Here is a 115,343-nt window from a genome sequence, read left to right on the forward strand (position 1 = left end):
GGCTGGATGATAGGTGGCGATTGCAGCGATCTCGCGTTCTTTCAGAGGATAGCTCATCCAGCGGCCGCGCATTTTGCGGATGCCGTCCTGAACACCCAGAAGGGTTTTGGCGGAGGCGGCCCCCAGAAACACCAGAATATCCGGATCGATCAGCTCGATCTGGCGCTTGATGAAAGGCTTGCAGATTTCCGTTTCCTGAGGCGTCGGGGTGCGGTTTCCAGGCGGGCGCCAGGGCACCACATTGGCAATATAGACCTCTGACCGGTCGAGCCCGATGGCCGCCAGCATACGGTCCAGCAATTGCCCGGAGCGGCCGACGAAAGGCTTTCCCTGCAAGTCCTCGTCCCGGCCCGGCGCCTCGCCGACAAACATGAGCCTGGCGGACGGGGCCCCGTCGGCAAAAACGAGCTTCTTGGCGGTGAGTTTCAAATTGCAGCCGTCAAAAGCCTCCAGGCAAGCGCGCAGCTCATCGAGCGTTTCCGCCGAAGCCGCCAGATCACGCGCCGACGCAATGATCTGCTGATCGGGAATAACGGCCGGCTGGCCCGCCATGGGCGCCGGCCCTGATCCAGGCATGACGGCAGGTGCCGATGCGGGCGGAGAGGCTTGCGCAGCCCCTCTTCCTTTCCCCCGCGGCTGATCCTGCGCGGGCAGTGTGCCCGCCCTGCTGTCCTGCCAGCCAGAAGCGCCTGGAGCGGCAGACTCGGCTCCCGCCGCAGCAGGTGCCGCAGCCTGACCTGCAGGTGCAGGCACGGCCGAGCGGCGCGCAGCGGCCTGCTGACGCGAGCGCTCTGCCCAGTCAACCGGCGTGTCTCCGAGAAAACAGTCGATGCCCGCGTCGATATAGAACTCCAACAGGCTTTCTATCGCGCGCAGGTCTTCATGCGTGTGTTGCACCAAATTGGCCTCCGGCGCGCGATTTTATCCGCTTGCCCGCCAAGAACAAGATCCCACATGACTTGCCCCTGCGTTCCGGGCCGTTTTGCACCCGCTTTGCACATCTCATTCAAGTCGCGCCGTGGTTTTTTGACGCTTACGTAAACGGCATCACCCCTCTTGACGCCCTCCCCTTGCTTTGGTCTATCTGTGCGCAAATTCGAGCGGAACAGCAGTAAATTTCGTAATCAGCACGGAAAAATGTCGTGTTTTGCTCTGCGAAATCAGGCAAACAGGGCCAGATTGAAGTGCGCCCAGTGGGCAGAGGGAGACATCAATGAGCGAAGAAGACGCGCTTGGCGAACGCGAGAGCATGGATGTGGATGTCGTCATTGTCGGCGCCGGCCCTGCCGGGCTCGCCGCGGCGATCCGGCTGAAGCAGATTGCCAATGATAAAGGGGAAGAGCTCAGCGTCGTTGTGCTGGAAAAAGGCTCTGAAGTCGGCGCCCACATTCTGTCCGGCGCGGTGATCGACCCGATTGCCCTGGACAAGCTGCTTCCGCAATGGCGCGAGGAAGACAGCCCGGTCAAAACGGAGGTGACTGCGGACCATTTTCTGGTGCTTGGCCCGGCCGGGTCCCTGCGCCTGCCCAATATGCTGCTGCCCAAGCTGATGAACAACCACGGCAATTACATTGTCTCGCTTGGCAATGTCTGCCGGTGGCTGGCTGAAAAGGCCGAAGCGCTCGGCGTGGAGATCTATCCCGGCTTTGCGGCGGCCGAAATCCTCTATGATGATGAGGGCCGCGTTGCCGGTGTCGCCACCGGGGACATGGGCATTGGCCGGGACGGCAAACCCAATGCCATGTTCACGCGCGGCATGGAACTGCGCGGCAAATACACGCTCATCGGGGAAGGCGCGCGCGGCTCCCTGGCCAAGGAGCTGATTGCAAAATTCACTCTCGACAAAGACAGCGATGTGCCGAAATTCGGCATTGGTATCAAGGAATTGTGGCAGATCGATCCGGAAAAGCACAAGCTCGGCCTGGTACAGCATTCCTTCGGCTGGCCCCTGGACGGCAAGACCGGCGGCGGTTCGTTCCTCTATCATCTGGAAGACAATCAGGTGGCGGTCGGCTTTGTGGTCCACCTGAATTACGAAAACCCCTGGCTGTCACCGTTTGACGAGTTCCAGCGGTTCAAGACCCACCCGGCGATCCGGGACACGTTCGAGGGGGGCAAGCGCATTTCCTATGGCGCCCGGGCCATTACCGAAGGCGGATACCAGTCCGTCCCGAAACTTTCCTTCCCCGGTGGCCTGCTGATGGGCTGCTCGGCCGGGCTCGTGAATGTGCCGCGCATCAAGGGCTCCCACAATGCCATGCTGTCGGGCATGTTGGCAGCCGAGGAAGTCATGGCTGCCCTTGGCCGTGGCGAAGCCCATGCGGAGCTGAGTGGATATGATAGCGCGTGGCGGGACAGCCCCATCGGGCAGGACCTAAAGAAAGTGCGCAATGCCAAACCGCTCTGGTCGAAATTCGGCACCTGGCTCGGCATTGGTCTGGGCGGGCTGGACATGTGGACCAATGAACTGTTTGGATTTTCCTTCTTCGGCACGCTCAAACACGGCAAGCGGGACAGCGAAACCCTGAAGCCGGCCAAGAACTGCAAGAAGATTGACTATCCCAAACCGGATGGCGTGGTCTCCTTCGACAAGCTCTCCTCTGTGTTCCTGTCCAACACCAACCATGAGGAAGATCAGCCGATCCATCTGAAAGTGGCTGACCCCGCCCTGCAGAAAGCCTCCGAGCATGACATTTTTGCAGGTCCCTCCAACCGTTACTGCCCGGCGGGGGTCTATGAATGGGTGGAAGACGGCGAGGACGTGCCCCGTTTCCAGATCAATTCGCAGAACTGCGTCCATTGCAAAACCTGCGACATCAAGGACCCGAACAGCAACATCACCTGGACGGTGCCGGAAGGGGCTGGCGGACCGAACTATCCAAACATGTAATACCAGGCTCTGCGGTAGTAATTCCGCCCGCAGGTCTTTTCCTGTAGTTAGCGCTGATCATGGAAGAACAGGCAGCGCCGGGTGTCTAGATCACCCGGCGCTGCCGTCTTGTGGCCGATGGGTCGTCTCAGACCGGCTATTTGTGGGGGGACGCCGGTCTGGTGCGGTTGTCAAAAGCACACGTTTGGACAGCCGTAAAACGGCCTCCTGTTGCAACGCTTTCGCCCGCGCCACAAGGTCTAAGCTGTTCTTTCCGAACAGCATTCTTTTAGGAGTCGGAGGTCCAGATGGAGCCGACGTGCACATGTTCCAGGTCTTTGCCCGGTTTATTTTGCCTCTTTAATTTATTTGCTTAATTTAAGAGACAGTCGCGTTTTATACTCACGCTACGTCATCGTCAAACAGATATCGGGCCAGATAAAACTTTGTTATAGGTCCAATACTGATTTTTATTCCATATGGTCAAAATTACCTGATTTTGTTTACTTTTTATGCAAATCCTGAGTATTCGACTCCAATTATAGATTTTCCCTTCAGTCGTCTTACACATATTTTCGAAGCCATGGGCTCTCAAAAAGCTTTTATTTTTCATTTGTTTAACAATTTCTTCCAATAAATTTTCCTTCATAAGATTTTTCTATACAATAATAGATAAAGAAGATATTTCTCGCAATTCTTTGAAAACAAAGCATTTCTTGCAGCTGTGGACAAAGCCACACAATCAGCGGTTACTTCATCGGATTGCAAATTATGCAGGCACATACGTATAAACCATTGTTTTATATATATTAATAAGATATCCACACCGCATTCTCCGGAAATCCGGTTGTATTTGCAGACTCAGGCCTGTTAATCTAATTTTACTTGCATTGGGGCTTGCAAGATTGATTTCCGCCACTTTTGGAAGAACTTCGATCGTTTCTTCTCAGAAATACTGCGGGTTCCCCATAATCCTTGGAAATCTGGCCGCCAGCTGGCGATCAGATACCTTGTGGGCAAGAGACGGAGATGACCGAGTAGGTGCGCGGCGGTGCCAAATCGGGATTGGATGTTTCTCACAGTATATTCAGGGCAACGGCAGACGCCCTGAACCCCATCGACCACAGGGTCTGGCACCGGGAAGGCCACTTCCCGGTGCAATTTTTTTCCAAAGCCAAAACCCGTTCGATGTGCGCCTGCCGCGGTCATGCGGCCTGCGATCAACCTCAACTGGCAGATACCGGTCTGATGGTTTTTCCGATTTGCGGGCAAGACCGGCTGCGCAGAACGGTCCCCCCGGCTGTTCAAGCGGCGCAACGCCGTCCGGCAGCCTGGAAAATACAACTGGAGGCGGGTTCTGGTCCCCTTCGGCCAGCGCATCGTTGTACCAAGCGCAGTTGATCATGAGCTATTTGATGTCCCATTTGCGTTCAACGGCGAAAGCAAAGTCACGTTGCATCGGATTTGCCTTTCGCTGCCTGAAATCAGAGATTTCAACGCAAAAGACAAAACAGGTTCAATCCGGAAATACGCGATACTGCCTAGGCGGGTCGCGCGCCCCGGTCTGGTTGACCGGATCAGCGGTGCAACGATGTCCGTGGGCGAGATTGGCTCAAGGGAGGCCGCATTCGGAGAGACTTAGGATGTTATGTTGTCGCACGTCTGGCCCGAGACCCCGTATCGACCTGCGACGCACTCCTGGCCGAAGCCCCTCCAAGCGCGATCCAACAGATCAGGATCAATTCCGCTTGGTATTGGGCCTTTGAACCAATAGAGAGGCCCGCCCTGTTGAAAGGAAACAGCTAGCCGGTGCTCATCCACTCGCGGATGAGCACCGGCTGATCTTGTTGCAGATCTTGCCCGGTATGCCAAACTCGCGCTCTAATCTGCGCCGAGCCGAAAGACTGCCAAAACCGGTCGGAGTGGGCCCGGTCAATCGGGATTGGTCTCAGGCCGCTTTGTTGCGGCGGTTCGGCCGACGCCGTTTGGAGGGACGGGACGGGGCCGCATTGTCATTGTCGCCACTGGCCGCATCTTTGTGCGCACCGCGTTTGGGATGTGACCGCTTCTGGTCGCCCCGGTTCTGGTTGCCCCTGGACTGCCCCCCGCGGCTTTGCCCGCCACGGTTCTGGCCGCCGCGTTTTGACCGGCTTTCAGCAGCCGACATGGGCGGAACCTCCCCTCCGGCCACAGGGATATCAATCCCGATCAGCTTCTCAATCTGCCGGAACAGGGCGATTTCTTCCGGAGCGCACAAGGCAACCGCCTCACCTTCCGCACCCGCGCGCGCGGTGCGGCCGATCCGGTGCACATAGGCTTCGGCAACCTCGGGCAGCTCGAAATTGAAAACATGGCTCACGCCGGGAATATCGATACCCCTGGCTGCAACATCAGTGGCCACAAGCACGTTGATCTTGCCTTCGCGCAGCTCCCGGATCGCCCGGTCCCGCTGGTTCTGGCTCTTGTTGCCGTGGATGGAGCCCGCCGCAACACCGCTCTGGGCAAGTTTACGCATCAGCCGCTCCGCACCGTGTTTCGTGCGGCAGAAAACCAGAGACAGGCTGTCCGGCTGGGCCTGCAACTGGTCCAGCAGAAAGTCCGTCTTTTCCTTACGGTCCATGAAATGCACACTCTGGGTGATCTTGTCCGCCGTGCGCCCGGCCGGGGCGACTTCAACCCGCTCCGGAGAGCGGAGATATGACTTGGCCAGATCACCGATCTGCTTGGGCATGGTTGCGGAAAACAGCAGCGTTTGGCGTTCGTCCCGCACCAGGCCGGAAATCCGGCGCAGCGCGTGGATGAACCCGAGATCCAGCATCTGGTCGGCTTCGTCCAAAACCAGGTAGGAGGCTGTGCCAAGGTCGACAGCTTCCCGGTCCACCAGGTCCAGAAGCCGGCCCGGCGTTGCCACCAGAATATCGGTGCCCTTGGCCAGACGCTTGATCTGGCCGTTGATCGACACGCCGCCCACCACGGACGTGACCCGCAGCGGTGTCTTGCGCAGAAAGGAAACCAGGTTCTTGGCGATCTGGTTGACCAGTTCGCGGGTCGGCGCAAGAATCAGCGCCCGGGTTCCTTTGGGCTGAGGCGCTTCACTCTGATCCTGAAGCCGATCGATCAGCGGCAGGCCGAAGGCCGCCGTTTTGCCGGTACCGGTCTGGGCAAGCCCCATCAAGTCCCGGCCCTTCAAAATGAGCGGGATCGCCTTTTCCTGAATCGGAGTCGGTGCGTCATAGCCGTTTTCTGACACGGCTTTTACAAGATCACCGGACAGACCCAGGTCTTTAAAGTTGGTCAAAGTCATTTCCTTGTTGCGAGCGTTGCAAACGCTCTTGTCACCGCAAGGACATTCCTTGCAGTCTTGTCTTTGGTTTGCGGCAGCCGGACCTTTTGTCCTGACTCTTTGCCGCCAGACCCTCACGTGACATGGGAACTGGTTGAGCCTCGCATCAGGCTCGAAATCTTGTGCAATTGGGTGCGCCTGCCTCAGAAACCCCGGTTTCGGGCGACTGCGACCCAAGACTGCTCACGCGGCAGTGTTGCAGAGCGCTATATCGTCGTCCCGGCCCGAAATGTCAAGCAAACAACATAGCTCCCAAAAGAAAACGCTGCGTCCGCCTATTGTGGCAACAGACGCAGCAACCGTCCGTCATCAGTGTCTGTCAACACATAGAGATACCCGTCCGGCCCCTGACGCACATCCCGGATGCGTTCGCCCAGATCTTCCAGCAGCTGGACCTCACCGGCGATGCGCGTGCCCTCCAGATCCAGCTTCGCCAGATGCTGCCCGCGCAGGGCCCCTACCAGCAGATCTCCCTGCCAGTCCGGGTAGCGGCCACTGCTGATAAAGGTCATGCCGGAGGGGGCAATGGACGGGTCCCAAAAATAGACCGGCTGTTCCATCCCGGCTTTCTCCGTCCCCTCCCCGATCTTGCCACCCGAATAATGCCGTCCGTAGGAAATGACCGGCCAGCCATAATTCCTGCCCGCTTGAGGAATGTTGATTTCATCTCCCCCGCGCGCACCATGTTCCACGGTCCATAAGACACCCGTTTGCGGATGAATGGCAGCGCTTTGGGGATTGCGGTGGCCGATGGACCAGATTTCGGGTTTCGCACCCTGCCGGTTCAGGAAGGGATTGCCTTCAGCCGGCGTTCCGTCCGGCGTCAGGCGCAGAACGGAGCCGGTGTGATCCGACAGATCCTGGGCCCGCTCGCCATCTCCCCGGTCGCCCAGCGTCATGAACAGATTGCCGTCAGGGGCAAAGGCCAGACGCGAGCCAAAATGCCTGCCGCCATAGGCGCGGTTGTTGCCCTGGAAAATTGTCTTGCCGTCTTCCAGACGGTAGCCGCCCTCACCGGCCACAAGCCTGCCCCGGAACAGCGAGGTCCCAGCCCCTTCCGGAGAGCCTTGCGAAAAGCTCAGATAGACAAGGCCGTCCTCCTGAAAGGCCGGGCTGAGCGCCACATCCAGCAACCCGCCCTGCCCTTGGGCAAACACCTCCGGCGTGCCCGACACAACGCTTTGCACGCCTTCTGGCGAGATTGCCTTCAAAAGGCCGTCCCGCTCGCTCACCAGGTAGCCGCCGCCGGGCAGAAAGGCGACGGCCCAGGGATAGGAGAGACCGCCAGCAACCTCTTCCACCGTGACGGAGGTCTGTGCCAGCGCGGGCCCCGTCTGCACAAAAGTGGCTGACATCGCGATACCTGCACTTGCAACGATCCCCTGAAAGCACTTGCGCACACCCATTTGCAACTCCCGGTCATGAGGCTTTCACCTTTACGTAGAGCGCCTTCGACCCCGTTCAACATCATGGCCGTTCCTGAAAGATGGCACTTAGGACACAGCGTCGAAAACCAAAAGGGCAGAGCGGCGGCGCCGCTCTGCCCATTGTTTCAAAAAGCCGACAGTCTTCCGGCTCAGTCTTTCTGGCGGGTCTGTGCTTCAACGCTGGCCAGTGCCGACATGTTGACCACGCCGCGCGAAGTAACAGATGGCGTCAGAATATGGGCTGGTTTGGCCGCGCCCAGAAGGATTGGCCCCACATGCAGGGCCCTGGTCGACACCTTCAGAAGATTATGAGCAATATTGGCCGCATCCAGGTTCGGGAAGAGCAGAAGGTTGGCCTCTCCCTTGAGCTTGCCGCCCGGCATAACCCGTTCCCGCAGCGCTTCGCTCAAGGCCGAGTCGCCGTGCATTTCCCCATCGACTTCCAGCTCCGGATGACGTTCCCAGATCAGTTCCAGCGCGTCGCGCATCTTGCGGGAGGACGCTGTTTCCCGGGAGCCGAAATTGGACAGGGACAGAAGCGCAATCTTGGGCTCGATACCGAAACGGCGGATCTCCTCGGCAGCCAGAACCGCCATTTCGGAGATCTCATCGGCCGTCGGGTCTTCGGTCACAAACGTGTCCGACATGAACAGCGCACCCTGGCTGCTGATCAGGAGGGACATGGCTGACAGGTCATGCGCCGTTTCGCACACGCCGATCACCTGCTTGATGTCGCGCAGATGGCGGATGAACCGCCCTTCCAGGCCGCAGATCACCGCATCCGCATCCCCCCGCCGCACAGCCAGCGCAGAAATGACCGTGGTGTTGGTGCGCACCACGGTGCGGGCTGCGGTGGGCGGCATACCCTTGCGGCCGACACATTCGAAATACTCGTCCACATAGTCGCGGTAGCGCGGATCATCCTGAGGGTTCACATATTCAAAATCCACATCCGGCCGGATTTTCAGGCCGAACCGTTCGCAGCGCTGCTGCAGCACATCCGGGCGGCCGACCAGAATGGGCCGGGCAATATTGTCTTCAATCAGAACCTGCGCAGCCCGCAGCACGCGCTCATCTTCCCCTTCAGCATAAATGATGCGCTGAGGGTCCTTGGCCGCATTCTGGATGATCGGTTTCATGATCAGGCCGGAGCGGAATACAAACCGGTTGAGCCGGTCCAGATAGGCGTCGAAATCGGTGATCGGCCGGGTTGCGACCCCGGTTTCCATGGCCGCACGGGCAACGGCAGGGGCGATCCGCAAAATGAGCCGCTGGTCGAACGGCGACGGGATCAGATAGTTGGGACCGAAGGTCTCGGTCTTGCCGCCATAGGCCCGTGCCACAACGTCGGACGGCTCTTCCTGGGCCAGACCGGCAATCGCCTCCACTGCGGCCCGCTTCATTTCTTCATTGATGGTGGTCGCGCCCACATCCAGCGCCCCGCGGAAGATGAAGGGAAAGCACAGGACATTGTTCACCTGGTTCGGATAATCCGAACGGCCGGTGCACATGACCACATCGTCACGCACCGCCAAAGCGTCTTCCGGCATGATTTCCGGGTTCGGGTTCGCGAGGGCCAGGATCAGTGGGCCCGTGCCCATCTTTTCCACCATATGCGGCTTGAGCACTCCGCCCACGGACAGGCCCAGGAAAACATCCGCCCCGTCGATGACCTCCTCAAGGGTGCGTTTGCCGGTCTTTTGCGCAAAGACCGCCTTCCACTCGTCCATCAGGGTTTCGCGGCCCTCATAGACGACACCTTCAATGTCGGTGATCCAGATATTCTCGCGCCGCGCCCCGAGCGAGACCAGCATGTTGAGACAGGCCAGCGCCGCAGCACCGGCGCCGGACGCAACAATCTTGGCGTTCTCGATCTTCTTGCCTGCCAGCTGCAAGCCGTTGCGCACGGCCGCCCCCACGATTATGGCCGTGCCGTGCTGGTCGTCGTGGAAAACCGGGATGTTCATTTTTTCCCGGAGTTTGGCTTCCACCATGAAACATTCGGGCGCCTTGATGTCCTCAAGATTGATGCCGCCAAAGGTCGGCTCCAGCACGGACACCGCATCCACGAACTTGTCGACATTGGTCTCGTCCACCTCAATGTCGAACACGTCAATGCCCGCGAATTTCTTGAACAGGACCGCCTTGCCCTCCATCACGGGCTTGGAGGCGAGCGGGCCGATATTGCCCAGACCCAACACCGCCGTGCCGTTGGAGATCACCGCCACCAGATTGGCGCGGGAAGTGTAGTTTGCGGCCTTGGCAGGGTCTTCTGCGATTTCCAGACAGGGCGCTGCAACACCGGGAGAATAGGCCAGCGCCAGATCGCGCTGGTTGCCGAGCGGTTTGGTCGGCTGGATCTCCAGTTTCCCTGGCTTTGGATGCTCGTGATAAAACAGCGCGGCTTCGCTCAGATCGTGTTCAGCCTTGTTGGTGTCGCTCATGACGTGTCCTGTCTCCCTGACCGGCTGGGGCCCCGGTATTGTTGCCCCTGGCTGCGGGCGGGAAAAGATTTGAGAGGCCAGCCAGGGTTTGAAATGTCGTATGTGGTTCTGTCGTTTACCCGGCGCGCTGTAAAATGAGAACCCTTACCAGCAAATACAGCACAACAGCGTTCAGGATATGCCACAGGAAATGTGTGCCGAAAGCGATCTGTGAACACAAGGGCTGATCCAGGGTCCGAAAGGTCAATGACAGCAGAAAAACCCCGCCTGTGACCAGAACCTGACGGCCCAAGGCCTGGTTCCGCCGGAAAAACAGCGTCCCGACGACGAAAATTGCGAGCAGCGCAGACACATATCCGGCCGAGGCGCCAACCAGCGGTGCAGCGGCCCTGCCCACAAAGGGCGTGAACGCCAGAAAGGCAGCAACAATGGCCAGTGCGGCCCAGAGCGGCGCTCCCAGGAAGCGCCTGAGCGCGAAAAAAAGATACAGGTGAATGAAGACCGCAATCGGCAGGACATCGGCCAGCGCCGCCCAGCGGGTCGCAACCGTGTGGAACAGAAACGAGCCGATGCCGATCGCGGCTATCACGATGATCAGGCTGATCCCGGCCGGATCAGCGGGGGTTTTGCGGCGCCAGAGCAGAATAGCCAGGACGGCTGCAATCAGGAAGGCACCGTTGGTGACCGCGTTCAAGGGTTCGGCCCAAAAGTCCGGGCTGAGCCGTTCGCAGTAATTGTTCAGCCTTTGCATGAGATCCATCGGGCAGTCCTTCCAGGCAGCCGCCGCATGTGCGGCTTGAAACAGCGCTCTGCCTGTTGATGCGCAACCGGCCTCTGGAGAGCAACGGTTGATCAAACGGGCCGGAGCGGTGCGCTGAGCCAGACCGCCCGGCCGGCCGTCCTGCAAGCAGGAGGTGTCGAGACGGCGCTGATACATAGCAAAATTCCAGTGGCCACTCTCCTTTCATGCCTCCTGGGGCGTTTGCTGCGCGCCCCCATTATAGCTCAGGAGAGTGATCACCGGACTTACGCGGTGTATTACACCCTGGACATGACAGTTTCGGCAATCAGCGCGCCCAATCTTGATATCCCCGCCTCGATCCTGTCCGCACTGGCGCAGGAAAAGCTCAACCGAAAGGTATTGGCTCCGCTGCCATCAGGGTGAAACGCCTTGCCCGGAACAAAGGCGGCCTTCGCCCTGGCGACCGACTGGTGCAGCAGATCTGCCGCATCCAGCCCTCCGGGCAGCTCGACCCAGATGAACATGCCCCCTTCCGGCCGGGTCCAGCGTGTCCCCTCCGGCATATGCCGCTCCAAAGCGGCCAGCATGGCATCGCGCCGCGCTTTGTAGGTGGCGTTGATACGGGCCGAATGCCGGTCAAATTCGGTTTCGGCGACCCGGGCCATGGCTTCCTGATTGACAACCGGCGTGTTCAGATCGCTCGCCTGCTTGATCAGAACCAGACGGGAAATCACATCAGACGCCGCGCAGATCCAGCCGAGGCGCAATCCCGGGGAGAGCGATTTTGAGAAGCTGCCGCAATAGAGCGTCCGGCTGTTTTCAATGCCGCCCTGTTGCGCGCAGTCAAGCGCCAGAAGGCCGGGGACCGGCGCCCCGTCATAGCGCAAGCTTTGATACGGCGCGTCTTCAATGATGGCGCAGGACAGCTCACCGGCCAGGGTGAGAAGTCGCTGGCGCTCTTCCAGGTCCAGGGACAGGCCTGTCGGATTGGCAAAATCCGGCGACAGATACGCGAATTTGACGGCGCCTCCCTTGTCCTGCGCCCGGGCGCGGATCGTCTCAGCGCTTTCATTGGTCAGAGGGTCAAGCCGGTCGAACTGCGGCTCGTAGGCGTTGAAAGCCTGAAGCGCGCCCAGATAGGTCGGCCATTGCAGCAGGGCCGTATCCCCTTCCGACAGGAACAGCTTGCCGATATAATCAAGCCCCTGCTGGGAACCGGATGTGATGATGATGTTGTCCGGCCCGCAGTCAACGCCCAGCTCTTTCATATGACCGGCAATCCAGGTGCGCAGCCTGAGGCTGCCTTCGCTGATGCCATATTGCAGCGCCGTGTCCGCTTCCGGCCCTGACAGGACCTCCTGATAGGCGGCCCGGAAGGCCTCGGCGGGGAACAGGGCCGGATCGGGAATGCCCCCGGCAAAGGAAATCACATCGGGCCGGTCCAGCAGTTTCAGAAGCTCACGGATTTCGGATGCCCGCATGCGGCTTGCACGCTTGGCGTAAAGGCTTTCCCAGGTTGTCATAATGGCTCTCAGACAATTTTGATGTGATATTTAAGTCAATAATACTGACCTATTCATTTTGCAAGTGTCTCAATCTTGCTATTTTTTGTAATTTTATTTCTCAAAAAGATCCCAATACGGGGTAACCCCACGGGGCTGGAACCGCCTGCCGGTTTCGCCTATGTCTTCTGGACACAGGAGGAAGCCATGTCCCGTCTCGATGAAACCCGTCCATTCATTCCGCTCAACATTGCGGTTCTGACCGTTTCCGACACCCGGTCGCTGGAGGAGGACCGATCCGGCAAGACCCTGTCAGAGCGGCTCGCAAGAGCCGGCCATCTGCTCGCAGACCGGCAGATCGTGACAGATGATGTGGAGGCGATCCGGGCCGTCGCCCGGACCTGGATCAGTGCCCCGACCGTTGACGTGATCATCACGACAGGGGGGACGGGCTTCACCGGCCGGGACGTGACACCGGAAGCCATGGAGCCCCTGTTTGAAAAGCGCATGGACGGCTTTTCGGAAGTGTTCCACCGGATCTCCTATGACAAGATCGGCACCTCAACGATCCAGTCCCGCGCAACCGGCGGAGTTGCGGGGGCGACCTATATCTTTGTGCTGCCCGGCTCTCCAGGAGCCTGCAAGGATGCCTGGGACGGCATCTTGAAATGGCAGCTCGACTACCGGCACATGCCGTGCAATTTCGTGGAAATCATGCCGCGGCTGGATGAGCATCTGAAACGGGGCAAATTGCAGGATGCCTGACACGCTCTGTGCTACCCGCCCCCTTTCAGGAGAGGCCTTCGGCCCTCCTCCGCAACTGCTTTGATTGCAAAGGGGATATCGGGGCGTTCCCGGCTCAAAACAGCCAGCTCACAACCTCATCTTGAGGAGGAAGGGAGGCCGTTTCAAATACCGGTGTCAGCCGTGCAGCCGCACCGCGACGCTGGCAGGAATGCGCAAGGTGCCGACACAGAACCGCGCAAGGCCTTTGCGGAATTGGGCCAAACTGTTTCCACCCGCAGACACACCCGATGTGACCGCTGCAGCCCTTAGGAAAACAATCCGGTTGCGGCCGATGCGCTTGGCAATGTCCAGATCCTCCAACTCCCGCAACGGCCGGTGGCCGCCCAAAGTGCTGTAGAACTGGCGGGAGATCAGAAGCCCCTGATTGCCATAAGGCATGCCAAGAAGCTGCGAACGCAGGGCGGCCATCGATTCGCTGATCCGCGCGCCCATGCCAAACGTTTCGTAGCGCAGGCGGAAGCTGGCTGCGGTCCGCGCCCCGTTCGGGGCCCTGCCGGCCCTTTCGATAAACGCCTGGGCTTCATGGTGCCAGCCGCTTTCCAGGAGGGTTTCGGGGCGGAGAAACAAGAGCCAGTCACCGCGTTTGGCCAGGGAAGCCCCATAGGCCAGCCGCTCGCTCCGGCTCATGCCCACAGCCTGCGCCCAGCCGCAGCCAGCGGCGTCGGCGACCCGTTCGGTCCCGTCGCTTGAGCCGCCATCCACAACAATGACTTCCCGGACAACCCCTTCAGCCGCCGCTGTGACCAGAGACGACAGCGCATGCACCAGATCGGTCTCTGAGTTTTTTGTCGGAACTATGACACTTATCATGAGGCAGTGTTTTACATGAAAAATCCCCAGTTGCGAAATGCCGGGCTTGAATTGCTTTAAATTTGAGCTAATGTTCCCGATATGTTCTCGCTTCAGAGTGATCTCCGCCCATGACCCTTGCCCCTCATACCGACCGTCTGCCGGACGGAGCCCGCCTTGATCCGGTGTCTGAACTGCCGGAAACTGTGGAGGCGCCTGGCTCTGACCGGGTTCCGCAAGACCTGCGGCGTGGCCGGGGCGCAGCCCTGAACGCCTCCGGCAGGTTCGAGCCGCTGGCGCGGGAACGTTTCGACGACGGTTGGGATCTGGACGAGGAACTTCCACCGCTCCAGACCGACGTTCAGGAAGAACGCGCGCGCACGATCATCACACGCAACGAGTCTCCGGACCTGTCCTTTGACCGGTCGATCAATCCCTATCGCGGCTGTGAGCACGGCTGCATCTATTGTTTCGCCCGACCGAGCCATGCCTTTATGGGCCTGTCGCCTGGACTTGATTTCGAGACTCGCCTGTTCGCCAAACCGAATGCCGCCGGGCTTCTGGAACGGGAGCTGTCGAAACCCGGCTATGTCCCCCGCGTGATTGCTATCGGCACCAACACCGACCCTTACCAGCCGGTGGAGCGTGGCTACGCCCTGATGCGCGAGATTCTGGAAGTTCTGGAAGCCTGTTCGCATCCGGTTGCCATTGTCACCAAGTCCGCCCTGGTCACGCGGGACATTGATATTCTTGCCAGAATGGCGGAGCGCAATCTGATCAAGGTGGCGCTTTCGGTCACCACCCTTGACAAGAAACTCTGCCGGGCCATGGAGCCAAGGGCGTCCGCCCCGCATAAACGGCTTGCGGCCATCAAGGCCCTGTCGGAAGCGGGCATCCCGGCCTCGGTGATGATGGCCCCTGTCATTCCCGCCCTGACCGACTGCGAAATCGAAAACCTTCTTGAGGCGGCCGCCAGCCATGGGGCCAGTGAAGCCAGTTTCATTCTGTTGCGCCTGCCGCTGGAAGTCTCTGAGCTCTTCCGGGACTGGCTGCTGCGGGAGCGGCCCGACCGCTACCGCCATGTGATGAACCTCATCCGCTCCATGCGCGGCGGCAAGGATTATGACGCGAAATGGGGCGAGCGTATGCGCGGGCGCGGTCCCTATGCGGAGCAGATTTCCAAACGCTTCACCCTCGCCGCCAAACGGCTTGGACTTAACCTGCGCCGCAAGAAGCTGAACACGGACGCCTTTGTGCAGCCGCAAAAAGGCGGTGTGCAACTTGACCTCTTCTAACACTCCCGCCTTGCACAACGCTTTGAGGGGCGGCAGGCTGGCGCCATGTCTTCCAGCCTGAACCTTTTCGACCTTTCCTTTCCCGACAGTCCGGACATTGCCCTGGAGCGCAGCCATGCGGCTGCCTTTGACGGCAAGCTCTGCGGCGTGGATGAAGCCGGGCGCGGCCCCTGGGCCGGGCCGGTGGTGACCGCCGCCGTGATCCTGGACTATGACCAAGTGCCGGACGGGCTGAACGATTCCAAAAAACTGACCGAAGCAAAACGGGAAGAGCTGTTTGAGCAGATCGTCTCAACCGCCTTTGTCTGCACCGCCAGCGCGTCTCCGGCCACGATCGACCAGGAGAACATCCGCGCAGCCACTTTGGGCGCCATGATGCGGGCCGTGAACGGCCTTGCCAAAGTGCCGGATTATGTTCTGGTCGATGGCCGGGACGTGCCCCCGGCGCTGACACAGGCGGGACAGGCACTGATCAAGGGGGATGGACGCTGCCTGTGCATCGCCGCTGCCTCGATTATCGCAAAGGTGACACGGGACCGGATGCTGGTCCGCCTTGACGATCTGACGCCCGGCTACGGTTTCGCCCAGCACAAGGGCTATGGTGTGCCCAAGCATCAGTCGGCGCTTGATCTGCTTGGCCCCTCCCCCCACCATCGCGTGAGCTTCAGGCCGGTACGGCTTGCCGGCGCGGCAAAACGTCATACCAAGCGCAGTTGATTACGGCCCATTTGCCCGTGACACCAGAGCGTTCAGCAAGGCGCTTGGTCACAGGGCGATGCACAGGCATCGTCCAGAACGCGCAACACGGCGGAACACTCTTATGTCACGGCCTTCGGTCGCTTTTCAGGCCCGCCGGCGATGCTTCCCGCTTGCCCGGCCTCCCGGCCGGTCTGCGCGCCATTCCTTACCGGCGAACCTGCAAAAACCATCCAATAGGGTCTTTTTGGGTGAGGTTGGAAAAATCCCCACAGACATCAGGGGTGTCTGCGCAAAAAACGAAGCAGATTGAAACCGGATAAGCGCAAAATACTCCTAGGTAAGCGGGTGTACCGCCGCCCCGCACAAGCGGGCCCAGTTTGCCTGTTGGCCCTGGCAAATCTTCTGACCCAACAAAAAAGCGGCCCCGAAAGGCCGCTTTTTCTTAGCTGTTATCAAACCTCGGATCAGTTCAGACGGTCTTTGACCTGACTGATGCTCTTGGCCAGAATATCGTCGGCCACCTTGTCCTTGACCTTTGCGGTCAGGATGGTTTCGGCGGCGGCAACAGCCACATCGGCAGCCTTGGCGCGCACTTCTGCAATCGCCTGCGTTTCTGCCTGAGCGATTTTCACCTCCGCGGCCTTTGTCCGGCGGGCGATCATGTCTTCCAGCGCCGCGTTGGTTTCCGCCGTCAGGCGCTCGGCCTCGGCATTCGCTTCCGCGATAATGGCCTCCGCTTCACCCTCGGCCTCATGCCGCTTGCGCTGATATTCGGACAGAAGCGACTGGGCTTCTTCCCGCAGCTTGCGGGCTTCTTCCAATTCCTTGCGGATGGCGTCAGCGCGGTCGTCCAGAGAACCGCTGATCTTGCCTGGCACCTTCAGATAGATGATCAGGGCGAAGAAGAGGATGAGACCGATCAGGGCCCAAAATGTTGCGTCCATGACGGTCTCCTCAGTTCATCGCCGACTTCAGCGCTTTTGTCAGGTCGGTCTTGGTCGGAGCCTTGCCCATCAGCTGCTCAACGAGCGCCGTGGTGGTCTCTCCGGCAATATCACCGATCTGGGACAACGCTTCTGTTTTGATACCGGCAATCTGTGTTTCGGCAGCCTGAAGCTTTTCAGCCAGCTCGGCTTCCGCTTTTTCGCGGCGCGCGCCGTGGTCGGCTTTCAACTTGGCGCGGGTATCGCTTGCAATGCTGTGCGCCTTGTTCCTGGCTTCAGTCAGAGCCTGCTCATAGGCCGAAATGGCTGCATCGGTCTCTTCCTTGAGGCGGTTGGCCTCCGATAGATCCCCCGCAATGCGGTCCTTTCGGTCTTCCAGAATCCCGGCAATCCGCGGCATCGCCACGTTCTTCATGATCCAGTAGAAAACGCCAAAGGTGATAGCAAGCCACAGAAGCTGGGACGCGAAGGTTTCCGCATCGAACGGGGGAAAACCCACACCATGCTCTTCGGGTGGCACAGTAATCCCTGTGCTGGTCGAATGGGTATCGCCTGCCATTTCCAGTCTCCTAGATCCGGTCAGACGGCGCTAGAAAGCGCCGCCACCGGAGTCGCATCTAAAGTCGCTGCTTTCCGCGCGATTACGCGAACAGGATGAGGAAGGCGATCAGAAGGGAGAAGATACCCAGAGCTTCGGTCACGGCGAAGCCGAAGATCAGGCGGCCGAACTGGCCATCAGCTGCGGACGGGTTGCGCAGAGCGCCAGCGAGGTAGTTGCCGAAGATGGTGCCGAGGCCGATGCCTGCACCGCCCATGCCGAGACATGCGATACCTGCACCGATGTATTTTGCTGCTTCTGCTTCCATGACACGTGCTCCTAGATGTGTTGCAGATGGCTCACAGACGGCTCTTAAGGCCGTGTGATTGGGTTGACCCTTAATGTGAAGGATGAAGGGCGTCGTTCAGATACATGCAGGTCAAAACGGCAAAGACGTATGCCTGCAGGAAAGCGACCAGGAATTCCAGCGCCGTCAGGGCAACCGTCATGGCCAGCGGCAGAACGGCACCGAAAATGCCGACCGCCCCCATGGCGCCGAGACTGACGACAAAGCCTGAAAAGACCTTGAGAGTGATGTGACCGGCCAGCATGTTGGCGAACAGACGTACCGAGAGGCTGATCGGGCGGGACAGGAACGAGATCACCTCGATCATGGTCACCAGCGGTATCAGGGCACCGGGCACGCCGCTTGGCACGAAGAGCTTCAGGAAGCTCATGCCGTTCCGCATGAAGCCGTAAATAATGACGGTCAAAATCACCAGCATCGCCAGCGCGAACGTGACAATGATGTGGCTGGTGACAGTGAAAAAGTAAGGGAACATCCCGAAAAGGTTGGCGACAAGCACAAACATGAACAGGGAGAAGACAAGCGGGAAAAAGCGCATCCCGTCCGACCCTGTCGCGTCTCTCAAGGTTCCGGCAATGAACTCGTAAAGCATCTCCGATACGGACTGCACCCGGCTCGGCACAAGGCCACGGCCACTGGTCGAGAAAATCAGGAACGCGGAGGTCGCTGCCACGGTCAGGACCATGAACAGCGAAGAATTGGTAAATGAGAAATCCACTCCACCGACTTCAATCGGGAAAAGTGTGTGGATTTGGAACTGATGGATCGGATCGTTCGCCACCGGCCAGCCTTCTTCGCTCGTTCACAACATGTGCGCCCTGGGGCGCGGCACAATCTTAGTCCGGTTCGTCGTTCCGAGCGTCCTTGTCGCGGGGCATCCCGACCTGCGGCTGTTCGACCACCCCGGCCGAGCGCAAGACATTCAGGACACCGGCCGCAAAGCCCAGCAGCAGGAAAATGATCAGGCCTATCGGCGTCGTTCCCAGCCACTGGTCGGCTACCCAACCAATCCCGGCCCCCACCAGGACACCTGCGATGAACTCCGAAGACAGTTTCATCGCCTGCGCATATCCGGAGGAATTGCTCTCAGACTTGCGCACTGCCTTTTCATCGGCCGCACGCTGGTCGTCCAGCTTCCGGTTCAATTGAGCCCGCCGCTCCGACAGACCCGCTTTCGAAACATCGCCGTTCCGATCGTGATTTTCGCCGTTTCCCGAAGACATGTTCCCCAGTCCCCAGTGCTCCGACATGTCAGATCAAACAACAGGAGTGCCCCGTAAGCCGCGCGCACCATAGTCGGCGCCTCAGGCCGTGTCAAGAAGCCTGGATTAAGAATTATCTAATTGAAAATATTGAACTTTTTTATTTCTCACGAAATTTACCAGACCTAAGTTGTACACCACTTCCGCAAGGGACGGTCCCAGAAGGGTCCGGTCAGCCGGTCTCCCGGAATCGCTCGGCGGTCTCAAGGTCCACGGAAACCAGCTGGGAAACGCCGCGCTCGGCCATCGTCACCCCGAAGAGCCGGTTCATACGCGCCATGGTGATCGGGTTGTGGGTGATCACGACGAACCGGGTTTCGGTGCTGGAGGCCATTTCATCGAGCAGGTCGCAATAGCGCTCCACATTGGCATCATCCAGCGGCGCGTCCACCTCATCGAGAACGCAGATCGGCGCCGGATTGGTCAGGAAAACAGCGAAAATCAGCGACATGGCCGTCAGGGCCTGCTCCCCGCCGGACAGGAGTGTCATGGTCTGCGGCTTTTTGCCCGGAGGCCGCGCGATGATCTCCAGGCCCGCATCCAGTGGATCATCCGAATCCACCAGTTGCAGCTCCGCCGTGCCCCCACCGAACAAATGCGTGAACAAACGCTGGAAATGGCCATTGACCACTTCAAAGGAGGCCAGAAGACGTTCGCGGGCCTCCCGGTTGAGATTGGAAATGCCGGTGCGCAGACGCCGGATCGCCTCGATCAGGTCATCCCGTTCCGAGGTCAGCGTGGTCTTCTGCTCGTCAATTTCCTGCAATTCCTCTTCGGCGCGCAGGTTGACGCCGCCAAGGCGCTCACGCTCGGCCTTCAGCCGGTCCAGCTTGCGCTCCATGGCTTCCGGATCGGGCAGCGGCGCGCCTTCTTTCAGCCCGGCAATCTCGGGCAGTGCCGCTACAGAAACCTCCAGATCCTCATCGATGCGGCGCTCCAGGTTGCCCTTGCGCTCCCGGGCCGCTTCCAGCCGTTCTTCGGAGCGGATCTTCTGTTCACGGGCCCCGGCCATGGCTTCCATGGCGGCCTTGGCCGCCCGGTCCACATCGGCCTGGTCCAGTTCGGCCTGCTGCAGCCGGTCGTCCCTGGCCTTCTTGTCGTCTTCGGCCTTGGAAATGGCGGAAAACAGATCCCGGCGCTTGATCTCGATGTCTTCCGGTGCCTCGATCAGCTCTGCCCGTTCTTCTTCCGCCTCTTCGCGCCGTTCACTTAGAACGGAGATCTGCTGAGCTGCGTTGGCCGCGCGGGTTTTCCAGCCGTCATATTCGCGGGCAATGGCGTCCAGGCGCCGGTCGCGCATCTGCTGTTCCCGGGCCAAGCCTTCCGCGACGGCCCTGGCTTCGGCCAGCGCGCTGCGGGCGGCGCTGACATCGGCCTGCAGCGCCTCGATCTGCTCCTGGTAATTGGCGCTTTCAGGCGCGTCTTCCAGCTGCTCCTGCGCCTCGGCCACCTGCTCGCGGGCAAGGCCCGCCTCTTCTCCCAGGCGCTCGGCCCGCTCCTGCGCCCCGGCCTTTCGAGCGGCCAGTTCAGAGACGGCCCGCTCCGCTGCAACCAGCGCCTCCCGGGCCGCTGCTGCCCGGCGCTGGCCATCGCGCACCTTGCCCCTGGCAATCTGTTCCAGCTCCACGCACTGACGGACCCGGGCTGCGGAGGTTTCCAACTGCTCCTGGCAGCCTTCAACGGCCCTGCGGGCCGTGTCTATCTCTCCGGCCAGCTCCGCCAGACGGTTTTTCTGGGCGAGCCTTTGCGCAGCCGGGGTCGGCGCATTGGCTGCCACCACAAATCCGTCCCAGCGCCACAGGTCTCCTTCCCGGGAGACCAGCCGCTGACCCGGCTTCAGGGCAGTGCGCAGGCTTTGCCCCTCAGATTGACTGACCACACCGATCTGCCGCAGACGCCGCTCCAGTTCGGCAGGCGCGATCACAAATTCCGACAGCGGCCGCACACCGGATGGCAGCTCCGGGTCCCCGCTCGGGGACAGTGCCGGTCCCCATTTGACCGCAGCCGCCTCTTCCAGAGAGGCATCAAGATCTTCCCCGAGAGCAGCCCCAAGGGCGGTTTCCAGCCCCTGCTCCACCTGGATTTTTTCAACAACCGGTGTGTGATCCCGGTCGGACAGGGCATTCAACACCTGATCCAGTGTGCGCGCTTCGGTCTCAAGGCCCTGCAGGGTCTGGCGTGCATCCCCCAGCGGCCCGCGGGCCGCCTGTTCCTGCTCGCGGGCTTGCCGGGTCGCCGCTTCGGCATCCTCAACTGCGGTCTCGGCCTCCACCAGCGTCTCTTCGGCCAACTCCAGCGCCTCGCGGTTTTCAGACACACCGTCCACTTCGGCCATTTGCCGGTTCAACGCGTCCAGCGCCTGCTGCGCGTCGCGCGCCTGGGCCACCAGCCGGTCGGCACGCTGGCGGCTTTCGGCGACAGAGCGTTCCAGCTGGCGCCGCTCGGCACTGGCCCGGGCCTCGGCCGCTGTCAGGTCCGACAGTCTGGCCTCAAGATCCCGTACCGCCTCTTCAGCCTCCAAAGCCTTCTCCCGGGCGGATCCGGTGCGCTCCTGCACCATTTCGTTTTCTTCCAGAAGCTCGGCCCGCTCCTCCGCCAGACGCTCCAGAACCTCGTCATTTTCAGAGACCATGGACTGTTCGCGCCGGATGTCTTCGGACAGCTGCACCAAGCGGCGTTCCAGATCCTGCAAGCGTTCCTTGACGCGCCGCTCTTCGGCGTCCAGTTCGTTGCGGGCAATCACGAGGCGCTGCAGGGCTGCACCCGCCTTGGCCGCCTCATCGCGCAGTTCCGGCAATTTATGGGCGGCAATGGCCTGCACCCGGGCACTTTCGGCCTGAAGCGCCGTCGCCTCGTTTACCTGTTTTTGGGCCTCCGCAAACTGGGTCTCGGCCGACGCCAGCGCATCGCGGGCTTCCGTCCACCGGATATAGAGGATGGAGGCTTCTGCACCCCGGATTTCAGACGACAGATTTCGGTAGCGTGAAGCCTGGCGGGACTGGCGGCGCAAACTGTCCAGCTGGCCATCGATCTGGACCAGAACATCTTCCAGCCGCTCCAGGTTCTGCTCGGCGGCCCTTAAGCGGATTTCCGCTTCGTGGCGGCGCGAATGCAGTCCTGAAATGCCGGCCGCCTCTTCCAGGATCTGGCGGCGGGAGGTTGGCTTTGCGGCAATCAGCTCGCCGATCTGGCCCTGGCGCACCATGGCGGGCGAGCGCGCGCCGGTGGAGGCATCGGCGAACAGAAGCTGCACGTCCCGGGCACGCACATCCTTGGCATTGATCTTGTAGTTGGAGCCCTGCTCCCGCTCGATCCGGCGGCTGACTTCCAGAAGATCGGCATCATTGAAGGCCGCCGGGGCCGTCCGGTCCTGATTTTCCAGGAACAGCGTGACTTCCGCCGTGTTGCGGGCCGGACGATTGAGGCTTCCGGAGAAGATTACATCGTCCATGCCCGAGGCGCGCATATTTTTGTAGGAATTCTCGCCCATCACCCAGCGCAGGGCTTCAACGAGATTGGATTTGCCGCAGCCATTGGGCCCGACCACACCGGTCAGGCCGTTGCCGATGATGAATTCCATCGGCTCGACAAAGGATTTAAAGCCCACAATGCGGAGTTTGGAGAACCTCACCGGCGCGTCCCCCAAATGCGGGCAAGAGCCGACCCGGCCCCGTCAGGGCCGGAACAGCTTGGAGCGTCCGGCGCTGCCAGCGCCGGGTTAAAGCTGTTCGTCGATGAGTTTTCCCATTTCTTCAATCGACATTGCCCCTGAGTGCTTCTCGCCGTTGATGAAAAATGTCGGCGTTGAATCCACACCAAATTCGTTCGACGCCCGGTCCCGCACCGCATTGATTGCGTCCAGCAAGCCCTGGTCCGTCAAGCATTTCTCAAACGAGTCTTGTGTAAATCCGATCTGCTTGGAAAAGTCGAGCAAGGATTGGTAAGGATTGTCTGTGAACGCCCAGGTCCGCTGGTTTTCAAACATTGTATCCACAATGCCGAAATATTTGCTGGGCTCAGAACACCGGGCCAGCATGAAGGCGGCAGCAGCCACCGGATCGAGCGGAAACTCGCGGAAAATGAAGCGCACCTTGCCCGTGTCGATGTATTCTTCCTTCAAAGGCTTCCAGGTCTCTTTGTGGAAATGTGCACAATGCCCACAGGTCATGGACGCATATTCGACAATCGTGACCGGCGCATCTTCCTGACCCATGATCTTGTCGCCAAGAGGGCCGGGTTTCAGCAGCTCTTCTTCGTTGACGGTTTGCGCCAAGGCCGGAACGCCGCCGGCAAGGCCGAGAGCTGCGGTTGCCAGGGCCGTGGTCTTTAGAAACTGTCTGCGGGTCTGGGTCACGGGAGATGTCCTGTCACTATTGTCTTGAGCACCGGTATGTCCGGGACGGCTGGTCTGGGCCAACCCTTCTTAAATGCCGGTTCGTTGCTTCATTTGCCCCTTCGGGCCGTCGGCGTCAACAAGGACTGTCAATTGTGGCATGAGAGAGGACAAAGAAAAGGCCAGTTTCACGAAAGTGTTACGAGATGCCCGGCCGCCGCCGGATCTCAGGCCAGCTGGCTGGCATTGCGGGCAATAACCTGTGCACCGAGTTTTTTCAAAGCCTCACGCAGCCGCCCGTTTTCCAGGCCTTCCAGGCTTTTTTCCAGTTTCTCTTCTTCAGTTACGGTCAGGGCGCGCAGGGCCTTGCGCGGCTGTGGCCGTTTGGCAAGGACCGGCCGTTGCAGGATCTTGATCCGGCCAACAGCTGCCCAGCCATAAAACATGTTTATCCGTTCAATCAGCTGGGCGCTGTCATGGGACAGCATCATTGCCGTAGCACCATCTGTATGCACAACAAGTGTGGCAGGCTGCGGTGGTGCCTCCGGATCACTCAACTCCGGCTGGCGGGGCCAGATCAACCGGTCAGGCTGGACCCAGCCGCCATAGCGGTCGCCGACAATATCGGCCCAGGCTGCAATAATGTCGACAGAAGCAAATCCGCGCTTGCGGCACACAGGCGTCATTGCCTTACCGACAAGATCGGCAAGCAGTTTCGCCTCTTTCGGCGGTATCTGCGCATTTGCCTTTGTCACGCCAATGACCTACTTCCTTCTCCGGTCTGCCCGGACCACGGTAAGGCCCCTTTCACGGGAGCAGGTATGTTGTGTCCCAATAAAATAAGTCGAAAAAAGGACGAATACTTTATTGATCCGCCTCAGCCTACCCGCCCAGCTCAAGTTGTCCCCAGGCTTTCCAAGCCTGCTTGTGCAAGAAATTTGAAGAGTACATGCCCGACCTCCTGTCCAGTGCTTTGCTGAGCCGGTCCCTTCTGGACTGGTATGATAGTCATGCCCGGCGTCTTCCCTGGCGGGTTGCGCCGGAGGACAAAAAGCTCGGCGAGGTTTCCGATCCTTACCGGGTGTGGCTGTCCGAAGTCATGCTGCAGCAGACAACTGTCGCGGCGGTGAAAGACTATTTCCACAAGTTCACTATGACCTGGCCAACCGTGTCTGCTCTGGCGTCAGCCAGCGAAGAAGATGTCATGAAGGCCTGGGCAGGTCTTGGTTATTACTCCCGCGCCCGGAATCTTAAAAAATGTGCCGACACGATAGCAGCGGATTATGACGGCCGTTTTCCCGATACGGAGGCGGAGCTGCTGAAACTGCCCGGCATCGGCCCCTACACGGCCGCCGCCATCGCTGCCATTGCCTTTGACCGTCACGCGGCCGTTGTCGACGGCAATGTAGAGCGGGTGCTGGCGCGGCTGAAGCAGATCGACATCCCGCTTCCCGATGCCAAGCCCCAGATCAAGGCGGCCATGGCGATCCTCACACCGCCGGACCGGCCCGGAGACTTCGCACAGGCGGTGATGGATCTGGGGGCAACCATCTGCACCCCCAGACGCCCGGCCTGCGGCCTGTGCCCCTGGATGAGCGCCTGCGCGGTCCAGAACGCGCCTCTCGCCGAAACCTTGCCCCGAAAGGCACCAAAGAAGCAAAAGCCAACCCGCTTCGGAGCCGCCTTTGTCGCCCTGGAACGCTCCAGCGGCGCGGTGCTGTTGCGCCGCCGCCCGCCCAAGGGGCTGCTAGGAGGCATGACGGAAGTGCCCGGCAGCAGCTGGTCGGCAGATTTTGACAGCTCAACGGCCGTTGAAGCGGCTCCCTTTGACGCCAACTGGCAGGAAATGACCACAGAGGTAACGCATACCTTCACCCATTTTCACCTGAAGCTCCGGGTCTATCGGACGAACGCCGCGTCTGCCGCGCTTGGCAATGTGCCCGGGGCCTGGTGGGCCCCGGCCAAAGATCTGCACGAGGAAGCCCTGCCGACGGTAATGCGAAAGGTGCTTGCCGCAGCGCTTGAGTGACGCAGATCCGGCGCACAGGGGGCCTCGCCATAGCGTCAGAGGATCTCCCCGACATCGATCCGGTTTCCATCCGGATCGGCAAAGACAAAGGCGCGAAGACCATAGTCCTTGTCTTGAAGCCGTTTGAGAATGCGCAGGCCCTTGTTCTGGCATCTGTCATAGGCAACCTCAGCATCAGCCACCAGCATATGCGCCACATTGAAGCTGGCCGCCTTGTGCGCTTTTTGAAGAGACAGATGAAGCTCCGCTTCGTCCTTCTTCAAGATCATGAAACCGACCGGATCACCGTTTGCAAATGTTTTTTCCAGACCAAAGAGGTCCTTGTAAAGGCTGGCAGCCTTCTGGATATCTGATACGGGAAGGGTCGCCGCGATCCGGCCAAGCCGAAGCGGGGATGTGTGTCTGGACGTCATGGCATCCCTTTTTGGTCATCTGCGGGTCTTGATACGGGCCGGTCGGTGCCGTCCCCTCAAACAGGGTCCCGCTGGTCAGGGCAGTGCCTGGCCGCATGGTACAGGCTCCATGCACTTCGTCAAATTTCCAAACAGAGCAGCCGCCACGCAAAAACGGTCTCTCCAGATCAGCTACCCGACAGAGTAAATGGACGTTTACTTTTTCCTCATCCAGCCTTCAGCACCCTGCGTAAGCTTTCCAGCACAGGCCAATCGTTAAACTATTTACACTGCTTGGAAGAGATCTTTTCCGAGCCATCGAAACCCTTTGCCTGTGACTGAGTTGGGAGTGAACCATGCAACTAATCAAGTCCTTCTTATTCGCCCTTCTTCTGATTTTACCGCTATCTGCCGCCAAAGCTGGTGAAAAAGACATTGTCGACACGGCTGTTGGTGCCGGATCGTTCAACACACTTGTTGCCGCGGTTCAGGCCGCCGGACTGGTCGACACTCTGAAGGGCGACGGCCCGTTCACGGTGTTTGCGCCGACCGATGAAGCTTTCGCGAAACTGCCCGATGGTACGGTTGAAAACTTGCTGAAACCGGAGAACAAGGATCAGCTCGTCGCGATCCTCACCTATCACGTGGTGCCGGGCAAAGTGATGTCGAGCGATATTGCCGGAAAGAAGGCTGACGTGGCTTCCGTCCAGGGCGGTGAAATTGCAGTTGATGCCACCGACGGCGTGAAGGTCGATAACGCCAAGGTGATTACGGCCGATATCGAAACGTCCAATGGCGTGATCCACGTGATCGACACGGTTATTCTGCCCAAGTCCTGACCACTGCGGGAAACGCCAGACGGGGACAGCGCTCGCCCCTTATGTCCCCTCTGCGGGCGCGGTTCTGACCTGAACCGCGCCCTTTTCGATTACACTTCTGTCATAAGCGGCGCTCCCGCCTCCGTATGCTTGCAAATGCGCTTGCAAGACCCTTCATATTGCTCTGCGCCCGCCCCGCCGATTGCAAAAAACTTCGTAACTTCATCAATGAAGGCTGGACAGGTAGTATGGAATGATTCTAAAACAATGACGTCTAGAATAATTCTAAACTAGTGACATGGCTCTGAAGTTCGTCACATTTCCCGGCACGCTCCGAACGCATTTCAGAGTCAAGAAAGTGACTAGCAAGTTTATGTTTCTTTTGTGGTTTCGAATTTGAAATACGCTCCGGCAGTGACTGCTGGAATGAGGTGTATTTCAAATTCACCACACTAGGGCAAGAGAGGCTCAAAGAGAGGTTGCCATGAAAGGGAATGACAAAGTTATCGAGCGCTTGAATGAAGCCCTGTTCCTGGAGCTCGGCGCGATCAATCAGTACTGGCTTCACTACCGGCTATTGAACGATTGGGGCTTTGCGCGTCTGGCGAAGAAAGAGCGTGAAGAGTCCATCGAGGAAATGCACCACGCGGACAAGATCACCGACCGGATCATTTTTCTTGAAGGTCACCCGAACATGCAGAAGGTCGCCCCGCTGCGGATCGGCCAGAATGTAAAGGAAGTTCTGGAATCGGATCTTGCCGGAGAATATGACGCACGCACATCCTACAAGAAGTCACGCGAAATTTGCCGGGAAGAGGAAGACTATGTCTCCATGGCCCTTTTTGAGTCCCTGCTGAAGGACGAAGAAGGCCATATCGACTTCCTGGAAACCCAGCTGGATCTCCTGGAGAAGATTGGCGAAGAACGGTACGGTCTGCTCAACGCAGCTCCGGCAGACGAAGCAGAATAAGCACAAGCCCCATCGATCCGACACACGCAAGGCGCGGCCCCGGCCGCGCTTTTTTTGTTGCTGAGCCTGGTTTTTGATGGGCCTGGTTTGTTTTTGGACCTGGTTGGGTCTGGGCACTAAGGCCAGATGCGTCGTTTCCTCCTTTGCCGCCCCGACCGCAGCTCTGCGGAGAGCCGGGCTCCTGTCCGCCGCACCGGGTACGGCAGATGTCACCACATGTGCCGGCCCGCCCCTGCTGCTGTACAGAGGAAAAGCGGATGTGCTGGGGGCGAGAGGTTCCAAAACGAATGGTAATACCAATCACACTTGATAGAGACCTATCTGATGGCTTTTTCCAATTTGCAGGCAAGGCGCGGTGTGCAGGGCGGCCTGGTTGGCCGTTCAAGCAGCGCAACGCTGTCCGGCAGGTTGGAAAACGCCACCAAAGGCCGGTTTTGGAGCCCCTTCGGACTTTGTTGCAGATCTTGCCCGATACCGGTATCGCGCTGCGATCTGCGCCTCGCCGAAAGACCTCCAAAACCGGTCAGATGGGTCTCTATCATGTGTGATTGGTATAATCGCCTTTGATCGCATTTGCCTGCCGCTGCCTGAAGTCAGAGTTTTCCAAGCAAGACATAAATGCAATCAAACGATTTTGCTCCAGACGGACAGACCCGGCCCGCCAAAGCGGACCGGGCCTAGAGTGATCCCGCATGAAGGCATGGGGCTGACGTGCTCTCACGCAGCCGCCTGCTCCTCAGTCCTGAGACAAAACCGGTCTCCGGTTTCGCGCAGCACCTTCCGGCTCCTTATCTGGAGATCGCCGCGACGATCTGATCCGTGTTGTAATTCATCAACTTGATGTAGCTGGAGGCAGGTCCGTCCTTGCTGGACAAGGCTTCGGGATAAAGTTCACCGCCCGCCTCGGCCCCGGTCGCATTTGCAATCTGTGTCACGAGACGCGCATCGTTGGAGTTTTCAAAGAAATAAACCTTCACCCCATCCGCCTTGATCTGGTCGATCAGCTTGGCGATGTCGGCAGCAGAGGCTTCCGTTTCCGTTGAGACGCCCAGAGGTGCAATGAAGGTCACCCCATATTCTTCGCCGTAATAGCCGAAGGCGTCATGGCTGGTGAGCACCTTGCGCTTGTCCTTGGGAACCGCATCGATCTTGGCCTTGATATCGTCATCCAGCTTCATCAGCCGTGCCCGGTAGGCCGCAGCGCTCGCCTTGATGTCTTTGGCGTCGGCCGGATCGGCCTCCAGCAGGGCGTTTTCGATATTGTCGACCCAGACCAGCACATTGGTCACACTGTTCCACACATGGGGATCGGTTACCGTCTTGCCATCCTCATCCATCTTGTGGGTCTTGATGCCCTTGGACACGATGACCGGCGCCTTGGAACTGTCTGCGGCTTTGGCGAGGCGCTCGAACCAGGTCTCAAGCCCCTCCCCGCTCAGAAAGGTCACGGCCGCGTTTTTTACGGCCATGGCATCTGTCGGGGACGGTTCATAGTCGTGAGGATCGCCATTGGCCGGAACAAGGCTTTTGACGTTCACGTGATCGCCGCCCACATTCTGCACCACATCGGCCAGCACGGTGAAACTTGCGACCACATCCATGGTTTTGGCCGAAGCGGACGCCATCATGGCGACGCTGAGCGCTGCCGCCCCCGCAAGCGTAACAAAAGACTTTTTCATTTCGTTGTCTCCAACTGGTCAGCCCGCAAGGTGCGGACGGTTGAGAAGACGCCTCACCATGCCGGAAGGACCAGCAAGGAGCGAGGCGCCATAAAGCAGGCTGGCGGTCAGGATGATCGCCGGCCCGGAAGCGAACTGGAAATGGTAGGAAACCAGCAGCCCGATGAGCCCGGACACGGCCGCACTGGTGCTGGCAATGGCAAACATGCCGGGAAGCGTGCGGGCCCAGAGCTGGGCAATCGCGGCCGGCAGCATCATCATGCCAACCGCCATGAGCGTACCCAGGGCCTGAAATCCGGCGACAAGATTGACCACCACAAGAAACAGGAACAGGAGATGATAGGCTGGCCCGAGGCCGCCAACGGCCCGCAAAAAGCCCGGGTCGAAACATTCGGCGACAAGCGGACGGTAGACAATGGCCAGCATCACCAGCGTGAAGGACGTGATGCCGCCCACCAGGTAGATCGCCTTGGCATCAATCGCCAGAATTGTTCCGAACAGAACATGCAGCAGGTCGATATTCGACCCGCGCAAGGAGACGATCAGCACACCGAGCGCCAGGGAGGTCAGGTAGAAGCTGGCAAAACTGGCATCTTCCTTCAAGGATGTTGTCCGGGTGACAAATCCGGACAGAAGCGCCACGCTGAGCCCGGCCACGAGCCCGCCAAGGCCCATGGCCAGCATCGACAGGGACCCGGCAATCAGAAAACCGATGGCGGCCCCGGGCAAAATGGCGTGGCTCATGGCATCTCCGATGAGGCTCATGCGCCGCAGCATCAAGATCACCCCCACCGGCCCGGAGCCGAGCCCCAGCGCAACGGAGGCAACAAGCGCCCTGCGCATGAACCCATACTCGGCAAAGGGGGCGATCATGCTGTCATAGAAGGTCATGCGCCAAGCCCTCCGGCCTGAGTGCACATATCCGCCGTTTCGTCCCAGGCTTCGGCCATGGCCCGGGCCTTCAGCAGGTTTTCCGGGGCCAGGGCCGTTTCCGTCGGGCCCCAGGCGATCAGTTCCCGGGCCAGAAGCACGCTTTGCGGGAAATGGGCACGCACTTGCTCGAAGTCGTGAAGAACGGCAATCAGCGTGCGCCCTTCCCCGTGCCAGCGAAGCACGATCTCCAGAAGATCGCGGGTGGTGCGCGCATCGATGGCCGTGAACGGCTCATCCAGAACAATGACCTGCGCATCCTGAAGCAACAGACGGGCGAACAGGACCCGCTGGAACTGCCCGGCCGACAAGGCACCGATGGCCCGCCGTTCCATGCCCTCCAGACCGACTGCCGACAAGGCTGCGCGGGCCCTGTCCGCAAGTTCGCGTGTCACGCCGCCAAAAGCACCGGTTATCCGCCAGGCGCCCATCATCACCGTGTCGGCGATGCTCAAGGGAAAATGCCGTTCGGTTTCAGCGGCCTGAGGCAGGTAGCCAAGATCCTGTTTTTTCAGCCCACCAAGATCCACACTGCCTTCGGCCGGGCGCAGCTCCCCCATCAGGGTTTTCAGGAGGGTTGATTTCCCCGCGCCATTCGGCCCGGTCACGGCAGTCAGACTGCCCGGCTCGAACAGCCCGGACACATGATGCACCGCCGGGTGCCGGTCATAGGCAACGGTCACGTTGGTTAGCCGGATGGGGCCGCGTGCGGCCGGGGCCTCTTGAGAGGCCGTTTCTTGGGAACGGGCCAGACGGATCATGGCAGCGCCACCGCCCACGCGATGCAGAGCCACAGGAGCACAAGAAGCAGCCCCACGCCAGCCAGACGGTGCAACACCGTCCTTGCCATAAGGGAAGAAAGAAAGGGATCTCGATCCAGCACGGGATATGTCCGAATTCGAAGAATTACGTTATGTTATAACGTAAAATTCTTGGTTCTAGAGATGTGTATGGCGGGTATGTTTGGAACTATCAGAAGGAAACCACACGGGGATTTAACCACCCTAAGGCAGGCAGAACCGCCCCATTGGGTGCTGATTCAATTAAGGATGAAATGTGGCAATGCCGAGACTCACCGGCCGCTGAAAAATTAAGTTTTTGTCATGTCTGTGAAAGGGTTAGCGCCCTTTCAGCAGGACAACAGACCGGGCCTGGGCCAGGACTTTCCCCCCGCATGGGGTGAGCATGTCCGTTTTCCACACGGGACCGGGCATGCTCCTGAGGCGCTTCCGAACCGATGATCCGCCTATTGGAAGGCGGTTTCGGCAAAGCTGCGCAATTTTCGCGAATGAAGGCGCTCGGCGGTCATGGTGCGCATCTTCTCCACCGCACGGATGCCGATCTCAAGATGCTGGGCCACCTGGCGCTTATAAAAATCGGTGGCCATGCCGGGAAGTTTCAGCTCCCCATGGAGCGGCTTGTCGGAAATGCACAGCAGCGTGCCATAGGGCACCCTGAAGCGGAACCCGTTGGCGGCAATCGTGGCCGATTCCATATCCAGGGCAATGGCCCGTGACTGGGAAAACCGCTTCACCAGTTCCGGCTGGTCCCAGAGTTCCCAGTTCCGGTTGTCAAGGGAAACAACTGTGCCGGTGCGCATCAGCCGTTTCAGCTCATAGCCGTCAATGCCGGTGACTTCGGCGACCGCATCTTCCAGCGCCACCTGCACCTCCGCCAGGGGCGGGATCGGCACCCAGACCGGCAGGTCCTGATTGAGCACATTGTCATCGCGCACATAGCCATGGGCCAGCACATAGTCGCCCAAGGTCTGGCTGTTGCGAAGTCCCGCGCAATGGCCAAGCATCAGCCAGACATGGGGCCGCAGGACCGCGATATGATCGGTAATCGTCTTGGCGTTGGAGGGCCCGACGCCGATATTGACCATGGTGATGCCGCTGCCGTCGGCCCGTTTCAGGTGATAAGCGGGCATCTGGGGCAGTTTCAGCGGCGCTGTGCCACAGCAGGGTTCCTGCTCGCCCGCCAGCGTGATCAGGTTGCCCGGCCCGACAAATGCCTCATAGCCGCTGTCCGGATCGGCCAGCTGCTCCTGGGACATGCGGCAGAATTCGTCGATATAGAACTGATAGTTGGTGAAGAGCACATAGTTCTGAAAATGCTCTGCCGCCGTTGCCGTGTAGTGCTGCAGCCGGTGCAGGGAATAGTCGACCCGCGGCGCCGTGAAAGAGGCCAGCGGCATGATGCCGTCCGCCGGCTCATAGGTGCCGTTGGCAATGGAATCGTCCATCACGGTCAGGTCCGGCAGATCAAAGATATCCGCCAGGGGCTGGTCCAGATTGGCCGCTGCCGCCCCGCCTTCCACATGGGTTCCGTCGTAAAAGGCGAAATGCAGCGGGATCGGCATGTCGCTGTCGCCCACCAGGATCGGCACATCATGGTTTTTCATCAACAGTGAGAGCTGGGTTTCCAGATAGTGCCGGAACAGATCCGGCCGCGTAATGGTGGATGCGTGGGTGCCCGGGCCGGAAACAAAGCCATAGGACAGGCGGCTGTCGAGGCGCACATGGCTGTCGGTGACGATGCGCACTTGCGGATAATAGGCCCGCACCCTCTCCTCGATCTCCTGCCCGTCCAGAAGGGCCTTGAAATGGGTCCGCAAAAAGGCGGTGTTGGCTTCGAAGATCTCGATCAGCCGGGCGACCGCCTCACGGGAATCCGTGAAGACTTCAAGAGGGTGAGAGGGCGCGAGCCGGACCCGCCGGGGAGAGACCGGAAAATCGCCTTTGATCAAATTGGACATGAAGGATCCTTATTGTTGTTATGGAGGGCACAGTCCGTTTCTGTGCGTGGCGGGTCAATAGATTTAACAGGTGTTTTTGACTTTTCTGCGTGAGCAGGCCTTTTCAACGCTGCCAGCGGCGCAGAAAGCCCCTTCAGATCCGCTGCGGGTTTCCCTTGCGCCAGGGCGCTTTCCCGCCCCGTGTCCCCCACCGCTGGCCGCGGCGGGTCCAGCCTGGGGCCGAACTGCGCTCCAAGGTCTTTTCCGGGCTGCCCGATCTCTGTAAGATCCCGGCACGATTTGTTCAGGAGCTTCCCATGAAACGTGTCCTTCTATCCCTTGGCCTTGCCCTTTCCACCGCCCTGGCTGCCCAAAGCACCGCCTCGGCCACGGAACTGCCGGATCTGGGCGGACGTGACGTGGTAATCGCCTCTGAAAACACCTATCCGCCGCTGCAATTCGTTGATCCGGAAACCGGCAAACCTGCCGGTTGGGAATATGATGCGCTTGCGGAAATGGCCAAACGGCTGAACATGAAGGTGACCTATGAAAATGTGAGCTGGGACGCGATGATCCCGGCCATTTCAGCCGGTGAATATGATGTCGCCATCAATGGCATCACCATTCGCGAGGACCGGGCCCAGCAGGTCGCGTTTTCCGATCCCTATATGCGCTCTGAAATGTTCATGCTGGTGCGTGAGGACGAAGACCGTTTCACCGGACCGGAGGGCTTTGCAGCCAATTCGGATTTTCTAGCCGGCGCCCAGCCCGGCACAACCCCGTTTTATGTCACGGTCTATGAAGTGCTCGATGGGGATGAGAACAATCCGCGCATCCGGCTGTTCGAGACATTCGGGGCCGCCGTCCAGGCGCTGAAGACTGGCGATGTGGATCTGGTGCTGACCGACAGCACCGGCGGCCAGGGCTATGTGAATGCCAATCCCGGCACCTTCAAACTGATCGGCGACCCGATGGGCACAGAAGAATTCGGGTTCATCTTTCCCAAGGGCTCGGATCTGGTTGCCCCCTTCAACGCAGCCATTGCGAGCATGAAGGCGGACGGCACGCTGGACGCTCTCAACAAGAAGTGGTTCTTCGACTACAAGGCCGATCACTGACATCAACACCACAGGCATCCAGGACCCGCCGGGCCAGCCCCGGCCCGGCGGGTCTGAAGCTGCTCTTGAGGGCTGTGCGGCGCGCGGCTGAGCATGACAAGCCCAGGGCGGCAATATGCAAGACATTTCCTCTTCCAAAGTCACTGCCCAAAAGGAGTTCCCCTACTGGCTGCTGGTGGCCTGCGCTATTGCGGCGGTCCTTTTGTTTCAGATCGGCACGGACGATATCTATTCCAAGGTCATGGCCACGGTCTCCAGGGGAATTGGCCTGACCATCTTCGTCACGCTGGTTGCCTTCCTGCTGGCCTCTCTGTTCGGACTGCTGCTGGCGCTGGCGCTTTTGTCCCCGTCCGTGATCCTGCGGCAATGCGCCCGCTTCTATGTGGAGATCGTGCGCGGCCTGCCGATCATCGTCCTTCTGCTTTATATCGCCTTTGTTGGTACGCCGCTTGTGGTGGCCGGTCTGAACGCGCTTCTGGAACCGGCCGGGTTTGATCCCTTGCGCACCCGGGATTTCCCGCTGCTGTGGCGCGCGGTTGCCGCATTGACCATCGGCTATTCGGCCTTTATCGCGGAAGTCTTCCGGGCCGGAATTCAGGCGGTAGACCAGGGGCAGATCGAAGCGGCTGAAGCGCTCGGCATGAATCGCTGGCTGCGGTTCCGGCTGATTGTATTTCCCCAGGCGCTCAAGACCATCCTGCCTCCTTTGGGCAATGACTTCGTGGCCATGATCAAGGACAGCTCCCTTGTGTCCGTCCTCGGGGTCGCGGACATCACCCAGCTCGGCAAGGTCTATGCGGCGGGATCGTTCCGCTATTTCGAAACCTATAATGTGGTCGCGCTGATCTATCTGATGATGACCATCACACTGTCGCTCGCCCTCAGGCGGTTCGAGCAGTCCAGGGAGACCGGCGAGCGGTAGCGCGCTTGATCAACCGGGCCAAAGCAAGGGCAATGTCAGGTCCACATCAATCCCAAGGCATGTCATACCAACCTCACTAGATAGGAACCGATCTGACCGTGTTTGGGGACTGTTCGGCAAGGAGCAGGTTTCAGGGCGATATGGTTTATCGTTCAAAACCTGGGACGCAGCTGAACACTCCTCAAACACGGCCTCGGTGGCCTGCTCCGGCCCGCCGGACTGCGTTGCGCCGCTTGAACGGCCAACCAGGCCGTCCTGCGCAACGCGCCTTGCCGGCCAATCCGGACCAGCGCCATCAGATAGGTTTCTATCTAGTGAGGTTGGTATAGCGCCTTCACCAGCCAGTGTCCCCAGGTCCCCTTTCCCTAGTGATCCGCTCTGGACAATGCAGTTCGCCTTCAGCGCCGCGAAAAACGACACAGGATCGCTTGCAACCTCGCCATGACAAACGACCTTGCCATCCCGGTCCTTCGCACAGAGCAAAGTCTTTTCCTTCGAGACATCAAACCCAACCTACTTGGGCACGGTCACTCTCTTTTCAGACCTCCTGGGGCGTGTGCTACGCCCCCGCATCATTGGCCCTGGAGAGTGGCAGCCGGAACTGCGCGATGGAGTACAGTCACAAACATGACGTTCCTCTGACGTATCCGGTATCTTTGGCTTCACATGGAGGACATTCAGATGCGCTCTTTCGACGAGCTCGCGGCCCTGGCAGAAGAGAAGAAGGGCGGACCGGAACAACTTGCCGCGCTGCTCGACGAACATGCTTTGCCCAAGACCCCTGACATACTTGAAACCCTTGGCGATGACCGCTGGCTAGCCATGTTCACCAAATGTGTGTTCCAGGCCGGGTTCAGCTGGAAGGTGATCGAGCAAAAATGGCCAGGCTTCGAAGTGGCCTTTGAGGGCTTTGATGTGGCCCGCCTCGCCTTTCTGCCCGATGAAGCCTTTGAGGCCCTGCTCAAGGATGCGCGGATCGTGCGCAACGGGGCCAAAATCCGCTCCGTGCAGCAAAATGCGGTTTTCCTGAAAGACCTCGCCGCAGAACATGGCAGTGCCTCCAGGTTCTTCGCCCACTATCCGGTGGAGGATCAGATAGGCCTGATGGAAACCCTGAAAAAGCGGGGCAGCCGCCTTGGCGGCACCACAGGCCAGATCGCGCTGCGGTTCATGGGCAAGGAAAGTTTCCTGCTGACCGGGGACGTGGTTAATGCGCTTTTGCGCGAAAATGTCATTGAGAATGATCGCATGTCGAAAAAAAATCTAAAAGCTGTCCAGGAGGCCTTTAACACTTGGAAGACAACATCGGGCCGCACGCTCAATGAAATCAGCAGAATTCTGGCCTTTTCGGCCGGCTGACGGCGTTAACTTCTCATTTAACTTTTACGATTGTAAACAAAGCATTGATTCAAAGGATATTTTTCTTTTGTCTACTTAACCGCTGATTTACCAAACCCGGTAACCATGACACTTGAAATTGCGTGAGGTAATGCGTCGCAATGAGTGTACTGCGTACCGGGGTGTCCTTAGCGGCACCCCACCCTAAAGACAAATCGGAAGCCCCTGCTTCCTGGCTCAACACGATCTTGAAGGGCGACTGCGTGTCCGCCCTCGAGAAACTGCCGTCCAGGTCCGTGGACCTGGTGTTTGCAGACCCGCCCTACAATCTTCAACTGGGCGGCGACCTGCACAGGCCTGACCAGTCCAAGGTCGACGCCTGCGACGACCATTGGGACCAGTTCGAGAGCTTTCAGGCCTATGACACCTTCACCAGGGCCTGGCTCCTGGCGGTGCGCCGGGTCATGAAGCCGGATGGATCTCTCTATGTGATCGGATCCTACCACAATATCTTCCGGGTTGGCGCGATCCTTCAGGATCTCGGCTTCTGGATCATGAATGACATTGTCTGGCTGAAATCCAATCCGATGCCCAACTTCCGGGGCAAACGGTTCACCAATGCCCATGAAACCATGATCTGGGCGGTGAAGTCGAAAGATGCCAAGCCGACCTTCAATTATGATGCGCTGAAGACCTTCAACGACGATCTTCAGATGCGTTCCGACTGGCACCTGCCACTGTGCACCGGCTCAGAACGGCTGAAGGACAAGAACGGTCAGAAGGTGCATCCGACCCAGAAACCGGAAGCGCTGCTCTACCGGGTCCTGACCGCCTCTTCCCAGCCCGGCGATGTCGTGCTCGACCCGTTCTTCGGCACGGGAACGACTGGCGCCGTTGCCAGGAAACTCGGCCGCAACTTCGTCGGCGTAGAACGGGAACAGGCGTATATCGACGCAGCAACGGCCCGTATCGCGGCGATTGAACCGGGCGACAGTGAAGCTTTGGAAATGCAGAAAGGCAAACGTGCCCAGAAACGCATTCCCTTCGGTACGCTTCTGGAAAGCGGCCTGCTGACACCGGGGGTCGAGTTGACCTGCTCCAAGGGCAAACATGTGGCTGTCGTGCGGGCCGACGGGTCGTTGAAATCAGGCGATCACACCGGGTCAATCCACAAGGTCGGCGCGCTTGTCCAGGGCCAGGAGGCCTGCAACGGCTGGACCTTCTGGCACACGAAGGACGGCAGTGCCAAAGCGCCCATTGATGAGTTGCGCAAGGAAATAAGATCCCGCCTGCAGGCATAAGCAGGCTGCCAAAGCAAAAAAAAGCTAGACGCGATCCCCGCGGTCCTGACTGAGCCCTGCCCTCGCAAGAGGGCGGGGTTTTCTTGTTCCCCTATCCGCGGGTGGGGGTGAGTGCAAGCCGCGTTGCATCGGCGTTGCCGTGCCTTTCTGTGCGCGGTGAATGCCTTTTACCAAGGCCTTCACCTGAGCGAACAAGACTGAAATGAAATTGCATCGAATATACCAATAAACTTTAAGATGTCCCCGTTGTTGAATTTGCACTATCCTAAAATCTTACCTAAGGTAATTTTAAGGATTTTTAGAATGACACGTAGTTTTCTTACATTTTCATTTCAAGTTAAAAATCAGAACCTTAACGCGATTGAAGACAAGCTGGTCAGCTTTGGTAATCCGGTTTCGCCGGAGATCCGGGAGATGCTTGACGGCAGCAGCGTTCACTTCATCTCGATCAATGTGCTGCCCGCCGACCCCGAAAGCGGCCACGGGGCTTTTCTGGTTGCCGAATCCAGCCAGGATGGCAGCAAGGCGGCCGCGATCCAGGATCTCGCCCGGCGTCTGGAAACGCCACTGACAGAGATCCTCGCCCTTGCCGGGCACGAGATCAGGCCGGGCGGGCTTGCCTCGTTCATCGACGACCATTCCCATGACACCGGCTGGGGGCTCTTGAGCACGCCCGGCCTCAATCATTCCGGCACGCCTGGCCTGACCGAACTCCGGATCGGTGCCGAGAAGCGCTTCGCGGACAGGGTCCGGGACATTGTCTCCAGCGGCACGGTGAGTGGAACACCTCTCGACATTCTCAAGACCGTGCGCGCGCAGATGGGCGAGCTGCCGGAGTTCCGGGACATGATGCGCCCCGAAGATGTTCCGTTCGCCAGGGCCTCCGGCCCCGTCTCGCTGCCGCTTGCAAAGGTGGCCCTCAATGGCCTGAAAACCTTCGCCTGGCCCTATCTGATCGTGATTGGCCTGTTTCTCCTGTGGTGTCTTTTTGCAGCCTTCAGCACCTCGGGCTTCTGGTATGCGGTCGCCATGGGCGTGCTCACACTGCTGGGGGGCGCGGTTTTGCTGCTGGGGATCGCCGCAGCCCTCTACGGGCTGCTGCGGCACAAGGAGCGCACGGACCCGGCCGAAGATCTGGCACCGGATTTCGACATTCTGAGCGTGGTGATGGCCCGGGAGACTGGTGGTGGGGGCACGCGGACAGAAGCGTGGATGTTGCCCTGCTGGTCTATGCGACCGAGGATGGGCTTGAGAAAACGGTGGCGGTCCAGACGGGGCTGATCAGTGCACATGGTTGCCACCTGGTGCATCAGATCATCTCGAAGACCGGGCCCGGCAAAGGCAAGATCGAACGGGAGGCGTTCGGATTTGCCGACGGCATTTCCCAGCCTGTCATCAAAGGCAGCCGCCGCTCGATCGATCCGGCGAATGCCATTCATCTGGTCGCGCCCGGCGAATTCATTCTCGGTTATCCGGACAACCGGAACTATATGCCGACAACGCCGCTTTTCAGCGCCAAGGAAGATCCCCGGAACCTGCTGCCCACCCACAAGCCCCTGTCGGAGGCCGAAGACTGGCCGGACTTCTTTGCCGGGGAAGCCACCGCCCAGCGCAATTTCGGGCGCAACGGGTCTTATCTCGTGATCCGGCAGCTTGAACAGGATGTGGAGACGTTTCATGCATTCTCCAAAACCGCCGCAGAGCAGATCACGGGCCGCCCGGGCACGCCTCCAGGGGCCAGCGGCAAGGCGCTTCAAGAGTGGATTGAAGCCAAGATGGTCGGACGCTGGAAGGACGGCACGTCCCTGGTCCGTCATCCGTTCAAACCGGGCGGAGAGACGCCGGACAATGATTTTCTGTTCGGGGACACGGACCCGTCCGGTTTCCGCTGCCCGTTCGGGGCCCATATCCGCCGGTCCAATCCCCGCGAAAGCCTGCATCCGCAGGAGGGGGCGGAAGAACTCTCCATCACCAACAGGCACCGCATCCTGCGCATGGGTCGGCAATATGAAGCCTCCGGCGCCGGGCAGGAGGCCGCTGACAATCCGGGGCTGCTGTTCATGTGCCTGAATGGCAATCTGGAACGCCAGTTCGAATTCGTGCAGCAAACCTGGTGTATGGACCGGCTGTTTCATGGGCTCGATGGCGAGGTCGACTCCCTTCTGGGCCGGGGCCGCAAGGGCGGGCGCCTGACCATTCCCACCCCACAGGGTCCTCTGGTCATCAAAGGCATGCAGGACTTCGTCAAGGTGCGGGGTGGAGCCTATTTTTTCCTGCCCGGACGGGGCGCGCTGACCTATCTGGTGCAGTAGCAGACGTTGTGGCGCTCTGGGTGCACGCTGGATACGCTCTTTGTTCTACAAGCTGTGTCTTGGTTTTTCTTCACCAAAGCCGGGCCGAGCTGAAGGGCAACGTCGGATCGCTGCAACGCTGGACCATGTGAAAACGGCAGCCCGGCCTCCGGGATGCCGCTCATACCTCGAACATGTTCTTTAAAGACGCGGCTTCATGCCAGCTTTTCGAGGAGGTCTGCCAGAGCCTCTGGTGCGCTTACCATCGCATCATGTCCGGTCGCGATCTGTTCAACGGGCCATCCCAGTTTCCGCGCCCTTTGAAGGGCAATCGCCGCAGGCCGGTACGGCGGATCGGTGCATTCGATATACGCGGCGGGAAGATTGTTGCCGATGGGATTTTTCAGATCGAGCGCCGTTGTGAAGGTCTTGAAAGGATGAGGTGTCAGCCGGGACGCGACAAAGGCGGCATCTGCCGGATCGCTCAGGCCAAAACTGTCCGGCGCGCCCGGAGGCAGGGACAGACCACCGCTGGAGCTCTGCGCCAGAGCCGACCGGTCGCGGGCGATCTCCTCTGGCAGCAGATCCAGCCAGGTCTCGCCACTGTCCAGCATGATCGCATCCAGATAGACCAGCTTGGCAATCCGCTCCGGCACCTTGTCCGCTGCACCGGTCACCGGAATGCCGCCGAAACTGTGGCCAACCAGAACGACCTGGTGCAGATCTTCAAAATGTAGATGCTGAACAATGTCTTCGACAAAGGTGCCGATCGTAATATCTGGCGACAGCAAGTGGGCCCGCTCGCCCAGCCCTGTCTGGGTGGGTGCCGTGACCCGGTGGCCCCGCGCCCGCAAAATCCGGGCAACCCGCGACCAGCACCAGCCGCCATGCCAGACGCCATGCACCAGAACGAATGTTCTTGCTTCCATCCGCGGTTCCTTTCCTCGGGCACCAGGGAGGCACCACAGGGACAAGCCTATCAGTCCGAAGCATAGACCAGAAAGCGGAGACAGCGCATTCTTTAAAAAAGGCGTGTCCTTGCGCAGATCTGCTCCGGACCGGACCCAAGACCACGCCCCTCCAGCCTGGGCCAGCCCCGGCACGAGAGCCAAACGCGTTTCACCGGATTTGCATTACCTGCCAGAAACCAAAGGTTTCAATGCAAGAGACAAAGCGGTCTGAACCCATATGAACGCGGCTTGCTCCAGCCCGGGGCGGCGCTGGAAGGCTGTCAGATCATTCAAAGCCGACCAGAGCCTTGCGGCGTTTGCCGACCGAAACGTCCAGCCGGTCGTCGGCCTTCAGGTCCCCGGTGGCGATGCGCCGGCGCGGATCGTCGATGATGCGGCCATTGAGGCGTATCCCGCCCCCTTCCACAAGACGGCGGGCCTCGCCATTGGACCCGGCAAAGCCGATGGCCACCACCAGTTCCAGAAGTCCCAGCCCTTCGGCCAGGGTCTTCAGGGGTAATTTGTGGGTCGGCTCCAGCAAAGCGCTGTCCCCGGCAAACAGGGCATCGCCCTGCTCCAGCGCGGCACGGGCGTCTTCAGGCCCATGCACAATCGTGGTGACCTGGGTCGCCAGGATCTTCTTGGCCTCGTTCAGCTCGGCCCCCTGCAGATCGGACAAGCGTTCAACCTCCCGGATCGGCAATTCGGTGAACAGGCGCAAGAACTTGCCAACATCCGCATCAGCCGTGTTGCGCCAGAACTGCCAGAAGCCGAAGGGGGAGAGATGTTCCGGATGCAACCAGACCGCCCCGGCAGCGGTCTTGCCCATCTTCGCGCCGCTCGCCGTTGTCAGCAGCGGCACCGTCAGGCCGTGCAGCTTGCGCCCGTCCCGGCGGCCCAGCTCAATCCCGTTGACAATGTTGCCCCACTGGTCCGATCCCCCCACCTGCAAGACACAGTCGAGGCGCTTGGCCAGTTCCAGAAAATCAACCGCCTGAAGCATCATGTAGCAGAATTCCAGAACCGTCAGCGGCATCTGCGCCTCCAGACGCGACTTGACACTTTCAAAGGTCATCATGCGGTTGACGGTGAACTGGGAGCCATAGTCGCGCAGGAATTCCAGAAAGCGGAACTCCTTTAGCCATTCCGCATTGTCAACCAGAAGCGCCCCATCCGGGCCATCCATATCAACAAGACGCTCAACGGACCGGCGGATGCTGCGGATATTGGCCGCGATCTGGCGTTCTTCCAGAAGCGGGCGGGCGTCATTGCGGAAACTCGGATCGCCGATCTGGCTGGTGCCACCGCCCAGAACCAGGATCGGCCGATGGCCGAGCTTCTGCAACCAGCGCATGGTCATGAGCGGCATCAGATGGCCCACATGGAGGCTGGCGGCGGTTGCATCAAACCCCGCATAGGCGGTGAGAGGACCGGCGCTCAGACGCGCATCCAGCGCTTCCAGATCCGTGCATTGGTGCACGAGGCCACGTTCCAGAAGCACGGCAAGCGCTTCGGATTTGAGTTTCGTTGCCGGTTTTCCGGCTTCAATCATATGGTTGGTCATATTCGGCTTCCTGGTGTCCCCGCCAGGAGCCTTCTTGAAACCAAAAAGCCGCCTGACGCGGCGGCTTTTGGGGTCTATCAGTTAAGCAAGATCCTACGCAGCCGCCGATATGTCGGTGACGTAATAAAAATACACGAAGGCTGCGGACATCTTGTTCATGGCCCTTCTGATGCGCGATGCGGCGGGCAGAGTCAAGCCTGAAATGCCAAGACACTTTCCAGGCCTTTGCGGAGGTCCCGGCGGCCGCAGGGCTCCCCAAGGAGATCAAGCGAAGTTCAACTCCGGCTCCGCCCGGCTGAGCAGGATCGGAATGATCAGATCCTCCTCATCCGAAAGATGGCGTTTCAGACCAATGAGAAGCGCCTCAATCGCAACGGTGAAGTTGTCCAAAGCCGGAAGAGCCGACGTGAGGTCTCCGGCTCCAAGCCCGGACGAGAGCTCATTGGCCGCACTGGCTACGGCGCCCATCCGCCCGTGCAGCTCGGCATGGTCGGATTCCAGACACTCAAACCCCGGCACCAACTGCGGCTCAGCCGCCATCAGCGCGGGAAAATATTGGTGATCCTCGATCATGTTGTGGCTGTGCAATTCGGACAGAAATTGCTGCAGGCGAGGCAAGAACATGGGACCAAAGCGATCGGCAGGGATCTGCCCTTCCCGCAGTTGCCCGACCAGGGCGGTCAGGCTGTTGGCAAAATGGCGGAATCCGTCATGCCGGTTCAACCACATTTCCGCCACCGGCCCAAAGCCCTGATGCCCGATCCAGTCCGACCGCGGGCAACCGGCCAAAAGCACCAGCCAGTCGTCCGGCAAGTGACGGTTGGGGTCGATTCCTGACTTGCCTGCCACCGAAAGCCCCGGCCGCTCACTTTGCATCAGCCGGAACGTCAGCTCCGTCGGTTTCCGAACACTCACTCGAAGCACGCCTTCGCTCCTTCCTTGCTCAAAGCTGGCGGACGCAATCCCACTTGCAGTCTGCGCAGTCACGTCCCGTCCGCACTGCCCGTGCAAGATAAGGCTGCCACACGGCCATGCTGTCGCCAAGATCACAGATGGCCGGATTGTTCCAGATGATCAGGCAAAGACCACACCGGAATGTTCCAGGGCCTGCCGAGTTCCAGGCCATTTCGCTGGTCTGGCCGTCAGGGTTCCCGGCTCATGGATCTCGACCCGGTAGCCCCGGGACAGGGCGCCTTTGGCTGTGAGCTGTACGCAGTGGCAGGCATCCAGCCCCACCAGTCTCAACGTGCCGACCCGGTTGTCCGCCAGCCAGGCTTCGAATTCCGGGTTGGAAAACGCGTCGCCGACCGATTTTTCGAAAACCGACGCCTGACCGACCTTCAGCGCCCTGTCGAATGCCAGCCCCGCCCGGCCCGGAGTGCCCATGCCACCGGCAAAAAGCTTCCTCATCTGGATCACCGGCCAGTCCCGGAACACATTGCGAATGAACGCAATCTCAAGATCCTGATACCGGGCCGCGTCGAGTTCCAGATTGATTGCAGTCAGGGCACGCTCGCAGAGTTCCGGCGCAAAGGCTCTTTTGCCCGGAGCGCGGGTGAAGTCCTCTTGCACGTCGATCACAACCAGGGCCACATTGGGCCGCTGGGTGAGGTCAATCCGCTCCCCTTGCGTGGGCGTCGCCAGCTTGCGGGCATAATAGCCAAGACAGGCACCAAGTCCCGCCAATAGCAGCAGCATGGCCCCCATGACACCCCAAAACACAGACAAATCCTTTCTCCCTCTTGGCAGTGACGTGAGAACTGGGACTTGAAGCGTGACAGCTATTCAAGCGCCTTGGGACAATCCGGGTCGTCCTCGAATTCCGCGAAATGATCCAGTAAGGCGCAGAGCACTTTTTGAGTCGCGGACAGGTCCTTGTCCGAAAACAGTCCGCTGACCGCATCGATGTCCACATTCTCCCGCGTCCGGATCTGTGAAAAGAGCTGATGGCCTGTGTCCGTCAACGAAAAAAGAGGGGAGCGCCGGTGGGCCGGATTGGATTGCCGGACCACAAGCTCCGCAGTCTCAAGGGAATTGACCACCAGCTGAATCTGCTGGCGCGCCAGAAACAGGGTCCGGCCTATCTCCGGCACCGGCATCGGGCCGCTCCTGTCCAGAACCTCCATGACGGCGCGCATGGCAACCGTGACGCCGGTCCCTGCCAGTTTGGCCTCGACAACCCGGGCCAGCCGGCGGTGGGCCGGCCGGATCAGCTGAATGATCTCGTAAAGTTCAACAGAGCGGTTCATGACAATTAATTTGTCATTACGACAACTAAATTGTCAACAAGGTCTTGCGCGAATTGTTTCTGTCCTTTCGCGATACGCTCAAGACACAAAGCATGTCTCACTCCCGTGTCCAGCGCACGGACACGGGAGTGAACAGCCAATTCCGTGTTTCCAGCAGTTCAGCTCCGGGCAGATCGGCTGCTCAAGGGGCCTGCAGTCTGACCGGTTCCGGCTCGATCAGGATCTCGCATTTCACCGAATTGGCGATGAAACAGACCTCATGCGCCTTGTCATGCAGATCCGCCAGCCAGGACTGATCCGGCATGACATCCGCCACAAGCGTGATTTCCGGCTTCAGGACCACCTTGGAGATCCCCATCCGGCCACGTCCGATGCGGCTGAGTTCCCCCTGAGCCTTGTCCCGGTAGGAGGCGACGACGAATTCGGCCCGCCGTGCCAGGTCCAAAAACCAGAGCATGTGACATGAGGCAATGGATGCGATGAACGCCTCTTCCGGGTCAACGGCGGCTTCAATAGAATAAGGGGCCGCTACCACTTTTGGCGAAGCGCTTGCCGGAATTTCGAGCCCGCCATCGAACCGCCAGATATGCGCGCGCGAATAAGCATTGGCTGCATAGTCCCCGTCGCAGGCCCATTCCACCTGAGCTGAATGATATTGAGATGCCATTGGGTCAGAGCGTCTCCAGAAAGGTCTTGTAGGCTGCTTCATCCAGAAGCCCGGTCAACTGGTCCGGGTTCGCAACACTCATCTTGAGAAACCAGCCGGCGCCTTGCGGGTCTTCGTTCACCTTGGCCGGCGCGTCCGCCAGGATCTGATTGGTCTCAACCACGGCCCCGTCAATCGGCGCATAAACTTCACTGGCCGCCTTCACTGATTCTACAACAGCAGCCTCATCCCCTTGCGCGAAATCGGCCCCGGTCTCCGGCAGTTCCACATAGACCACGTCCCCCAGCTGTTCCTGGGCGTAGGCGGTGATGCCGACGGTGGCGACACCGTCCTTGACGGCAATCCACTCGTGGTCCTTGGAATAATAGATGGTCATGGTTGGTTCAGCCCCCTGAAGATCATTGTTTCTTTCGTTTGCAGGTCCGGTCCGGCACAAAGGGCAGCTCCGTGACCGTTGCTGCCAGACGGCGTCCACGGGCAACCACCTCCAGCCGTGCTCCGATTCGCCCATGAACTGGAGGAATATATCCCATGCCGATAGGACCACCCAAACAGGGAGAAAACCCGCCCGAGGTCAGACGGCCGATGACTGGCCCTTCATCCGGCAGGGCAATCTCCGCGCCGGCGCGCATGGGAACCTGCCCGTTCAGGCGCAGCCCAATGCGCTGGCGGACGGGCTTGTGGTGATACTCCCGCAAAATCCGCTGTTCCCCGGGAAAGCCGCCCTGTTCCCGGCGCCGTTTCGGCAGGCAGGCCAGAAGCCCTGCCTCCACGGGAGAGACTGTCTCATCCAGATCCAGGCCATAAAGACACAAGCCCGCTTCCAGCCGCAGTGTGTCCCGGGCGCCCAGACCGGCCGGCGCGACCCGGTCATCCGCCAGCAAAGCCTTGGCTATCGGCTCGGCAGCTCCAGCGGGCACCGACAGTTCGAACCCGTCTTCCCCGCTATAACCGGACCGGGAAATGTGACAGTCGATCCCGTCGAACTCCATTGAGGACGCTGAGAGAAACTCAAGACCAGCCACTTCGGGCGCGTGACGAACCAGAACCCGATAGGCATCCGGCCCCTGCAGCGCCAGCAGCGCCCGGTCTTCAACGGGCGTCAACCTGACGGGGCTCGGGAGCTTATCTGTGAGCCAGGCGAAATCGGCCTGCTTGCGCACCGCGTTGACGGTCAGCATCAAGCGGCCGTCATCTTCCGGCGATGCGGACCGGGTCACCAGGAGATCGTCCACAATCCCGCCCTCCTCGTTGAGCAGCACCGTATAGCGCTGCTGGCCAAGCAGCAGACCGGCAAAGCAGGAGGGGGTCAAGGCTTCAAGGGCCGAGGCGGTTGTTGCGTGATCGGCACCGCACACAAAGGCCAAGCCCAGGTGAGAGATATCGAACAGGGCGGCGTTCGCCCGGGCGTGCAGATGTTCGCTGACAATGCCGCCTTGATAGTGAAGCGGCATCTGATAGCCCGCACAGGACACCATGCGTGCGCCGAACTCCACATGAAGATCGTGAAGAGGAGTTTCCCGCACTCCGGTTTCAGCCAAGGCGTCCAACATGACCAGTCCTCCCCAAGGGCATGGTTTCAAGACCGCTGGAGAAAATCCGGTCCCGTGACCCAACGAGACAGGACAGGAAGCCATCAGGCGGATCATGACAGTCACCCGGCAAGTGGCGTCCTTTGTGCCGACGCCGGGTGCGGACTGATGGCGCTCTTGCGAGCGGGCACCGCTGAAATGAGACGTTTGTGAACCGGACCATGTCTTGTCAACACTGCAAGCATGTAGAAACCGGCTGCTGCACGTCAAGGCACCCTGATCGTTGCCTTAAATAAACAACGGCTTTCAAGGGATCTTTCATTCAAAAGACGATTAGCTTCAAGTCATCTGGCAAGGACCTTGAAACAATTTTATCTTCCGCATTGGAATTAATACGGAAGATGTTTCATCACCTTCAAAACGGGTCCTATCAGGCTGCGCCCGCAGCCGGGCAACCGGCGCGCACCTAACGGCGCTTGCCGTCATCAAAACCGAAGACAACCTTCACGCTGGCCCCTTGCGGGATCAGAAACTTGTTTTCGATCAGGGTCCATTTTTCCGCAGGTGCATCGTCGCCGACGGTTACCGGCACGCTCAGAATTTCGGAGCTGAGCGGTTTGGCCCCGGCCCCGGCCGGCACAATGGCCACGCGCACAGGCAGCACCACTTCCCCTCCCTTCCAGGCAGGTCCCGGCGTAACATCTCCGGACAGGCCCAGTTTCATCCGGCGCTGGCCATCCGCTTCCTGGGTACAGGTATTGGCCCAGTCTTCAATGGTTGCCTGATACAGCAGGCCCTCTTTTTCGTCTTGCTTGCCACGCACATATTTCTGGATCAAATAGGTGCTGGACCGAAGCTCCAGAGGCGGGCATTTCACCGGAGGCGCAAAAGTTTCAGGAGACACTTCGATCGGTTTCTGACCACCGGTAATAATCTTGCCGGCCATGCTTTCAGGACCACCGCCGCAGCCGCTCAAGGCCATGGCACACAGGCCTGCCGTTAGGAAAATCTTCAGTCTCTCGGCAATTGCAGCCTGGAATACAGTGATCATTATCTACCCGTCGGATCGAAAACAAACTTGGCGCAGTGTCATAGCAGGTGCGGATTTGCTTGGCGAGAACCAATCCAGCCCCATATTGGTTGTTGAAGAATGTGGCCGAAAGACAGTGCCCGGACCTTCGGCTGACTTGACAGGACAGGGCATCCCCCTCTTATTGCGGCCATGAAGGTTTGCTGAAAGAGCACAATGAGCAACACCCCACAGACGAAACCGGCCCTGACGATCAAGCTTTGTGCGCCGCGCGGCTTTTGCGCAGGCGTGGACAGGGCGATCCAGATTGTTGAGCTGGCTCTGGAAAAATACGGCCGCCCCGTCTACGTGCGTCACGAGATCGTGCACAACAAATTCGTTGTGGATGGGCTCAAGGCCAAAGGCGCCGTCTTTGTTGAAGAACTGGGAGAGATCCCGGCGGCCGATCTGGACCGGCCCGTGATCTTTTCCGCACATGGGGTGCCGAAATCAGTGCCGCAGGACGCGCAGGCGCGCAACATGTTCTTTCTGGATGCCACCTGCCCTCTGGTCTCAAAGGTGCATAAGGAAGCCGAGATCCATAACCGGCGAGACCGGGAAATTCTGTTGATCGGCCATGCCGGCCACCCGGAAGTCATCGGCACCATGGGCCAGCTGCCGGACGGCACCGTCTCGCTGATCGAGACGGAAGAGGACGCCCGCGCCTATCAACCCCGCTCCGACCGGCCGATTGCCTATATTACCCAGACGACCCTGTCGGTCGACGACACGGCAGGCATTGTTGCTGTGCTTCAGGAACGCTTCCCCGAGATTGTCGCGCCGCATAAGGAGGATATCTGCTACGCCACCACCAACCGCCAGGAGGCGGTCAAGCATGTGGCCCCAAGCGTCGATGGCATGATTGTGGTTGGCGCGCCGAACTCTTCCAACTCCCAGCGCCTGCGGGAAGTTGCCGAGCGGGCAGGCTGCAATGTGTCGGTCCTGATCCAGCGGGCAAGCGATATCGATTGGCGGGATTTTGACGATGTGCGCACCCTGGGCCTGACAGCGGGTGCCTCTGCCCCGGAAACCCTGGTGGAGGAAATTATCGATGCCTTCACAGAACGGTTTGACGTCACGGTGGAAACCGTGCGCACCGCTCAGGAAACCATTTCCTTCAATCTGCCGCGCGAATTGAGAGAGACCGTCTCGCCTGCGCAAGCGGCCACCGGATAGTAGAATGGCAGTTTATACGGACGTGACCGATGAAGAGTTGCAGGCCTTCATCGGCGGCTATGACGTGGGGCGCCTGCTGTCCTTCAAGGGCATTGCCGAAGGTGTCGAAAACAGCAATTTTCTGGTTCACACCGACAAGGCGTCGTTCATCCTGACGCTCTATGAAAAGCGGGTCAATCCGGACGACCTGCCGTTTTTTCTGAACCTGTTGACGCATCTTGCCGCCAAGGGCCTGTCCTGCCCGACGCCGGTGCCCGCGCGCTCCGGCAGCCTGCTTGGCACCCTGGCCGGGCGCCCGGCAGCCCTGGTGACCTTTCTGGAAGGCATGTGGGTCAAACGCCCGCGGGTGGAACATTGCGCCGAACTTGGCAAGGCCATGGCCGCCTTGCATCTGGCCGGTCAGGATTATCACGGGCAGCGTGCCAATGCGCTTGCCGTCACCGGCTGGCGGCCCCTGTTTGAGCAGTGCGGCGGCCGGAGCAACGGTGTCCATCCGGGCCTGGAAGAAGAGATTGGCAGTGAGCTTGCGCATCTGGAAACGGTCTGGCCGCCGGATCTGCCCGGCGGGGTCATCCATGCGGATCTGTTCCCGGACAATGTGTTTTTCCTTGGCGATGAGCTCTCCGGCCTGATCGATTTTTATTTCGCCTGTAATGATGCCTTTGCCTATGACATTGCCATCTGCCTGAATGCCTGGTGTTTTGAGAAGGATCTCTCCTTCAACGTGACCAAGGCCCGGGCCCTTTTGAAGGGCTATTCGGATGTGCGTCCCCTGACGGACAGGGAATATGACGCACTGCCGACCTTGTCACGCGGGGCGGCCCTGCGGTTCCTGCTCACCCGGCTCTATGACTGGCTGAGCGTTCCGAAAGGAGCGCTGGTGACCCCCAAGGACCCGCTGGAATATCTGAAGAAACTGCGTTTCCATCAGACAGTTGACGGCACGGAGGCGTACGGCCTGAGCAAATGAGCACCGAGAACCGCGTAACCATCTATACGGACGGCGCCTGTTCCGGAAATCCCGGCCCGGGCGGCTGGGGCGTCCTTCTGCGCTTCGGCGAGCATGAAAAAGAACTGAAGGGCGGCGAACGGGAAACCACGAACAACCGCATGGAGCTGACGGCTGCCATTGAAGCGCTGAATGCCCTCAAACGGCCCTGCGCCATCGATCTTTATACGGACAGCACCTATGTGCGCAGCGGCATCAAGGAATGGCTGGCAGGCTGGAAACGCAAGAACTGGCGCACCGCAGCCAACAAGCCGGTGAAGAATGCGGATCTCTGGCAGGCCCTGGACGAAGCCCGGAGCCGCCACGATGTCACCTGGCACTGGATCAAGGGGCATGCGGGCCACCCCGGCAATGAAAAGGCGGATGAACTGGCCCGGGGCGGCATGGCGCCGTTCAAGTGAGCCAGGGCCTCTGCTGCCAGTCTGACGCATGTTCCGGAGCTTGTCCCACCGTACCTTAGAGCCTCGTGCGATCAGTCTGCACCATTTGATGCTGGAAAGCAGATCCTTCGGCAAGGCGCTTCGCGCAGCGCGATGCGCTGTACCGGGCCAGCGACGCAACGCTGCCGTTCCGCTGAAACGGGCCGGTCAGGTTCGGCACCCAGGCTTCAAGCTCGCCCTTTTCCGTCTTTTCCTTTATAGAGCTTGCATTTGCCGCTGTTTGTGCTGCCGGGGCGTCCCGGCAGTCCGGTTCCACGTTGGATCAGACAGGCGTATAAAGCGTCCCAAGGGCTTCAGCACCGGCCTGTGCTACATGAAGGAAAATACGTGAGAGTTTTCTGGTGGTCCGCTCCGGTTTCGCCACGTTCAGCCGCCCAGGATATCGTCGGCGATGTGCTGATCATGGCCAATCCGACATCCGGCGGATACAAGCCCGGCTTTCTGGACAATGTGCGCATACGGCTGGAAGATCACGGGTTCCGCACCCAGATCAAGCTGACCAGTCATGCCGGTGAAATCGGTGAAGTCTGTGCCGATCTCTCCCCCAGAGTGAAAACCCTGGTCGTCGCCGGCGGGGACGGCTCGATCAACGAGGCCCTGAACGGCTTTCAGACCCACCCCACACCGCCCCAGCTTGCGGTGATCCCATTTGGAACCGCCAATGTGCTGGCGCTGGAACTTGGCCTGCCGCGCACACCCCGTGCCATTGCAGACATGATCGCGCAGCAAAAAACAAAGCCGCTGCATTTCGGGCTCGCAAATGGCCATCCCTTTGTGCTGATGGCCTCCACCGGCTTTGACGCAGAGGTCGTGCATGCCGTGCCACTTGCCCTCAAACGCAAGCTGGGCAAACTGGCCTATGTTATAACGGCGTTCAAGACGGGCTTTTCCCGCAAGGCGACGCCGCTGGAGGTCACACTGGATGGCGAGACCCTGTCCGGCAAATTCGCCGTGGCCAGCAATGCCCGCCACTATGGTGGCCCGTTTGTCATTTGCCCGGGCGGCGCCACCGACCCGGGGCTGCACATGCTGGTTCTGGAAAAGGACGACCCGTGGTCGTCCATGCGCTACGGGCTGGCGCTGCTGATGGGCCGCATCCACAAGGCGCGCGGTGCGGTCGTAAAACCGTTTACCAGAGCGACGATCAGATCCTCAGGCCACGTGGCTGCCCAGGTCGACGGAGATCCCTTCGGCGCAACGCCTCTGGACATCCGCCAGAGCAGCAAGACTGTTCCCGTTCTGGTGCCCTGACGCACACCCGGCAGGCCATCCCCCCAGTTATCGCACGATGCTATAGAGCCCCGTGCGCTAAGCGGTTTCCGTCTGAGCTGGCATCTTGCGCAGCAATTTGGTTGCCTCTGCCGCTGAGACGGCTTCCCCGAAGAAGAAACCCTGAGCGTATTCACAACCGATCTGGTAAAGCTCCAGCGCGTCGGTCTCGCTTTCCGCCCCTTCCGCCACCACTGACATGCCAAGGTCATGCCCCATGGCCACGATGGTCCGCAAGAGGACCGGCCGCGCGGCAGAACCATTGGGTTTGACAAAAGACTGGTCGATCTTGATCGTATCGAACGGAAAGCGCTGAAGGTAGGACAGCGAGGAATGGCCGGTGCCGAAATCGTCCAGCGAAAGTCCTGCCCCCAGACCGCGCAGCCGCTCCAGCACCTTAGCCGAATATTCCGGGTTGGACATGACCAGAGACTCGGTCAGCTCCAGCTTCAACGTGCCTGGCTCCAGCGAGGTCCTCGAAAGAACTGCCTTCACATCGTTGATGAGGTCCTGTTTCAGGAGTTGCCGCGACGACAGGTTGACAGAAGCAAAGAGCGGCCGAGGCATCGGGAATTCCCGCTGCCAGAGGGCAAGCTGCTGAGCGCCCTTGTCCAGCATATACATGCCCAATTCATTGATCAGGCCGGACTGCTCGGCAATCGGAATGAATTCGGAGGGCGAAATCTTGCCCCGCTTTGGATGGTTCCAGCGGGCCAGCACTTCATAACCCGCAATGGACTGGTCCTGCAGGCGGATGATCGGCTGGAAATAGACCCCGAGTGTCTCCTTCTTGATCGCCTCGCGCAGATCCGATTCCAGATCGACAATATTCTTGTCCAGCGGCCGCAGGATCGGACGGAACACTTCCTGGCGGTCTCCGCCCAGCCGTTTGGCGTGGTTGAGGGAAATCTCCGCATTGGTGAGCATGTCCTCAACGGCCTGCTTGCCGCCTTCGAAAAAGGCGATTCCGACGGAACAGGTCAGAAAGATCTCCCGGTCCCCGAAGGTGATGGGCGCACGCACAGCCTTCCGAAGAGCATCGGCCAGCGAAACAATGCGGTCCGGCTCCTGTTCGGACAAAAGTACAAGGCCATATTGGTCGCCGGACAGGCGGCCAAGCGTGTCCTGCTGGCCGATCAGGCGGCCGAGCCTGCGGGCCACGGTCAGCAAAATGCTGTCCCCTGCAGAAAGGCCAATGCTGTCATTGACCTGTTTGAATCGGTCCAGATTGAGCACCAGAAGGGTCGGCTTGGTCGTCTCTTCCGCCTTGGCCCGCACAACACTGGTGCGCAGCCGGTCGACAAACAGTTCCCTGTTGGGCAGACCTGTCAGATTGTCATGAACCGCGTCATGCAGAAGACGTTCTTCGGCTGTGCGCTCCTCGGTAACATCCAGCAGCGTGCCCACGCAGCGGATCACCTCGCCGTCGGACCCGATGATCGGCCGGGCGCGCAGTCGGAACCAGCGGAAATGCCCGTCTTCGGACCGGAGCCGGAAAGTCTGCATGACCTTGCCCCGGCGCTGATCGATAACTGCGTCCAGCGTAGCCCTGAACCGGTCCCGGTCCTGCGGATGCAGCACATCAAGCCAGTCCCGCGCCGGACCTTCCAGTGCCCCGCGCCTGAGGCTCAACAGTTCCTCGACTTCGTTGCCGGTGGTCACCCGGTCCCGGTCGATGTCCCAGTCCCAGATGATATCGCCCGACCCGGTCATGGCCAGGGCCTTGCGCTCTACATCGGAAATGATGCCTTGGGTAATCGCCCCGCCGGCAAAAGCATGCTGCATCACCGTAAAGCCGATCAGAAGAACGATCAGAACAAGACCACCACCAAGCGCAGGCTGGACAATGTCGTTGGACAGATAGCCCGTCACTGTCATGGCCGAGCCGATCAGCCAGGCGATCAGGAGACTCCAGGTCGGGATCAACAAGATCGCCCGGTCGTAGTGCTGGAAGGCCAGGACCGCAATGATGACAAAGCCGAGCGCTCCGATCACCCCCAGGGAGAGACGGGCAATCCCGGCTGCAATCGACGGGTCCCAGACCGCCACACCCAGAAGGCCGAGGATCAGGATCAGGGTTGTCAGCGCCAGATGGGAATAGTGGATGTTCCAGCGGTTGAGATTGAGATAGGCATAGAGAAAGATGATCAGACTGGCTGCGAGCATGACTTCGGCGCAAGCCCTCGCCAGCTGGCTGCCGCCACCATCCAGATTGAAGACCAGGCCCCAGAAGCCGAAATCAATGCACAAATACGCAAGAACGGACCAGGCCAGCGCCGCCGTTGCGGGAAACATGACCGTTCCCTTGACCACAAACAAGATGGTCAGGAACAGGGCCAGCAGGCCGGAAATGCCCAGAATAATGCCCCGGTAGAGCGTATAGGCGTTCACGGTTTCCTTGTAGACATCCGGTTCCCAGATGCGGACTTCAGGCAAATTCGGCGTGGTCAGCTCGGCCACGAAAGTGACCACGGACCCCGGGTCCAGCGTGACCAGAAAGACATCTGCCTCCAGGCTTTTCTGGCGCACCGGCGCAATGCCCTGGCTGGGTGTTATGGCGGCAATGCGCGACGAGCCCAGATCCGGCCAGAAGATCTTGGAGCCCACCAGCATGTAGTTGGGGGCCACGATCAGGCGGTCGATCTGTTCGTCACTGGTATTGGCCAGCGCAAAGGCGGCCCAGTTCGTATTGGTGCCGTCCAGCGAGGGCACCTCGATCCGGCGCACAATGCCATCGGCTCCCGGTGCGGTGGAGATCTGAAGGCGGGTGCCCGCATCCCGGTGCATTTCAATGGCGCTTGTAATATCGAGCGCCTCGATATCAATCGGAACGGGGATCGGCTCCAGCGCTTGCGCCGGAATGGCGGCGAGCAGACTGACAAGCATGCACAGGGCAAAAACGAGACGATTGATCACGCTGTTTTTCGGGTCCGGTATCAAAATCGACATGAAGCGAAGAACTACCGGGTTGGAACACATGTCACAAGAATTCTTTCAAGATACCCTCAACACTCGGGCTTATCCTCCCGGTGAGCGCTGCGTGATCCTCCGCCAGACAGGCAAACAGCAGGTGGTCCTGCCAGCTGCCGTTGATGAGCAGATAGTTCCGCGCATAGCCTTCCCGTTGAAACCCTGCATTTTCGAGCAAACGAATAGACGGCCCGTTGACTGGAAGGCAGGCCGCCTCAATGCGATGGAGATTCAAAACGTCGAAACAAAATGGCAGTATCATGGCGACCGCTGCGGACATATGGCCTTTTCCCGCATAGCGCTCGCCCATCCAATAACCTAAAGTTGCAGTCTGACTCACGCCGCGGCGGATGTTGCTCAAGGTCAAGCCGCCCAGGAGTTCGTCGGTCCGGGAGCGGAACAGGAGAAAGGTCAGGCTGCGGCCCTCCTTGCGGTCGCGTGCATAGCGGCGCAGGCGGCGGCGGAAGCCGGACTTGGTCAGATCATCCGACGGCCACAGGGGCTCCCAGGGTTTCAGAAACGCCCGGCTTTCCCCGCGCAGATCGGACCAGGCTCTGAAGTCGGACATGATCGGAGGGCGCAAATAATACGCCCCCGCCTCAATCTGCAGCTCGGCATCAGGCGATGTTCCCGGCCGTAGCAATGCCATGCCCAACTCCCACGACGTTACAAGGAGGCTGCCCTCAAGACAGGGCCCTGCTCCAATCTTCCTGCCAGTTCGTCCGCCGTCATGATACCGTCCACAGGTCCAATTGCGGTCAGCGTAGGCTTCGTCCCGACAAAGGTCTCGGCTGCAACCCTGCGGATATCCTCCGGCGTAACTGCTTCAATCTTACCTGAAATTTCGTCCGGACCAAGTACCCTGCCGTGCACCAAGATCTGCCGCGCAATCTGACCAGCCCTAGCCGCAGGGCTTTCCATGGCCATCATCAGTCCGGCCCGGATCTGGGCCCGGGAGCGGGCAACCTCGTCCTCGGAGATGGTTTGGGAGGCGGCAACCAGCTCATCGGCAATCATCGGCATCAAAGCAGCCAGATCATCATGGCTGGTGGCCGCATGCACGCCGAACAGGCCCGTGTCGGAAAAGGCCCAGTGGAAGCTGTAAATCGCGTAGCACAACCCATGCTTTTCCCGGATTTCCTGGAAGAGGCGGGACGACATGCCCCCGCCCAGGACCGAGGCCAGGATCTGGATCGCATAATAGTCGCTGGACTTGTAAGGCTGGCCTTCAAAGCCCATCAGCACCTGTGCTTCCATCAGGTCCTTGTTGCGCAGGGTCTGGCCACCGCAATAGTGGGCGGACGCATCGGGCGCCGCCGCTTCCGAACTGAAGCCGCCGAATTTTTCCCGGGCCATGGCCACAAGCGCGTCGTGATCGACGGCCCCGGCCGCTGCCAGCACCATATCCGGAGCCCGGTAGCGCTCCGCCAGATAGGCATTCAGCGCAGTGCGGTCAAAACCCTTGACGGTTTGCGGCGTGCCCAGGATCGGCCGTCCAATCGCCTGGTCCGGCCAGGCGGCTTCCTGGAACAGATCAAAGGCCTGATCGTCCGGAGAATCATTGGCCGCCCCGATTTCCTGCAGGATGACATGCTGTTCGCGGGTCAGTTCCTGGGCATCGAAGGTCGAATTCTGCAGAATGTCTGAAAGAAGATCCACCGCCAGCGGCATGTCTTCCGCCAGGATCCGGGCATAATAATTGGTGTGCTCGATGCTGGTGGAGGCGTTGAGCTCACCACCCACCGCCTCGATTTCCTCGGCGATGCCCCGGGCGGTCCGGGTCTTGGTCCCCTTGAAAGCCATGTGCTCCAGAAGATGCGTGATGCCGTTCTGCTGCACGGTTTCCGCGCGCGAGCCGGTGCGCACCCAGACCCCAAGAGCGGCTGTTTTCAAGCTCGGCATCCGGTCGGTGACGACCGTCATCCCGTTTTCCAGGACAGTTGTTTGTACTTTCATATAGCTACACCCCGGCAGTGACGGCCCGGGCGTGATCTTCGATATATCGCTCCACCACGTCGAGTTCTGCCGCCAATACCTGCTGGCGCTCCTCCGCGCTCATCATGTCTTTCAAATTGTCAGGCAATTCTGGACGCAGTCCAGAGGCTTTTTCAACCGCATCGGGAAATTTAGCTGGATGGGCCGTTCCCAGAACCACCATCGGCACGGTGCCGTCGTCATGTTCCTTGGCCACATGCACCCCGATTGCCGTGTGCGGATCGAGCAGATATCCCGCTTCTGCGAAGGTTTCTGCAATTGTCGCAGCCGTCTGAGCCTCGTCACAGCGCCCGGCGCCAAAATGACGGCCCATCTCCGCCAGCGGGCCTTCGTCAATTTTGAAGCTGCCCGATTGCTGCAACTGGTTCATCATCCGGCGCACGGCCTCCCCGTCCCGGCCGCAGACTTCTGCCAGAAGCCGTTCGAAGTTGGAGGAGACCTGAATGTCCATGGACGGAGAAATGGTCGGCGTAACACCGCGTTTTTCGTAGCGGCCCGTTTCCAGGGTGCGCGCCAGAATGTCGTTCACATTGGTCGCCACGACCAGCTTTTCGACCGGCAGGCCCATTTTCATGGCGGCGTAGCCCGCGAAAATATCTCCGAAATTGCCTGTCGGCACCGTGAAGGACACCTTCCGGTACGGGGCGCCCAGTGCGGCACCTGCCACGAAATAATAGACGATCTGTGCCAATATCCGCGCCCAGTTGATTGAATTGACCCCTGACAGGGCCACCCGGTCGCGGAACGTAAAGTGATTGAACATGCCTTTGACGATTGCCTGACAATCGTCAAAGTTCCCGGTCAGGGCAAGCGCGTGGACGTTGGCCTCCGTTGGCGTGGTCATCTGACGGCGCTGCACGTTTGAGACCCGGCCATCCGGAAACAGAATGAAGATATCGGTCCGCTCCCGGCCCCGGAATGCTTCAATGGCCGCTCCGCCGGTATCGCCGGACGTCGCCCCGACGATGGTCGCCCTCAAGCCCCGCTTGGTCAGGACATAATCCATCATGCGGCCGAGAAGCTGCATGGCCACATCCTTGAAGGCCAGCGTCGGGCCGTGGAAAAGTTCCAGAATAAAGCTGTTAGGGCCCGTCTGAACCAGCGGTGTCACCGCAGGATGGCGGAACGCGCCATAGGCTTCTCCGATCATCGTTTTCAGATCAGCTTCGGGAATGGCATCGCCGACAAAGGGGCGGATCACTTCGAAGGCAACAGCTTCATAAGACTTGCCGGCAAAAGACGCGATTGTGTCCGCGTCGAAGTGCGGCCAGGTTTCGGGCAGATACAAGCCACCATCACGGGCAAGTCCCTGCAGCAGAACATCGGAAAACTCCAGGACCGGTGCGTCGCCTCGCGTGCTGCTGTATTTCACCCTGAACTTCCTTTTTGCGATGCCCTCACCCGTGCTGGCCGAAGAGGCAGACAGAAGGTCAGGGGGAATTCAAACCCGGCGGCGTTGGCACAATCCAAGCCATCCAAGCGACTTACGCGCCCGGCAGCACAAGCGCAAGCCGATTTTGGCCAAAACAGGGCTTCACGGACAGGAGAACGCCCTTCCCCACCCAAACACCTGTTTCGCAACGGCACCTGAAAAGCCCCATCGCTCAGGCGTGTCCTGCATCAGAATAGAGCATGGCCGGGTCAATGCCCAAAGACCCCAGAGCCCGGTGCCATTTGCTGCTGAATTCCGTGTCAAACAGGATGTCCGGATCGGCCGGGGCCGTGAGCCATCCATTGGACTGGATTTCGTTTTCAAGCTGGCCGGGCGCCCAGCCCGCATATCCAAGGGCCAGAATGGCGTTTTCCGGACCGTCACCTTGGGCGAGAGCCCGCAAGATCTCAAGGGTCGCCGTCAGGCAAATGCCATTGTCGATGGGCAGCGTCGACTGATTGACCGTGAAATCATCGCTATGGAGCACGAAGCCGCGTTCCACTTCCACCGGTCCGCCCTTGTGCACATTCATACCGCGCACATGATCTGGCAGCCGGATCGCGCAGTCATCATTGAGAATGTCGAGCTGAATGAGCAGTTCTTCAAGCGACAGGTGGCGGGCCACCTGGTTGACCACCAGCCCCATGGCGCCCTGGTCTGAATGGGAGCACATGTAGATGACGGAATGTTCAAACCGGCTGTCTGCCATGCTGGGCATGGCAATCAGAAACTGACCTTCGAGGGTATCCGTTTCTTCCGCTCCGACCATAAAAACCTCAAAACCGCGTGACTTTAAGCCGCTGGAAAAAAGCATACCGCCTTTGGGGCGCTTTGTTAATGACTGTTTGCCGGAGCCCGGAGGTCAGCCCGCCCCAGTTCTCAGCACAAGCCAATGGGGAGCACAGGCGAGACCCGGTGCCTTTTCAGAACCTTATGCAAAATGGCGCCTGCCTTTCCTGCCAGGCTATGACAGACGCTGCGGCAGCACGTCTCATAAGATTGTCACATAGCGGCAACACCTGGGCAAGGCTCGCGCTGTAACGAAGCCGTCACAAGGAAATGACTGTCCAGTCGCAGCCAGCCCCATGACGGCCGGGTCAAACTGGTGTAGCAGAGGCCCCATGAAAACAGCGTTCCAGATCCTATGTTTTATCCTGCTGCTGCCCCTCACCCCGGCCCGGGCTGACATGACCGATTGGGTCGAGGTTACAGGCGGGGCGGTCCGGTTGATTTCCACCGGGCCGATAGAAGATGGCCACTATCTTGCCGGGCTGGAATTTCTGCTCGCCCCGGGCTGGCACACCTATTGGCGCTATCCGGGCGAAGCGGGTGTTCCGCCTCAGCTCTCGGTCATCCGGTCGGAAAACATGACCGGCCTGGATATTCTCTACCCGGCACCGGAGCGTTATTTTGACGGCTTTTCTCAGTCGATTGTCTATCATGACGGCATCGTGCTGCCGATCCGGATCCAACCGGGCCGAGAGGCCGAAACAACGCATCTCAGCCTTGAGGTTCTGTTCGGCATCTGCAAGGACATCTGCGTGCCGGGCGACGCCCGGCTGTCGCTTGATTTTTCGCCCGGCGCCCCGAAGGACCGTCTGGCGGCCAAACTGATCGCACGGGACCTTGCGGCTGTTCCCGTGCCTTCCCCGGCAGGCGACCTTGCTATCAGTTCCGTTACACTAGACGGCTCCGGCAAACTGATGATTACAGCAACGGTGGCTTCGGGCGTGGATGCGGAGCTTTTTGCGGCTGGACCGGAAGGGTCTTACATCGGCCTGCCGGAGCTGGCCGAACGGGCCGGGACCAAAGCCGTCTGGCAGCTTTCCACCAAGGGGCTGCGTCTTGCAACAGATGACAGGGACCTCAGGCTGGTGCTGTCCTCCGCCGGACAGGCCGTCGAACACCTGGAACCCATTCAGGACCAGTGGCTGCCAAAATAACAGAGCATGTTGCCGCTCGCCTTCGCTCCATTGCACCAATTTCATTCAAGCTTCACTCGACGGGGCCGCCCCGAAGCCCTATGTGTCGTTCGGGCCACGAAGGGGCCTGTCAGTCAGCAAAGGGAAATTCGTTATGACAATCAAGGTTGGAGACCGTCTTCCGGAGGCGGCATTCAAGATCATGACCGCCGATGGGCCCGGGGAGCTGTCGACGGCGGATCTGACCGCCGGAAAGACGGTTGTTCTCTTCGGTGTTCCGGGCGCGTTTACCCCGACCTGTCACATGAACCACCTGCCTGGCTTCGTGGAACACGCTGAAACGCTGAAGGCAAAGGGTGTCGATACTATCGCCGTCCTGTCCGTGAACGACATCTTTGTGATGGATGCCTGGGAAAAGGCCTCCAATGCCGGCGGCAAGGTCATATTCCTGTCCGACGCAGCAGCAGAATTTGTCGAAGCCATCGGTCTTGGTCTTGGCCCGGCGCCGATTTTCGGCCACCTGCGGTCCCAGCGCTTTGCCATGATCGTAAAGGACGGGGAAGTGACCTTTCTGTCCGTTGAAGAGACACCGGGCGAAGCCACCAAAACCGGCGCAGCCGCAATTCTGGAAGCCCTCGGCTAGAGCATCGTGCGACACGCTTTCACCATTTGATGCTGGAAAGCAGATCCTTCGGCAAGGCGCTTCGCGCAGCGCGATGCGGTGTATCGGGCAAGCGAAGCGACGCTGCCGATGGGCTGCTTTCCATCACCTGAGGGCCCGGTCTGCTTTGCCCGCTGACATCGTTGGATCGCACTTGTGGTGGTAAAGCGCGCCGCGTTTCTTCAGGGTCAATCTGTTTTCCCTTTTGTGTTGACCTCTTGGAGGCCTGACCGCGAAAGGGACTTCCGATAGAACGCGATTGGCTCAAAAGCTATCTGGCCGGCAGACTTGGCTGGTGTGAAAAGGCCCCCTGGGCCTTTTTGCCTAAGGAACTGATTTGAAAAGAGCCACAGCGTCCGCCACAAGTTCAGCATTGTCTGTGGCTACCAGCCCGTTTGTGCGCAATTTTCCGTCTTCAAGCCCGACCCGTGTTGAGAAGCCTTTCGCCTTGGCAAGGCGGACAAAGTGCCAGACGGTGTCATCAAATCCATGCAGCAGCAGGGGACGGGTCATCCCGGCGGCCTGCAAGATTTGCTCGATTCCCGCAAGAGCCGTTTCCGCCTTGACGATATCCTGCTCGTCCAGCTCGACAAGCACCCGCAACACTTCATGGCATTCGGGCAGCGCCACGAACCGTTCCGCATCCGCGACTGACGCAAGACCGGCTTCAATACCAACGCCTTTCTTCCGCAACAGCGTCATAACCGCCGGGGCATCCTCTTCGTTGAGATTGACGGACGCATAGTCCGGACATTGGCGCCATCCTGCGATACAGGCCCGTGTCGCTTGTTTACTGTTTTCAATCCAGGCCCCGGTCGACACACCAATCAACGTGCCCGGACATGCCTGGCGTAGCGGCCCCATCAAGGTCTCCACAGCGACAAGGCTTTCAGCGCCTGTTTCGCTGCGGGGGTGAACATGCACTTCACCTGCTCCGGCTGTCACACAGGCCCGGGCGTCGGCAACCATTGCTTCAACGCTCAGCGGCAGGGCCGGATGATAGCCGTAAGGGCGGGCGCCATTGAGACACGCTTGAACGATCATTGCCCCATCCCCTCAGACATGTTGCGGGGCCAGAGCACGCTGGCCGTATAGGCCAGGAACACACCGGCCAGGGTCGCCGCCAGCCCGAACCAGGTCAGCGCGTATCCAAGATGGTCGTTTTTGAAGCGGACGATGGTTTCTCCGGCTTGCGGCAAACCGGCTTTCGGGGTGAAACCTGCGTCCAGATCAACGCTGTAGGGCGCAAGCTCTGTGGCCTCAAGCCCCAGAAACCGGCCCATGGCGCTGGTGTCGCGTGCAAACCAGAGCCGGTCCCCCGCATCCGGTGCCGGGGTGGTCCAGTTCGGGGTTTCGCTCAAACGCAGGAGACCGGTCAGCTCCTGTGGCCCGGCCGGAGGCACAAGGGCAGCTGCCCTTGCGTCCGCCTCCAGGGGGCCGGGCTGGCCCTGGGGCAAAAACCCCCTGTTGACCAGAAGCGTCCAGCCCTTGTCCGTGCGGAACGGCGCATAGACCAGAACGCCCGGCCCGCCCAGGGGGCCGGCCGGTTTGCTCAGTGCCGTATAATAGAAGACGGTGCCTTGCAGAAACGCACCGGACAGTCTGACATGCCGGTAGTCGTCTTCAGGTCCAAGACTGTCCCAGCCGTCCGGGCCGGGAGCGGCCTGCGGAGGACTGGAGAGCCCGGCTTCAACCTGCGCAATCAAATCTGTTTTCCAGGCCAGCCGGTCCAGTTGCCAGCTGCCGAGCGATAACAGCACGGCAAGACCAGCTGCGGCCGCCACAGCCGGCAGCAACAGCTTCCCGGCGCGGGCCGATTTTTCCAGATCCGGTTTCCCGGTTCCGTTGTCCAAGGCGCAACCTCCAAAGCACGGCGGTTTTGCCGCCGGAGCAAACCTGTCAACTGCCGCCAGACGTGTCCAGTCGGCCTTCTTCGGCCTTATGCTTGAATTGCAGGGCAATCATCAGACCTTTCAAGGGCCGCAGAACACCGGCTGCCAGAACAACCGTCAAGGGCAGCCACAAGACCAGATGTACCCAGACCGGCGGCTGGAAGGACAGTTCCACGAACAGAACAAGCCCCACAATGATAAACCCCACCAGCATGATGACAAAGACGGCAGGACCATCACCGCTATCTGCAAAACTGTTGTCGAGGCCACAGGCCGGGCACGCTGGCCTGACACTCAAAAACCCGTCAAACAAATTGCCCTGACCGCACCGGGGGCATTTGCCTGTCAGACCGGACTGCACCGGATTGACCGGCGGAAAGTGAGCCTTGTCTTCCACGTTGGGCCTCTTGCAAACTGATATCAAAACGCCCGGTCCGCTGACTGGACCGGGCGCTTGCAAATGCGATGGTCAATCGCTCAAGATCATCACGGCAGGCCCCTAATGCGGCGCCGGGGCCCCGGCGCCCCAGATATAGATCGCCACAAACAGGAACAGCCAGACCACGTCCACAAAGTGCCAGTACCAGGCCGCCGCCTCGAAACCGAAATGCTTTTCCGTGGTGAACTGCCCCCCCATGGCCCGGAACAGGCAAACCAGCAGGAAGATCGTTCCGACAATCACATGGAAGCCATGGAAACCCGTCGCCATGTAGAAGGTGGCGCCATAGATGTTGCCATCAAAGGAGAAGGCAGCGTGGCCATATTCATAGCCCTGAACGATCGAGAACAGGACGCCGAGCAGCACGGTGAGCGTCAGCCCCCATTTCAGGCCTTCTCGGTCATTATGCAAGAGGGCATGGTGCGCCCAGGTGACCGTCGTACCGGAGCACAAGAGGATCAGCGTGTTCAAAAGCGGCAGATGCCAAGGATCGAAGGTCGCAATGCCTTCCGGCGGCCACTGCCCGCCGGTCGCCTCGACGCGGCTATACTGGATCGCTTCTCCGGCAAACAGGGCCGCATCAAAATAGGCCCAGAACCAGGCCACGAAGAACATCACCTCAGAGGCGATGAACAACAGCATGCCATAGCGCAGGTGCAGAGACACCACCCGGGTGTGATGCCCTTCCCGGGATTCCTTGATCGTATCGCTCCACCAGCCATACATCACATAGAGTACCATCAGCAGGCCGATGGCGAACAAGCCCCAACGAGCCGAGGCAAAATCAATGCTGAACAGTTCAAAGGATTCCCCGCCCGCATATTTCATCCAGGCGATGGCGCCAATTGCCAGAACAAACGCGCCGACCGAGCCGAGAAACGGCCAGGGACTCGGCTCCACAAGGTGGTAATCGTGGTTCTTGGTATGTGCCTCAGCCATTGGTAAGCTCCCCCAACACGGTCGGTTTCAGCGCGCGGCGCGCAATCCTCATAAATTCGTTCCGGCACCGGGCGCCTGCGCGCGCGCTGCCACGGGTTGATCCGGCTCCTCGACCGGGAAAAACGTATAGGATAGGGTGATTTCCCGCACATGTTTCAGCTCGGGATCCTTGTCCATCTCCGGGTCGACAAAAAACACGACCGGCATTTCGACGCTCTGGCCGGGAACCAGTTCCTGTTCGGTAAAACAGAAACAGTCCAGCTTGTTGAAATAGGCGCCAGCGGTTGGCGGCCAGACATTGAAGGTCGACGTGCCGACCGTTGTCTCTTCGCTGTCATTGGTGGCCACATAGGCCAGCTGCGCCGTCTCTCCCATTTTCAGGGTGAGCGAGCGCTGCGCCGGTTTGAAATGCCAGGGCAAGGCGTGGTTGACGTTGCCGTCAAAGCGCACGGTGATTTTCCGGTCGATAACCACATCGCTTGCGCTATCGGCCACCTGCGTGGTGCCGCCAAACCCGGTGACCCGGCAAAACAGTTCATAAAGGGGAACAGCCGCATAGGCAGCGCCAACCATCGAGACAAACATGCCCGCACAGGCAAAAGCCACCTTCCGGTTGCTCCTGGCGATATCGGGTCTGTCCTGCTCGTGCGTCACACGCTCCTCCCTGGGTTTACAATGCCCTGTCCATAACGCCCGGTCCCAGCTTGACGATGGTCACCACATAAAACAACACCACAAGCGCCACCAGAACGAGGGCAATCGCAAAAGATCTGGATCGGCGTCTTTGTTCCTGTTCCGGGGTCAACCGGATGCCCTGCTCCTCCTCCGCCATGCCGTCAGATCCCGGTCACCAGGCTTTCGCCCAACAGCAGAGCGAACAGCATGAACAGGTAAAATAGCGAGAATTTGAAAAGCCGGACGCACGCCTTGCGGGCAATCTCCCCGTCCCGCTTGCGCCAGACATCCGCAGCAAGAGCAACAAACGCTGCACCCAAGGCGGCCGATGCCAGGCCGTAAACCGGGCCAGCAAAGCCCAAGAGATACGGCGCGGCTCCCACCGGCGCGAGAATTAGCGAATAGATCAGGATATGATGGCGCGTGCTGGTTTCTCCGGCCACAACCGGCAGCATCGGCACCCCTGCGGTCCGGTAGTCGCCGCTCTTAAAGAGCGCCAGCGCCCAGAAATGCGGCGGGGTCCACATGAAGATCATCAGAAACAGGACAAAGCTTTCCAGGCTGACAGAGCCGGTGACGGATGCCCAGCCGATCATCGGAGGGAAGGCTCCGGCCGCCCCGCCAATGACAATGTTCTGCGGGGTCAGGCGTTTCAGCCACATGGTGTAGACCACCACATAGAAGAAAATCGTGAAGGCCAGAAACGCGCCTGCAAACCAGTTGACCAGCAGCCCAAGCGTTACAACAGAGCCGATGGACAAGGTCATGCCAAAAGCAAACGCCTCTTCCGGCGTGACCTTCCCCGCCGGAATCGGCCGGGTGCGGGTTCGGGACATCACTTCGTCGATATCGGCGTCATACCACATGTTCAACGCACCGGACGCACCTGCGCCAATGGCGATGCACAGGATCGACACGCCTGCCAGCACCGGATGCAGCTCCCCGGGGGCCAGCATCAGGCCCACAAAGGCCGTGAAGATCACCAGGGACATGACCCGGGGTTTCAGCAGCGCCACATAGTCGCCGACCGATCCCATCCCGCCGTTCCATGCGGCACTGTCTTCACTCATCAACTCCTGGCGCTCGGCGAGCGACATGGGCATGTCCTTCATTCCAGTCTGCCCCGGCAAGACGCAGCGGATGTCCGCGCCAATGCGCTGCCGGGCAGGATCTTAAGGGTGGCTCCGCGCCAGGGCTGGCGCGGGTCCGGTCTCAAAGCGGGAGCAGCTCCCAGGCAACGACTTACTTGATCCGCGGCAGAGTTTCAAACTGGTGGAACGGAGGCGGTGACGACAGGGTCCATTCCAGGGTCGTCGCCCCCTCGCCCCACGGGTTGTTGCCAACAGCCCGTTTCTTGGCAAAGGCTTCGAAAATACCAAACAGGAACACGAGAACCGCAAAGGCGGAGATGTAGGACCCGATGGAAGACACGAAGTTCCAGCCCGCGAGCGCATCGGGATAGTCGGCATAGCGGCGGGGCATGCCGTTGAGCCCCAGGAAGTGCTGGGGGAAGAAGATCAGGTTCACGCCCACGAAGGTGATCCAGAAATGGGCCTTGCCGATCGTCTCATTATACATGTAGCCGAACATTTTCGGGAACCAGTAGTACCAGCCGGCAAAGATCGCAAACACCGCGCCCAGGGACAGAACGTAGTGGAAATGCGCCACCACGTAATAGGTGTCATGGAAGGCCCGGTCGAGACCGGCATTGGCCAGCTGCACACCGGTCACCCCGCCGACCGTGAACAGGAAGATAAAGCCGATGGCCCAGACCATAGGGGTTTTGAACTCGATCGATCCGCCCCACATGGTCGCAATCCAGGAGAAGATTTTCACCCCTGTCGGCACTGCGATCACCATGGTTGCGGCCACGAAATAGGCCTGAGTTTCGGTGGACATGCCAACTGTGTACATGTGGTGGGCCCACACGATGAAGCCGACCACGCCAATGGCAACCATGGCATAGGCCATGCCCAGATAGCCGAAGATCGGCTTGCGCGAGAAAGTGGAAATGATGTGGCTGACGATCCCGAAGCCCGGGAGGATCAGAATATAGACTTCCGGATGGCCGAAGAACCAGAACAGGTGCTGGAACAGGATCGGGTCGCCGCCGCCTTCAGGAGCGAAGAACGTAGTACCGAAATTGCGGTCCGTCAGCAGCATGGTGATGGCCCCGGCCAGGACCGGCAGCGACAGAAGCAGCAGGAAAGCCGTGATCAGAACCGACCACGCGAACAGCGGCATCTTGTGCAAGGTCATGCCCGGTGCGCGCATGTTGAAGATCGTCGTGATGAAGTTGATCGCCCCCAGAATGGACGAGGCACCAGCCACGTGGAGCGACAGGATCGCCAGATCCATGGCTGGCCCGGGCTGACCCGACGTGGACAGCGGCGGATAGATTGTCCAGCCCCCGCCAACACCGTTATTGCCCGGAGGCCCTTCCACGAAGAGCGACAGGATCAGCAGCAGGAAGGCAGGCGGCAGAAGCCAGAAGGAAATGTTGTTCATGCGCGGGAAGGCCATGTCCGGCGCCCCGATCATGATCGGCACGAAATAGTTGGCATAGCCGCCGATCATGGCTGGCATGACCATGAAAAAGATCATGATCAGACCATGCGATGTGGTGAACACATTAAAATAGTGGGCATTGGCGAAATACTGCATGCCCGGCTCTTGCAGTTCGAGCCGGATGCCGACGCTCAAGGCACCTCCCACGACCCCGGCAAAGATCGCAAAGAAAAGATACATGAGGCCAATGTCTTTGTGGTTGGTCGAATAGACCCACCGGCGCCACCCGTAAGGATGGTCATGTACAGCATGTGCTTCGCTCGCAGCCATGTGAGGCTCCCTCTTTCCGTTCCTTTAAGCGCTGCGTCCGATCGCGCGCTGACAACCTAACCCTGCGGCCGCCGCATCAGTTTGCGGCGACAGAGATCTCCTCACGCTTGCCTTCGGCAAGCCTCTTGGCCTCATTGATGGAAGCCAGCAGCTGTTCGTTCGCCGTATCAAGATCGTCTTGTGCGGCAGCAGCCCAGGTCTGGAACTGTTCCTTGGACACGACACGCACTGCAATGGGCATGAAAGCGTGGTTCACGCCGCACAATTCCGAACACTGGCCGTAGAAGACGCCTTCCTCGCGCGCACGGAACCAGGTTTCGTTCAAACGGCCGGGAATAGCGTCGATCTTAAGTCCCATGGAGGGCATGGCAAAGGCGTGAATGACATCTTCAGCAGTCACCTGCAAGCGCACGGTGGTATCGACCGGCACCACGAGATCATAGTCGACTGCGAGCAGCCGCGGCACTTCCTTCAAGGGGACCCCACGACTTTCGGCGACTTCGCGCCGGGCTGCCTCATCGGCCTGGGCATCCTGTGGATCGCCGACCATGTAGGAATCGAAATAAAGCTCCCCCATCCCTTCATCGGTATATTCAAACCCCCAGTACCACTGGTAGCCGGTGGCCTTCACCGTCATCTCATACTCGGGAATGTCGAGTTGCTTGTAGAGAAGGCGGAAAGACGGGATCGCGATCACCACCAGGATCAGGATCGGCGCAACAGTCCAGACCACCTCGATCATGGTGTTGTGGGAGGTGCGAGACGGAACCGGATTGGCCTTCGCGCTGAAGCGGAAGATGCAGACCAGAAGCAGCGCCAGCACAAACAGCGTGATAACCGTAATGATCACAAGGGTGAAGCCGTTGAACCAGGTGATGTCGTCCATGACCCCGGTTACGGAATTCTGAAAACCAAGCTGCCAAGGTGTCATGCCGGATTCCGCGGCCAGGGCCGCTGTGCTCAGTCCGGCTGCTCCGGCCACCGCTGCGGCCACTGTCATAAGACGATTGAAGACTGCCTTCACGTCTGTGCTCCCTTCCCTCAACCGCACTCCCGCGGCAAATGCATCCTTATCCGGTGTGCCGATCCGGCCCGTTCCTCCCAGGCCTTTTCGATCCTCACATGGCCGCGCCCCTCACTTTGGCGCCGCCATCCGGACAGGATCCTCCTCGTGACCGGACTATAACCATAAACCTCTACAAAGGGCGATTGGTACATAGGGAAAGAGCGGCGATCTGCCGCATCCATCCACCGGCACGTGCTTTCTCACAAAAACCACAAGACGGCAGAAGCCGCAACGTTATTTCCAACTTTTCGCAATTCATAGAAGGACTTCCCCTTTTGAGGTATGTCAAAGACGCACTGATTTTCGACAAAAATGCGGGCTAATTGTCTTACCCGCCCCCCGGCAGACTGGAATCGCGCGTCATCATGCGGCACTGTCTGGCCGGATTTACCTGATGATTCGCTACAGCAGTCCGATTTGCGACCGGACGCCGCGCTGCCGGATCGGACCACGATTGACCGGAGGATTTCTTGTCAACTCATATGCCGCAGTCCTTTCTGCCCCGCCGGTGCGGACGTTTCAGCCTGTCACTCGCGACCTTTGCCGCCCTTGCCGGCCTCCTGATTGGAAGTTTCGCGCCCGGGATTTCTCCTGCCCTTGCGCAAGGCGAAGTCCGGGCCACCCATGGAGATTGGCAGATGCGCTGCGATACGCCTCCGGGCGCAAGCAGCGAACAATGTGCCCTGATCCAGAACGTGACCGCATCGGACCGGGAAAATGTTGGTCTGTCCGTAATCATTCTGCGCACTGCCGACAAACAGGCCCGCATCTTGCGGGTGCTGGCCCCGCTCGGGGTGCTGCTGCCCTCCGGGCTCGGGCTTAGGGTCGACAATGCCGATATCGGCCGCGCCGCCTTTGTGCGCTGCCTGCCCAATGGCTGTATCGCCGAGGTTATTCTGGAAGACGACCTGCTGACCAAGCTGAAATCCGGAAAACAGGCCACGTTCATCATTTTCCAGACGCCGGAAGAAGGCATTGGTATCCCCATTTCGCTGAATGGATTTTCTGCAGGCTTTGACGCCCTGCCTTAAATTCTGGAGCGTGTCGCACTGCTATGGACAAAACCGGATTGTCTTTTGGTTAGGAAGGCACTGACCCCAGCCCATGGCATGTCGAGCAAAAAGGCGCCAGAAACGGCGCCTTTTTTTCATTTGACCGGTTTAACGGCGGCCTCCTCCACCTCTGCCTTGTCGCTCTTTGTGTCATCCGGGGGCTTTCGCGGGGTCACCTGGTGCAGCCGGTCCGCCCCGGCAAACATGCCTTCCTCAAGCTGGACAGCCAGGCGCTCCAGGTCCCGGCCCCGGACATCTTCCTCGATCTGATCGATCCGGTTGAGCGGCGTACCAAGCGCTTCCAGTGCGGCCCGGCCAAACACCACGCTCGATTCAAAGGTCTCCCGGATCTGGAAATCGACCCCACGCCGCTGCAGATCGAGATAATGAGCCCGGTCGGTGGCGCGGCAGAAGATCAAAGCCTTCGGAAAGCCTTCGCGGACCAGCTCGATCGCCCGGCCCATCACCTTGTCATTTTCAATGCACATGGCCACCAATGCGGCCTGGCCCGCGCCGGCGGCCGCCAGCACATCGGCGCGGGTGGCGTCTCCGTAATACACTTTGTAGCCTTGCTTGCGGGCGTAATCGATCCTGTCCGGCCGGTTGTCGATGGCCGTGATTTCCAGGCCCTCAGATGTCAGGATCTGCGCGACCACCATGCCGAAGCGGCCAAAGCCGATCACCAGCACTGTGGGCGTTGCATCTTCAAAGGTTTCAATGGACGGGTTTTCAACGCCGCGGGCCTTGGCCCGGGCCGCAAGCCGGTCCAGAGCCAGACAGGCCAGCGGGGTGAGCAGCATGGTCAGGATGACCACGGCATTGAGCAAGTTTGCCGTCTGATAGCTGAGCAGGCTGTTGCTTACGGCCGCCGTGAAGAGCACGAAGGCGAATTCACCTCCCTGCGGCAGGGTGACCGCAATGCGCATCGCATCGGAATTGGGCGAGCCGGTGCTTCTTGAGAGCCCCCACAAGAAGCCCCCCTTCACAGCCATCACCACAGCCACGCCCGCGGCCACCATCATCCAGTTTTCAACGACCAGCGACACATCCAGCGACATGCCGACGGCCACGAAAAAAAGCCCCATCAACAGGGAGCGGAAGGGTTCAATGTCAGCTTCCAGCGTGTGCCGGAAGCTGGATTCTGCCAAAAGGACCCCGGCCAGAAACGCTCCCAGTGCCATGGACAGCCCGGCCGCATGCATGATCCCGGCGCTGCCCAGCGCCACCAGAAGCGCCGCCGTGAGCATGACCTCCCGCGCCCGGCTGGCGGCCAGAAACAGAAAGATCGGCGATATCAGATAGCGGCCGGTCAGGATCACCGCCGCCACCGCGCCCAGAACAACCAGCAACTCGCTGGCGATTTCCGTTGCCGTTGACGGGCCTTCTCCCGGGGCCAGAATGGGGATCATGGCCAGAAGCGGCACAATGGCGATGTCCTGCAGCAGCAAAATGCCAAAGGCCCTCTGTCCATAGGGTGAGGACAACTGGCCGCGCTCTTGCAGAATCTGGAGGGCAAAGGCCGTCGACGACAGGGCAAGACCAAAGCCAGCGACAAGCGCCGTTGAAAGGGGCAGGCCAAACAGGCGCGCAAGGGCGAACAATGTGGCACCGGTCAAAACAACCTGAGCCGTTCCCAGTCCGAAAATATCGCGCTTCATGCGCCAGAGTTTTCTCGGGTCCAGCTCCAGTCCGATCACGAAGAGGAGCAGAACCACCCCCAATTCAGCCACATGGAGAACATCTTCTCCCGAGCCCAGAAGACGCAGCCCGTGCGGGCCGATGACAGCGCCAGCGGCCAGATAGCCGACAACCGAGCCGAGCCCCAGCCGCTTGGCGATGGGAACGGCGACGCAGGTCGCGGCAAGAAACACGATTGATTCAGCAAAAAACGGAGGTGCGCCCTCTGATGCCATCCCATCTCCTCTGCTCTGCTGGATTCCGAAAGTTCAGATCCACACCCGAACGATGATTCTATTTTATCAGGCTTCAGGCGCATGCTCTTTGATAAATCTAAAAAGAGCGCCTTAAAGGGATGTATAAACATGTTTTTCAAAGTCAATTTCTAAGCCCGCCGACACTGCAGCGCGCAGAACTTGAGAAAAACCGCTTAAAACTAAACTTAAAAGATCTCTTGGCCAGGAAGTTTCAGAAATGTTTCCTTGTCATGAAACTCAATTCGATTTGAGTATCACAAGTAAATTTTCCGCAAACGTATGCTGCCCGCCCCGGGACGGCGTTGAGCCTTCCTTGGCCATTGCACCTCTTAAGAGACCTAGTCAAAAATGACGATCCCCTTGGCTCGGATCGCGTTGAAACAGATCTTCTGTGCGCCGACTCAACACAAAGCGATCTGCGCCACAGACGACCGGTTTGCCCTCCCATGGACGCGACACTCTCTAAATCAAACGATGGTCCTGAAGAAACGCCTTTAACCCGTCGAAAGACGTGTAGAGGTGCCCGGTCAGGCCTGCGGCTTCCGCGCCTTTGACATTGTCGGCCCGGTCATCGATGAAAACACTCGTCTCGGGCGCATGGCCGTATTGCGCACATATAAGCCGGAAGACATCCGGGTCTGGTTTGCGGGCCTTGAAGTCGGCGGATACATGGGCCTTGTCCCCGAAGATCTCGATCATCTCCGGTGCGCAGACCGGCAGTGCCGCTTTCAGCATCATGCCGTTGTTGGTCAACAGCGCGGCATCGGTCTTTTCCGCCAGCTGCCGCACCAGATCAATCACATCAGGACGCGCCCGCATCATCTTACGACGGATGTCCGCCCAAGTGCCGAAATCGATCGGGTATCCCAGCAAGGCTCCAAACTGGGCCAGATAGCCCTCGGCCGTTGCCGGATCTCCGGCCTCAGCCCGATTTTCATGGGGCCCGCCCCACACGGCAGCATCAATATCGGCCGCCGGACGTCCGGTCAGCTCCTCCAGCAGGCGAAGCCGGATCTGGTGATCGTAATCATAGAGCACCTGATCCATATCGAAGACCGCAAAGGTTACAGCTAGCATGCCGCGCCCCTGAAAGAAATCAAAGCGCAGTGCCCCCGATCGTCATTCCGTTGATACGCATGGAAGGCTGGCCAACGCCGACCGGAACCCCCTGGCCCTGCTTGCCGCAGGTGCCCATGCCCGGATCGAGTTTCATGTCATTGCCAATCATCGACACACGGGTCAGGGCATCGGGGCCGTTGCCGATCAGCATGGCGCCTTTCAGGGGCGCGCCCACCTTGCCGTTTTCCACCCGATAGGCCTCAGTGCAGGAAAACACGAACTTGCCGGAGGTGATGTCCACCTGCCCTCCGCCAAAGGAGACCGCATAGATGCCGTCCTTCACAGAGCTCAGGATTTCGTCCGGCTCCTTGTCCCCCGCCATCATCACGGTATTGGTCATACGCGGCATCGGAATATGGGCAAAGGACTGACGGCGGCCATTTCCGGTCGGTGCCATGCCCATCAGGCGCGCATTCTGCCGGTCCTGCATATAACCTTTCAGGATGCCATCCTCGATCAGCACGGTCCGGCTGGCCGGTGTGCCCTCATCATCCACAGTCAGGGAGCCGCGCCGGTCCGGGAGGGTGCCGTCATCGACAATCGTCACCCCGGGAGAGGCCACCCGCTCGCCCATAAGCCCGGCAAAGGCGGAGGTCTTCTTGCGGTTGAAATCCCCTTCAAGCCCGTGGCCGACCGCTTCATGCAGCAAGATGCCCGGCCAGCCGGGCCCCAGCACAACATCAAAGGCCCCCGCCGGAGCGGGGACGGCTTCCAGATTGACCAGCGCCTGACGGAGCGCTTCATCCACGCCCCCCTGCCAGTTTTCCGCCGTGATAAAGCGCTCGAAGCCTTCCCGGCCGCCGCAGCCGAACGACCCGCTTTCCTGACGCTCATCCGTTCCGGCGACAACGGAAATCGACAGGCGCACCATGGGACGGACATCGCGCACCAGATGCCCGTCAGCCCGCAGAATTTCCACCACCTGCCAAGATCCGGCCAATGAGGCACTGACCTGGCGCACCCTTGGGTCCTTCGCCCGGGCATAGGCGTCAATGTCCTGAAGCAGCTTCACCTTGTCTTCAAAGCTCGGACCGCCCAGCGGGTTGGCATCGGTATAGAGCGACTGGTTGGTGCGCGCAGGGGCGGCCGCATAGCTGCCCGAATAGCCTTTCTTGACCGCGCTCACCGCCTCGGCCGCCCGTTTCAGAGCGCCTTCGGAGATGTCGCCCGCATGGGCATATCCCGCTGCCTCTCCGGCCACGGCCCGCAGGCCAAAGCCCTGGGCGGTGTCGTAATTGGCGCCCTTCAGACGGCCGTTGTCAAAGACCAGCCCTTCTGTCTGCCGGTATTCAACGAACAGCTCGCCGTCATCGGCTCCAGAGAGCGCCTCTTCCGTGATCCGTTTGGCGGTCTCCAGACCGAGGCCGGACGTTTCGATAAGATCGGTTGTTGAAAGGGTCATGCCAGTGTCCTGTTCCGGCCGCAGATCAGCCGGGCGGTTGGGGCTCCGGAAAGGGGCCCGGGAAGCTCTTGGATGGCAACATAAGCGCTTTGCCGCAAATTTCACATGAAATCCCGGAAATTCCACTTGAGAGATTTTAACTTGAGTATAATATTCATATTAAAATCTGCGTCCGATACGCAGACTGTCAGCCGAGCTGTTGAACCGCTCTGCCAGCTTTCAGCTCCTTTTTCCTCGTGTCAGCCGCCGCTCCAACCCGCGCTCGGCCAAAGGATTTCCTATGTCCAGATTTTCAGGCCCGCCCGCAGGCGGCCCGATAACCTCCTTTCACGACGTTGCCGCCCGGCGCGGGGACGGGCTTCACCCTCTCCTGCGTGAGGCGCTTTGCAAAAGCGGCACTGTCTCCGGCCCGCCGGCGGACAGCGGGGTGCAAGACAACAAAGTTGTCCCGCTCCGAACCGGCCAATCGGCCTCAACCGACAGCCGCGCAGCCTTCAGCGGCACAGGGGAACAGAGCCGGTGAAAACGGTTCTTGTGGCGTTGCATTTGGTGGCCTGTCAGCCAGACCTTCTGATCTGCCGCGATCTGTCTCCAGACAGCAAACGCTGGGCCGATATGGACCTGTGCCAGAAAGACCGCCCGGCGGAAATGGAACGGGTGAGGCAAGGCCTGCCCGTCTGGGCGGTCGTGATGGCCCGCTGCCGGTATCTTATCGGGCGCGACCGGCGCAGCCTGCCTGTGTTCTGAACCGGCCTGTCAGCAATCGGCTGAGGGTTTGTGCGCCGAAGGTCTTGCCCAGCGAAGTCCTTTTGCCTTACAAGAAGCTCATAGTGCGAGCAGAAAACACATCCGGCCCCCATGAACCGTTACGAAAACCCGCGAATTCCCAGTGAAGCCCGTGTGCGCTATCTGGATGGCGACTATCAGGTCGAGACGCCGGGAACCTTTGTGCGCTGTGCGGTGACGGGCGCTGCTATCCCCTTGGATGAGCTGAAATACTGGTCTGTGGAACATCAGGAAGCTTATGTGGATGCCAAAGCGTCCATGAAGCGTTATCTGGAAACCCACTGACGCGAAGCTTGTGCCTCAAGACCCGTCAAGTTTCACCCGGAAAAGGACCTTGCCCGAAGTTTTTCGCGGATGAGCGCCTTCAGACGGTCTAAATCGTCAATTTCCATGGTCACCTCAAGCACATCTGCGCGTGAGGCAATCCAATGGAACAGTTCTCCGTCCGCAGAGGCAAGACGGGCCATGTCCTTTGCGGTCGTGACCAGCGTCAAGTCTCCGGCTTCAGCTTCCGTCAACAGGTCACGCACCTCTGCTTCGCTGTAGCTGTGGTGATCGGGAAAGTCCCGGGTCTTGCGCACCGTGTAGCCAAGCTCTTCCAATGAGGCATAGAACTTTTGCGGCCTGCCAATCCCGGCAAAGGCAAAAAGGCCGGCTCCCTCCAGCGCCGCATTGGGGAGCGGACGGATATGCGCATGCAACAGGGGCAGTCCCTTGCGACTGGCAAGTTGCACAGCTGCGTCCGCCGCCGTTCCCTCTCCGATCTGCACAAGGCAATCGGCCTTGATGATCTGCTTTTGCGCCGGAGCCCGCAACGGCCCGGCCGGAAAACACCTCCCATTGCCAAAGCCGACCGCGCAATCGACCAGCAGAAGGCTCAGATCCTTGAAAAGGGACGGGTTCTGGAAGCCGTCATCCATCAGCACCAGATCAATGTCCTGCGCCTCGGCAAGGCGCGCGCCTGCAGGCCTGTCGGAGGCAATCACGGTCGGGCCATGACCGGCCAGCAGCAGAGCCTCGTCGCCCACGTCTTGTGCGCTGTGCTGTCCCGGCTCCACGAGCAGGGGGCCATTGTTGCGCCCCCCATAGCCGCGCAGCAGAAAGCCCGGCTTAAACCCTTCGGCCCGGAGTGTCTGCGCAAGGGCAATCGCAAAAGGGGTCTTGCCCGTGCCCCCAACCACAAAATTGCCGATACAGATCACCGGCAGACGGCTTCTGGCCTTGGGCGGAGCGAACAGCCGGCGCCCGGCCACACTCCCATAAAGCCAACCCACGGGACGCAGAAAATGTGCCGCTGGCGGCTGTTCCGCCTGCCACCAGAAATCAGGAGACTTGCCCATTCAGCACCTCCGTGTCCCGCGGCATACCCGCTGCCGGTTCGCAGCTGTCTGCCGTCAGATAAGGCGCCAGGATGGTCAGCGTCTTGTTCAGCGCGCCCCGGCCTTCTTCGACAATGGCCCGTGCCCGGCCCGCCTGCTCCTGGCCGGTCCGCGGTGTCCGCAACAGGGCCGCCACCGCTGCTGCCAGACCCTCCGGCTCCTCCACCTTTATGGCCGCATGCTTGCTCCAGAACTCCTTGTAGACCGCGCGGGCATTGGCCACTTTCGGCCCAGTCAGCAATGCCGACCCCACCAGCGCCGCTTCCACTGGGTTGTGCCCGCCGGCCTCCCCAAAGGAGCCGCCGAGAAATGTGACCGGGGCCAGGGAATAAAAGAGGCCCATTTCGCCCAGCGTATCGCCTAGAAAGACCCCGCACCGGGCTGAGAGCAGAGCACCAGAGCTGCGGGTGATGACTTCCAGGCCGCACTTTGTGGCGAGACCACAGACCTCCCCGGCGCGGACCGGGTGGCGCGGCACGAGCACCAGAAGCAGGTCGGGAAAGGTCTGCTGCAACTGTATATGGGCCGCCAGCACCGCGTCTTCCTCCCCCGGATGGGTCAGAGCGGCGAGCCAGAGTTTGCGCCCCGCAATCTGCTGTTCCAGAAGCGCGACGGTCTCCCCGTTCACCGGCGGAGCATCGGCGTCAAATTTCAGGTTGCCCGGGCTGTCGACCGCCAAACTTCCAAGCCTGGAAAATCGCTTTGCGTCTGCAGAACTCTGGGCGAGCACCCGGTCCGGACAGCTGAAGACGAACCGGGCCAGCGGGCCCACTTTCGACCAGGTATGGAAGGACTTGTCCGACAGGCGGGCATTCAACAGCACCAGCGGGATCTTTCGGCTGCGCAGTTCATCAAACAGGCAGGGCCAGATTTCAGATTCCACAATGAGGGTCAGGTCGGGTGACCAATGTGTCAAAAACCGTTTCAGCGGACCGGGGGCATCAAAGGGCATGAACTGGTGCCGGGCCCCGTCGGGCAGCCGTTTTTCAGCCAGCTCGGCCGCCGTCACCGTGACGGTTGTCAGGAGCACCTTGTGCCCGGCCGCCGTCAGCCGCTCGATCAGCGGCAGCACAGAGGTGGTCTCGCCGACACTGGCCGCATGGACCCAGATCAGTTTTCCGGACGGGCGCGGCGCGGTGCTGACCCCGAAGCGTTCTCCCTTTCGTGCGGCGACCTCCTTGCCGGACCGGCTTCTGAGCCAGAAAAGACCATGGAAAAGCGGCGTCAGGCCGCGGGCCAGGGCCCGGTAAAAGCGCAACAGAAAGGGGCGCTGTTCAGCCATTCGCCCTGCCGACAAGTTCATAGGCCCGTTTGGTGGCCGCGTTCAGCCCGTCTTCCACCTTGAGACGGAAGGCTTCCAGCGCCGCGTCTTCAGTGTCATTGGGCACCCAGATTAGCTCGCCAACGGCAATGCTTCCCCGGCCGAAAGGTAGATTGACGCTGGCCTTGTCCCAACTGTCAAGCTCGATGCTGCGGCTGGTGGCAACCGCCACCGGCAGGATCGGGCGGCCGGAATGTTTGGCCAGTTGAACAATGCCTTCACCCGCATGTCGTGCAGGGCCCTTTGGCACATCGGCCGTCATGGCAATGCTGAAGCCTTCGCGCAGCGCGCGGACAGCTTCGATGAAGCCGCGCATGCCCCCCCGCTTCTTGATCTGACGGGCATTACGGCCACCGGAGGCCCGGATCAGGCCAAGCCCGAGTTTGCGCGCGGCAATCGCATTCACCTCGCCATCGGCGGAGCGGGATATCATGACCTTGGCGGGCCAGTGTTTCGGCTTGGCAAAGGGCACCATGAAGTGCTGTCCGTGCCACATAGCCACAATCACCGGCAGGTCCTCTTGCGTCTCGGCATGCACATGCTCCGGCTCGATCGTGAACCGGTTGGTGAGATAGACAAGCTTGAGATAGCCGGCGAGCGCCGTACCGATAGCGGCCAGAACCAGAGGATGGCGGCCGAGGCGTTTGATCATTTTTCTTATCGCCTAAAAAGAGGTTCCCGGAGAAAAGGGTATTCACACGCGCACGAGTGAACACCCAAAATTTGACCGATTTCAGAAATTGAGAGGATCTTGCGCAGTGTCCTTGCGCAAGAGGCTTCAGGCCGCCGCATCCGGGTCCAGAAGCCGGTGCATGTGCACGATGAAATAGCGCATATGCGCATTGTCGACCGTTGCCTGTGCCTTGGCCTTCCAGGCCGTGTAGGCTTCGGCGTAGTTCGGATAGATGCCAACGATGTCCAATTCGTCCAGATCGCGGAACGTCAAGCCTTCCGGCGATTCCAGCTCTCCGCCAAAAACCAGATGCAGCAGCTGTTTGGGGGTGTCAGTCTCGCTCATGAGCTTCCTCGCTAATTTGATCACGGCACCGTGCGGGTCACCGGATCACGTCTTTCAGCACGGCGCGCACAGGACCTATAAGGGCGCAAGACGCCGCAATCAATGCCGGGTGGCCGGTCCGGTTCCGGTTGTAGAACAGGCCCTGTCCGGCCACGTCCGTCACCTGTCCGCCTGCTTCCTGCACCAAAAGATCGGCGGCGGCAAGATCCCAGTCACTGGGCCCGCCGCGCGCTGTCCCAACGTCAATGCGCCCGGCCGCTACCATGGCCAACCGGTAGGCCAGAGACCTGAAAATCTCCGCCTTTTCAAAGCCTGCCGCAGCGACATCAACGTTCGAGATGATGGAATGCGTTCCTGTCAGACGCGCGCCTTCGATCCGGCCGTGCTCTGAAACGAATATTTTTTCCCCATTCAGCCAAGCGCCCCCCCCGGTCCGCGCCAGAAACATTTCCTCCCGCCGGGGACAAAAAACACAGCCTGCGACCGGCCGGCTATCCTCCACCACCGCAAGCGCGATGGTCCATTCATCGCCACCGGCCAGAAACGCGCGGGTGCCATCAATCGGATCCACGATGAAGACGCGCTTGCGGCTCAGGCGGATCTTGTCGTCGGCGGTTTCCTCCGAAAGCCAGCCATAGTCCGGCCGGGCGCTGAGCAGCCGGTCCGCCAGAAAGCGGTCGACGGCAAGATCGGCTTCCGAAACGGGGGACTTATTGCCCTTGTACCAGGTCTCCAGACCCTGGCCGAAATAACCAAGGGCCAGATCACCAGCCTGGCGGGCGGCGGCCTCCAGCAGCGCCAGATCCGCCTCCAGCTCGGCAGGGGTCAAGGCCTGATCAGTTTCCGGCAAGCGCCATTCCTTCAATCATCAGGGACGGGGTAGCCGCGGAATAGCGGTTGTCGAGATCACTGCCGGGCACGAGCCGCTTGAACATGTCATTCAGATTGCCCGCGATGGTGATTTCGCTCACCGGTTCGACAATCTGGCCATTTTCGAACCAGAACCCGGCCGCACCCCGGGAGTAGTCCCCGGTGATCCCATTGACGCCATGGCCGATCAGGTCAGTCACCAGCAGGCCGCTGCCAGCCTCGGCCATTAAGGCCTCAAGAGAGTTCTCCCCCGGCATCAGCGTGATGTTGGTTGGCCCAGGCGCGGTGCCGCTGCCGCTGCGATGAGCCCGCCCGTTGGGGTGCAGGCCCAGTTCGCGCGCCGATGCCCCATCCAGAAACCAGTGTTGCAGAACCCCGTCCTCGACCATGTTCAACAGCGCCGCAGAGGTGCCTTCCCCGTCAAAGGGCCGGGTCGCACCGCCGCGCCGCTTGAACGGGTCGTCCACAATCTGAATGCCCGGCGCAAACACCGCTTCGCCCATCCGGTCTTTCAGAAAACTGGTCTTGCGGGCGATGGACGCGCCGTTGATGGCACCAGTCAGATGCCCAAGCATGCTGCGGGCGGCCCGGGATTCGTAAATGACATTGGCGGTGCGGGTCGACAGTTTCTGCGGATTGAGACGGCGCACCGCCCGCTCGCCTGCCCGTCTTCCGATCTCCGCCGGAGCCTCCAGATCCTCAAAGTAGGAGCGGCTGTCAAAGTCATAGTCCCGCTCCATGGCCGTTCCATCTCCGGCCACCGCCGTCATGGACATGCCATAGCGGGAGGTCAAATAGGCGCCCTGGAACCCGTGGCTGGTGGCCAGAACGACCCCGGCAAGCCGCCAGGAGGCCCCTGCCCCACCAGATTTGCTGACCCCGTCCACCGCCAGACCGGCCGCTTCGGCCTCCAGTGCGATGTCCGACAGGGCCTCCGCCGTCATCTGCCTGGTGTCGAGCAATTCCAGCTCCGGCAGGTCCCGGATCAGCAACTCGTCATCAGCAAGCCCGGCAAAGGGGTCTTCCGGCGCCACCTTGGCCATCGCCACAGCCCGTTCGGCCAGCGCGGCCGGGTCATCCAGCTGGTTGGCGGAGACGGCGGCTGTCCGTTTACCGACAAAAACGCGCAACGTGACATCGTCGCCCTCCGCCCGCTCTGTCTCTTCAACCTTGCCCTCGCGCACATCAACACCGAGAGACACACCGGTCACCGCGACCGCATCGCAAGCATCGGCCCCCGCCTTGCGCGCGGCTTCGACAAGGCGCGCCGCCCGGGACTGCAATTCGCTCTGATCAATCAATTCTGACATTTACACCGCCTTGACGTGTCTGACTGGGGCGCCCCAAGGGCCGGATATGGTGGCAGGGCGGGCCGCATTGCAAGCCGTGGCAAGCCTGTCTTGCCATTCTGCCCTTCAAGTCCTTCAAGTCCTTCGGGGCTGGGTCAACTCCCGTTGGTATTACGCTCAGGGTCCAGCCACTGCAACAACGGGAAGCGGAAAGGGCACAACCTATTCAGCATCCGTGCTTTTCAAGAAGCTTGCGCCCGTGCCGGCCGCCTGTGCCCGGCAACAGAGTAAACAAGACGTTTCCGGCATGCTTACAATCCGGTAACCCTCTTTAAAATCATAGTTTTTTAACTCTATCTCTTAAGTGGTTCACGACTCTTCTCCGTTAGTCTGGTTGCATCATAGAGACCAAAAGGTCCGACGGAGAGTCATTTGAGACGTCAAACAGAAAGACAGGATCCAACGGCAGCCGGGACAGGGGCAGACACTCTACTGCATCCCGGCTGCCTGCCGGTCCGCTTTGAACAAAGGCTCGAACCCCGCCCCGGGACGATGGCCCTTCCGGCCGAGATCATTCTGGACCGGGACAAGGTCATCATCAAACGCCGTCTTGCCGGTGTGCCGGTCCGGGTTGTGGCCGCCATCAGCGCCTTCGACGGGGTCATGGTGCGGATCGTGCCGGGGGAAGCCCCCGGGGAGATCGCCGCCTCCCTGATCCTGAAACACCCTGACAGCGCCCTGTCCATCACTCTGGCCGAACGGGCCGGGTCCGACGATCTGGCCGTGCTGTGGAGCCGCTGGGCGCAGACATTGAATCTGCCGATGCTGGTGTGTGATCTGGGTGGCGATGTCAAACCGATTGATGCCTATAGCGCGACACCGGCCGGAGGCCCTTCCCCGCGCCGCAAGCTGCGTCTTTTGACCGGCCGCCGCCCGCGCTTTTTGAACAAGCGCCAGCCGGGCCGTCCCGCCGCCGCGTGCAGCATGTTCATCAATGAACGGGAAATCATCGCCCGCAGCTGACGCGGGCGCCTTGCAGGATTCTCTGGCGCTTTGACAGGGGACACCCTGCTTTCAAGCGTCAGAGCCCGGCAACAAACCCATCGGCAACGAAGCCTGCAAACAGGATCCAGCCATAGGTGGAATTGGAGCGGAACAGCTTCAGGCACTGGTCGCCGTCATTAATATTCAGCACCACCACCTGCCAGCCCAGATGCCCCACCCCTGCGACCAGACCTGCAAAGGCGAGCGGGCCCGCATCGGCCAGAGAGGCCGCCAGGGCGAACAGCACGGTTGCCATGGCATAGAGCACAATCAGAGCCGGTTTGGTGCGGTCCCCGAAGAGGCGGGCGGTGGATCTGACGCCCACCAGCGCATCGTCTTCCTTGTCCTGATGGGCATAGATCGTGTCATAACCGATCGTCCAGCAGATCCCCCCCAGATACAAAAGTACCGGTGCCAGGGACAGGGACCCGAAGGCCGCCGCCCAGCCCATCAAGGCGCCCCAGGAAAACGCAAAGCCCAAAAACAATTGAGGCCAGTTGGTGATGCGTTTCATGAAGGGGTAGATCGCCACCGGAAGCAGGGAGGCAATCCCCAGGCCAATGGTGAAGCTGTTGAACTGCAAGAGCACCAGCAAGCCAATCAGGGCCTGCCCCACCAGAAACACCGCCGCCTGGGTTTTGGTGACCTGGCCTGCCGGAATGGGCCGTGAACGGGTCCGCTCGACCTTGGCATCGATATCCACATCGACCAGATCGTTAAAGGTGCACCCAGCCCCGCGCATGGCCACGGCGCCAATGAAGAACAGCACAAGGTGCCAAAGGTTTGGCCAGCTGCTGCCAGAGGCAATCGCAGCGAGCGCGGCGGACCAGCAGCACGGCCACAGCAACAGCCACCAGCCGATAGGCCGTTCCCATCTGGCCAGACGTGCATAGGGGCGCAGCGGCGCCGGAAGTTTCGTATCGACCCAATGCTGCTTGACCGCGTCAGCAACCGGCCCCGTGTCCCTGGTGGCGAAAAACATTTTGTCCTCTTAATGCGTCTGCCAACTTTTACAGAACTTGCCCGCCGATTCCATCCGGCAAATGCGCACAGGCCTTGCACCTTTCCCCTCGCCCCCCGATTTGCGGGCCGCGGCGGGCCATGATAGACCCCGCTCTGCAACGCTGACCCATCCAATCCGGCGTCAGCGACACGGATATTCTGCGAAAGACCGGCGAGACATGAGACTGCTGCTTCTTGGATCCGGCGGGCGTGAACACGCCCTGGCCTGGGCCTTGGTGAAATCCCCAAAACTGAGCAAACTGTTCGTTGCGCCCGGCAATGCCGGCATCGCCAGCCTGGCGGAGCTGGTGGATCTCGACGTCACCAACCATGACGCTGTCATCGGCTTTTGCCAGCGTGAGGCCATTGATCTGGTGGTTGTTGGCCCGGAGCCCCCCCTGGTGGCCGGTCTGGTGGATGATCTAGAAGCGGCCGGCCTGAAGGCGTTCGGCCCCGGCAAGGCGGCCGCCCAGCTGGAAGGGTCCAAGGCCTTTACCAAGGGCGTCTGCGACGAGGCCGGCATTCCGACAGCCGGATATGGGCGCTTCGCGGACCGGGACGACGCACTGGCCTATCTGCGCGAAAAAGGCGCCCCGATTGTGGTCAAGGCGGACGGTCTGGCCGCCGGGAAGGGCGTTGTCGTCGCCATGACCCTGCCGGACGCAGAAGCCGCTGTCACCGCCTGCTTTGAAGGCTCGTTCGGAGATGCAGGGGCTGAAGTGGTGATTGAAGAGTTTCTGGAGGGCGAGGAAGCCAGCTTCTTCGTGCTTTCGGACGGCATAAACGCCCTGCCGCTGGTCACCGCCCAGGATCACAAACGGGCCTTTGACGGCGATCAAGGCCCCAATACAGGCGGCATGGGCGCCTATTCTCCCGCCCCGGTTCTGACCGATGCCCTCGTGGACCGGGTGATGTCCGAAATCATCACCCCAACGATTGCAACGCTGGCTGCACGCGGTACGCCGTTCAAGGGCGTGCTATATGCGGGGCTGATGCTGACGGCAAACGGCCCGAAGCTGATTGAATACAACACCCGGTTCGGCGATCCCGAGTGCCAGGTGATGATGATGCGCCTGAAAAGCGATTTTCTGGATCTGGTGCTGGCCAGTGTGGACGGCACCCTGGATCAGGCCCGGGCCGACTGGCGTCAAGACACCGCCCTGACGGTTGTCATGGCCGCCAGGGGCTATCCGGGCGCCTATAACAAGGGCACGGAAATCAGGGGCCTGAACGGGCTCGATTCCGGCACCGTGACTGTGTTTCACGCCGGAACAAAGCAGGACGGGGCCGCGCTTCTGGCCAATGGTGGCCGGGTCCTTAACGTGACCGCTCTGGGCACCACGGTCGCTGAAGCCAAGGAACGGGCCTATGCAGCCGTGGAGCAAATCGACTGGCCAGAGGGCTTTTGCCGAAGCGACATCGGCTGGCGGGAACTTGTCCGGGAGCAACAGAAAAACAGCTGAGCCACTGCCGTGCCTTTCCGGTAAATCGCCAGTTGCGCCGCCCCGGCTTCTTGCTCTACAGCTAGTAGATCCAGGCAAATTGGTCAGGGGAACGGGTTGAGGACAGATCTTCCGGATCTTTTTCCGGACTTCGACACCAGACGGGTCCAGGCCAACGGGATTGGCCTGTTCTGCAGGATAGGCGGCTCCGGACCGCCTTTGCTGCTGTTGCATGGCTATCCCCAGTCCCATGTGATCTGGCACAGGATGGCCCCGGAGTTAGCCCGGCATTTCACGCTGGTCTTACCTGACCTGCCCGGATACGGCAGCTCCGACGTCCCGCCTGTCTCCGCCAGCCACGAGGCCTATTCCAAGCGCAGTATGGCAGCCGCCATGCGTGAATTGATGCGTGTTCTGGGGTTCGAGCATTTCTATCTTGCAGGTCATGACCGGGGTGGCCGTGTCGGCTACAGGCTCGCGCTCGACCATCCGGAAGCCCTGCTCAAACTGGCCGTGCTCGATATTCTGCCGACAGCGGACTATTGGGATCAGCTGGACCGCGCCTTCGGGCTTAAGGTCTATCACTGGACCTTTCTGGCCCAGCCGTTTCCCTTTCCGGAAAAAATGATCGGCGCCGCGCCGGTCCGCTATCTGGAACACACCCTGGCCAGCTGGACCGCCGCAAAGACACTCGACTGTTTTGACCAAACCGCTCTCGCCCACACCCGCAGCTGGTTCTGCGATCCGGACCGGATTTCCGCCTGCTGCGAAGACTACCGCGCCGGTGCCACGTGCGACTACGAGCATGATGACGCAGACCGGCAGGCGGGACGGACCCTCAAGCCGCCCATGCTGGCGCTGTGGGGCGACAAGGGCATCGCAACCAGTGTGGCCAATCCCCTTGAGATGTGGCGGGCCTGGTGCCCGCATGTGACCGGTCAGGCGGTGCCCGCCGGACACTTTCTGCCGGAAGAAGCCCCAAAAGAAACGTGTAACGCCTTGTTGCAGTTCTTTTCTCAATAAGCAAAGCAGTAGCTTGCAATCGGGCTGTCCGGCAGGATTTCTTGCGCTCTACTGGCTCGAAAACACTGTCTTTCCGGAAATGCCCTACCGGTCTCTTAATGCAATTTAACAACTGCATTCAAAACAATTTAACTATTCAGGTTTATTGAGAAAATTGGCAGTTATGGTTTTGAAAATAAACACTCGCGCAGCCATGTGATGAAGGTGTCCATTTCCATCCCTGCCGTCCAGATCGCAGCTGCGGCTGCCGGGGGTGACAGTGCAAGGTCTTGGAAGTCAAAATCCGGGGACACGGACGCATCTGCGTGGGCAAGAGCCCGGTGGACGCGGCGAAGAAGGTCTGCTTGACCGGATTGTCCGGAAGCTGTGCCCCGATGATCAGAATTTCGAAAAACCGCTCAGGCTCGTGTTCCTGTCTTTTCTGGCGCTCGTTGTCTGTGTCCTGACCGTTCAAAACATCGTGTCCGAATACCGGAACCTGCAGGCCCCGCAAGATGCGATTGCGCGGAGCGCTGAACGGCTTCTGGAAAAACAGCGGGCCTTCGGCGCCAGAATGCTGGACAGCATCGTTCAGGAAGCCACAGGGACCCCCGCATTTGAAAACGCGCTACGGCACCAGGACACGGCCAGGCTCAAACACATTGCCGACGCGCTGGTGGCTTCCCGTTCCTCGATCCCTGATCTTACGGGCCTTGCCGTGTTCGGCCCCAATGAGGATCTGCTCTATCCGGTCGCAGACGCGGGCGCAGCAGCCCCCGCCTCAGGGCTCTACCGGTTGACGGACGGGATCGAGATTGCCCCGGACAACCGGTTCGCCGTTGGTGTCTACCGGCAGGTGGTGTCTGACGGCGAGCTCCTCGGCTATCTCAAACTGACCGTGGATATCGAGCATTCCCTGTCGCTTGCAAGCGCGGCGGTTGACGCTCAGATCATCAAGATCTGTGACGTGTCTTCCAAGGCAACGGAAGACGCAGCCACTGAGCCTTTCAAGGTCCTCGGCAGTCTGGCGCCAGCGGGGACAGGTCTGGACGCATTTTCCATCGGCACCCAGGATCTGAGAGACTTGCAGCCGTTCTACCTGCAGAACGACAGAATTTTTATGGCGCGGGACTTGCCGGTCGGTGCCAGTGTGGCCGACACGGACTTCAAGCTGCTTCTGGTCAAGGACGTGACCGGCAATGTCTGGTCTTTCATTCGCGGCATTCTTGTGTCGATCCTCGCCGGCTCCGGTCTGTCCCTCATTGCCTGGGCCGTCATCCAGCGCCTGCTGGTCCGCCTGCAAATGTCCGTTCAAACAAAACGGTCCCGGCTGGAAGCCGAGGTACGCAGCTATACAAAACGCCTGGAAGCCAACAATGCCCGGCTTCTGGAGGCCCAGAGGATCGCGGCGGTGGGCAGCTGGGAACGGGATCTGGAAACCGACGAAGTCAGTGGCACTGAAGAGTTCTTCCGGATCATGCGCATATCGCGGGACGTTCCCTCAAAACAGATCCTTGAACGGGTGTTCATGCAGATCCCGGAAAATGAACGCCAGGCCACCCGCTTGCTCGTTGAGCGCGCGATCAACACCTGCGGCGGTTTTGATTTCGAACATTCCCTGATTCAGGAGAACGGATCGTTCCGGACCATGCATGTGCGCGGCCGGATCGTTGCGGCAGCAGATGGCACCCCCAAAAAGGTCCTGGGGACCATTCACGACATAACCGAGCGCACGGAGGCTGAACGCCAGACCAATCTTTTGGCCAAGATCCTGGAATCTTCGCTCAACGAAATCTACATTCTCGACGCCAAAACCTTCCGGTTCGAACACGCCAACAAATGCGCGCTCGACAATCTGGGCTATGGCATCGATGCCCTGAAAGCCCTGCATCTTTGGGACATCAACCCGATCTACACCAAAGATACGATCCTGCGTCAGGTCCGGCCCTTGCAAAACGGCGAGCTGGAAGGGCTTTCGGCCGAATGCCTCCACAAACGCAAGGATGGCAGCGAATATCCTGTCGATCTGCGGGTCCAGCTGCTGAAGGAGCGGGACCAGGAGCTGGTCGTCCTGATCGCCAACGACGTGAGCGAACGGGTCCAGCGGGAAACAGAGACCCGGGAAGCGCGGGTCAGGGCCGAACGCCTTGCCTATTTTGATCCGCTGACGAAACTGTCCAACCGTGCGGGCTGCCAGCGGGACGCCAAGAGCCTGTTTGACCGGGACGGCAAACCCGCATTCCTTGTCCATGTGGACATGGACAATTTCAAACGGGTCAACGATACGCTCGGCCATGTGGCCGGAGACTACTGCCTGGAAGAGACCGGCCGCCGCTTGCGTGAAGTCTCAAGGGGCCTCGGCACACCATACCGCTGGGGCGGGGACGAATTCGTCATCATTGCGGAAAACGACCAGTCCGATCCGAATGAACTGTTCGAACGGGCCCGGCGCCTGATGCGCGCGCCCATGGAATTCAACGGCAACCGGTTCTGGCCGACAGTCAGCATGGGGGTTGCCCTGTGCCCGCAAGACGGCACCACGTTCGACGATCTTCTCAGCAATGCGGATCTGGCGCTGTACCAGTCCAAGGAAAACGGCAAGGACCGATTCACTTTCTTCACCCCCAGCATGAAGACCGAAAGCGAGGCTGAGGCCCGGATCGAGCTGGAGCTGCAGGATGCGGTCAAGAAAAACCAGTTTTTCATGGTTTTCCAGCCCCAGGTGAACCTGCGGTCCCAGGCGATCACAGGGGTCGAAGCCCTGGTCCGCTGGAACCATCCGACCCAGGGCACCATGGCTCCGGGGCAGTTTCTGCATGTGTTGGAAAAGTCAAATCTGGCCCCTGCCTTTGGGAGACTCGTTATCGACAACGCCCTTGCCGCCGCAAGGCATTGGCTCGACCGGGGGCTGGACTTCGGCCGGATCTCCATCAATGTCTCCCAGTCCCACCTTGCATCAGGCATGCTGGTCGACCATTTCAAGGCGGCGATGGCAAAACACCGCGTCGACCCGGAGCGGATTACGGCAGAAGTGCTGGAATCAGTCTTCCTGAACGACAACCGGTCGGGCCACCTTGCGGCTCTGCGTGAACTCGTTGACATGGGCATTCACATCGAGCTTGATGATTTCGGCACCGGCTATGCGTCTTTGACCCATGTGGCCGGCCTGCCGATTACCGGGCTGAAGATCGACCGGTCCTTCACCACCCAGATGATCGAGGACTCCCGCAAGGAAGCCGTGGTCAACCAGCTGGTCCACCTGGCCCGCTCGCTCGATATTTCCGTTGTCTGCGAGGGTGTGGAAACGGAAGCCCAATATGCCCGCCTGCGCATGATGGGCGACTTCTCCATCCAGGGCTTCCTGGTCGCCGAACCGATGACGCTGAAGCAGATGACCACCTGGATGACCGCAACGTCCGGCGATCTTTACTACGTAATCTGATTTCGAAGCGGCGGACCCTGGCCCCCTGCCCTTGGAAAGCGCGGGACCGGTTCCCATGTGAAAGAGGCTTGATCTTCCAACCGGGACCCCGCCCCATGGCTTCTGCCTCCCCTTCCCCGTCCGCAGCTTCGCCGTCCTCTCACGCGTCTTTGGCGCCTGCCTCAAAAGCGCCCAGGATCGGCCTTGCCCTTGGCAGCGGCGGCGCCCGCGGTCTTGCTCATATTCCCGTTCTGGAGGCCCTGGACGATCTGGGCCTGACCCCGGTCCAGATTGCCGGCTCCTCAATCGGGGCCATTCTGGGGGCCGCCTATGCAAGCGGTCTGAGTGGTCAGGACATCCGCCAGATCGTGCTGGACACGTTTTCTGACCGCAACACGGTTCTGGCGAAAGTCTGGCAATTACGCCCCCGGCGCTTTGCGGACATGTTCCGTTCCGGCCCCGTGCAGTTTGACCCGCAGCGAGTGCTGGAAGTTTTTGTCGCAGAGCATCTGCCTGAGACCTTCGAGGACCTGAAGATCCCGCTCCGGCTGCTGTCGACCGATTTTTACGGATGTGAGGAAGTGGATTTCGAAACCGGCCCGCTGTTGCCTGCAGTGGCTGCATCCGTTGCGATTCCCGCTCTTTTCCATCCGGTCAAGCACAATGGAAGGTATCTGATCGATGGCGGCGTTGTTAATCCACTGCCTTTTGAAGGCATGCGTGCAGCATGTGACATTGTGATCGCTGTCGATGTGGTCGGCGCCCCCGTACCGCGCCCGGACAAGGACGAAATCAACATGCTGGACAGCATGTTCGGCTCCGCCCAGATCCTGATGCAAACGATCACAAACCAAAAACTCCGGATAGAACAACCAGATATCCTGGTCCGCCCCCCTCATGACAATATCCGCGTTCTCGATTTCATGAAGGCCGACCGCATTCTGGAACAGGCGGAAGCTCTGCGCAGCTCCACAAAAGACCAGCTGACAAAATTGATAAAAGAGTCAATCAAAGTTACTTGATTGCCACATGAGTATTTTTCACAATATAAGGTTTATTTATTAAAATACGAGCATAAATTAATAAATAATTCAACAGAACAAGAGACCCTGATCTTAAATTACTAGGGGCTAGACAATGCAAAATTCGGGATCTACAGATCTGGATACCTGCCCGGTTCCGGAAAACATGCTCAAGAGGCTTCTGGGCGCCACTTTGACAGCCGTCAAGGATGTGGCTGCCACCTTGCCGGATGAGCAACGCGCATCGCTTGCGGTCTATTGCTACCGGCGGGCCCATTTCCGGGATCTCGGCCTGTCCCTTGCGGCCCAGTGCAGCCGCTCCGCTCTGATGATGGAAGCCGGCCATGCCGGAGAGCTCATCTATGTGCAGGCAACCGCTCAAACGTCAAAAAATGCCGACACGGGCCTGCGCTCGCGAGGGGGAAAGCCTCCCGTCAGTCTTCACGTGGTCTGAAAATCCCTTCAGGGGCGGGTACTTCCTCCCACCTGCTCCCACCTATGGCAACCGCCTGCGCACCCAAGACAGCAGGCCGGTTGCCTTTTTCTTTTGCACCGCCGCATAGCTGCCCCGGCCCTTTCTCCCAGGCAGACACATTCCAATTTTCCCGGAAAACTGCGGTCTACCTTGCCTGATGCAATCCGACCGCTACCTTTTCCCTTTGAAGCAAACCGCGCTTCATCGGAAGTCCCGCTTTCTGCCTGAGATCAAAGATTTCAACGCAAACGGAAAAACAGATAGACTGTGACGAAACGCGGCGCGCTCAATGGCGAAGCAGGTTCGGGGACCGGCAGGATGGCGTTTGGAGGTTTTGATCGTTGCTTGGTCCGGATTCGGACCATCATGCCGCGCAGCCCGTTTGAGGCAGCTGGCAAGGTGCGAAGATTTGTCTGTGCAGGGCTGCTGGCGCTGGCTGTCCTGTTTATGGCCCAGCCGGCCTCGGCCATTTGCCAGGTCGTCGCCCAGGCCCCGCTTGCGCCGCTTGAAACCGGCGAGCTGCGGGTCTGGCAGGCGGAGCTGCAAACCGGTCAGGTGCAGATCCGCTATATCGGCCATTCCACCTTCGAGCTGGAAACGCCTGCGGGTGTGCGGATTGCCACCGATTATAACGATGTCTACCGCCCCTTTCTGCCGCCAACCGTTGCCACCATGAACGGCGCCCACTCGACCCACTATTCCCTGTCGCCGGATCCAAGCATCGAACATCTCCTTTACGGCTGGAACCCGAAGGGCGGCCCGATGGATCACGACCTCACAGTGGAAGATGTCCGTATCCGCAACATTCAGACCAATATCCGCGGCTGGGACGGCGAGACCCGGCGCCTTGGCAATTCGATCTTCATCTTCGAGGTCGCGGATCTGTGCATTGCCCATCTGGGCCATCTGCATCATCGGCTAACCCAGGAAGATCTGACCCGGCTGGGGCAGATTGATGTGGTTTTTGCCGCAATCGACAATTCCTCAACCCTGCGCCTCGACAGCCTGATGGATGTGCTGCAGAATATTGGCCCGGCCATGGTGATCCCTATGCATTTCCATTTTGCCGGAGCGCTGGAAGCCTTTACGGCGCGGGCGGGCGAAGCCGGATATGAAATTGTGCGGGCGCCAACGGCAAAAGTGATCGTCAGCCGGGAAAGCCTTCCAGCCGTCAAGACCGTCTACATCATGATGCCTGGCGGCGCCTGACCGGACCGTCCTGTCAGAGACATTGCTTCATGCCCAACCTCAAAGGCCAGGGATCCGGACCTTAGGAAGCCTTCAAAAACACCACCTGGCTGTCCCCGGCCCGGCGCCGGTCGAGTTCGTCAAAGCCTGCGGGCGGCTCGATCTGGGCAGAGGCGCGTTCTTCCAGAACGCAGACCGCGCCCGGCATCAGCCAGCCGCCGTCGCGCGCAGAAGCCAGAGCCCGTTCGCCCAGAGCCTTGTCATAGGGCGGATCGGCAAACACCAGGCCGAAAGGCTCGATGGTGCCGGTCTCGCCAAGACGGGTCGCATCCCGGCGGAAGATCTTGGCTGCCCCGTTAAGCCCCAGGGTTTCCATGTTGCGGCGGATCACCCCGCGCGCTTCCGCGCCTTCTTCAATGAAGGTGCAGTGGCGCGCGCCCCGGCTGAGCGCTTCAAAACCAAGCGCGCCGGTTCCGGCAAACAAGTCCAGAACCCGCACGCCGTCGATCTCCACGTCCAGCCCGTGAGCAAGAATATTGAAAATCGTCTCCCGCAGCCGGTCACTGGTGGGCCGGGTTGTCTGGGATTTTGGCGTGGCCAGGGCTGTGCCCTTGAAGCGTCCGGCAACAATCCTCAAGAGCGGTCTCCACCGCGCGGTCCACCCCTGCCGCCGCGCGGCGGGCCGCCCCTGTCCTGTTTGTCACGGCTGGTGCGCGATTCCTGCTGTTTGTCTTCGACCAGCCCCTCGTCGCTCCAGATCCGGCGGGCGGGCGCGCTGCGCTCCTCGGGAAAATCACGGCGCGGTTTGGGCTCGGATGTCATGCGGAAACGCGAGCGCGGCGAAACCTTTTCCTGCCGGGGCCCGGCATTGCTGCGCTTTGCCTGTTTTTTCGGCCCATCGCCGCTGCCTTTAGCCGCCTTGCGCCGATCGGTTTGCGACCGGCCTTCCCGGGCGCTCAACCATTTGCCCTGAGCGCCGTCGCCAGTGCCGGATTTGTGGGCGCCGCCGGGACCACGCCGTTTGTCACCTTGTTTCTTGGCCGCCTCCTGCTGGGGCTGATGCAGGATCGGGGCGTCGAAATCGGCTCCGGCCTGCTCAATCAGTCCGTCGCCCAGCTGGTCCCGCAGAACCCGCCCGCGGATTTCCCGCACATCGCCTTCCGGAAGGTCCATCAGCTGAAAGGGACCATAGGACAGGCGGATTAGCCGGTTCACGGCCAGACCCAGATGTTCCAGAACCCGTTTGACTTCCCGGTTCTTGCCCTCGCGCAGCCCCACGGTCAGCCACACATTGCCGCCCTGCTCCTTGTCGAGCGTCGCCTCGATGGCGCCGTAGAGGATACCCTCAATGGCAATGCCGTCCTTGAGCGCATCCAGATCCGCCTGGGTCACCTTGCCGAAGGCGCGCACCCGGTAGCGGCGCAGCCAGCCGGTCGCCGGAAGCTCCAGCACCCGGGCAAGCCCGCCATCATTGGTCAGAAGCAGCAGGCCTTCCGTATTGATGTCCAGCCGCCCGACGGTCAGAACCCGGGGAAGATCCGCCGGCAGACGGTCGAACACGGTCGGCCGTCCTTCGGGATCCTTGTTGGTGGTCACCAGCCCCTTGGGCTTGTGATAGAGCCACAGCCGCGTGCGTTCGCGCATCGGCAGCGGCTCGCCGTCTACCACCACCCGGTCGGACATGGTCACGGTCACCGCAGGTGTGGTCAGTTTTTTGCCATTCAGTTCCACCCGTCCGGCCTCGATCCAGGTTTCGGCTTCCCGGCGCGAACACAGCCCGGCCCGGGCCATGACCTTGGCGATCCGTTCACCGTCCCCGGAGACCATCTGGACGCCGGCCGCAGCCGGTTTTGACCCCGACGGCTTGCGGCCGGGGAACTTGGTGTGCTTTTTCGGCGGCACGTCTGCCGCCCGCCCCTTGCCTATTGGCGGCCCTGGGCGTTTTTGAGAAGGTTTTCTTGTCGTCATGGGGGCGTCATAGCAGAGCTTGCGCGTTTCGGAAATCGGTTCCTGCCGTCAAATCTGCAAGGGAGCCCTTTTCCTGACGCATGGCCCATGCGAAACAGCGGCAGCACCGGAGATCTCAAAGAGTCCCGGCAGTTTTAAAGCAAGCTTGAAAAACACCTGATAGTCTTTAGCCCATGACCCAAACGAACCCAAAGGGGAAGCAGCCCTCCTTCATGCGCCTTGCCCTTGAAGAAGCCGAAGCGGCGGCGGCCCGGGGGGAAGTGCCAGTTGGCGCCGTTCTGGTGAAAGACGGACAAATTCTCGCCCGGGACGGCAACCGCACGCTGGAGCTGAATGACCCGACCGCCCATGCGGAAATTCTGGTAATCCGCAGCGCTTGCAGCCTTTTGGGCTCGCAGCGCCTGACCGGCTGCGACCTTTATGTCACTCTGGAGCCCTGCCCCATGTGCGCAGCGGCCATCTCCTTTGCGCGCATACGGCGGCTCTATTATGGGGCGGGAGACGAAAAGGGCGGCGGTGTGGAGCACGGCACCCGCTTTTACTCTCAAGACACATGCCACCACGTGCCGGACGTGTATTCCGGCATCAGCGAGACAGCCTCCGTAAAATTGCTTAAAAGCTTCTTTCTTTCAAAACGATAGCTCCAGTTTGCGTTGCAAAAGAGCAACAGCTCCGCCTCCAACTTCCGTTGCGACGTTTTTAGTGTCCAATGCTGTTAGCAAATCGTCACGAAGCGAACCCATAGTAAGATTAAGATCAATTTTCGCCTCGTCTTCGGAGTGACGTTATGACACGCTTTGCCCTTCTTGGATCCTTTGCGGCTCTTGCCGCCGCAGCATCTCCGGCGCTGGCCGCCGATCTGCCGGTGGCGCCGGAACCGGTTGATTATGTCCGGATCTGTGATGCGTATGGAAGCCGGTTTTACTACATCCCCGGTACGGAAACCTGCCTTCGGGTTCGTGGCCGCCTGCGCACAGAATTCCGCGTCCGCAATTTCGGAGAATCTGAAAATGCCTGGGGTGACCGGGACACGGATGGCTATCAGTGGCGCACGCGCGGCTATCTCTATCTGGATGCCCGCACGGCCACCGAGCTGGGCACCTTGCGCACCTATATCGAAATGTACATGCAGCAAACCAATGACAGCGGCGGCTTCTCGCTGGAGAAGGGCTACATTCAGTGGGGCGGTCTGCTGGCCGGGAAGGCGGAATCGAATTTCGATTTCTTCACCGGCTATTCGATGGACGCGCAGATCGAATCCTATTCTGATCAGAAAACCAATCAGATCGCCTACACTTATGCGTTTGGCAGCGGCTTCAACGCAACGCTTGCCCTGGAAGACCGCTCCGACCGGGAAACCAGTATCGGCCTGAACGGCAGCACGTTGGATTACGGCGGTACACGCATGCCGAATGTGGTCGGCGCCCTTGGCGTTTCCCAGGGCTGGGGCAAGGCCCAGATCATGGGCGCGCTGCATCAGGTCTACCCTGATGCGGTCTATAACCAAACGACCGGCGGATCCGAGGATACGCTCGGCTGGGCGCTTGGCGCCGGGGTGGAAGTCAAGTTTGGCGGCCTTGGAAAGGGCGGCAAAATTGCGCTTCAGGGTGTCTATACCGATGGCGCCAGCGGCTACGGGTCGACCGGCTGGAACAGCCGGATCACCGATGCCACCTGGGATGGCAACAGCACGGACACCACCAAAACCTGGAACATTTTCGGCGGCGTCAATCTGGGCCTGACCGATACGGTCGACGTCAATCTGGAAGGTGGCTATCACTCTGTGGATGCGGGCACCGATGCCTTCGACTTCACCCAGTGGAGCGTGACCGGCAACGCCATGTGGGAACCGGTCGACGGCTTCGAGATGGGCCCCGAACTGCAATACCGGGATCTGAACTTCGACAGATCTTCAGGGCTGGAGGACACTTACGAAGTTTACGGAACCTTCCGTCTCCAGCGCTCGTTCTAGGGGGCAGGCCCCGTCCTGACTTGTCCCGTCCCTGGCTTGTCCCGTCCTAGCTGGCCCATCCCTAGCTGGCATGGGCCTTTGCCCAGCTGGCTTTGACCGCCTCAAACAGCCCGTTGTCCCACAGGTCGCTATGGCCGCCCCCCTCAAGGATCAGCAGATCCTTGGGCTCCGGGGCAAGCTCATAGAGACGGTGCCCATGCGCGGGCGGAATGATCCGGTCCTCGGTTCCGTGAACGATCAGGAGCGGCGCCTTAAGGGCGCCAATGCGGTCCCGGGTCTTCATGGGATCTTTCATCAAAAGCTCGACCGGCAGCCACGGATATTGCTCAGCTGCAATGTCGACGAGAGCTGTATAGGGCGCTTCCAGCACCACAAGGCCCGCCCCAGGCCGGTCTGCGGCGACAGCAGCCGCCACCCCGGTGCCAAGGCTTTCCCCGTGAAGGATCACCGGCCCACCCACATCTGACAGCCGGTCGAAATGTTCCAGAGCATCTGCCAGAAGGGCTTGTTCAGACGGGCTGCCGCTGCTGCCCGGATAGCCCCGGTAGGTTGGCGCATAGAGGCCGTAGCCGCCTTCCAGGATTTTCTGGAATCGTTTCGAGCGGGCCGACAGCGATCTGGAATTGCCATGGAAATAGAGCACCGTCGGAGCGCCGTCAGTGGACGGTTCCGCCCGCCAGACCGGAATTTGCGTGCCATCGGCCATGACGGCCGTCTCGACGAAGACCGTGTCCAGACCCTTGTCTGCCGGTGTTTCCAATTCACCCGCCGGCACGAACACGAAGCTTCGCTGGTTGAAGTACATATATCCCGCCGCAGCACCATAGGCAGCGGCCAGGGCAACGAGGATCTTGACCAGACCGTTTCTCAAGCCCTGCTCCTCCCGCTTGTCCATTTGCCTTTAGCCGGGCCTATTTGCGCCCGAACAGCTTTTCGATATCGCTCAGCTTCAGTTCCACCCAGGTGGGCCGGCCGTGATTGCACTGGCCCGATTTCGGGGTGGCCTCCATATCGCGCAACAGCGCGTCCATTTCTTCCGGGCGCATGCGCCGGCCGGCTCTCACGGACCCATGGCAGGCCATGGTGGCCGCAACATGGTCGAGCTTTTCCTTCAAACCCTCCGCCGTGTCCCATTCGGCCAGCTCATCGGCGAGAGTGCGCACCATGCCTTCAATATCCATTTCTCCCAGAAGCGCCGGGGTTTCTCTGACAGCAATTGCGCCCGGCCCGAACGCTTCCAGCACAAGACCGGCCTTGGCCAGATCCCCCGCCCTCTCACACAGGCGCTGCACGTCTTCCTCCGGCATGTCGACGACCTCCGGGATCAAGAGCATCTGCCGGGCGACGTCTTTTTTGGCCAGCGCGTCTTTCAAACGCTCATAGACAAGACGCTCATGGGCGGCATGCTGATCGACAATCACCACCCCGTCACCGGTCTGGGCAATGATATAGGTCTCATGCACCTGGGCCCGAGCCGCACCAAGCGGCAGGCTGGTTTTCTCAACCTCCAGCGGGGCCTCATGGGCCCGGACGTCGGCTGAAGGCACGGAGAGATCGGCCAGATTGTCCTGAAAAGAGGATGCAGCGCGCGGTTCGGCAAACCCGCCGCCAACCCCAGCCACCGGGACCGCGCCCTCTGCCAAAGCCGCACGGCCTGCTCCACTGCCTGCCGGACCGGTTGCCGCAACGGGCCGGAACACGTCCTCCGACCATCGGGGGGCAGAGGTCTGCCCGCCATAGATGCTGGCCCTATGCCCCGCGCCTGCGCCTGCTCTTGGGGAAGCGGCGTAGTCCGGATATGAGCTGCCACCGGAGGCCGCCGGGCCGGAGGGCTGGGCCCTGAGGGCGTCCAGCGCCACTGCCGCATTGGAGGTGGAGGACCGGTGCCCCGCCTGAACAAGGGCATGCTTGATTGCCCCAACCAGAAGCCCGCGCACCAGCTGCGGATCGCGGAACCGCACATCCGCCTTGGCCGGATGCACATTCACATCCACCTGGGACGGATCAAGTTCAAGATAGAGCACGACCACCGGATGCCGGTCCCGCGCCAGCACATCCGCATAGGCACCGCGCAGGCCCGACAGAAGCAGCTTGTCTTTCACCGGCCGTCCGTTGACGAAGAAGAACTGATGCTGGGCATTGCCGCGATGATGGGTCGGCAGACCCGCAAACCCGCTCAGGCGCACCCCTTCGCGCAGCGCATCGATCTCCATGGCGTTGTCGACAAAATCCTGACCAAGGATCTGCGCAATCCGGGCAAGATGCGGCTCACTTCCGCGCGCAGGCGGCCAGTTCAAGGGCTGGCGGTCGGCGCCGGACAGGGAAAACCCCACCTGCGGATAGGCTAAAGCGATTCGTTTGACAATTTCCGTAATCGCAGCAGCCTCTGCCCGGTCGGATTTCAGGAATTTGAGCCGGGCCGGGGTGGCAAAAAAGAGATCGCGCACCTCCACCTGGGTGCCTTTGGCGCGCGCGGCGGGTGCCAAAGGCTGTTCTTTGCCCCCTTCAACGGCAATCGCCCAGGCGTGGTCTTCTTCTCCATGCCGGGTCTGTATGGTCAGCCGCGCCACGGAGCCGATGGAGGGCAGGGCTTCGCCCCGGAAGCCGAGCGTGCGGATATCGAACAGATCGTCGTCGGAAATCTTGGACGTGCAATGGCGCCGGACCGCGAGTTTCAGATCAGCCTGGCGCATGCCGGCTCCGTCATCTGAGACCCGCATCAGGGTCTTGCCCCCGGCGGCGGTGACAATCTCGATGGCCCCGGCCCCGGCATCGATCGCATTTTCAACCAGTTCCTTGATCACGCTGGCGGGGCGCTCAATGACCTCTCCCGCCGCGATCTGATTGATAATCTGTTCGCCAAGCTGCCTGACCTGCATGAAACATCCCTTAGTGCCCGCCTGTCCGGAGTATGCCCCATCCGGTGGCGCCTGTCCCTTTGCCCCTGCCGCGGCCCCAAATAAACCCGCGCGCTGACCAGAGGGCCCAACCGGAGCCAGAAACACCGGTCACAGCGCAGGCGCCGGGTCTTTTGCGCGCGCCGTCCAGTCTGCCCGGTTCCGTCTGTCCTTCAGTTCCTATATGGTCCGCGCCGGGTTTGTCCCGATTCTTTTAAGATGCCCCTGCAAAAGCCGGTTGATTACGTCGCAACGGGCTTTTGTGTGATCTGACAATGCGCACTGCGAGAGCCCGCCATGACCGTTTCTGCCCCCCTTCTTGTCGACGGGCTCAAAGCCCTTGCCCCGTCCTACAAAGGGATCCTGTGTGACGTCTGGGGCGTCCTGCACAATGGGGTCGCCGCATTTGAAGAGGCCCACACGGCCTTGAGCTCCTACAGGGCCACGACCGGCGGCAAGGTGGTGCTGATCACCAATGCACCTCGTCCGGCCAAACAGGTGGCCGAGATGCTCGATCAGCTGGGAGTTGCCAGAACCGCCTATGATGACATCGTTACCTCCGGCGACGTGACCCGGGCCGTGCTGGAAGCTCAGGGCAAGAAGACCCTCCTGCATCTCGGTCCGGACCGGGATCAGCCGCTTTACTGGGATCTGGAAGCCACCTTCACCTCCGATGATGACAAGGCTGAGGCGATCAGCTGCACCGGGCTTGCGGATGACGAGACCGAGACGCCCGATGATTACCGGGACCGGCTGCAAAAGCTGGCCGACCGCAATCTTCTGATGATCTGCGCCAATCCGGACATTGTTGTGGAGCGGGGCGACCGGCTGGTCTGGTGCGCCGGGGCTCTGGCCCGCCTCTATGAGGATCTGGGCGGTGAGGTGGCCATTCTCGGCAAACCCCATGCCCCAATCTATCAGGCGGCGCTTGACCGGCTTGGGAAACTCGCAGGCGCACCGGTTGCCAAGGAAGAGGTTCTGGCCATTGGCGACGGCCTGCCGACCGATATCCGTGGAGCTGTTTCCCAGGATATCGATGTTCTGTTTATCACTGCCGGGATTCACGCATCTGACTTTGGCCCGAGCGCGGCCCCGGAAGAACATCTCATCCGCAGCCGCCTGACCGAGGAAGGCCTGCGCGCCCGCGCCGCCCTGCCCCGCCTGAGCTGGTAACACCATCCGGTCCCAATGCAAAAAAGGCCGCCCTTCGGCAGCCTTTTCAAAATCTGTTATTGCCTGATCTGTGCGCCGCTCAGTCGAACAGCTTGTCGATATCGGCCTGGGCGTCGGTCAGCAGCGAATCAATGTCGTCCTGAGAGACCCCCTCGCCGGTGTGCTGCGGACCGTGCAGGATCAGTTCCCGCTTGCGCCGCTCCTCGTCGCTCTCTTCAAGCTCCGCATCCACATCTTCGGGAATGCGCAGCCGCTCGATGAAGGAGGTCACCCGCTCATCGATATAATTGAGGGTTGAGACGACCTTTGAAATCCGCTGGCCGGTAATGTCCTGGAAGGTGCAAGCCTCAAAGATGCTGATCATCTTGTTGCTGACCAGCTCCTGATAGGCTTCGGTGTCGCCGGTATCGGCGCCCATGATTTCTTCAGCCGCTTCCATGATCGTGTTGGTGGCCTTTTCCGTTGCCTCGACAATTGCGTCAAGTTCACGGCCGGCATCCGGGATCTTGCTCCCGGTCATGTCGTTCGCGCGCAACTGGGAAATTTCCACTTTCATACGCGTGATTTCCCTGGCGATCATGCGCAGCTCGTCAGTGACCGTCGGCTGCACGCTTGCCAGAAACTCCTGCATCGAACCGGACATGACTTCCGCAAGATGCATGACGTCAGTGAGTGAGACTTCACCTTCGCGCTTTTTGTTTTGTTCCAGGAATTCAATAACGCGGGCAACGTTTTCCTGTTCCATTTTAGACATAGGTTGGTCTCCCCAAACTGTTTCCAAAGGCAAACAAGGTCGAAGCGTTTGCCTTCGGTGTGCCCCTCCAGGACGCAGCTTTTCCCCAAAGCACCGCGTCCATTGTTCCGAACCGGCAAGGTCTGCCGGACACAAGTCTGTCCGCTGCCGCACACCCGTCCGGCCGGCAGTCCAGGCTCATATCTATGCTGCGCGGGCCTGGAGCCTTGATCCCAAGGCTCGGCCGGATGCAACGTCTTATTCGGAGAAAACGGCTTCGATTTTGCCTTTCAATGTCTGCGCATTGAACGGCTTCACGATGTAGTTGTTCACGCCGGCCTTTTTGGCGGCGATCACGTTTTCCGTCTTGGATTCAGCGGTAACCATGATGAACGGTGTCTTGCTGAGGCTACCGTCCGCACGAACCTGCTTCAGCAGCTCATAACCGGTCATCGGTTCCATATTCCAGTCAGAAATCACCAGGCCATAGCGGCGCTGCTTCATTTTTTCCAATGCTTCGGTGCCGTCCGCGGCATCGTCGATGTCTTCGAAACCAAGTTGCTTCAATAGGTTCCGGATGATGCGAATCATCGTTTTGTAGTCATCGACCACGAGGACCGGCATCTGAAGATCAAGGGCCATTGTCTACTCCATACTGTCAATAGGCGCGGCCCCTGGCCGTGGGCCGGTGGAAACGCGATTTGACTCCGAAGGAGAGCAACACTTCTCAGTGTCCTCACCTCCCCATACAGGCATAATGTACTCATCGGGACTGAAAAGACCGTTAATGACCCAAGCATTTTTTCTCCACCCAAAGCACAATTGCCTGAAAACCTTGGGGAGCCTAGACCTTTGGGCGGCTATTCAGGCGCATTTCACCAGCGGCTCCGGGCGGAACGGGCCTCTTGTGCCAAGGCCAGGGACTGAATCTTCCGCCGGACGGGATTATTTTCATGCTGGAACTGCGGACACTGTGCTTTGAAGACCTTGAGACAGGGATGAGCGAGGAACTGATCAAACATGTCAGTTCTTCAGATGTGGTCGGCTTTGCAGAAGTCTCCGGCGACCGCAATCCGATCCATCTGTCGGAACATTTTGCAGCACGTACCCCGTTCAAGACCAGGATTGCGCACGGGCTTTATACGGCCAGCCTGATCTCGGCCGTGCTCGGCACGCGGCTTCCCGGCCCTGGTGCGATCTATCTGTCCCAGACCCTGAACTTCAAGGCACCGGTCAGGATCGGCGACGATGTGAAAGTGACCGTGACCGTTGAAGAACTGATGGAGCGCGGCAACCGGGCACGGCTGTCCTGTCTGTGCAGTGTGGATGGCACCGCCGTTCTAGAAGGAGAGGCTCTGGTGAAAGTACCCTCCCGCGGCGGCGAGACATCGCGGACCTGACCCTGCCTGAGCCCACCGGCTTTTCTCCCGCTGCCTTTGGCCCGCGGCATTTATCGATCTTGACGTTTCCGTGCACAGACGGCAGGTTCCTCGCCCAAGTGGGCAAGCGGGCCGGACCGGCGCGGCTTGCTGTATCTGCCGCGAGCAAAGACGCCATCCGGCCGACAAATTGCGTGAAGGTTTGCTGAATGAGCCCGTCTCAATCCGCCCGTTTCCACTCTGCCCGGAACCTGGACGAATTTCCCGACATCCTGAAAGGCGGCGTGGTGGCCATCGGCAATTTCGACGGCGTCCACCGTGGGCATCGGGCCGTTCTGGATGCGGCGTTGGGCCTGGGCCACGGCACCCAGCATCCGGTCTTTGCCATGAGTTTCGAGCCTCACCCGCGCACGGTCTTCACCCCGTCCAAACCGGTCTTCCGGCTGACGCCGCCGCAGCAAAAGGTCGACATGCTGCGCCGGTGCGGACTGGACGGCGCCCTCATTCTGCCCTTCACCCGGGAATTTGCCGGGCTTGAGGCCAGCGTTTTCGTGGAAGACATCCTAATCAACCGGCTTGGGATCTCCCATGCGGTCACCGGATATGACTTTCATTTCGGCCGGGCCCGGCAGGGCACGCCAGACTATCTGCGCATGGCAGGCGCGGCACACGGTTTCGGGGTGACCATCGTTCAGCGGGAAGAAGATGAAGGCGCCGAAGTCATTTCGTCCAGCCGCATCCGCGACAGCCTTGCCGAGGGGGATATTGCCCAGGCCAACGGGCTATTGGGCTACCGCTGGTTTTTTGAAGCCTCTGTGCAACATGGCGACAAGCGCGGCCGGGATCTGGGCTACCCGACCGCCAATCTGCATCTGAGTGACGACTGCCCCCTGCGCCAAGGCATCTATGCCGTCAAGGTGAAGACCGCAAGCGGCTGGAAAGACGGGGTTGCCAGCTATGGGCGCCGCCCCACTTTCGACAACGGCACGGTCGTTTTCGAAGTCTTCCTGTTTGATTTTTCCGGTGACCTTTATGGCCAGACGCTGCGGGTGCACCTCGTCTCCTATCTGCGCGGCGAAGAGCGGTTTCAGACGGCCGATGCCCTGGTTGCACAGATGGACCGGGACAGCGAAGAGGCCCGGGCGGCGTTGCAGTCCCTCCAGCCCCTGTCGGAAATCGACATGAGCCTTCTGGAACTGGCGGAATGAGCGCCGTCCCTGGAAAGGCGCAGCCCGCCGCCAATTCCCTAGGCGCCATTTTTCTGATGACAGCGGCCATGCTGATCGTCCCGATGATGGACATCATCGCCAAATATCTGTCCGCAGCGCTTCCTGCGCTGGAAGTGACCTTCGGCCGTTTCTTTTTCCAGTTTCTGATCTGCCTCGGCCTTGCGCTCGCTGTGCGCCGGACATTTTGGCTGCGGGCCCGGCAGCCCGGGGTCAATCTGCTGCGTGGCGTTTTGCTCGCAACGGCCTCCCTCAGTTTTTTCACCGCTGTCAAATACATGTCCGTGGCCACAGCCATCTCGATCTTCTTTGTCGAACCCATGGTACTCACGGTTCTGGCGGCCCTGATCCTGAAAGAACAGGTTGGTCTGCGCCGCATCGGTGCCATTCTGGTCGGTCTGGCCGGCGCCATGATCATCCTGAGGCCAAATCTGGCGGAGATCGGCGCGGTCAGCCTGCTGCCGGTGTTCACCGCCGTTGTCTTTGCCTTCTATCTCCTGATCAACAAGCTCTACCCGGCCGAGGACGATCTGTTGACCATTCAGTTTGGCGCGGGCCTGTCGGGCGCCCTGCTTTTGGGCTGTGCCCTGCTGATCGGGTCCTGGGCCTCGGTGGACGGATATGCATTTGTACTGCCCACCGGTCCGCAGACGCTGCTCTTGATGCTGATCGGACTGATTTCCTTTGCCGCCCACGGGCTTGTCGTGGCCGCTTTCCAACGGGGCAGTGCCAGCCTGCTGGCGCCGCTTCAATATATCGAAATTGTCGGGGCGACCCTGTTTGGATATCTGGTGTTTTCAGATTTTCCAGATGGGCCGACCTGGATCGGCATTTGCCTGATTGTCGGCAGCGGCCTTTATATCGCGCACCGCGAGCAGGTGCGGAACCAGCAAAGGCCTGCCGATCCGGTCAAGTAGACCTGCTCCGCCTCAGGTGACAGTCTCTCTGACGGATTTCTCAGACCGACACCGTCACCGTGTCCGGTTTTCCATCCAGCCGGGTTCCTGAATGGCGCATATGGAGCCTGCGCAAACCAAGCCACAGGATGACCGCCGGAAGAACCGGGGCAAGCGGCAGGCCGAGCAGGATGGCAAAGGGGGCCGTTGACGCGGACAGGCTGATGACACCCGCCAGCAGCACCTTTTCATAGGGCAGGAACCCGGCGCGCAGCCCGTCGCGGATCAGGAAGGCACAAGGGATCACCAGAAGCGTCAGGTCGTAGGTCATGGCAAAGGGTGTGACCAGCAATGTGCCCCCGACCAGAACGGATGCCCTTATGGCCATATCCTGGCTGCGCCGCCAGGCGGTCCAGACACAGACCAGCGCTCCGGCCCCGCAAAGGCCCTGCACAACAAGCGCCGGTGTGTGTCCAAGACCAAATTGCCGGAGACTGCCATAGAGCGAGATCATCTTGCCCCATTCAACCCCACCAAGCTCCATCATGGCCGACGCCACCGGCGCCTGTATCCAGAAGAGCTGCCAGACGCCCACACCAAGAATGGCAAGGCTCAGCCCTGCAGCAATCAGACTTGTGACAGACGCGCTCAGGAAGGCGCGCCAGTTCCAGCTGGCAATCAACGCAATGGGGGCCAAAATGCCCAGCTGAGGCTTAATGGTCAAAAGCCCAAGGGCAATGCCTGCAAGAAACATCCGCTGGCGCTCAACCCCGACCAGAAAAAATCCGTAAAGGGCAGCCGTCAAGGCCGCATTTTGTCCGTGAAAGGCGTTGTTTCCACAAGCGGGAATGACAATCAGGCACGCGGCGAGCAACCATTGCCCGGTGACAAGCCGGCAGGCTAGGCCAAGCAGGGCTGTTGTCGACAGCACAAACACAGCAAAGGCGGCTTTGTAGGGCAAGACCGCAAAAACACTCTGAAGCAGCTGAAAGGTTGGCGGGTAGAAGAAACCGAACACGGTGTCGGTTCCCGAAAGCTCTTTTTGCAGGCCTGCAAATTGAGCGGGCATATAGACAAGCCCGGGATCACCTGCAAGCACCTGGCGGCCTGCAAGCCAGAAGCTGAGATAATCCATCAAGAAGGTGCCATTGGGCGCGTCATGGGCATTGGGCAGGATCAACAGCCAGGCCAGCGCCAGACTGAGGCCGATCCCGGAGCACAGGCATGCAAACCCGATCCGGTCCCATGTCAGCCAGGCCCCCGAACGGATCCCCTTTTCCCAGAACATTCCGCTCATCCTTCGCGGGCGGCCCCCTCATGCAACGCTTTGCCGGGTTCGGCGCGCCGGATGAGACTGACAGATACAAACAGCATGATGGCGGGCGCAATCAGGCCAATCGCCAAACCGCTGACGGCCCCGATGGACCTTGAGGCTTCAGGAACCAGCATCGCAACGGCCACAAGAAGCCACATATAGGGGAAAGCCTGTTTGCCGCCGGTCTCCCGCGCAAGGAAGGCAACGGCGATTCCGAGCGCGGCAAGGTCATAGGGCAGCACATAGGGCGTGGCAAAATAACCGGCGGAGATCAGCACCACCGCCTTGAGGTTAAAGGAGATCTGACTTCTCCAGACCCGCCAAACCAGCCACAGGGCGGCAAGGGCGGAAACGGCCTGAACGCCATAGGCAAAGGAACTTCCAACGCCCAGCATGCGCATGGAGGCATAAACAGATGCCATCTTGCCGAACCCTGCCATGCCCTGGTCGGTCGCTTCCCCTGTAAAGGCAATCTGCTTGAAGAAGCCTGCCCACGCGTCCGCCCCCAGAACGCCGTAGCTCAACGCGGCAAGGGCGATCGTCGTGAGCGATGCCGAGACAATGGTTCTGTAGTTTCCGGCGGCCAGGAGCGCAAAGGGAATGAGAAAGCCCATTTGCGGCTTGATGGTCAAGAGCCCGATAAAGACACCGGCCAGCACATACCGGCGCTCCCCCAAGGCCACTAGACCGGCGCCGAGAAACGCTGCACATAGCAGCGCATTTTGCCCGAACAGCACCGCATTGAAGGTGGCGGGCATCGCAGCCAGCAGCAACAGCCCATGCCAGCTGCGCAGGAGACGTGCGCAAACGGCCCCAGCCGCAAGAAGGCAAAGGCTTTGCGAAACCACATAGGCGGAGATCGCCCCCAAGGCCCCAAGCGGTGTTACCATCAGCAGAAAGGTCGGCGGATAGAAGAACGGATAGAAGAAATCTTCCCCGATATGCGGAACCTGCAAGGCCTTGAACGCCGCGTTGTCATAGACCTGCGCAGGCGTTCCCTGAACCACTTCCTGACCTGCCAGCCAGAAACACAGGAAATCGTTTATCGGCACGCCATGGGAGGACAGGGCCAATCCAGTGGGCCCGAAAAAATAGATCAGCATGCCGAGATAGGCCGCAATGGACATCAGGCTTGCGGGGATCAGAAGATCTTTTCTCACCCAGCGGTCTTCTGCAAAATAGCTGACCATTGAACCCTCTCAAGCCTTTCCAATGTTCCCGGTCCGGTCTTACCTCACAAGCCGTTAAAGAAAAGCTGCTTATGGGCAGGGAAGTTGCCCGGAAACCGGACGGGGCACTTTATTCCGCTTGAAAGTGCTGCTATGTCCCGTGCCATGCATGACATGGCTTCCATATTCTCCGGTTTGCGGATGAGCGCCATAGCGCGAATTACCGGCCCGGCCTTCGGCTGACGCGGACCGCGCGGCGCCAGGGACCGGGACCCCTCCTCTATTACCGCCGCCTGACCACAGGCGCATATTCTGGATCTTGCGGCCCCTCCTTGCGGGGCCACACCTGAACGACCGGATCGACCCGACGATGACCGAGACTGATAAACGCGACTATTCCGAAACCCTCAATCTGCCGCAGACCGATTTTCCCATGCGCGCCGGCCTTCCCAAGAAAGAGCCGGAAATCCAGGCCCGCTGGGAAAAGCTTGAGATCTACAAGAAGCTGCGCGCCCAGGGGCAAGGCCGCAACAAATTCGTGCTGCATGACGGCCCTCCTTACGCTAACGGCAACATCCATATCGGGCACGCGCTCAACAAGACGCTGAAGGACATTGTCTCCCGCTCCATGCAGATGATGGGCTATGAAAGCAACTATGTTCCCGGCTGGGACTGCCATGGGCTGCCGATTGAATGGAAAATCGAGGAACAATACCGCGCCAAGGGCAAGAACAAGGACGAAGTGCCGATCAACGAGTTCCGTCAGGAATGCCGTGAATTTGCCGAACACTGGATCGATGTGCAGCGCAAGGAGTTCAAACGCCTTGGTATTGAGGGGGACTGGGACAACCCTTACCTCACCATGCGTTTTGAAAGCGAAGCGGTCATTGCCCGCGAGTTGATGTCCTTCGCCATGTCCGGCCAGCTTTACCGGGGCTCCAAGCCGGTCATGTGGTCTGTGGTGGAAAAGACCGCCCTTGCGGAAGCGGAAATCGAATACCAGGACTACAAGTCCGACATGATCTGGGTGAAGTTCCCGGTGACCACTGCCGGCGGCAGCGATCCGGCTGCCGTTGAGCAATTGCTGGACGCTTCCGTCGTTATCTGGACAACGACCCCTTGGACCATCCCGGGCAACCGGGCCATCTGTTTCTCCTCACGCATTGCCTACGGCCTTTACGAAGTCACCCAGGACGGCCTGCCGGATGACAACTGGGTGCAGAAGGGGGATCATCTGATCCTGGCCGACGCGCTGGCCGAAGATGTCTTCAAGAACGCCCGCATCAGCGATTTCAAAAAGGTGCGTCCGGTCAGTGCTGAGGAACTCACCTGCCTCACCTGCGCCCACCCACTCGCCGATCTGGATCTTGGCGGCTATGATTTCGATGTGCCGCTGCTGGACGGGGATCATGTCACCGATGATGCCGGTACGGGTTTTGTTCATACCGCGCCCAGCCATGGCGCGGAGGACTTCGAAATCTGGATCGACAAGCGTGCGGAGCTGGAAGCGCGCGGCATCAGCACGGCTATCCCCTTCACCGTGGCCGATGACGGCTTTTACACCAAGGACGCGCCGGGCTTTGAAGGCTGTGAGGTGATCACCCACAAGGGCGAAAAGGGCAAGGCCAACAAGGCGGTCATTGAAAAGCTGAAGGAAAGCGGCACCCTGATCGGGCTCGGCCGCCTGTCTCACTCCTATCCCCATTCCTGGCGCTCCAAGAAACCGGTGATCTTCCGCAACACGCCGCAATGGTTTGTCCATATGGACGAGGCACTGTCCGGCGAAGGCGACACTTTGCGCAGCCGCGCGCTGAATGCCATTGACCAGACTCGTTTCGTGCCCGGCAGCGGCCAGAACCGGCTGCGTTCCATGATCGAGAACCGCCCGGACTGGGTGCTCTCACGCCAGCGGGCATGGGGTGTGCCGATCACGGTGTTCATCCACAAGGACACCGCCGAGATCTTGAAGGACGAGACGGTCAACGCGCGCATCTATGAGGCTTTCTGCGCCGAAGGCGCCGATGCCTGGTATGCGGAGGGCTCAAAAGAGCGGTTCCTTGGCGGCAGCTCCCCGGCCGATGACTGGGACATGGTCACCGACATTCTGGATGTGTGGTTCGATTCCGGATCAACACATGCCTTCGTTCTGGAGCAACGCGGCGACCTCGACCCGGTCAGAAAGACGAAGGGGGGCAAGGATTATGTCCTTTATCTGGAAGGCTCCGACCAGCATCGCGGCTGGTTCCATTCCTCGCTTCTGGAAAGCTGCGGCACGAGGGGGCACGCCCCCTATGACGCGGTTCTGACCCATGGTTTCACCATGGCCGAAGACGGGCGCAAAATGTCCAAGTCACTCGGCAATCAGGTGTTCCCCCAGGATATCATCAAACAATATGGCGCCGATATCCTGCGGCTTTGGGTGGCCTCCACCGACTATTGGGAAGACCAGCGCCTGGGTCAGGAAATTATCAAGACCAATGTCGACAGCTACCGCAAGCTGCGCAACACCTTGCGCTGGATGCTCGGCTCGCTTGCCCATGCGACCGGTGAAGAGGTGGCCCTTGCCGACATGCCGGAACTGGAGCGGCTGATGCTGCACCGGCTTGCGGAGCTGGACGGCATGATCCGCGAAGCCTATTGGGACTTCGACTACAAGAAGGTCTTCCACCAGCTGTTCAGCTTCATGACGGTGGAGCTGTCGGCCTTCTATTTCGACATCCGCAAGGATGCCCTTTACTGCGATGCGGCCTCGTCCACCCGCCGCAAGGCCTCACTCTGTGTGATCGACAAGCTGTTCAACTGCCTTGTCACCTGGCTGGCGCCGATGCTGCCCTTCACCATGGACGAGACCTGGACCTCCCGCTATGGCGAGGAAACGTCGGTTCATCTGGAACAGTTCCCGCACGTTCCGGCGGAGTGGAAAGACGAGGCGCTGGCAGCCAAATGGGCCAAGATCCGGACCGTGCGGCGCGTGGTCACCGGTGCCCTTGAGATCGAGCGCCGGGAGAAGCGAATCGGCTCGTCCCTGGAAGCCCATCCGGTCGTGCATGTGACCGATCCCGAGCTGATGGCGGCCCTGGACGGTCAGAACATGGCCGACATTGCCATCACCAGCCAGCTGACGCTGAGCGATCAACCGGCTCCGGATGGCGCCTTCACCCTGGACGACACCAAGGGCGTTGCGGTTGTGCCCGCCCTTGCAGATGGTCAGAAATGTGCCCGCTCCTGGAAGATCCTTCCGGAGGTCGGCTCTGATCCCGACTACCCGGATGTGTCCTTGCGGGATGCGGACGCGCTGCGGGAATGGGACGCGACCCATGCTGCGGCCTGACAGAGCGGCGGGTGCAGCATAGCATGACCGGCACCGCCCCCCCCGATCAGAGCCCTGGAAGGCGGCCCCGTCTCTGGGGCCGCCTCAGCGCCCTTGTGTTTGCCGTCGCTCTGACCGGCCTGGTGCTGGATCAGGCGAGCAAGCTCTGGCTGCTCTACGGCTTTGATCTGCGCTTGAAAGGGCCCGTTGAGCTGCTCCCCGTCCTGGACATCGTTCTGGTCTGGAACCGGGGCGTGTCTTACGGGCTGTTCCAGCAGGACAGTGAAACGGGCCGGTGGCTCCTGGCTGTGCTGACCGTCGTGATCACCATCGGATTGTGGATCTGGTCTGCCCGCTGCACTTCAAAACTGGTGGCCTTCGCCCTCGCCCTTGTGATTGGCGGGGCCATCGGCAACGGGATCGACCGAATCGCCTATGGCGCCGTCGTGGACTTTGTCCATTTCCACGTGGGCAGTTTCTCCTGGTATGTCTTCAACCTGGCAGATGTGTGGATCGTTGCAGGAGTGATCGGTCTCCTGTATGACAGTTTCACAAATGGTCCTAATTCAGCCTCAAAATGAAGGTCTAAGGCAGGATCGTAGAATCGCGGGCGCGTGAACGGCCGCAACCTCAATCGGAAATCGGGGAGTCTGCTGTGGTGCGGACGAAGCAAAACTGGGTCCAATTTTCATCGTGTCTCGTTCTGTTGACGGGCCTTGTGGCCTGCCAGGCGGCAGACGGCACGTCCCAGGCACCGGACGTCGCGCTCGTGAACTCCTTCATGAAAGGTCTCGGGGCTGTCGACCCGAACGAAAAGCCGATTGACTACAAGCCCCGCGCCCCGCTCGCCATGCCGGCTGAGACCGCCAAGCTGCCGGAGCCAGAAACCGATGTGGCTGGCGCCAAAGACGCGAACTGGCCCAAGCAACAGCAAAACGCCCAGTTCGAAGAGCTGAAGGAAATCTACGCTGATACCGGCGGGCTCAACAAGGCCCCCCTGACACCGGAGCAGATGCGCGGTTTCAAGATCACTGGCGTGACCGGACAACAGACCCGCGACCTAGACGCCGAGCGGCGTGAGAACGATGTGGCCGAGGGTGACTTGCTGACCCGGGAAGAACAGCGCGCCGAATGGGAACGGCTACAGAAGATCAAGGCGCAGCAGGTTGGCGCTGCCAATAATGGTCTTGCCACCCGCCGCTACCTGACCGAGCCCCCGGCCAGTTACAGTACACCATCACCGGATGCGCCGATGCCGGAGGTCGTGGCCAAGTCGAAAGACAAAAAGCCGGGCAACGTCGACCCCTACACAAGCAAGCCGCTGGATCCGCGGTGCCTGGAAGGCCAGTCACAATATTGTAACTGATCCCGATCCGCCTGATCCGTGCGCCGGGCGGGCAGCGATGACATTTTTGTAATGGGACCTTCGGACCAACCCTCCTATATGGAAGGATTAGTCCGGAGGTTTTTTATTTTATGACAAAGAATGGGAGACGCGCTTGACCCCTGCCCCCGCGAAGACACATCAAGGACGTGGCCTCTTTTGGAAACACCCCATCCGAAGTCTCCTGCTTCCGCTCCTTCTTCTCGGGTCAACGGCAGTGGTGCCAATCCCTTATGCCCGGGCCGGGACTTTGTCGGCCGATGACATTGTCATCGCTCCCAATCTTGGGAGTTTCACGCTTGAAAACGGCCTGCAGGTGGTGGTCATTCCGGACCGCCGCGCCCCTGTCGTGACCCATATGATCTGGTACAAGGCCGGGTCCGCCGACGAACCGGAGGGTCAGTCCGGCGTTGCCCATTTTCTGGAACACTTGATGTTCAAGGGCACGTCCACACATCCTGGAGACCACTTCTCCCGTGTCATCGCCCAACGGGGCGGTCAGGAAAACGCTTTCACGAGCCTGGACTACACCGCCTATTTCCAGAAAGTCGCCAAGGAGCATCTGCCTCTGATGATGGAACTTGAAGCAGACCGGATGCAGAACCTTGTTCTGAGTGACGCGGTTGTCGACCCGGAACGGCTTGTGGTTCTGGAAGAGCGGCGCAGCCGCGTTGACAGCGAGCCGGGGTCCCGGCTGCGCGAGGCGCTGAACGCGGTCACCTTCGTCAACCACCCCTATGGATCGCCGGTGATTGGCTGGCAAAGCGAAATCGAAGCACTGAACAAGGAAACGGCCCTTGCCTTCTATGACCGGTTCTACACGCCCAACAACGCTGTGGTGGTGATAGCCGGTGATGTCGATGTGGCCGAAATCCGCAAACTTGCAGAACGGACTTATGGCCAGATCGCCCGGCGTGCGGATCCCGGCCCCCGGGTCCGCCCCGCAGAGCCGCCCTTGTCCGGGGAGCGGCGGGTCGTCGTCTCCGATGCGCGGGTTCGACAGGAATCCGTGTCCCAGACCTGGATTGTGCCGAGCCAGACCACCGGAACCGGCCGGACACCTGAAGCGCTGGACATCCTCGCCTATATTCTGGGGGAAGGTCCCTCGAGCCGACTCTACAAATCGCTTGTGCTGGAGCGCAAGGCCGCGTTGGGCGCCGGGGCCTATTACCAGAGCCAGGCGCTGGATGCGGGCCGGTTCGGCGTCTATGCCGCGCCCCGCCCCGGCCACAGCCTAAAGGAGATGGAAGAGCTGATTGCCCAAGAGATCCGCGCCCTGCTCCAGGACGGCGTCACCCAAGAGGAAGTCGACCGGGCCCGCAACAGCATGGTCGCAAGTGCGATCTATGCCCAGGACAGCCAGTCCAGCCTTGCCCGGCTCTTTGGCGGTGCGCTGGCCACCGGACAGACCATCAAGAACGTCCAGACATGGCCCGCACAGGTGAGCGCCGTGACGCCTGAAGATGTTCTGGACGCGGCACGCACCTATCTTGCGGGGCTGCCCGTGACCGGCGAATTGCGCCGGGAGTCTTCCGAAGCTGCAGAAACCACCCCCAAAAGCCCCTCTCCTGCCAAGGACAAATCCTGACCATGCCCCATTTTGCTGTTTCCCTGCGCACGGTCCTTGTAAGCTCCGCCTTCATGGTGGCCACCCTTGCGGTCTTGATCCGCAGTGCCCAAGCGGTCGAGGTGCAACGGGTCATCAGCCCGAAGGGCATCGAGGCCTGGCTGGTGGAAGACCACACGGTTCCCATCATCGCCATGAATTTTGCCTTTGACGGTGGTGCGACACAGGACCCGGACGGCAAGGGCGGCCTCACCCGTCTTCTGGCCGCATCGCTGGATGAGGGAGCCGGTGATCTGTCTTCAGAGGCGTTTCAGGGCCGGATGGAAGAGCTGGCCATTAGCATCGGGTTCAACACCGGCAAAGACCGGTTTTACGGCAGCCTGAGAACCTTGAGCCCCACGCTCGACGAAGCGGCCGGCCTGCTCGCCCTGGCCGTAAATGAACCGCGTTTCGACGACACCCCCGTGGAGCGCATGAAGACACGGCTTGTCGCCCAGGCCAAACGTGCCGAAACCGACCCGGATGCGATTGCCGGGCGCACCCTGGCCGAAGCCATGTTTGAGAACCATCCCTATTCCCGCCGGACAGCAGGCACACAGGACACCCTCAAAACCCTGACACGGGACGACCTGAAACAGCAACACAAACGACTTCTGACCCGCAGCGGCCTGAATGTGGGCGTGGTCGGTGCCATTGACGCAAAGCGTCTTGCCCAGGTGCTGGACGATGTCTTTGCCGGTCTTCCCGAGACGTCCGAAAAGGCCTCCGTGCCCGAGCTGGCACCCGCATCAGGGGCAACGCTCCACCGGGAGCTGGATGTGCCCCAGACAACGATTTTGATGGGTCTGCCCGGGGTCAAACGGGATGATCCGGATTTTCAGGCCGCCTATGTGATGAACCACATACTAGGGGGCGGCACCTTCACCTCCTGGATGTATCAGGAAGTGCGGGAAGAGCGCGGCCTTTCCTACGGGGCAAGCACCTCCCTGTCGCCTTACCGCCACACTGGGCTTCTGCTTGGTTCAGCGGCCACCCGCACCGACCGGGCGGGGGAAACTGTTGATGTGATGCTGGAGCAGATCCGGCGCATGGCAACGGACGGGCCGAGTGCAGAAGAGGTCAATGCGGCGAAACGGTACATCACCGGCTCCTATGCGCTGCGGTTTGACACATCCGGAAAGATTGCCCGCCAACTGGTTGCCCTGCAAAATGCCGGACTGGGTATCGATTATTTTGACCGGCGCAACCGGGAAATCGAAGCAGTCACCCTGGAAGACGTCCAGCGCGTTGCCCGGCGCTTGCTGGCCGGTGCCCCGCCGACCATCGTGACGGTCGGACAGAAGCAGGACGGCTGATCAGGCTCGGGGGTCCAGGACGGTTCAGAACATAGATGCGGCGGAAAAATCCGTCTGGCTGGGATCAGCCAGCGGCCGTCTTTCTGGAACCGGGGGCCGGCGTTCCCTGCAACACCTCCGCCCGGACCGGGCGCGGCGGCGAAAACAGGTTGCCCTGCGCGAGCCGGATATCGTAGTCGAGCAGCTCAAGCACCTGGGACTCCGTCTCCACATGATCGGTGATCAGCTCCATGCCGTAGCGGTGCAGCAAATCGCCGAAGTCGGACGGGTGGATATGACCGTGAATGGCTTCACGGCGGCCGATCAGATAGTCGGCATGCAGCTTGCCATATTTGAAGCCCCGGCCCGCGAGGGAGTTGAAGTCCATCTTCATGTCGGAAATCCGGTCGATGGAGAAGCGGAAGCCGAGATCATAGAGCGCACTCAGGCTTTCCAGTTCCATCGCTCCCATATCCGCCACATCGCTTTGCGAAAACTCAAAGACGAGCACATCTGCAAAATTGCGGTTGGACTTCACAAACTCCAGGAACCCCGGGAAAAACGCTTCATCCACCAGCGACACCGATGAAATATTGCAGAACAGAACCGCATTCCGGTTGCGGGATGTCAGGCGGCGGATCACCTGAATGGAGCGGAACAGCAACAGGTTGTCGATCCGGGCAATCTGGCCGGACAGAACGGCTTCGGGCAGGAAAGTCTTCGCCTCCACCCCATTGCCATTGGCGTCGCGCAGACGGGTGAACGCTTCATAATATTTCACCTGGCGCTGTGGCAGGGTCACGATGGGCTGCAAGTGCAATTCCACCCGGTTGGCGTTCAGCGCGGAGGTGATCAGCTCACGCATGGCCATATTCGGCTTCGGCCGCTCCGGCTGAACCGGAGCCGGCGTCACATGCGGCAAATCATCCGCCGCCTGATCCTGCTGGCCAAAGGGTGCGGATGCTAGTGCACCGGGATCGGCAGCAGGGTCTGCATCATAGCCGGCACCAGGAGCATAAGCCGCCTCAACGGGTGTTTCAGGCGGCATGGGCTGCGGTTCGGCCTGCCCTCCATAGCGGCGGTCCCAGTCGTCCCGGCCTCCTTGCACAGCCCGGCCCTGAACAGGAGAAGGCGCAGTCTGAGGGGCATTGTAAGCCTGAGGCTGCGGTTGGGGCTGGTGCGCCGGCGGCGCGGTCTGCGGAACGGGCACAGGACGGGCTTGCGGATGCGAAAAGGGCGGTGATGCGAATCCGGGCTGCGCTGCGGGGGCCTGCACCTGAAGCGGTGGCGCATCCTGCCGGTAGTGGGGCAAGTTCTGCATCTGGGGAGGTGGCGCCAGCGCCTGCTGGTCTTCCATCCGGGTTTCCAGGTCCGACATGGCTTCTGCCATCTGCTTGACCAGCGTTCCCAAAACCTCGACTTCGGCAAAGATCGGATCAATCTCCGCCCGCGTGCGCCGGGGCACGGAGTGTTCCATGCCGGTCAAACGGCCTTCCAGATTGCCGACATCTTCATCGAGGTCTGCCATGCGTTCTTCGAGGCGGTCCACCGCTTCACTGACAGCCCCACGGTCCCGGGCCCGCCCGACCAACAAGTGAACGAGGATCATGGTGC

The 115,343-nt window shown here is 60.2% G+C and carries 102 protein-coding genes (2 of these 102 cut by a window edge); 40 read left to right on the plus strand and 62 right to left on the minus strand.

Translation table 11 applies throughout. The annotated features are described in order from the left end of the window. Positions 1-897, minus strand: partial view of a uracil-DNA glycosylase gene (locus ACXAH0_RS15200; RefSeq protein WP_475178859.1) — the 5' portion only. 87 nt of this gene lie to the left of the window's left edge; only the first 897 of its 984 coding nucleotides appear in the window; it begins with the start codon at positions 895-897; its stop codon lies beyond the left edge, outside the window. 316 nt (positions 898-1,213) lie between these two features. Here ACXAH0_RS15200 and ACXAH0_RS15205 point away from each other — a divergent pair, with 316 nt between their 5' ends. Beyond that, positions 1,214-2,890, plus strand: coding sequence for an electron transfer flavoprotein-ubiquinone oxidoreductase (locus ACXAH0_RS15205; protein ID WP_475192537.1), 1,677 nt, complete (start codon positions 1,214-1,216; stop codon positions 2,888-2,890). Positions 2,891-4,817: 1,927 nt separating this feature from the next. Here the strand turns inward: ACXAH0_RS15205 and ACXAH0_RS15210 are convergent. The 5 genes from ACXAH0_RS15210 to ACXAH0_RS15230 form a co-directional block, all read right to left on the minus strand. Beyond that, the gene (locus ACXAH0_RS15210; protein ID WP_475192539.1) at positions 4,818-6,167 is read right to left on the minus strand and encodes a DEAD/DEAH box helicase; all 1,350 of its coding nucleotides are present in this window, start codon (positions 6,165-6,167) and stop codon (positions 4,818-4,820) included. A gap of 320 nt (positions 6,168-6,487) precedes the next feature. Continuing rightward, positions 6,488-7,618: a PQQ-dependent sugar dehydrogenase gene (locus ACXAH0_RS15215; RefSeq protein ID WP_475192541.1), complete on the minus strand. Its 1,131-nt coding sequence runs from the start codon at positions 7,616-7,618 to the stop codon at positions 6,488-6,490. A gap of 170 nt (positions 7,619-7,788) precedes the next feature. Beyond that, positions 7,789-10,083, minus strand: a complete 2,295-nt coding sequence (locus tag ACXAH0_RS15220; RefSeq protein ID WP_475192542.1) for an NADP-dependent malic enzyme — start codon at positions 10,081-10,083, stop codon at positions 7,789-7,791. A 115-nt stretch (positions 10,084-10,198) separates the two neighbouring features. After that, positions 10,199-11,020 carry a ceramidase domain-containing protein gene (locus ACXAH0_RS15225; RefSeq protein ID WP_475192543.1) on the minus strand — a complete coding sequence of 274 codons (822 nt, stop codon included), beginning with the start codon at positions 11,018-11,020 and terminating at the stop codon, positions 10,199-10,201. Between the two features lie 101 nt (positions 11,021-11,121). Further along, the gene (locus ACXAH0_RS15230) at positions 11,122-12,348 is read right to left on the minus strand and encodes an aminotransferase-like domain-containing protein (RefSeq protein WP_475192546.1); all 1,227 of its coding nucleotides are present in this window, start codon (positions 12,346-12,348) and stop codon (positions 11,122-11,124) included. 186 nt (positions 12,349-12,534) lie between these two features. Between ACXAH0_RS15230 and moaB the strand changes: the two genes are divergently transcribed. Next, a complete protein-coding gene (moaB, locus tag ACXAH0_RS15235) occupies positions 12,535-13,092 on the plus strand; it encodes a molybdenum cofactor biosynthesis protein B (RefSeq protein WP_475178884.1) in 558 nt (185 codons plus the stop codon). A 156-nt stretch (positions 13,093-13,248) separates the two neighbouring features. Here moaB and ACXAH0_RS15240 read toward each other — a convergent pair whose 3' ends face one another. Continuing rightward, the gene (locus ACXAH0_RS15240) at positions 13,249-13,944 is read right to left on the minus strand and encodes a glycosyltransferase (RefSeq protein WP_475192547.1); all 696 of its coding nucleotides are present in this window, start codon (positions 13,942-13,944) and stop codon (positions 13,249-13,251) included. 110 nt (positions 13,945-14,054) lie between these two features. Here ACXAH0_RS15240 and ACXAH0_RS15245 point away from each other — a divergent pair, with 110 nt between their 5' ends. Both ACXAH0_RS15245 and ACXAH0_RS15250 read left to right on the plus strand, forming a co-directional pair. Next, the gene (locus tag ACXAH0_RS15245; RefSeq protein ID WP_475192549.1) at positions 14,055-15,218 is read left to right on the plus strand and encodes a PA0069 family radical SAM protein; all 1,164 of its coding nucleotides are present in this window, start codon (positions 14,055-14,057) and stop codon (positions 15,216-15,218) included. Positions 15,219-15,263: 45 nt separating this feature from the next. Further along, complete coding sequence (locus ACXAH0_RS15250; RefSeq protein WP_475192551.1) at positions 15,264-15,935, plus strand: ribonuclease HII; 672 nt, start codon at positions 15,264-15,266, stop codon at positions 15,933-15,935. 446 nt (positions 15,936-16,381) lie between these two features. Here the strand turns inward: ACXAH0_RS15250 and ACXAH0_RS15255 are convergent, their stop codons facing one another. The 8 genes from ACXAH0_RS15255 to ACXAH0_RS15290 all read right to left on the minus strand — a co-directional run bounded on the left by ACXAH0_RS15255 (position 16,382) and on the right by ACXAH0_RS15290 (position 24,116). Then, positions 16,382-16,861 carry a F0F1 ATP synthase subunit B gene (locus ACXAH0_RS15255; protein WP_475192553.1) on the minus strand — a complete coding sequence of 160 codons (480 nt, stop codon included), beginning with the start codon at positions 16,859-16,861 and terminating at the stop codon, positions 16,382-16,384. A 10-nt stretch (positions 16,862-16,871) separates the two neighbouring features. After that, positions 16,872-17,420 (minus strand): F0F1 ATP synthase subunit B, encoded by a 549-nt coding sequence (locus ACXAH0_RS15260; RefSeq protein ID WP_475178904.1) that lies wholly within the window; start codon positions 17,418-17,420, stop codon positions 16,872-16,874. An 82-nt stretch (positions 17,421-17,502) separates the two neighbouring features. Then, complete coding sequence (locus ACXAH0_RS15265) at positions 17,503-17,727, minus strand: F0F1 ATP synthase subunit C (RefSeq protein WP_055111220.1); 225 nt, start codon at positions 17,725-17,727, stop codon at positions 17,503-17,505. 70 nt (positions 17,728-17,797) lie between these two features. Continuing rightward, a complete protein-coding gene (locus ACXAH0_RS15270) occupies positions 17,798-18,547 on the minus strand; it encodes a F0F1 ATP synthase subunit A (RefSeq protein WP_475178911.1) in 750 nt (249 codons plus the stop codon). A gap of 55 nt (positions 18,548-18,602) precedes the next feature. Beyond that, complete coding sequence (locus ACXAH0_RS15275; RefSeq protein WP_475178914.1) at positions 18,603-18,989, minus strand: AtpZ/AtpI family protein; 387 nt, start codon at positions 18,987-18,989, stop codon at positions 18,603-18,605. Positions 18,990-19,200: 211 nt separating this feature from the next. Then, complete coding sequence (locus ACXAH0_RS15280; RefSeq protein WP_475192556.1) at positions 19,201-22,659, minus strand: chromosome segregation SMC family protein; 3,459 nt, start codon at positions 22,657-22,659, stop codon at positions 19,201-19,203. A gap of 87 nt (positions 22,660-22,746) precedes the next feature. Further along, positions 22,747-23,382, minus strand: a complete 636-nt coding sequence (locus ACXAH0_RS15285; protein ID WP_475178921.1) for a DsbA family protein — start codon at positions 23,380-23,382, stop codon at positions 22,747-22,749. A gap of 206 nt (positions 23,383-23,588) precedes the next feature. Further along, positions 23,589-24,116, minus strand: a complete 528-nt coding sequence (locus ACXAH0_RS15290) for a DUF721 domain-containing protein (RefSeq protein WP_475192558.1) — start codon at positions 24,114-24,116, stop codon at positions 23,589-23,591. 194 nt (positions 24,117-24,310) lie between these two features. Between ACXAH0_RS15290 and mutY the strand changes: the two genes are divergently transcribed. Then, on the plus strand, positions 24,311-25,390 hold the full coding sequence (mutY, locus tag ACXAH0_RS15295) for an A/G-specific adenine glycosylase (protein WP_475192560.1): 1,080 nt from the start codon (positions 24,311-24,313) through the stop codon (positions 25,388-25,390). A gap of 35 nt (positions 25,391-25,425) precedes the next feature. Here mutY and ACXAH0_RS15300 read toward each other — a convergent pair whose 3' ends face one another. Beyond that, entirely contained in the window at positions 25,426-25,803 is a 378-nt protein-coding gene (locus ACXAH0_RS15300) for a VOC family protein (RefSeq protein ID WP_475178933.1), read from the minus strand. A 335-nt stretch (positions 25,804-26,138) separates the two neighbouring features. On the opposite strand from ACXAH0_RS15300, the gene ACXAH0_RS15305 reads away from it, so the two are divergent. Further along, positions 26,139-26,621, plus strand: a complete 483-nt coding sequence (locus ACXAH0_RS15305; RefSeq protein WP_475192561.1) for a fasciclin domain-containing protein — start codon at positions 26,139-26,141, stop codon at positions 26,619-26,621. A gap of 463 nt (positions 26,622-27,084) precedes the next feature. Beyond that, positions 27,085-27,570 carry a bacterioferritin gene (gene bfr, locus ACXAH0_RS15310; protein ID WP_475178941.1) on the plus strand — a complete coding sequence of 162 codons (486 nt, stop codon included), beginning with the start codon at positions 27,085-27,087 and terminating at the stop codon, positions 27,568-27,570. Positions 27,571-28,358: 788 nt separating this feature from the next. Here bfr and ACXAH0_RS15315 read toward each other — a convergent pair. From ACXAH0_RS15315 to ACXAH0_RS15330, 4 genes are all read right to left on the minus strand, one after another. Continuing rightward, complete coding sequence (locus tag ACXAH0_RS15315) at positions 28,359-29,249, minus strand: metal ABC transporter solute-binding protein, Zn/Mn family (RefSeq protein ID WP_475192563.1); 891 nt, start codon at positions 29,247-29,249, stop codon at positions 28,359-28,361. 18 nt (positions 29,250-29,267) lie between these two features. Then, positions 29,268-30,140, minus strand: coding sequence for a metal ABC transporter permease (locus ACXAH0_RS15320; protein ID WP_475192566.1), 873 nt, complete (start codon positions 30,138-30,140; stop codon positions 29,268-29,270). Beyond that, a complete protein-coding gene (locus ACXAH0_RS15325; protein WP_475192567.1) occupies positions 30,137-30,940 on the minus strand; it encodes a metal ABC transporter ATP-binding protein in 804 nt (267 codons plus the stop codon). The genes ACXAH0_RS15320 and ACXAH0_RS15325 overlap by 4 nt, the downstream gene beginning before the upstream one ends. A 485-nt stretch (positions 30,941-31,425) precedes the next feature. Beyond that, the gene (locus ACXAH0_RS15330; RefSeq protein WP_475178951.1) at positions 31,426-32,937 is read right to left on the minus strand and encodes an AMP nucleosidase; all 1,512 of its coding nucleotides are present in this window, start codon (positions 32,935-32,937) and stop codon (positions 31,426-31,428) included. Positions 32,938-33,233: 296 nt separating this feature from the next. On the opposite strand from ACXAH0_RS15330, the gene ACXAH0_RS15335 reads away from it, so the two are divergent. The 6 genes from ACXAH0_RS15335 (at position 33,234) to ACXAH0_RS15360 (ending at position 39,907) form a co-directional block, all read left to right on the plus strand. Further along, positions 33,234-34,034: a transporter substrate-binding domain-containing protein gene (locus tag ACXAH0_RS15335; RefSeq protein WP_475192568.1), complete on the plus strand. Its 801-nt coding sequence runs from the start codon at positions 33,234-33,236 to the stop codon at positions 34,032-34,034. A gap of 115 nt (positions 34,035-34,149) precedes the next feature. Beyond that, positions 34,150-34,956 (plus strand): amino acid ABC transporter permease, encoded by an 807-nt coding sequence (locus ACXAH0_RS15340; protein ID WP_475192570.1) that lies wholly within the window; start codon positions 34,150-34,152, stop codon positions 34,954-34,956. A 681-nt stretch (positions 34,957-35,637) separates the two neighbouring features. Then, positions 35,638-36,315, plus strand: coding sequence for a DNA-3-methyladenine glycosylase I (locus tag ACXAH0_RS15345; protein WP_475192572.1), 678 nt, complete (start codon positions 35,638-35,640; stop codon positions 36,313-36,315). A gap of 140 nt (positions 36,316-36,455) precedes the next feature. Next, positions 36,456-37,595, plus strand: a complete 1,140-nt coding sequence (locus tag ACXAH0_RS15350; RefSeq protein WP_475192573.1) for a DNA methyltransferase — start codon at positions 36,456-36,458, stop codon at positions 37,593-37,595. A 303-nt stretch (positions 37,596-37,898) separates the two neighbouring features. Continuing rightward, positions 37,899-38,876 (plus strand): hypothetical protein, encoded by a 978-nt coding sequence (locus ACXAH0_RS15355; RefSeq protein WP_475192575.1) that lies wholly within the window; start codon positions 37,899-37,901, stop codon positions 38,874-38,876. Further along, entirely contained in the window at positions 38,804-39,907 is a 1,104-nt protein-coding gene (locus ACXAH0_RS15360) for a Dyp-type peroxidase (RefSeq protein ID WP_475192577.1), read from the plus strand. Before ACXAH0_RS15355 ends, ACXAH0_RS15360 begins: the two co-directional genes overlap by 73 nt. 194 nt (positions 39,908-40,101) lie before the next feature. Here the strand turns inward: ACXAH0_RS15360 and ACXAH0_RS15365 are convergent, their stop codons facing one another. The 9 genes from ACXAH0_RS15365 to ACXAH0_RS15405 all read right to left on the minus strand — a co-directional run bounded on the left by ACXAH0_RS15365 (position 40,102) and on the right by ACXAH0_RS15405 (position 47,899). Continuing rightward, positions 40,102-40,815, minus strand: a complete 714-nt coding sequence (locus tag ACXAH0_RS15365) for an alpha/beta fold hydrolase (RefSeq protein ID WP_475192579.1) — start codon at positions 40,813-40,815, stop codon at positions 40,102-40,104. Positions 40,816-41,122: 307 nt separating this feature from the next. Next, positions 41,123-42,400 carry a tyrosine--tRNA ligase gene (gene tyrS, locus ACXAH0_RS15370; protein ID WP_475192581.1) on the minus strand — a complete coding sequence of 426 codons (1,278 nt, stop codon included), beginning with the start codon at positions 42,398-42,400 and terminating at the stop codon, positions 41,123-41,125. A gap of 264 nt (positions 42,401-42,664) precedes the next feature. Then, positions 42,665-43,315, minus strand: a complete 651-nt coding sequence (locus tag ACXAH0_RS15375) for a hemerythrin domain-containing protein (RefSeq protein ID WP_475192583.1) — start codon at positions 43,313-43,315, stop codon at positions 42,665-42,667. 159 nt (positions 43,316-43,474) lie between these two features. Next, on the minus strand, positions 43,475-44,122 hold the full coding sequence (locus tag ACXAH0_RS15380) for a cysteine hydrolase family protein (RefSeq protein ID WP_475192659.1): 648 nt from the start codon (positions 44,120-44,122) through the stop codon (positions 43,475-43,477). A 59-nt stretch (positions 44,123-44,181) separates the two neighbouring features. Then, entirely contained in the window at positions 44,182-44,649 is a 468-nt protein-coding gene (locus ACXAH0_RS15385) for a MarR family winged helix-turn-helix transcriptional regulator (protein ID WP_475178990.1), read from the minus strand. A 181-nt stretch (positions 44,650-44,830) separates the two neighbouring features. Beyond that, positions 44,831-45,316, minus strand: coding sequence for an OsmC family protein (locus ACXAH0_RS15390; RefSeq protein WP_475192585.1), 486 nt, complete (start codon positions 45,314-45,316; stop codon positions 44,831-44,833). Positions 45,317-45,320: 4 nt separating this feature from the next. Continuing rightward, a complete protein-coding gene (gene gcvH, locus ACXAH0_RS15395) occupies positions 45,321-45,692 on the minus strand; it encodes a glycine cleavage system protein GcvH (protein WP_475178998.1) in 372 nt (123 codons plus the stop codon). A gap of 22 nt (positions 45,693-45,714) precedes the next feature. Next, on the minus strand, positions 45,715-46,869 hold the full coding sequence (gene gcvT, locus ACXAH0_RS15400) for a glycine cleavage system aminomethyltransferase GcvT (RefSeq protein WP_475192587.1): 1,155 nt from the start codon (positions 46,867-46,869) through the stop codon (positions 45,715-45,717). A 445-nt stretch (positions 46,870-47,314) separates the two neighbouring features. Beyond that, the gene (locus ACXAH0_RS15405) at positions 47,315-47,899 is read right to left on the minus strand and encodes a hypothetical protein (RefSeq protein WP_475179008.1); all 585 of its coding nucleotides are present in this window, start codon (positions 47,897-47,899) and stop codon (positions 47,315-47,317) included. Positions 47,900-48,094: 195 nt separating this feature from the next. On the opposite strand from ACXAH0_RS15405, the gene ispH reads away from it, so the two are divergent. The 4 genes from ispH (at position 48,095) to ACXAH0_RS15425 (ending at position 51,793) form a co-directional block, all read left to right on the plus strand. Further along, the gene (gene ispH, locus ACXAH0_RS15410) at positions 48,095-49,093 is read left to right on the plus strand and encodes a 4-hydroxy-3-methylbut-2-enyl diphosphate reductase (RefSeq protein ID WP_475179012.1); all 999 of its coding nucleotides are present in this window, start codon (positions 48,095-48,097) and stop codon (positions 49,091-49,093) included. A gap of 4 nt (positions 49,094-49,097) precedes the next feature. Beyond that, positions 49,098-50,063, plus strand: coding sequence for a homoserine kinase (thrB, locus tag ACXAH0_RS15415; RefSeq protein WP_475179017.1), 966 nt, complete (start codon positions 49,098-49,100; stop codon positions 50,061-50,063). Continuing rightward, the gene (gene rnhA, locus ACXAH0_RS15420; protein ID WP_475192590.1) at positions 50,060-50,503 is read left to right on the plus strand and encodes a ribonuclease HI; all 444 of its coding nucleotides are present in this window, start codon (positions 50,060-50,062) and stop codon (positions 50,501-50,503) included. Before thrB ends, rnhA begins: the two co-directional genes overlap by 4 nt. Before the next feature lie 366 nt (positions 50,504-50,869). After that, positions 50,870-51,793 (plus strand): diacylglycerol/lipid kinase family protein, encoded by a 924-nt coding sequence (locus tag ACXAH0_RS15425; protein WP_475179026.1) that lies wholly within the window; start codon positions 50,870-50,872, stop codon positions 51,791-51,793. A gap of 57 nt (positions 51,794-51,850) precedes the next feature. Here ACXAH0_RS15425 and ACXAH0_RS15430 read toward each other — a convergent pair whose 3' ends face one another. The 5 genes from ACXAH0_RS15430 to ACXAH0_RS15450 form a co-directional block, all read right to left on the minus strand. Continuing rightward, positions 51,851-54,760, minus strand: coding sequence for an EAL domain-containing protein (locus ACXAH0_RS15430; RefSeq protein WP_475192594.1), 2,910 nt, complete (start codon positions 54,758-54,760; stop codon positions 51,851-51,853). A gap of 31 nt (positions 54,761-54,791) precedes the next feature. Further along, on the minus strand, positions 54,792-55,430 hold the full coding sequence (locus tag ACXAH0_RS15435; protein ID WP_475179033.1) for a GNAT family N-acetyltransferase: 639 nt from the start codon (positions 55,428-55,430) through the stop codon (positions 54,792-54,794). A 17-nt stretch (positions 55,431-55,447) separates the two neighbouring features. Next, positions 55,448-56,737: a M16 family metallopeptidase gene (locus ACXAH0_RS15440; protein ID WP_475179037.1), complete on the minus strand. Its 1,290-nt coding sequence runs from the start codon at positions 56,735-56,737 to the stop codon at positions 55,448-55,450. 4 nt (positions 56,738-56,741) lie between these two features. Continuing rightward, positions 56,742-58,148, minus strand: coding sequence for a threonine synthase (thrC, locus tag ACXAH0_RS15445; RefSeq protein ID WP_475179039.1), 1,407 nt, complete (start codon positions 58,146-58,148; stop codon positions 56,742-56,744). A 232-nt stretch (positions 58,149-58,380) separates the two neighbouring features. Next, positions 58,381-58,977, minus strand: coding sequence for a YqgE/AlgH family protein (locus ACXAH0_RS15450; RefSeq protein ID WP_475192596.1), 597 nt, complete (start codon positions 58,975-58,977; stop codon positions 58,381-58,383). 352 nt (positions 58,978-59,329) lie between these two features. On the opposite strand from ACXAH0_RS15450, the gene ACXAH0_RS15455 reads away from it, so the two are divergent. Further along, complete coding sequence (locus ACXAH0_RS15455) at positions 59,330-60,151, plus strand: protein-disulfide reductase DsbD domain-containing protein (RefSeq protein WP_475192599.1); 822 nt, start codon at positions 59,330-59,332, stop codon at positions 60,149-60,151. A 133-nt stretch (positions 60,152-60,284) separates the two neighbouring features. After that, positions 60,285-60,773: a redoxin family protein gene (locus ACXAH0_RS15460; RefSeq protein ID WP_475179052.1), complete on the plus strand. Its 489-nt coding sequence runs from the start codon at positions 60,285-60,287 to the stop codon at positions 60,771-60,773. Between the two features lie 342 nt (positions 60,774-61,115). Here the strand turns inward: ACXAH0_RS15460 and ACXAH0_RS15465 are convergent, their stop codons facing one another. From ACXAH0_RS15465 to coxB, 9 genes are all read right to left on the minus strand, one after another. Then, positions 61,116-61,835 carry a 3-keto-5-aminohexanoate cleavage protein gene (locus ACXAH0_RS15465; RefSeq protein WP_475192602.1) on the minus strand — a complete coding sequence of 240 codons (720 nt, stop codon included), beginning with the start codon at positions 61,833-61,835 and terminating at the stop codon, positions 61,116-61,118. Beyond that, positions 61,832-62,644, minus strand: coding sequence for an SURF1 family protein (locus tag ACXAH0_RS15470; protein ID WP_475192603.1), 813 nt, complete (start codon positions 62,642-62,644; stop codon positions 61,832-61,834). The genes ACXAH0_RS15465 and ACXAH0_RS15470 overlap by 4 nt, the downstream gene beginning before the upstream one ends. A gap of 46 nt (positions 62,645-62,690) precedes the next feature. After that, positions 62,691-63,080 (minus strand): DUF983 domain-containing protein, encoded by a 390-nt coding sequence (locus ACXAH0_RS15475; RefSeq protein ID WP_475179061.1) that lies wholly within the window; start codon positions 63,078-63,080, stop codon positions 62,691-62,693. 102 nt (positions 63,081-63,182) lie between these two features. Then, positions 63,183-64,061, minus strand: a complete 879-nt coding sequence (locus ACXAH0_RS15480) for a cytochrome c oxidase subunit 3 (protein ID WP_475179064.1) — start codon at positions 64,059-64,061, stop codon at positions 63,183-63,185. Between the two features lie 48 nt (positions 64,062-64,109). Further along, positions 64,110-64,715: a cytochrome c oxidase assembly protein gene (locus tag ACXAH0_RS15485; protein WP_475179067.1), complete on the minus strand. Its 606-nt coding sequence runs from the start codon at positions 64,713-64,715 to the stop codon at positions 64,110-64,112. Positions 64,716-64,731: 16 nt separating this feature from the next. Next, positions 64,732-64,893 carry a hypothetical protein gene (locus tag ACXAH0_RS15490; protein WP_475179071.1) on the minus strand — a complete coding sequence of 54 codons (162 nt, stop codon included), beginning with the start codon at positions 64,891-64,893 and terminating at the stop codon, positions 64,732-64,734. 4 nt (positions 64,894-64,897) lie between these two features. After that, complete coding sequence (locus ACXAH0_RS15495; protein WP_475192660.1) at positions 64,898-65,839, minus strand: heme o synthase; 942 nt, start codon at positions 65,837-65,839, stop codon at positions 64,898-64,900. 139 nt (positions 65,840-65,978) lie between these two features. Continuing rightward, positions 65,979-67,574, minus strand: a complete 1,596-nt coding sequence (ctaD, locus tag ACXAH0_RS15500; protein ID WP_475179073.1) for a cytochrome c oxidase subunit I — start codon at positions 67,572-67,574, stop codon at positions 65,979-65,981. Positions 67,575-67,650: 76 nt separating this feature from the next. Next, positions 67,651-68,598 carry a cytochrome c oxidase subunit II gene (gene coxB, locus ACXAH0_RS15505; RefSeq protein WP_475192605.1) on the minus strand — a complete coding sequence of 316 codons (948 nt, stop codon included), beginning with the start codon at positions 68,596-68,598 and terminating at the stop codon, positions 67,651-67,653. A gap of 524 nt (positions 68,599-69,122) precedes the next feature. On the opposite strand from coxB, the gene ACXAH0_RS15510 reads away from it, so the two are divergent. After that, complete coding sequence (locus tag ACXAH0_RS15510; protein WP_475179219.1) at positions 69,123-69,671, plus strand: invasion associated locus B family protein; 549 nt, start codon at positions 69,123-69,125, stop codon at positions 69,669-69,671. 116 nt (positions 69,672-69,787) lie between these two features. On the opposite strand, the gene ACXAH0_RS15515 is transcribed toward ACXAH0_RS15510, so the two are convergent. The 3 genes from ACXAH0_RS15515 to tldD form a co-directional block, all read right to left on the minus strand. Next, positions 69,788-71,605, minus strand: a complete 1,818-nt coding sequence (locus tag ACXAH0_RS15515; protein ID WP_475179077.1) for a monovalent cation:proton antiporter-2 (CPA2) family protein — start codon at positions 71,603-71,605, stop codon at positions 69,788-69,790. A gap of 483 nt (positions 71,606-72,088) precedes the next feature. Next, positions 72,089-72,703, minus strand: coding sequence for an HAD family hydrolase (locus tag ACXAH0_RS15520; RefSeq protein ID WP_475192606.1), 615 nt, complete (start codon positions 72,701-72,703; stop codon positions 72,089-72,091). Between the two features lie 19 nt (positions 72,704-72,722). Continuing rightward, positions 72,723-74,147, minus strand: coding sequence for a metalloprotease TldD (gene tldD, locus ACXAH0_RS15525; RefSeq protein ID WP_475179081.1), 1,425 nt, complete (start codon positions 74,145-74,147; stop codon positions 72,723-72,725). A gap of 519 nt (positions 74,148-74,666) precedes the next feature. Here tldD and ACXAH0_RS15530 point away from each other — a divergent pair. Continuing rightward, the gene (locus tag ACXAH0_RS15530; protein ID WP_475179083.1) at positions 74,667-74,894 is read left to right on the plus strand and encodes a hypothetical protein; all 228 of its coding nucleotides are present in this window, start codon (positions 74,667-74,669) and stop codon (positions 74,892-74,894) included. Positions 74,895-75,005: 111 nt separating this feature from the next. Then, positions 75,006-75,218 (plus strand): DUF2093 domain-containing protein, encoded by a 213-nt coding sequence (locus tag ACXAH0_RS15535; protein ID WP_475179085.1) that lies wholly within the window; start codon positions 75,006-75,008, stop codon positions 75,216-75,218. A 32-nt stretch (positions 75,219-75,250) separates the two neighbouring features. Here ACXAH0_RS15535 and lpxK read toward each other — a convergent pair whose 3' ends face one another. The 6 genes from lpxK to ACXAH0_RS15565 form a co-directional block, all read right to left on the minus strand. Next, positions 75,251-76,273: a tetraacyldisaccharide 4'-kinase gene (lpxK, locus tag ACXAH0_RS15540; RefSeq protein WP_475179087.1), complete on the minus strand. Its 1,023-nt coding sequence runs from the start codon at positions 76,271-76,273 to the stop codon at positions 75,251-75,253. Then, the gene (locus ACXAH0_RS15545) at positions 76,257-77,594 is read right to left on the minus strand and encodes a 3-deoxy-D-manno-octulosonic acid transferase (protein WP_475192608.1); all 1,338 of its coding nucleotides are present in this window, start codon (positions 77,592-77,594) and stop codon (positions 76,257-76,259) included. Before ACXAH0_RS15545 ends, lpxK begins: the two co-directional genes overlap by 17 nt. Beyond that, positions 77,587-78,285, minus strand: a complete 699-nt coding sequence (locus ACXAH0_RS15550) for a lysophospholipid acyltransferase family protein (RefSeq protein ID WP_475179092.1) — start codon at positions 78,283-78,285, stop codon at positions 77,587-77,589. The genes ACXAH0_RS15545 and ACXAH0_RS15550 overlap by 8 nt, the downstream gene beginning before the upstream one ends. A gap of 126 nt (positions 78,286-78,411) precedes the next feature. After that, positions 78,412-78,651 (minus strand): DUF4170 domain-containing protein, encoded by a 240-nt coding sequence (locus ACXAH0_RS15555; protein ID WP_475179094.1) that lies wholly within the window; start codon positions 78,649-78,651, stop codon positions 78,412-78,414. A gap of 37 nt (positions 78,652-78,688) precedes the next feature. Next, positions 78,689-79,501, minus strand: a complete 813-nt coding sequence (locus ACXAH0_RS15560) for a 3'(2'),5'-bisphosphate nucleotidase CysQ (RefSeq protein WP_475192609.1) — start codon at positions 79,499-79,501, stop codon at positions 78,689-78,691. Further along, positions 79,488-80,831 carry a TldD/PmbA family protein gene (locus ACXAH0_RS15565; RefSeq protein ID WP_475192612.1) on the minus strand — a complete coding sequence of 448 codons (1,344 nt, stop codon included), beginning with the start codon at positions 80,829-80,831 and terminating at the stop codon, positions 79,488-79,490. Before ACXAH0_RS15565 ends, ACXAH0_RS15560 begins: the two co-directional genes overlap by 14 nt. A gap of 411 nt (positions 80,832-81,242) precedes the next feature. Between ACXAH0_RS15565 and ACXAH0_RS15570 the strand changes: the two genes are divergently transcribed. Continuing rightward, on the plus strand, positions 81,243-81,833 hold the full coding sequence (locus ACXAH0_RS15570; protein WP_475192614.1) for a DUF6101 family protein: 591 nt from the start codon (positions 81,243-81,245) through the stop codon (positions 81,831-81,833). Between the two features lie 58 nt (positions 81,834-81,891). On the opposite strand, the gene ubiA is transcribed toward ACXAH0_RS15570, so the two are convergent. Then, entirely contained in the window at positions 81,892-82,836 is a 945-nt protein-coding gene (gene ubiA / locus ACXAH0_RS15575; protein ID WP_475192616.1) for a 4-hydroxybenzoate octaprenyltransferase, read from the minus strand. A gap of 199 nt (positions 82,837-83,035) precedes the next feature. Between ubiA and purD the strand changes: the two genes are divergently transcribed. The 6 genes from purD (at position 83,036) to ACXAH0_RS15605 (ending at position 91,427) form a co-directional block, all read left to right on the plus strand. After that, complete coding sequence (gene purD, locus ACXAH0_RS15580; protein ID WP_475192619.1) at positions 83,036-84,319, plus strand: phosphoribosylamine--glycine ligase; 1,284 nt, start codon at positions 83,036-83,038, stop codon at positions 84,317-84,319. Positions 84,320-84,415: 96 nt separating this feature from the next. Then, positions 84,416-85,321 (plus strand): alpha/beta fold hydrolase, encoded by a 906-nt coding sequence (locus ACXAH0_RS15585; RefSeq protein ID WP_475179109.1) that lies wholly within the window; start codon positions 84,416-84,418, stop codon positions 85,319-85,321. 253 nt (positions 85,322-85,574) lie between these two features. After that, positions 85,575-88,742, plus strand: coding sequence for a putative bifunctional diguanylate cyclase/phosphodiesterase (locus tag ACXAH0_RS15590; protein ID WP_475192621.1), 3,168 nt, complete (start codon positions 85,575-85,577; stop codon positions 88,740-88,742). A 95-nt stretch (positions 88,743-88,837) separates the two neighbouring features. Beyond that, positions 88,838-89,743 (plus strand): patatin-like phospholipase family protein, encoded by a 906-nt coding sequence (locus ACXAH0_RS15595; RefSeq protein ID WP_475192624.1) that lies wholly within the window; start codon positions 88,838-88,840, stop codon positions 89,741-89,743. A gap of 115 nt (positions 89,744-89,858) precedes the next feature. Next, entirely contained in the window at positions 89,859-90,197 is a 339-nt protein-coding gene (locus ACXAH0_RS15600) for a hypothetical protein (RefSeq protein ID WP_475179120.1), read from the plus strand. Positions 90,198-90,584: 387 nt separating this feature from the next. Continuing rightward, positions 90,585-91,427 (plus strand): MBL fold metallo-hydrolase, encoded by an 843-nt coding sequence (locus ACXAH0_RS15605; protein WP_475179123.1) that lies wholly within the window; start codon positions 90,585-90,587, stop codon positions 91,425-91,427. A 61-nt stretch (positions 91,428-91,488) separates the two neighbouring features. On the opposite strand, the gene rsmD is transcribed toward ACXAH0_RS15605, so the two are convergent. Both rsmD and ACXAH0_RS15615 read right to left on the minus strand, forming a co-directional pair. Then, the gene (gene rsmD, locus ACXAH0_RS15610; protein ID WP_475179125.1) at positions 91,489-92,043 is read right to left on the minus strand and encodes a 16S rRNA (guanine(966)-N(2))-methyltransferase RsmD; all 555 of its coding nucleotides are present in this window, start codon (positions 92,041-92,043) and stop codon (positions 91,489-91,491) included. Beyond that, positions 92,040-93,308 carry a pseudouridine synthase gene (locus ACXAH0_RS15615; RefSeq protein WP_475179128.1) on the minus strand — a complete coding sequence of 423 codons (1,269 nt, stop codon included), beginning with the start codon at positions 93,306-93,308 and terminating at the stop codon, positions 92,040-92,042. Before ACXAH0_RS15615 ends, rsmD begins: the two co-directional genes overlap by 4 nt. 278 nt (positions 93,309-93,586) lie before the next feature. Here ACXAH0_RS15615 and ACXAH0_RS15620 point away from each other — a divergent pair, with 278 nt between their 5' ends. Both ACXAH0_RS15620 and ACXAH0_RS15625 read left to right on the plus strand, forming a co-directional pair. Next, positions 93,587-94,015 (plus strand): nucleoside deaminase, encoded by a 429-nt coding sequence (locus ACXAH0_RS15620; RefSeq protein ID WP_475192627.1) that lies wholly within the window; start codon positions 93,587-93,589, stop codon positions 94,013-94,015. 146 nt (positions 94,016-94,161) lie between these two features. Continuing rightward, the gene (locus tag ACXAH0_RS15625) at positions 94,162-95,346 is read left to right on the plus strand and encodes a porin (RefSeq protein ID WP_475179135.1); all 1,185 of its coding nucleotides are present in this window, start codon (positions 94,162-94,164) and stop codon (positions 95,344-95,346) included. Positions 95,347-95,407: 61 nt separating this feature from the next. Here the strand turns inward: ACXAH0_RS15625 and ACXAH0_RS15630 are convergent, their stop codons facing one another. Both ACXAH0_RS15630 and mutL read right to left on the minus strand, forming a co-directional pair. Next, the gene (locus ACXAH0_RS15630; protein WP_475179139.1) at positions 95,408-96,217 is read right to left on the minus strand and encodes an alpha/beta hydrolase; all 810 of its coding nucleotides are present in this window, start codon (positions 96,215-96,217) and stop codon (positions 95,408-95,410) included. 40 nt (positions 96,218-96,257) lie between these two features. Beyond that, positions 96,258-98,225 (minus strand): DNA mismatch repair endonuclease MutL, encoded by a 1,968-nt coding sequence (mutL, locus tag ACXAH0_RS15635; RefSeq protein WP_475179143.1) that lies wholly within the window; start codon positions 98,223-98,225, stop codon positions 96,258-96,260. Between the two features lie 315 nt (positions 98,226-98,540). Here mutL and ACXAH0_RS15640 point away from each other — a divergent pair, with 315 nt between their 5' ends. Continuing rightward, on the plus strand, positions 98,541-99,416 hold the full coding sequence (locus ACXAH0_RS15640) for a TIGR01459 family HAD-type hydrolase (protein ID WP_475179147.1): 876 nt from the start codon (positions 98,541-98,543) through the stop codon (positions 99,414-99,416). Positions 99,417-99,495: 79 nt separating this feature from the next. Here ACXAH0_RS15640 and ACXAH0_RS15645 read toward each other — a convergent pair whose 3' ends face one another. Both ACXAH0_RS15645 and ACXAH0_RS15650 read right to left on the minus strand, forming a co-directional pair. Further along, complete coding sequence (locus tag ACXAH0_RS15645) at positions 99,496-100,170, minus strand: protein phosphatase CheZ (protein WP_475179150.1); 675 nt, start codon at positions 100,168-100,170, stop codon at positions 99,496-99,498. A 237-nt stretch (positions 100,171-100,407) separates the two neighbouring features. Further along, positions 100,408-100,791 (minus strand): response regulator, encoded by a 384-nt coding sequence (locus ACXAH0_RS15650; protein ID WP_342891051.1) that lies wholly within the window; start codon positions 100,789-100,791, stop codon positions 100,408-100,410. 311 nt (positions 100,792-101,102) lie between these two features. Here ACXAH0_RS15650 and ACXAH0_RS15655 point away from each other — a divergent pair, with 311 nt between their 5' ends. The 3 genes from ACXAH0_RS15655 (at position 101,103) to ACXAH0_RS15665 (ending at position 103,671) form a co-directional block, all read left to right on the plus strand. Beyond that, the gene (locus tag ACXAH0_RS15655) at positions 101,103-101,549 is read left to right on the plus strand and encodes a MaoC family dehydratase (protein WP_475179155.1); all 447 of its coding nucleotides are present in this window, start codon (positions 101,103-101,105) and stop codon (positions 101,547-101,549) included. A 188-nt stretch (positions 101,550-101,737) separates the two neighbouring features. Further along, positions 101,738-102,736 (plus strand): bifunctional riboflavin kinase/FAD synthetase, encoded by a 999-nt coding sequence (locus ACXAH0_RS15660; RefSeq protein WP_475179158.1) that lies wholly within the window; start codon positions 101,738-101,740, stop codon positions 102,734-102,736. Next, the gene (locus tag ACXAH0_RS15665; RefSeq protein WP_475179160.1) at positions 102,733-103,671 is read left to right on the plus strand and encodes a DMT family transporter; all 939 of its coding nucleotides are present in this window, start codon (positions 102,733-102,735) and stop codon (positions 103,669-103,671) included. The genes ACXAH0_RS15660 and ACXAH0_RS15665 overlap by 4 nt, the downstream gene beginning before the upstream one ends. Positions 103,672-103,711: 40 nt before the next feature. Here ACXAH0_RS15665 and ACXAH0_RS15670 read toward each other — a convergent pair whose 3' ends face one another. Beyond that, positions 103,712-104,938, minus strand: coding sequence for a glycosyltransferase family 87 protein (locus ACXAH0_RS15670; protein WP_475179162.1), 1,227 nt, complete (start codon positions 104,936-104,938; stop codon positions 103,712-103,714). A 5-nt stretch (positions 104,939-104,943) separates the two neighbouring features. Then, positions 104,944-106,155, minus strand: coding sequence for a glycosyltransferase family 87 protein (locus tag ACXAH0_RS15675; protein WP_475192631.1), 1,212 nt, complete (start codon positions 106,153-106,155; stop codon positions 104,944-104,946). 349 nt (positions 106,156-106,504) lie between these two features. On the opposite strand from ACXAH0_RS15675, the gene ileS reads away from it, so the two are divergent. The 5 genes from ileS (at position 106,505) to ACXAH0_RS15700 (ending at position 113,750) form a co-directional block, all read left to right on the plus strand. Next, positions 106,505-109,465 (plus strand): isoleucine--tRNA ligase, encoded by a 2,961-nt coding sequence (ileS, locus tag ACXAH0_RS15680; RefSeq protein WP_475192633.1) that lies wholly within the window; start codon positions 106,505-106,507, stop codon positions 109,463-109,465. 23 nt (positions 109,466-109,488) lie between these two features. Continuing rightward, positions 109,489-110,025 carry a signal peptidase II gene (gene lspA, locus ACXAH0_RS15685; protein ID WP_475179168.1) on the plus strand — a complete coding sequence of 179 codons (537 nt, stop codon included), beginning with the start codon at positions 109,489-109,491 and terminating at the stop codon, positions 110,023-110,025. A 77-nt stretch (positions 110,026-110,102) separates the two neighbouring features. Continuing rightward, a complete protein-coding gene (locus tag ACXAH0_RS15690; protein ID WP_475179170.1) occupies positions 110,103-110,810 on the plus strand; it encodes a hypothetical protein in 708 nt (235 codons plus the stop codon). Positions 110,811-111,045: 235 nt separating this feature from the next. Continuing rightward, the gene (locus ACXAH0_RS15695) at positions 111,046-112,416 is read left to right on the plus strand and encodes a M16 family metallopeptidase (protein WP_475192637.1); all 1,371 of its coding nucleotides are present in this window, start codon (positions 111,046-111,048) and stop codon (positions 112,414-112,416) included. A 2-nt stretch (positions 112,417-112,418) separates the two neighbouring features. Further along, positions 112,419-113,750 (plus strand): M16 family metallopeptidase, encoded by a 1,332-nt coding sequence (locus tag ACXAH0_RS15700; RefSeq protein WP_475192639.1) that lies wholly within the window; start codon positions 112,419-112,421, stop codon positions 113,748-113,750. Positions 113,751-113,814: 64 nt separating this feature from the next. Here ACXAH0_RS15700 and ACXAH0_RS15705 read toward each other — a convergent pair whose 3' ends face one another. After that, on the minus strand, positions 113,815-115,343 hold the 3' portion of the coding sequence (locus ACXAH0_RS15705; protein WP_475179176.1) for an EAL domain-containing protein. Its footprint extends 94 nt past the window's final position; the window shows 1,529 of its 1,623 coding nt (coding positions 95-1,623); the start codon falls outside the window, past its right edge; its stop codon occupies positions 113,815-113,817.

Source organism: Roseibium sp. AWQ4_290, from assembly GCF_056160985.1.

Bases quoted from the DNA above. Each gene is read 5' to 3' on its own strand.
- ACXAH0_RS15205 (WP_475192537.1), top strand. From the start codon at position 1,214: ATGAGCGAAGAAGACGCGCTTGGCGAACGCGAGAGCATGGATGTGGAT.
- ACXAH0_RS15215 (WP_475192541.1), bottom strand. From the start codon at position 7,618: ATGGGTGTGCGCAAGTGCTTTCAGGGGATCGTTGCAAGTGCAGGTATC.
- ACXAH0_RS15220 (WP_475192542.1), bottom strand. From the start codon at position 10,083: ATGAGCGACACCAACAAGGCTGAACACGATCTGAGCGAAGCCGCGCTG.
- ACXAH0_RS15225 (WP_475192543.1), bottom strand. From the start codon at position 11,020: ATGTATCAGCGCCGTCTCGACACCTCCTGCTTGCAGGACGGCCGGCCG.
- ACXAH0_RS15230 (WP_475192546.1), bottom strand. From the start codon at position 12,348: ATGACAACCTGGGAAAGCCTTTACGCCAAGCGTGCAAGCCGCATGCGG.
- moaB (WP_475178884.1), top strand. From the start codon at position 12,535: ATGTCCCGTCTCGATGAAACCCGTCCATTCATTCCGCTCAACATTGCG.
- ACXAH0_RS15240 (WP_475192547.1), bottom strand. From the start codon at position 13,944: ATGATAAGTGTCATAGTTCCGACAAAAAACTCAGAGACCGATCTGGTG.
- ACXAH0_RS15245 (WP_475192549.1), top strand. From the start codon at position 14,055: ATGACCCTTGCCCCTCATACCGACCGTCTGCCGGACGGAGCCCGCCTT.
- ACXAH0_RS15250 (WP_475192551.1), top strand. From the start codon at position 15,264: ATGTCTTCCAGCCTGAACCTTTTCGACCTTTCCTTTCCCGACAGTCCG.
- ACXAH0_RS15255 (WP_475192553.1), bottom strand. From the start codon at position 16,861: ATGGACGCAACATTTTGGGCCCTGATCGGTCTCATCCTCTTCTTCGCC.
- ACXAH0_RS15260 (WP_475178904.1), bottom strand. From the start codon at position 17,420: ATGGCAGGCGATACCCATTCGACCAGCACAGGGATTACTGTGCCACCC.
- ACXAH0_RS15265 (WP_055111220.1), bottom strand. From the start codon at position 17,727: ATGGAAGCAGAAGCAGCAAAATACATCGGTGCAGGTATCGCATGTCTC.
- ACXAH0_RS15275 (WP_475178914.1), bottom strand. From the start codon at position 18,989: ATGTCTTCGGGAAACGGCGAAAATCACGATCGGAACGGCGATGTTTCG.
- mutY (WP_475192560.1), top strand. From the start codon at position 24,311: ATGCCCGACCTCCTGTCCAGTGCTTTGCTGAGCCGGTCCCTTCTGGAC.
- ACXAH0_RS15300 (WP_475178933.1), bottom strand. From the start codon at position 25,803: ATGACGTCCAGACACACATCCCCGCTTCGGCTTGGCCGGATCGCGGCG.
- ACXAH0_RS15305 (WP_475192561.1), top strand. From the start codon at position 26,139: ATGCAACTAATCAAGTCCTTCTTATTCGCCCTTCTTCTGATTTTACCG.
- bfr (WP_475178941.1), top strand. From the start codon at position 27,085: ATGAAAGGGAATGACAAAGTTATCGAGCGCTTGAATGAAGCCCTGTTC.
- ACXAH0_RS15315 (WP_475192563.1), bottom strand. From the start codon at position 29,249: ATGAAAAAGTCTTTTGTTACGCTTGCGGGGGCGGCAGCGCTCAGCGTC.
- ACXAH0_RS15320 (WP_475192566.1), bottom strand. From the start codon at position 30,140: ATGACCTTCTATGACAGCATGATCGCCCCCTTTGCCGAGTATGGGTTC.
- ACXAH0_RS15325 (WP_475192567.1), bottom strand. From the start codon at position 30,940: ATGATCCGTCTGGCCCGTTCCCAAGAAACGGCCTCTCAAGAGGCCCCG.
- ACXAH0_RS15330 (WP_475178951.1), bottom strand. From the start codon at position 32,937: ATGTCCAATTTGATCAAAGGCGATTTTCCGGTCTCTCCCCGGCGGGTC.
- ACXAH0_RS15335 (WP_475192568.1), top strand. From the start codon at position 33,234: ATGAAACGTGTCCTTCTATCCCTTGGCCTTGCCCTTTCCACCGCCCTG.
- ACXAH0_RS15340 (WP_475192570.1), top strand. From the start codon at position 34,150: ATGCAAGACATTTCCTCTTCCAAAGTCACTGCCCAAAAGGAGTTCCCC.
- ACXAH0_RS15345 (WP_475192572.1), top strand. From the start codon at position 35,638: ATGCGCTCTTTCGACGAGCTCGCGGCCCTGGCAGAAGAGAAGAAGGGC.
- ACXAH0_RS15350 (WP_475192573.1), top strand. From the start codon at position 36,456: ATGAGTGTACTGCGTACCGGGGTGTCCTTAGCGGCACCCCACCCTAAA.
- ACXAH0_RS15355 (WP_475192575.1), top strand. From the start codon at position 37,899: ATGACACGTAGTTTTCTTACATTTTCATTTCAAGTTAAAAATCAGAAC.
- ACXAH0_RS15365 (WP_475192579.1), bottom strand. From the start codon at position 40,815: ATGGAAGCAAGAACATTCGTTCTGGTGCATGGCGTCTGGCATGGCGGC.
- tyrS (WP_475192581.1), bottom strand. From the start codon at position 42,400: ATGACCAACCATATGATTGAAGCCGGAAAACCGGCAACGAAACTCAAA.
- ACXAH0_RS15385 (WP_475178990.1), bottom strand. From the start codon at position 44,649: ATGAACCGCTCTGTTGAACTTTACGAGATCATTCAGCTGATCCGGCCG.
- ACXAH0_RS15390 (WP_475192585.1), bottom strand. From the start codon at position 45,316: ATGGCATCTCAATATCATTCAGCTCAGGTGGAATGGGCCTGCGACGGG.
- gcvH (WP_475178998.1), bottom strand. From the start codon at position 45,692: ATGACCATCTATTATTCCAAGGACCACGAGTGGATTGCCGTCAAGGAC.
- gcvT (WP_475192587.1), bottom strand. From the start codon at position 46,869: ATGTTGGACGCCTTGGCTGAAACCGGAGTGCGGGAAACTCCTCTTCAC.
- ACXAH0_RS15405 (WP_475179008.1), bottom strand. From the start codon at position 47,899: ATGATCACTGTATTCCAGGCTGCAATTGCCGAGAGACTGAAGATTTTC.
- ispH (WP_475179012.1), top strand. From the start codon at position 48,095: ATGAGCAACACCCCACAGACGAAACCGGCCCTGACGATCAAGCTTTGT.
- thrB (WP_475179017.1), top strand. From the start codon at position 49,098: ATGGCAGTTTATACGGACGTGACCGATGAAGAGTTGCAGGCCTTCATC.
- rnhA (WP_475192590.1), top strand. From the start codon at position 50,060: ATGAGCACCGAGAACCGCGTAACCATCTATACGGACGGCGCCTGTTCC.
- ACXAH0_RS15430 (WP_475192594.1), bottom strand. From the start codon at position 54,760: ATGTCGATTTTGATACCGGACCCGAAAAACAGCGTGATCAATCGTCTC.
- ACXAH0_RS15435 (WP_475179033.1), bottom strand. From the start codon at position 55,430: ATGGCATTGCTACGGCCGGGAACATCGCCTGATGCCGAGCTGCAGATT.
- ACXAH0_RS15440 (WP_475179037.1), bottom strand. From the start codon at position 56,737: ATGAAAGTACAAACAACTGTCCTGGAAAACGGGATGACGGTCGTCACC.
- ACXAH0_RS15450 (WP_475192596.1), bottom strand. From the start codon at position 58,977: ATGGTCGGAGCGGAAGAAACGGATACCCTCGAAGGTCAGTTTCTGATT.
- ACXAH0_RS15455 (WP_475192599.1), top strand. From the start codon at position 59,330: ATGAAAACAGCGTTCCAGATCCTATGTTTTATCCTGCTGCTGCCCCTC.
- ACXAH0_RS15460 (WP_475179052.1), top strand. From the start codon at position 60,285: ATGACAATCAAGGTTGGAGACCGTCTTCCGGAGGCGGCATTCAAGATC.
- ACXAH0_RS15465 (WP_475192602.1), bottom strand. From the start codon at position 61,835: ATGATCGTTCAAGCGTGTCTCAATGGCGCCCGCCCTTACGGCTATCAT.
- ACXAH0_RS15480 (WP_475179064.1), bottom strand. From the start codon at position 64,061: ATGGCTGAGGCACATACCAAGAACCACGATTACCACCTTGTGGAGCCG.
- ACXAH0_RS15490 (WP_475179071.1), bottom strand. From the start codon at position 64,893: ATGGCGGAGGAGGAGCAGGGCATCCGGTTGACCCCGGAACAGGAACAA.
- ACXAH0_RS15495 (WP_475192660.1), bottom strand. From the start codon at position 65,839: ATGCCCATGTCGCTCGCCGAGCGCCAGGAGTTGATGAGTGAAGACAGT.
- ctaD (WP_475179073.1), bottom strand. From the start codon at position 67,574: ATGGCTGCGAGCGAAGCACATGCTGTACATGACCATCCTTACGGGTGG.
- ACXAH0_RS15510 (WP_475179219.1), top strand. From the start codon at position 69,123: ATGCCGCAGTCCTTTCTGCCCCGCCGGTGCGGACGTTTCAGCCTGTCA.
- ACXAH0_RS15515 (WP_475179077.1), bottom strand. From the start codon at position 71,605: ATGGCATCAGAGGGCGCACCTCCGTTTTTTGCTGAATCAATCGTGTTT.
- ACXAH0_RS15520 (WP_475192606.1), bottom strand. From the start codon at position 72,703: ATGCTAGCTGTAACCTTTGCGGTCTTCGATATGGATCAGGTGCTCTAT.
- tldD (WP_475179081.1), bottom strand. From the start codon at position 74,147: ATGACCCTTTCAACAACCGATCTTATCGAAACGTCCGGCCTCGGTCTG.
- ACXAH0_RS15535 (WP_475179085.1), top strand. From the start codon at position 75,006: ATGAACCGTTACGAAAACCCGCGAATTCCCAGTGAAGCCCGTGTGCGC.
- lpxK (WP_475179087.1), bottom strand. From the start codon at position 76,273: ATGGGCAAGTCTCCTGATTTCTGGTGGCAGGCGGAACAGCCGCCAGCG.
- ACXAH0_RS15545 (WP_475192608.1), bottom strand. From the start codon at position 77,594: ATGGCTGAACAGCGCCCCTTTCTGTTGCGCTTTTACCGGGCCCTGGCC.
- ACXAH0_RS15550 (WP_475179092.1), bottom strand. From the start codon at position 78,285: ATGATCAAACGCCTCGGCCGCCATCCTCTGGTTCTGGCCGCTATCGGT.
- ACXAH0_RS15555 (WP_475179094.1), bottom strand. From the start codon at position 78,651: ATGAGCGAGACTGACACCCCCAAACAGCTGCTGCATCTGGTTTTTGGC.
- ACXAH0_RS15565 (WP_475192612.1), bottom strand. From the start codon at position 80,831: ATGTCAGAATTGATTGATCAGAGCGAATTGCAGTCCCGGGCGGCGCGC.
- ubiA (WP_475192616.1), bottom strand. From the start codon at position 82,836: ATGTTTTTCGCCACCAGGGACACGGGGCCGGTTGCTGACGCGGTCAAG.
- purD (WP_475192619.1), top strand. From the start codon at position 83,036: ATGAGACTGCTGCTTCTTGGATCCGGCGGGCGTGAACACGCCCTGGCC.
- ACXAH0_RS15595 (WP_475192624.1), top strand. From the start codon at position 88,838: ATGGCTTCTGCCTCCCCTTCCCCGTCCGCAGCTTCGCCGTCCTCTCAC.
- ACXAH0_RS15600 (WP_475179120.1), top strand. From the start codon at position 89,859: ATGCAAAATTCGGGATCTACAGATCTGGATACCTGCCCGGTTCCGGAA.
- ACXAH0_RS15605 (WP_475179123.1), top strand. From the start codon at position 90,585: ATGCCGCGCAGCCCGTTTGAGGCAGCTGGCAAGGTGCGAAGATTTGTC.
- ACXAH0_RS15620 (WP_475192627.1), top strand. From the start codon at position 93,587: ATGCGCCTTGCCCTTGAAGAAGCCGAAGCGGCGGCGGCCCGGGGGGAA.
- ACXAH0_RS15625 (WP_475179135.1), top strand. From the start codon at position 94,162: ATGACACGCTTTGCCCTTCTTGGATCCTTTGCGGCTCTTGCCGCCGCA.
- mutL (WP_475179143.1), bottom strand. From the start codon at position 98,225: ATGCAGGTCAGGCAGCTTGGCGAACAGATTATCAATCAGATCGCGGCG.
- ACXAH0_RS15640 (WP_475179147.1), top strand. From the start codon at position 98,541: ATGACCGTTTCTGCCCCCCTTCTTGTCGACGGGCTCAAAGCCCTTGCC.
- ACXAH0_RS15645 (WP_475179150.1), bottom strand. From the start codon at position 100,170: ATGTCTAAAATGGAACAGGAAAACGTTGCCCGCGTTATTGAATTCCTG.
- ACXAH0_RS15650 (WP_342891051.1), bottom strand. From the start codon at position 100,791: ATGGCCCTTGATCTTCAGATGCCGGTCCTCGTGGTCGATGACTACAAA.
- ACXAH0_RS15655 (WP_475179155.1), top strand. From the start codon at position 101,103: ATGCTGGAACTGCGGACACTGTGCTTTGAAGACCTTGAGACAGGGATG.
- ACXAH0_RS15660 (WP_475179158.1), top strand. From the start codon at position 101,738: ATGAGCCCGTCTCAATCCGCCCGTTTCCACTCTGCCCGGAACCTGGAC.
- ACXAH0_RS15665 (WP_475179160.1), top strand. From the start codon at position 102,733: ATGAGCGCCGTCCCTGGAAAGGCGCAGCCCGCCGCCAATTCCCTAGGC.
- ACXAH0_RS15670 (WP_475179162.1), bottom strand. From the start codon at position 104,938: ATGTTCTGGGAAAAGGGGATCCGTTCGGGGGCCTGGCTGACATGGGAC.
- ACXAH0_RS15675 (WP_475192631.1), bottom strand. From the start codon at position 106,155: ATGGTCAGCTATTTTGCAGAAGACCGCTGGGTGAGAAAAGATCTTCTG.
- ileS (WP_475192633.1), top strand. From the start codon at position 106,505: ATGACCGAGACTGATAAACGCGACTATTCCGAAACCCTCAATCTGCCG.
- lspA (WP_475179168.1), top strand. From the start codon at position 109,489: ATGACCGGCACCGCCCCCCCCGATCAGAGCCCTGGAAGGCGGCCCCGT.
- ACXAH0_RS15700 (WP_475192639.1), top strand. From the start codon at position 112,419: ATGCCCCATTTTGCTGTTTCCCTGCGCACGGTCCTTGTAAGCTCCGCC.